Source organism: Campylobacter ureolyticus, from assembly GCF_027277485.1.
GTDB classification, from domain to species: Bacteria; Campylobacterota; Campylobacteria; order Campylobacterales; family Campylobacteraceae; genus Campylobacter_B; species Campylobacter_B ureolyticus_B.
On the sequence record NZ_JAPXGQ010000009.1, the window covers coordinates 1 to 95,147 of the forward strand.

The 95,147-nt window shown below is 29.2% G+C and carries 93 protein-coding genes, 14 tRNA genes and 2 pseudogenes; 40 read left to right on the top strand and 69 right to left on the bottom strand.

The genetic code is table 11. The annotated features are described in order from the left end of the window. The 6 genes and pseudogenes from O6B72_RS06035 to O6B72_RS06060 form a co-directional block, all read right to left on the bottom strand. A pseudogene (locus O6B72_RS06035) lies at positions 1–2,082 on the bottom strand (autotransporter outer membrane beta-barrel domain-containing protein); the annotation flags it as partial. A gap of 401 nt (positions 2,083–2,483) precedes the next feature. Beyond that, a tRNA-Ser gene (locus O6B72_RS06040) sits at positions 2,484–2,571 on the bottom strand. Between the two features lie 2 nt (positions 2,572–2,573). Then, positions 2,574–2,759: a putative periplasmic lipoprotein gene (locus tag O6B72_RS06045; protein WP_269492629.1), complete on the bottom strand. Its 186-nt coding sequence runs from the start codon at positions 2,757–2,759 to the stop codon at positions 2,574–2,576. Then, a tRNA-Cys gene (locus O6B72_RS06050) sits at positions 2,748–2,822 on the bottom strand. Before O6B72_RS06050 ends, O6B72_RS06045 begins: the two co-directional genes overlap by 12 nt. Before the next feature lie 12 nt (positions 2,823–2,834). Next, a tRNA-Leu gene (locus O6B72_RS06055) sits at positions 2,835–2,921 on the bottom strand. A 12-nt stretch (positions 2,922–2,933) separates the two neighbouring features. Further along, positions 2,934–3,008, bottom strand: a tRNA-Gly gene (locus O6B72_RS06060). 130 nt (positions 3,009–3,138) lie between these two features. On the opposite strand from O6B72_RS06060, the gene O6B72_RS06065 reads away from it, so the two are divergent. From O6B72_RS06065 to O6B72_RS06080, 4 genes are all read left to right on the top strand, one after another. After that, a tRNA-Ala gene (locus O6B72_RS06065) sits at positions 3,139–3,214 on the top strand. Positions 3,215–3,383: 169 nt separating this feature from the next. Continuing rightward, positions 3,384–4,613, top strand: a complete 1,230-nt coding sequence (locus tag O6B72_RS06070; protein WP_269492557.1) for a tyrosine-type recombinase/integrase — start codon at positions 3,384–3,386, stop codon at positions 4,611–4,613. Next, positions 4,606–5,724, top strand: coding sequence for a hypothetical protein (locus O6B72_RS06075; RefSeq protein WP_269492559.1), 1,119 nt, complete (start codon positions 4,606–4,608; stop codon positions 5,722–5,724). Before O6B72_RS06070 ends, O6B72_RS06075 begins: the two co-directional genes overlap by 8 nt. A gap of 320 nt (positions 5,725–6,044) precedes the next feature. Beyond that, positions 6,045–7,244: a hypothetical protein gene (locus tag O6B72_RS06080; protein ID WP_269492560.1), complete on the top strand. Its 1,200-nt coding sequence runs from the start codon at positions 6,045–6,047 to the stop codon at positions 7,242–7,244. A 771-nt stretch (positions 7,245–8,015) separates the two neighbouring features. Here O6B72_RS06080 and O6B72_RS06085 read toward each other — a convergent pair. Further along, complete coding sequence (locus tag O6B72_RS06085) at positions 8,016–8,540, bottom strand: hypothetical protein (protein ID WP_101637103.1); 525 nt, start codon at positions 8,538–8,540, stop codon at positions 8,016–8,018. A 40-nt stretch (positions 8,541–8,580) separates the two neighbouring features. Next, a complete protein-coding gene (locus tag O6B72_RS06090; RefSeq protein WP_269483251.1) occupies positions 8,581–9,987 on the bottom strand; it encodes an SPFH domain-containing protein in 1,407 nt (468 codons plus the stop codon). 158 nt (positions 9,988–10,145) lie between these two features. Here O6B72_RS06090 and O6B72_RS06095 point away from each other — a divergent pair, with 158 nt between their 5' ends. Together O6B72_RS06095 and O6B72_RS06100 are read left to right on the top strand one after the other, a co-directional pair. Further along, positions 10,146–11,045, top strand: coding sequence for an FUSC family protein (locus tag O6B72_RS06095; protein WP_269492561.1), 900 nt, complete (start codon positions 10,146–10,148; stop codon positions 11,043–11,045). Then, complete coding sequence (locus O6B72_RS06100) at positions 11,026–11,238, top strand: hypothetical protein (protein WP_269492562.1); 213 nt, start codon at positions 11,026–11,028, stop codon at positions 11,236–11,238. Before O6B72_RS06095 ends, O6B72_RS06100 begins: the two co-directional genes overlap by 20 nt. On the opposite strand, the gene O6B72_RS06105 is transcribed toward O6B72_RS06100, so the two are convergent. The 25 genes from O6B72_RS06105 to lpxB all read right to left on the bottom strand — a co-directional run bounded on the left by O6B72_RS06105 (position 11,203) and on the right by lpxB (position 32,547). Further along, a complete protein-coding gene (locus O6B72_RS06105; protein ID WP_269492564.1) occupies positions 11,203–11,664 on the bottom strand; it encodes an EamA family transporter in 462 nt (153 codons plus the stop codon). The genes O6B72_RS06100 and O6B72_RS06105 overlap by 36 nt on opposite strands. Continuing rightward, positions 11,633–12,082 (bottom strand): DMT family transporter, encoded by a 450-nt coding sequence (locus O6B72_RS06110; protein ID WP_269492566.1) that lies wholly within the window; start codon positions 12,080–12,082, stop codon positions 11,633–11,635. The genes O6B72_RS06105 and O6B72_RS06110 overlap by 32 nt, the downstream gene beginning before the upstream one ends. A gap of 45 nt (positions 12,083–12,127) precedes the next feature. Then, positions 12,128–12,652: a thiol peroxidase gene (tpx, locus tag O6B72_RS06115; RefSeq protein ID WP_016646510.1), complete on the bottom strand. Its 525-nt coding sequence runs from the start codon at positions 12,650–12,652 to the stop codon at positions 12,128–12,130. Positions 12,653–12,724: 72 nt separating this feature from the next. Next, positions 12,725–13,144: an RDD family protein gene (locus O6B72_RS06120; protein WP_101637106.1), complete on the bottom strand. Its 420-nt coding sequence runs from the start codon at positions 13,142–13,144 to the stop codon at positions 12,725–12,727. 21 nt (positions 13,145–13,165) lie between these two features. Then, the gene (gene frr, locus O6B72_RS06125) at positions 13,166–13,717 is read right to left on the bottom strand and encodes a ribosome recycling factor (protein WP_024962425.1); all 552 of its coding nucleotides are present in this window, start codon (positions 13,715–13,717) and stop codon (positions 13,166–13,168) included. Between the two features lie 25 nt (positions 13,718–13,742). Next, positions 13,743–14,078 (bottom strand): preprotein translocase subunit SecG, encoded by a 336-nt coding sequence (gene secG / locus O6B72_RS06130; protein WP_101637108.1) that lies wholly within the window; start codon positions 14,076–14,078, stop codon positions 13,743–13,745. Positions 14,079–14,143: 65 nt separating this feature from the next. Continuing rightward, on the bottom strand, positions 14,144–15,223 hold the full coding sequence (gene serC, locus O6B72_RS06135) for a 3-phosphoserine/phosphohydroxythreonine transaminase (RefSeq protein ID WP_269492568.1): 1,080 nt from the start codon (positions 15,221–15,223) through the stop codon (positions 14,144–14,146). 25 nt (positions 15,224–15,248) lie between these two features. Then, on the bottom strand, positions 15,249–16,415 hold the full coding sequence (xseA, locus tag O6B72_RS06140) for an exodeoxyribonuclease VII large subunit (protein ID WP_269492569.1): 1,167 nt from the start codon (positions 16,413–16,415) through the stop codon (positions 15,249–15,251). After that, positions 16,412–17,128, bottom strand: a complete 717-nt coding sequence (ubiE, locus tag O6B72_RS06145) for a bifunctional demethylmenaquinone methyltransferase/2-methoxy-6-polyprenyl-1,4-benzoquinol methylase UbiE (protein ID WP_024962429.1) — start codon at positions 17,126–17,128, stop codon at positions 16,412–16,414. Before ubiE ends, xseA begins: the two co-directional genes overlap by 4 nt. Beyond that, complete coding sequence (locus tag O6B72_RS06150; RefSeq protein ID WP_269492570.1) at positions 17,103–18,470, bottom strand: CYTH domain-containing protein; 1,368 nt, start codon at positions 18,468–18,470, stop codon at positions 17,103–17,105. Before O6B72_RS06150 ends, ubiE begins: the two co-directional genes overlap by 26 nt. Positions 18,471–18,499: 29 nt before the next feature. Next, on the bottom strand, positions 18,500–18,913 hold the full coding sequence (locus O6B72_RS06155) for a Fur family transcriptional regulator (RefSeq protein WP_269487139.1): 414 nt from the start codon (positions 18,911–18,913) through the stop codon (positions 18,500–18,502). Positions 18,914–18,952: 39 nt separating this feature from the next. Further along, complete coding sequence (gene dxs, locus O6B72_RS06160; RefSeq protein ID WP_269492572.1) at positions 18,953–20,803, bottom strand: 1-deoxy-D-xylulose-5-phosphate synthase; 1,851 nt, start codon at positions 20,801–20,803, stop codon at positions 18,953–18,955. Positions 20,804–20,816: 13 nt separating this feature from the next. Beyond that, complete coding sequence (gene hisC, locus O6B72_RS06165) at positions 20,817–21,905, bottom strand: histidinol-phosphate transaminase (RefSeq protein WP_269492574.1); 1,089 nt, start codon at positions 21,903–21,905, stop codon at positions 20,817–20,819. Continuing rightward, the gene (gene pheA / locus O6B72_RS06170) at positions 21,902–22,975 is read right to left on the bottom strand and encodes a prephenate dehydratase (protein ID WP_269492576.1); all 1,074 of its coding nucleotides are present in this window, start codon (positions 22,973–22,975) and stop codon (positions 21,902–21,904) included. The genes hisC and pheA overlap by 4 nt, the downstream gene beginning before the upstream one ends. Then, entirely contained in the window at positions 22,976–24,181 is a 1,206-nt protein-coding gene (lysA, locus tag O6B72_RS06175; RefSeq protein WP_269492578.1) for a diaminopimelate decarboxylase, read from the bottom strand. A 48-nt stretch (positions 24,182–24,229) separates the two neighbouring features. After that, positions 24,230–25,291, bottom strand: coding sequence for an LptF/LptG family permease (locus O6B72_RS06180; protein ID WP_269492579.1), 1,062 nt, complete (start codon positions 25,289–25,291; stop codon positions 24,230–24,232). Beyond that, complete coding sequence (gene pth / locus O6B72_RS06185; RefSeq protein ID WP_269492580.1) at positions 25,288–25,836, bottom strand: aminoacyl-tRNA hydrolase; 549 nt, start codon at positions 25,834–25,836, stop codon at positions 25,288–25,290. The genes O6B72_RS06180 and pth overlap by 4 nt, the downstream gene beginning before the upstream one ends. A gap of 1 nt (position 25,837) precedes the next feature. Continuing rightward, positions 25,838–26,371 (bottom strand): 50S ribosomal protein L25/general stress protein Ctc, encoded by a 534-nt coding sequence (locus O6B72_RS06190; protein WP_018713599.1) that lies wholly within the window; start codon positions 26,369–26,371, stop codon positions 25,838–25,840. Between the two features lie 54 nt (positions 26,372–26,425). Then, positions 26,426–27,574, bottom strand: a complete 1,149-nt coding sequence (locus O6B72_RS06195; protein WP_269492581.1) for a type IV pilus twitching motility protein PilT — start codon at positions 27,572–27,574, stop codon at positions 26,426–26,428. A 1-nt stretch (position 27,575) separates the two neighbouring features. Then, the gene (locus O6B72_RS06200) at positions 27,576–28,574 is read right to left on the bottom strand and encodes a transaldolase (RefSeq protein WP_269492582.1); all 999 of its coding nucleotides are present in this window, start codon (positions 28,572–28,574) and stop codon (positions 27,576–27,578) included. Continuing rightward, positions 28,567–29,190 carry a phosphoserine phosphatase SerB gene (gene serB / locus O6B72_RS06205; protein WP_269492583.1) on the bottom strand — a complete coding sequence of 208 codons (624 nt, stop codon included), beginning with the start codon at positions 29,188–29,190 and terminating at the stop codon, positions 28,567–28,569. The genes O6B72_RS06200 and serB overlap by 8 nt, the downstream gene beginning before the upstream one ends. After that, positions 29,168–29,932, bottom strand: a complete 765-nt coding sequence (locus O6B72_RS06210) for a UDP-2,3-diacylglucosamine diphosphatase (RefSeq protein ID WP_269492584.1) — start codon at positions 29,930–29,932, stop codon at positions 29,168–29,170. Before O6B72_RS06210 ends, serB begins: the two co-directional genes overlap by 23 nt. Then, entirely contained in the window at positions 29,922–30,920 is a 999-nt protein-coding gene (gene argC / locus O6B72_RS06215) for an N-acetyl-gamma-glutamyl-phosphate reductase (RefSeq protein ID WP_269487953.1), read from the bottom strand. Before argC ends, O6B72_RS06210 begins: the two co-directional genes overlap by 11 nt. A gap of 8 nt (positions 30,921–30,928) precedes the next feature. Further along, a complete protein-coding gene (greA, locus tag O6B72_RS06220; protein ID WP_018713605.1) occupies positions 30,929–31,414 on the bottom strand; it encodes a transcription elongation factor GreA in 486 nt (161 codons plus the stop codon). 80 nt (positions 31,415–31,494) lie between these two features. After that, the gene (lpxB, locus tag O6B72_RS06225; RefSeq protein WP_269492585.1) at positions 31,495–32,547 is read right to left on the bottom strand and encodes a lipid-A-disaccharide synthase; all 1,053 of its coding nucleotides are present in this window, start codon (positions 32,545–32,547) and stop codon (positions 31,495–31,497) included. A 314-nt stretch (positions 32,548–32,861) separates the two neighbouring features. Here lpxB and O6B72_RS06230 point away from each other — a divergent pair, with 314 nt between their 5' ends. Further along, positions 32,862–33,782, top strand: a complete 921-nt coding sequence (locus tag O6B72_RS06230) for an AEC family transporter (protein ID WP_269488153.1) — start codon at positions 32,862–32,864, stop codon at positions 33,780–33,782. A 79-nt stretch (positions 33,783–33,861) separates the two neighbouring features. Next, positions 33,862–33,938: transfer RNA gene (locus O6B72_RS06235), tRNA-Met, on the top strand. A gap of 274 nt (positions 33,939–34,212) precedes the next feature. Here O6B72_RS06235 and sodB read toward each other — a convergent pair. From sodB to O6B72_RS06255, 4 genes are all read right to left on the bottom strand, one after another. Then, complete coding sequence (gene sodB / locus O6B72_RS06240; protein WP_018713609.1) at positions 34,213–34,869, bottom strand: superoxide dismutase [Fe]; 657 nt, start codon at positions 34,867–34,869, stop codon at positions 34,213–34,215. Between the two features lie 119 nt (positions 34,870–34,988). Further along, the gene (locus O6B72_RS06245; RefSeq protein ID WP_018713610.1) at positions 34,989–35,132 is read right to left on the bottom strand and encodes a hypothetical protein; all 144 of its coding nucleotides are present in this window, start codon (positions 35,130–35,132) and stop codon (positions 34,989–34,991) included. Positions 35,133–35,207: 75 nt separating this feature from the next. Beyond that, positions 35,208–37,418, bottom strand: coding sequence for a mechanosensitive ion channel family protein (locus O6B72_RS06250; protein ID WP_269492586.1), 2,211 nt, complete (start codon positions 37,416–37,418; stop codon positions 35,208–35,210). Then, the gene (locus tag O6B72_RS06255; RefSeq protein WP_051483958.1) at positions 37,381–38,016 is read right to left on the bottom strand and encodes a carbonic anhydrase; all 636 of its coding nucleotides are present in this window, start codon (positions 38,014–38,016) and stop codon (positions 37,381–37,383) included. The genes O6B72_RS06250 and O6B72_RS06255 overlap by 38 nt, the downstream gene beginning before the upstream one ends. A 200-nt stretch (positions 38,017–38,216) precedes the next feature. On the opposite strand from O6B72_RS06255, the gene O6B72_RS06260 reads away from it, so the two are divergent. The 3 genes from O6B72_RS06260 to ung are packed head-to-tail and all read left to right on the top strand — an operon-like array spanning position 38,217 to position 40,031. Further along, positions 38,217–38,918, top strand: coding sequence for a Bax inhibitor-1/YccA family protein (locus O6B72_RS06260; RefSeq protein ID WP_269492587.1), 702 nt, complete (start codon positions 38,217–38,219; stop codon positions 38,916–38,918). A 13-nt stretch (positions 38,919–38,931) separates the two neighbouring features. After that, positions 38,932–39,345, top strand: a complete 414-nt coding sequence (locus O6B72_RS06265) for a thiamine-phosphate pyrophosphorylase (RefSeq protein WP_373567020.1) — start codon at positions 38,932–38,934, stop codon at positions 39,343–39,345. Next, positions 39,342–40,031 (top strand): uracil-DNA glycosylase, encoded by a 690-nt coding sequence (gene ung / locus O6B72_RS06270; RefSeq protein WP_269492588.1) that lies wholly within the window; start codon positions 39,342–39,344, stop codon positions 40,029–40,031. The genes O6B72_RS06265 and ung overlap by 4 nt, the downstream gene beginning before the upstream one ends. 1 nt (position 40,032) lies before the next feature. On the opposite strand, the gene O6B72_RS06275 is transcribed toward ung, so the two are convergent. From O6B72_RS06275 to rpsU, 14 genes are all read right to left on the bottom strand, one after another. Next, positions 40,033–40,587, bottom strand: coding sequence for a hypothetical protein (locus tag O6B72_RS06275; protein ID WP_269492589.1), 555 nt, complete (start codon positions 40,585–40,587; stop codon positions 40,033–40,035). Between the two features lie 163 nt (positions 40,588–40,750). Beyond that, positions 40,751–41,056, bottom strand: a complete 306-nt coding sequence (locus tag O6B72_RS06280; protein WP_269492590.1) for a hypothetical protein — start codon at positions 41,054–41,056, stop codon at positions 40,751–40,753. Positions 41,057–41,223: 167 nt separating this feature from the next. Continuing rightward, positions 41,224–42,948 (bottom strand): phage tail family protein, encoded by a 1,725-nt coding sequence (locus O6B72_RS06285; RefSeq protein ID WP_269492591.1) that lies wholly within the window; start codon positions 42,946–42,948, stop codon positions 41,224–41,226. A gap of 41 nt (positions 42,949–42,989) precedes the next feature. Further along, positions 42,990–44,015: a hypothetical protein gene (locus O6B72_RS06290; RefSeq protein ID WP_269492592.1), complete on the bottom strand. Its 1,026-nt coding sequence runs from the start codon at positions 44,013–44,015 to the stop codon at positions 42,990–42,992. A 3-nt stretch (positions 44,016–44,018) separates the two neighbouring features. Further along, on the bottom strand, positions 44,019–44,282 hold the full coding sequence (locus O6B72_RS06295; RefSeq protein WP_269492593.1) for a YkgJ family cysteine cluster protein: 264 nt from the start codon (positions 44,280–44,282) through the stop codon (positions 44,019–44,021). Between the two features lie 4 nt (positions 44,283–44,286). Then, positions 44,287–44,700, bottom strand: coding sequence for a hypothetical protein (locus tag O6B72_RS06300; protein ID WP_244079427.1), 414 nt, complete (start codon positions 44,698–44,700; stop codon positions 44,287–44,289). Further along, positions 44,700–45,197 (bottom strand): hypothetical protein, encoded by a 498-nt coding sequence (locus O6B72_RS06305; protein ID WP_269492594.1) that lies wholly within the window; start codon positions 45,195–45,197, stop codon positions 44,700–44,702. The genes O6B72_RS06300 and O6B72_RS06305 overlap by 1 nt, the downstream gene beginning before the upstream one ends. Then, positions 45,188–45,997, bottom strand: a complete 810-nt coding sequence (locus tag O6B72_RS06310) for a helix-turn-helix transcriptional regulator (protein WP_269492595.1) — start codon at positions 45,995–45,997, stop codon at positions 45,188–45,190. Before O6B72_RS06310 ends, O6B72_RS06305 begins: the two co-directional genes overlap by 10 nt. Before the next feature lie 177 nt (positions 45,998–46,174). Beyond that, positions 46,175–47,518, bottom strand: coding sequence for a coproporphyrinogen III oxidase family protein (locus O6B72_RS06315; RefSeq protein ID WP_269492596.1), 1,344 nt, complete (start codon positions 47,516–47,518; stop codon positions 46,175–46,177). 102 nt (positions 47,519–47,620) lie between these two features. Beyond that, the gene (locus O6B72_RS06320) at positions 47,621–48,559 is read right to left on the bottom strand and encodes a D-2-hydroxyacid dehydrogenase (RefSeq protein ID WP_269492597.1); all 939 of its coding nucleotides are present in this window, start codon (positions 48,557–48,559) and stop codon (positions 47,621–47,623) included. Between the two features lie 3 nt (positions 48,560–48,562). Beyond that, positions 48,563–49,744 carry a glutathionylspermidine synthase family protein gene (locus O6B72_RS06325; RefSeq protein ID WP_269492598.1) on the bottom strand — a complete coding sequence of 394 codons (1,182 nt, stop codon included), beginning with the start codon at positions 49,742–49,744 and terminating at the stop codon, positions 48,563–48,565. Positions 49,745–49,793: 49 nt separating this feature from the next. Then, the gene (locus tag O6B72_RS06330; protein ID WP_101637137.1) at positions 49,794–50,390 is read right to left on the bottom strand and encodes a UPF0323 family lipoprotein; all 597 of its coding nucleotides are present in this window, start codon (positions 50,388–50,390) and stop codon (positions 49,794–49,796) included. 4 nt (positions 50,391–50,394) lie between these two features. Next, positions 50,395–51,069, bottom strand: coding sequence for a hypothetical protein (locus tag O6B72_RS06335; protein ID WP_101637138.1), 675 nt, complete (start codon positions 51,067–51,069; stop codon positions 50,395–50,397). 122 nt (positions 51,070–51,191) lie between these two features. Then, on the bottom strand, positions 51,192–51,404 hold the full coding sequence (gene rpsU, locus O6B72_RS06340; RefSeq protein ID WP_016646473.1) for a 30S ribosomal protein S21: 213 nt from the start codon (positions 51,402–51,404) through the stop codon (positions 51,192–51,194). A gap of 153 nt (positions 51,405–51,557) precedes the next feature. Here rpsU and ccoG point away from each other — a divergent pair, with 153 nt between their 5' ends. The 10 genes from ccoG to O6B72_RS06390 all read left to right on the top strand — a co-directional run bounded on the left by ccoG (position 51,558) and on the right by O6B72_RS06390 (position 60,160). Continuing rightward, on the top strand, positions 51,558–52,934 hold the full coding sequence (gene ccoG / locus O6B72_RS06345) for a cytochrome c oxidase accessory protein CcoG (RefSeq protein WP_269492599.1): 1,377 nt from the start codon (positions 51,558–51,560) through the stop codon (positions 52,932–52,934). A gap of 9 nt (positions 52,935–52,943) precedes the next feature. After that, positions 52,944–53,576, top strand: a complete 633-nt coding sequence (locus O6B72_RS06350) for a TetR/AcrR family transcriptional regulator (protein ID WP_269492600.1) — start codon at positions 52,944–52,946, stop codon at positions 53,574–53,576. Positions 53,577–53,690: 114 nt separating this feature from the next. Then, entirely contained in the window at positions 53,691–54,806 is a 1,116-nt protein-coding gene (locus tag O6B72_RS06355; RefSeq protein ID WP_269492601.1) for an efflux RND transporter periplasmic adaptor subunit, read from the top strand. Continuing rightward, positions 54,806–57,967, top strand: coding sequence for an efflux RND transporter permease subunit (locus O6B72_RS06360; protein ID WP_269492602.1), 3,162 nt, complete (start codon positions 54,806–54,808; stop codon positions 57,965–57,967). The genes O6B72_RS06355 and O6B72_RS06360 overlap by 1 nt, the downstream gene beginning before the upstream one ends. Then, complete coding sequence (locus tag O6B72_RS06365) at positions 57,960–59,405, top strand: TolC family protein (RefSeq protein ID WP_269492603.1); 1,446 nt, start codon at positions 57,960–57,962, stop codon at positions 59,403–59,405. Before O6B72_RS06360 ends, O6B72_RS06365 begins: the two co-directional genes overlap by 8 nt. A gap of 305 nt (positions 59,406–59,710) precedes the next feature. Next, positions 59,711–59,787: transfer RNA gene (locus O6B72_RS06370), tRNA-Pro, on the top strand. Between the two features lie 10 nt (positions 59,788–59,797). Beyond that, positions 59,798–59,874: transfer RNA gene (locus tag O6B72_RS06375), tRNA-His, on the top strand. A 17-nt stretch (positions 59,875–59,891) separates the two neighbouring features. Beyond that, positions 59,892–59,968 (top strand) — tRNA-Arg (locus tag O6B72_RS06380). 18 nt (positions 59,969–59,986) lie between these two features. Further along, a tRNA-Arg gene (locus tag O6B72_RS06385) sits at positions 59,987–60,063 on the top strand. A 12-nt stretch (positions 60,064–60,075) separates the two neighbouring features. Further along, positions 60,076–60,160 (top strand) — tRNA-Leu (locus tag O6B72_RS06390). 318 nt (positions 60,161–60,478) lie between these two features. Here the strand turns inward: O6B72_RS06390 and O6B72_RS06395 are convergent. The 3 genes from O6B72_RS06395 to O6B72_RS06405 all read right to left on the bottom strand — a co-directional run bounded on the left by O6B72_RS06395 (position 60,479) and on the right by O6B72_RS06405 (position 61,484). Then, on the bottom strand, positions 60,479–60,697 hold the full coding sequence (locus O6B72_RS06395; protein ID WP_269492604.1) for a hypothetical protein: 219 nt from the start codon (positions 60,695–60,697) through the stop codon (positions 60,479–60,481). Between the two features lie 281 nt (positions 60,698–60,978). Continuing rightward, a complete protein-coding gene (locus O6B72_RS06400) occupies positions 60,979–61,236 on the bottom strand; it encodes a hypothetical protein (protein WP_269492605.1) in 258 nt (85 codons plus the stop codon). A 113-nt stretch (positions 61,237–61,349) separates the two neighbouring features. Further along, positions 61,350–61,484 (bottom strand): hypothetical protein, encoded by a 135-nt coding sequence (locus O6B72_RS06405; RefSeq protein ID WP_269492606.1) that lies wholly within the window; start codon positions 61,482–61,484, stop codon positions 61,350–61,352. 1,103 nt (positions 61,485–62,587) lie between these two features. Between O6B72_RS06405 and O6B72_RS06410 the strand changes: the two genes are divergently transcribed. From O6B72_RS06410 to pepT, 3 genes are all read left to right on the top strand, one after another. Further along, a complete protein-coding gene (locus tag O6B72_RS06410; RefSeq protein WP_269492607.1) occupies positions 62,588–63,082 on the top strand; it encodes a hypothetical protein in 495 nt (164 codons plus the stop codon). 42 nt (positions 63,083–63,124) lie between these two features. Next, entirely contained in the window at positions 63,125–64,522 is a 1,398-nt protein-coding gene (locus O6B72_RS06415) for a hypothetical protein (protein ID WP_269492608.1), read from the top strand. A 1,047-nt stretch (positions 64,523–65,569) separates the two neighbouring features. Then, on the top strand, positions 65,570–66,799 hold the full coding sequence (gene pepT, locus O6B72_RS06420; protein ID WP_269492609.1) for a peptidase T: 1,230 nt from the start codon (positions 65,570–65,572) through the stop codon (positions 66,797–66,799). A gap of 108 nt (positions 66,800–66,907) precedes the next feature. Here the strand turns inward: pepT and dcuC (O6B72_RS06425) are convergent, their stop codons facing one another. After that, positions 66,908–68,218, bottom strand: a complete 1,311-nt coding sequence (gene dcuC / locus O6B72_RS06425) for a C4-dicarboxylate transporter DcuC (protein ID WP_269492610.1) — start codon at positions 68,216–68,218, stop codon at positions 66,908–66,910. Positions 68,219–68,957: 739 nt separating this feature from the next. On the opposite strand from dcuC (O6B72_RS06425), the gene O6B72_RS06430 reads away from it, so the two are divergent. Then, positions 68,958–69,374 carry a ShlB/FhaC/HecB family hemolysin secretion/activation protein gene (locus O6B72_RS06430; RefSeq protein ID WP_415271062.1) on the top strand — a complete coding sequence of 139 codons (417 nt, stop codon included), beginning with the start codon at positions 68,958–68,960 and terminating at the stop codon, positions 69,372–69,374. Here O6B72_RS06430 and O6B72_RS06435 read toward each other — a convergent pair. Next, positions 69,353–69,878, bottom strand: a pseudogene (locus O6B72_RS06435) (IS1595 family transposase); the annotation flags it as partial. The gene O6B72_RS06430 and the pseudogene O6B72_RS06435 overlap by 22 nt on opposite strands. Positions 69,879–69,942: 64 nt before the next feature. After that, the gene (locus O6B72_RS06440; RefSeq protein ID WP_269492611.1) at positions 69,943–70,941 is read right to left on the bottom strand and encodes a hypothetical protein; all 999 of its coding nucleotides are present in this window, start codon (positions 70,939–70,941) and stop codon (positions 69,943–69,945) included. Between the two features lie 885 nt (positions 70,942–71,826). Here O6B72_RS06440 and O6B72_RS06445 point away from each other — a divergent pair. Then, a complete protein-coding gene (locus tag O6B72_RS06445; RefSeq protein ID WP_269492612.1) occupies positions 71,827–72,348 on the top strand; it encodes a DUF637 domain-containing protein in 522 nt (173 codons plus the stop codon). Here the strand turns inward: O6B72_RS06445 and O6B72_RS06450 are convergent. Continuing rightward, positions 72,293–73,279 carry an argininosuccinate synthase domain-containing protein gene (locus tag O6B72_RS06450; RefSeq protein WP_269492613.1) on the bottom strand — a complete coding sequence of 329 codons (987 nt, stop codon included), beginning with the start codon at positions 73,277–73,279 and terminating at the stop codon, positions 72,293–72,295. The genes O6B72_RS06445 and O6B72_RS06450 overlap by 56 nt on opposite strands. Further along, positions 73,276–74,925, bottom strand: a complete 1,650-nt coding sequence (dnaG, locus tag O6B72_RS06455) for a DNA primase (RefSeq protein ID WP_269492614.1) — start codon at positions 74,923–74,925, stop codon at positions 73,276–73,278. Before dnaG ends, O6B72_RS06450 begins: the two co-directional genes overlap by 4 nt. A 58-nt stretch (positions 74,926–74,983) precedes the next feature. Between dnaG and O6B72_RS06460 the strand changes: the two genes are divergently transcribed. The 10 genes from O6B72_RS06460 to O6B72_RS06505 all read left to right on the top strand — a co-directional run bounded on the left by O6B72_RS06460 (position 74,984) and on the right by O6B72_RS06505 (position 84,071). Then, a complete protein-coding gene (locus tag O6B72_RS06460) occupies positions 74,984–76,003 on the top strand; it encodes a tetratricopeptide repeat protein (protein WP_269492615.1) in 1,020 nt (339 codons plus the stop codon). Further along, positions 75,981–76,418, top strand: coding sequence for a ribonuclease HI (gene rnhA, locus O6B72_RS06465; RefSeq protein WP_269492616.1), 438 nt, complete (start codon positions 75,981–75,983; stop codon positions 76,416–76,418). Before O6B72_RS06460 ends, rnhA begins: the two co-directional genes overlap by 23 nt. 3 nt (positions 76,419–76,421) lie before the next feature. After that, complete coding sequence (gene rnc, locus O6B72_RS06470) at positions 76,422–77,099, top strand: ribonuclease III (RefSeq protein WP_101637151.1); 678 nt, start codon at positions 76,422–76,424, stop codon at positions 77,097–77,099. Then, positions 77,096–78,196 carry a chorismate synthase gene (gene aroC, locus O6B72_RS06475; RefSeq protein WP_258298909.1) on the top strand — a complete coding sequence of 367 codons (1,101 nt, stop codon included), beginning with the start codon at positions 77,096–77,098 and terminating at the stop codon, positions 78,194–78,196. The genes rnc and aroC overlap by 4 nt, the downstream gene beginning before the upstream one ends. 356 nt (positions 78,197–78,552) lie before the next feature. Next, positions 78,553–79,875 carry an amidohydrolase gene (locus O6B72_RS06480; RefSeq protein WP_269492617.1) on the top strand — a complete coding sequence of 441 codons (1,323 nt, stop codon included), beginning with the start codon at positions 78,553–78,555 and terminating at the stop codon, positions 79,873–79,875. Positions 79,876–79,886: 11 nt separating this feature from the next. Next, positions 79,887–80,582, top strand: coding sequence for a dipeptidase PepE (gene pepE, locus O6B72_RS06485; RefSeq protein WP_016646457.1), 696 nt, complete (start codon positions 79,887–79,889; stop codon positions 80,580–80,582). 9 nt (positions 80,583–80,591) lie between these two features. After that, a complete protein-coding gene (gene dcuC / locus O6B72_RS06490; RefSeq protein WP_024961866.1) occupies positions 80,592–81,902 on the top strand; it encodes a C4-dicarboxylate transporter DcuC in 1,311 nt (436 codons plus the stop codon). Positions 81,903–81,964: 62 nt separating this feature from the next. After that, complete coding sequence (locus O6B72_RS06495) at positions 81,965–82,531, top strand: superoxide dismutase family protein (protein ID WP_258298911.1); 567 nt, start codon at positions 81,965–81,967, stop codon at positions 82,529–82,531. 152 nt (positions 82,532–82,683) lie between these two features. Next, positions 82,684–83,871, top strand: coding sequence for a Na+/H+ antiporter NhaA (gene nhaA, locus O6B72_RS06500; RefSeq protein WP_269492618.1), 1,188 nt, complete (start codon positions 82,684–82,686; stop codon positions 83,869–83,871). A 124-nt stretch (positions 83,872–83,995) separates the two neighbouring features. After that, positions 83,996–84,071: transfer RNA gene (locus tag O6B72_RS06505), tRNA-Val, on the top strand. A 264-nt stretch (positions 84,072–84,335) separates the two neighbouring features. Here the strand turns inward: O6B72_RS06505 and O6B72_RS06510 are convergent. From O6B72_RS06510 to O6B72_RS06530, 5 genes are read right to left on the bottom strand one after another with little or no spacing between them, the layout of a single operon-like run. Beyond that, complete coding sequence (locus O6B72_RS06510) at positions 84,336–84,731, bottom strand: nitroreductase family protein (RefSeq protein ID WP_269492619.1); 396 nt, start codon at positions 84,729–84,731, stop codon at positions 84,336–84,338. Next, entirely contained in the window at positions 84,707–84,946 is a 240-nt protein-coding gene (locus tag O6B72_RS06515) for a nitroreductase family protein (RefSeq protein ID WP_269492620.1), read from the bottom strand. The genes O6B72_RS06510 and O6B72_RS06515 overlap by 25 nt, the downstream gene beginning before the upstream one ends. Before the next feature lie 48 nt (positions 84,947–84,994). Then, positions 84,995–86,704, bottom strand: a complete 1,710-nt coding sequence (locus O6B72_RS06520; protein WP_269492621.1) for an ATP-binding protein — start codon at positions 86,702–86,704, stop codon at positions 84,995–84,997. Positions 86,705–86,741: 37 nt separating this feature from the next. Beyond that, on the bottom strand, positions 86,742–87,581 hold the full coding sequence (nfo, locus tag O6B72_RS06525; protein ID WP_258298915.1) for a deoxyribonuclease IV: 840 nt from the start codon (positions 87,579–87,581) through the stop codon (positions 86,742–86,744). Then, entirely contained in the window at positions 87,578–88,042 is a 465-nt protein-coding gene (locus O6B72_RS06530; RefSeq protein WP_258298916.1) for a hypothetical protein, read from the bottom strand. The genes nfo and O6B72_RS06530 overlap by 4 nt, the downstream gene beginning before the upstream one ends. Positions 88,043–88,101: 59 nt before the next feature. Between O6B72_RS06530 and O6B72_RS06535 the strand changes: the two genes are divergently transcribed. After that, positions 88,102–88,176, top strand: a tRNA-Glu gene (locus O6B72_RS06535). A 176-nt stretch (positions 88,177–88,352) separates the two neighbouring features. Here the strand turns inward: O6B72_RS06535 and infC are convergent. The 3 genes from infC to O6B72_RS06550 all read right to left on the bottom strand — a co-directional run bounded on the left by infC (position 88,353) and on the right by O6B72_RS06550 (position 92,009). Next, a complete protein-coding gene (gene infC / locus O6B72_RS06540) occupies positions 88,353–88,868 on the bottom strand; it encodes a translation initiation factor IF-3 (RefSeq protein WP_101637674.1) in 516 nt (171 codons plus the stop codon). Then, entirely contained in the window at positions 88,865–90,688 is a 1,824-nt protein-coding gene (gene thrS, locus O6B72_RS06545; protein ID WP_269492622.1) for a threonine--tRNA ligase, read from the bottom strand. The genes infC and thrS overlap by 4 nt, the downstream gene beginning before the upstream one ends. A 124-nt stretch (positions 90,689–90,812) precedes the next feature. After that, on the bottom strand, positions 90,813–92,009 hold the full coding sequence (locus tag O6B72_RS06550) for a replication-associated recombination protein A (protein WP_269492623.1): 1,197 nt from the start codon (positions 92,007–92,009) through the stop codon (positions 90,813–90,815). A 183-nt stretch (positions 92,010–92,192) separates the two neighbouring features. Between O6B72_RS06550 and O6B72_RS06555 the strand changes: the two genes are divergently transcribed. Both O6B72_RS06555 and O6B72_RS06560 read left to right on the top strand, forming a co-directional pair. Then, positions 92,193–92,269 (top strand) — tRNA-Ile (locus O6B72_RS06555). Between the two features lie 365 nt (positions 92,270–92,634). Continuing rightward, positions 92,635–93,339 (top strand): hypothetical protein, encoded by a 705-nt coding sequence (locus tag O6B72_RS06560; protein WP_269492624.1) that lies wholly within the window; start codon positions 92,635–92,637, stop codon positions 93,337–93,339. A 790-nt stretch (positions 93,340–94,129) separates the two neighbouring features. On the opposite strand, the gene O6B72_RS06565 is transcribed toward O6B72_RS06560, so the two are convergent. Next, positions 94,130–94,483, bottom strand: a complete 354-nt coding sequence (locus O6B72_RS06565) for a type II toxin-antitoxin system HicB family antitoxin (protein WP_269492625.1) — start codon at positions 94,481–94,483, stop codon at positions 94,130–94,132. Then, the gene (locus O6B72_RS06570) at positions 94,480–94,707 is read right to left on the bottom strand and encodes a type II toxin-antitoxin system HicA family toxin (protein WP_269492626.1); all 228 of its coding nucleotides are present in this window, start codon (positions 94,705–94,707) and stop codon (positions 94,480–94,482) included. The genes O6B72_RS06565 and O6B72_RS06570 overlap by 4 nt, the downstream gene beginning before the upstream one ends. On the opposite strand from O6B72_RS06570, the gene O6B72_RS06575 reads away from it, so the two are divergent. Then, on the top strand, positions 94,706–95,147 hold a 442-nt coding region (locus tag O6B72_RS06575; RefSeq protein ID WP_269492627.1), incomplete at its 3' end, for a DUF234 domain-containing protein. The genes O6B72_RS06570 and O6B72_RS06575 overlap by 2 nt on opposite strands.

Consider the following 95,147-nt stretch of genomic DNA (forward strand, 5'->3'; position numbering starts at 1 on the left):
ACCATAAATTATACCTTTAACTAAAAAGTGTTTACCTAAAGTATTTATATCTCTTCCTGAGTTATGAAATAAATTTATAGTGTTATTTATAGCATCGCCTTCATTTGAGTAGCCACCATAAACATCATCACCTATATTTGATGAAGTTATATCTATAGTGTTTTCATTAGCTGTTCCACTACCTGTTGACCAACCACCTATGATGAAAGAATTTATTTGTGAATTATCTACTAAAATTTCATTTGAGTTAGTATCTTTTTCTCCTTGTCCGCCAATAACTTTTTTTGCTTGTGTTTTGTTTAGTAAAATTTTATTTTCATTGGCATTTGCTTTTTTAGTATATCCACCATAAATATCACCCACACTTGAAGAGGTTAAATTTAGATTATTTTTGTTGACATCACCATAATCTGAATATCCACCATAAGCGGATTTTTCTATTACGGAATTATTTACTGAGACTTCATTTTCACTAGCTGAACCTTTATAGGCAAAACCACCATAAGCAAAATTGGTTTTTCTTAAATTTTGTATCAAAATTTTATTTTCATTAGCTGTTCCACTACCTGTTGACCAACCACCTATGATGAAAGAATTTATTTGTGAATTATCTACTAAAATTTTATTTAAGTTGGTATCTTTTTTTCCTTTTCCACCAATAACACTAGTTGCTATTGTCTTGCTTAATAAAATATTATTTTCATTGGCATTGCCTTCGTCTGATAAACCACCATAAACTAATTTTCTTATTGTAGAATCATTTATTAAAACTTTATTATCATTGGTGTTGCCTTTTTTAGCATATGCACCAAAAACTGAGTCATTTATTTTAGAGTCATTTTTTATAGTAACACTATTTGAGTTAGCTACGCCATTTTTTGAATAACCACCAGTCATAAAACTATTTACTGTTGATTTGTCTACTAAAATTTTATTTAAATTTGCATCTTCATTTCCCCATCCACCCCTAACTGGGCCTTTTACTGTTGATGATGAAGTTATAGTCACAACATTATTCTTAGCTTGTCCATTTTCGTCTGCACGACCACCATTAATATCATCATTCACGATTGATCGATCTCTCACAATAATCCGATTTAAATTTGCTTCTTTACCATCAGAATAACCACCATTAATTTGTTGTTCTATTTTTGAATCTATAATTTCAACTATATTTGAATTAGCTTTTACAGAAACTGATCGTCCACCATCAATGGAAACCCCTTGATTAGGTGCCGTGTTTATTTCAGATGAATTTACAATGACTTTATTTGAGTTTGCTTGCCCTTTTTCAGCCCATCCACCAACTACTCTTCCTTTTACTTTTGATCCATTTATTATTTCGACTTTATTATTATCAGTTGTCATAGACTCTTGATGCCATTCAAGATATCCCCCTGCAACATTACCACCTACTGATGAATTATTTATAGTGACATCATTGTCATTTGCATTTTTATTTGTAGAAATTCCACCATATACATATGTTTTAACATTTGAGTTAGTAACATCTACTTTGTTTTTATTGGCATCTCCGTTCAACGAATATCCACCATAAACATTAGAAATACCACCATTGCCATCACCACCAATATTTTTGACACTTACTGAGTTTTCATTAGCATTTAAAGAAAGAGAGACTCCACCAAATAAATCAATATCTCTTTCAGGATTGTTAGGAATTTGTGTAAAATTTAATTTATTATTTAAAGCATTATTTTTTACAGACAATCCACCTACTAAATATGCAGTATTAGTACTTGCTATACTTTTGCTAAGAGAATCTAAAGTTATATTTAAAGTATAGTATTTTATATCCCCACTTTGCGCTGCTCCTGCAATATATGAAACTCGATCATCTGTATTTGTTATTTTATCAAGAATTTCATTTTGAGTTTTTCCTACATAAATCCTACTAGAATATTTTAAAAAAGACATCTCAACTCCACCGCCTGGAGCAGTTGAGAAGTCAAAGCCACTAAAATCAAAATCATTTTTTTTATTAGCAAAGTCAGCCTCACTTGCACTTATAGTGCCGCACAATATCGCTGCCAATATCGATGAAATGACTATATTTTTCATCTATTTCTCCTTATGCACATAATTTATAGCGTATTTTACATATTATTTACTTAAAAAGGTATAATATACAGTTTCTTAGTTTTAGTTATATTTGAAATTTTATCAATAGTTGATTTTATTTTTATAGCTAAAAATTTTGCAGTTAAAATATCATCTGTAAAAAGAGAGTATTTAATTTTTCTATCTTTGTAAGCCTTATCAAAATAATAATAACTATTTTTTACTTATATTATTAGAAGTCATTTTTAACTCCTAATTTTAAAACCATTTTATGTAACAAAACGCCATATTTTATGTAACATCTTGAAATTTCATAAAAAATAGATAAAATTTGATGATTTTTAGAAGTTAAGATAATAACGATATTATCGTTATTTAAAAGTATTTTTAGATAGTATAAATGGCCGGGAAATAGGGATTCGAACCCCAGGAGGTGTGACCCTCAACGGTTTTCAAGACCGCCGCTTTCGACCGCTCAGCCATTTCCCGAACTATTCAGTTTTTTCTGAGACCCACTCTGCTCCATCGTGGACTTTATCTTTTGTCCATTCAACATTTTGTTTAGTATCACTCTTAACACCATGCCAAGTGCTAGAACAACCTGCTAAAAACAATAACGCTATAAATGCAGATAAAATAAATCTCATAACTTTTCCTTTATTTGTTGGAGGCGACACTCGGATTTGAACCGAGGATCAGAGCTTTGCAGGCTCCTGCCTTAGCCACTTGGCTATGTCGCCTTGCAACGCTAATGGTGCCCAGAGCCGGACTTGAACCGGCACGGAAAAAACTTCCGAGGGATTTTAAGTCCCTTGCGTCTACCATTCCGCCACCTGGGCAAAACACCTTAATGGAGCGGGAAACGAGATTCGAACTCGCGACCCCAACCTTGGCAAGGTTGTGCTCTACCCCTGAGCTATTCCCGCATTTTTAAAACTGAATTGAAATCATACCAAATTTAAACTTAAAAATTTATTTATTTTGCAAATTTTTTTATTTTTTTATTTTAAAGGATATTATAAGAAATTTTCAGTAGAATTATGTTTTAAAATATTTGGGGGCATAGCTCAGCTGGGAGAGCGCTTGAATGGCATTCAAGAGGTCGGCAGTTCGATCCTGCTTGTCTCCACCATCTCACTTTTTCGATATCCATATTTTAGGCTTTTTAAACGACTAATTAACAAAATAGGTAATCGCATTAATTATATAAAATTATCGTTAATTACCTATTTAAATTCCCTATTTTTTAAAAAAACTGAAAAAATTTATATAATTAATAACAAAACCATAAAGGATTTGTTATGAAAAAAACAAAATATATACGCGACAACATAGAATTTAGAAAAGACCCTTACTCTTTTTTAATGGCTTATACACTTGATGAATATGTGGACGATAAAAAAGAAAAACTGGCAGGTAATCTTTATGTCAGAATTAAAAGAAGTGCAAATGGCAAAAAATTTTTCAAGAACTATTACGTAAAGCTCTCATCAAACAAATGGCAACTAATAGGAAGCATTGATGATATAAGCTATAGAGATGCTATAACACAATGTTTTGCACTAGAACAAGCTTACAGGAATGAAAATAATGAATACATATTCAGAAATGCTTTTGAGGCATTTTTAAAGGTTAATGACACATTAAAACCTGCGACAATAAATAAAAAACGCAAACTTTTTAACCACGCTCAAAATTTGCATAACACCGATATAAGACTTATTAAGTGGCAGTCAATTCAAGATATAATCATTGAATTACGTGATAAAAAAGTATACACTTCAATGGCACAATTTTTTTCATTGATGAGGGACTTTTTTGCCTGGGCTTTTGCGAACAATATGGTTGAGAAAGACATAACTTGGGGACAAAAACTCAAGTATATAAAGGTGTATGAAAAAGGTCAATATGCTTATATTCAAGGCACTGACGCCTTAAAATCTCTAGTTGAATATATCTATTCATATCCTCATCAATCAAACATTAGAAACGCCCTAATATTCGGACTTTTAAGTGGTTTACGAAGTGCAAACATACGAAATTTACACGAAAAAAATATAAAAATTGATGAAAATGGCGAATACTATTTAGCTTTTACCGAAAATGAAACAAAGCTTGGAAAAGTCGAATATTTGGGACTTCCACAAGAAATAGGCAAATGGCTAAGTCAACAAAACCACAACATAAACGGCTATATATTTGAAAGCCGTAAAACACATCTAGCCCCAACAAGTGAGGCTTTAAGCAAGGCATTAAAAGGCTTTCAACACGAAAACATAAAGGGCGATAGAAATTTGACTACACATAGCCTTAGAAAAGCCGTTTCCACTTTCTGCTATGAAAACTTAAATCAAAACAAACTCTCAGAATATGCAATAGAAACCACGCTCTGGCACTCACAAAGTAAAGTGGCTATGTCATACAATAAAAGCACAAATATCGAAATAACTCGTAAAGTATTGAGTTGGTGGCTTGATTATATACGCTCTATCGTTAATTTTAATATTTTGGAGGATTATAAAAATGAGTAATTTAAGACCCCTCACAGAGAGTGTGAGGGAATTGGATTTGTTATCAAGTGAAATTATACCCAAAAATAGCTTAAAAACTCCTTATACTAGGGTTTTTAATGACGAAATAACAGAAAAAATAATAAAAATTCAAGAACTAGAAAATGGCAATATTCTAAACGAGTTTGAAACCATTTTTCATAGTTCAGAATATGCATTTTTAGGCATTTGCTTGACTTTTAGAGAGCTTGACAATGAAGTATATTATTCGAATACAACAATTCGAAAAAAGGGCAAGTGCAATAAAATAATCGCTGATTTACTAACCAAAAAAGAAAAAGAAATTATTAATGACGCCCCTGCAAAAATAGCAAGTGTGGGGTGCTTTGAACGACACAAAAATGGTCTAATACATAAGCATTCACTTTTAATATGTCGTAAAAAAGACTATGAAAAAGTCTATCTTTGGCTGAAAAGACACATTCCTAAACAAGGAATTACAGAACAAAAATATCTTAATTTCCGATATGTTCTAAAACAAAGAAAAACCATAGGTAAAGTAGCTGGAGTTCAAGAACAAAAAGAGTTGATTTATCTTACGAATAGTCGTATTTTTGATAAAATCTGTCTAAATTTAACAAAGGTTGCAGTGGAATACTGGCAACAATTTCAAAACAGAAAAAATAAACGAAACAAAACCACAAAAGACAGCGTAATCAACAGAACAACAAGCATTCGTTTCGTTAATAAAACAAAAAAAGTTGAAAATCAGCGACAAATAAATATAAATGGAATAGAGACAAGTGAGGGCAAATATCACTTCGAAGCAAAAGGTTTATTAACAGAAAAAGAGTTCAAAAAGCTAAAATCTAAAAGTCGAAATTTAAAAAGTCAAGACAAGAAAACAGCAAGGAAAATACTTTTGGGTTGGGCTACATATTTTGCTCGAAAAAGAGTAAAAATTACACCAACACCAAAACCAAAAAAAGATATTAAATCGACTAAAAACGAAAGGGGACAAGCAACAATAGTTATAGATGACCCACCTAAAGATTTTGACGTTTTGGGCTATCTAGGGTTGTTAAGTCAAGCAAAAAATAGTGATAGCTATTTTAAGACGGAATGGTCGTAAAAAAGCGTCACACTTTTTTACAATTTTTATGAGCCAAGTGCTTGTCACAGCTCATAAAAAATCTGCCCTTGTAGCAGCTCACGTTTTTATTGCCCCTTGTGGGCAATAAATTAGTGAGCTAATTTATCAAACGATAAATTAGCTCCTATAACGACCTAATTTTGGATATTTGAAATGAACTTGTTTTTGTAAAAAACCATAAAAAACGAGTGAAATAAATTAGGTCACTCTAATTTATTTGGGTCTGTTTTAATGAATTTAATTATATAAGCTATTTCAACAATAATTTATATAATTAAATATAAAACAGGAGTAGAAAAATGAGTATTTTCAGAGAACACAAAAGTAGTATTAACTTCAAAAAAGTCAAATCAATATACTATTCTTTACAACACAATCGACGTGAAAAAAAGCCGTCGTATATGTTGCCAAAAGACCTAATAACGAGAAAAAATGATTTTTCTGAACTTAAAGATGACAAATCACCTAATATGTTGGCTTTTTTAAGAAAAGTTTTTGCCGAAAATATGAAAATATATGAAAAAAACAAGCAAGGAAAGGGTGGAAACAGACCGAGATTTGAAAATACTTTACACGAAGCGATTGTAAATGTTAAAGAGGATACAACAACAGAGCAAATTTTTAAGGTATATGAAGCAATAATTAAAACAACAGGATACTATCCTGTCGCATCGTATATGCACTTCGACGAGGGTTATCTAGTGGATAAAAGCACATTAAACAACCCAAAACCAACTTGCCTTGTCGCAGGAAAAGACTACTGGGTCGATACGGACGGCAAGGCTTATCACATTTTAGATAAAAAAAGTGGAAAATATACAAAAGAGGCACCACTAGACATCACAAAGTACGTGGCAAAAACGAACCCACATTGTCACATTCTTTTGAGCTCATTTAATAATGGGATTCAAAAATACGGCAAAGTCACAAGACAGCAACTATCAGCACTACAGACAAAAGTCGCCGAAATCCTACAAATGGAAAGAGGACAAAAAGCCCAAATAACAGGGCGAAAACACATAAGTCATCAGCAGTTCAAGGAGATAAAAGCGAGAGAAAATGAGCTAAATGACCGAGAAATTCAGTTAAACAAAAGGGAAAATCGGCTCAACACCAGAGAAAAAGAAATTCAGCAAAGCACACACATAACCCAAGATGAGTATAATACACTCGCAGAACACTCATCACAGCTAACAAAGTTTTTAAAGGCGTCAAATGAGATAATAATCCGAGAATGTGGAAAAGCGATAAGATACGAAATGAAGGAGCAAGGGGGTTTTAAGCGTGATGATTATGCAGACCTTGAGAAAATGCAAACAAAAATGTATGTTGCAAATAATAACCTTGTAGTTAGTCCTGATGAGATTTTTAAAAGCTTTGAGGAGTTTTCAAGCCGATACAAAATCCAACCAAAAATCGAAACAAAACTCAAAGAGCTAGAAAATGAACTTAAAAATGAAAACAATGCTACTATTTCTACCACTCAATACGGTCGGTAGAATGGGGTTTTTATCCACTTTACCCCCCAAATGTAGATATAATATATAATATTAAATAGAGACAACTTAACACATAAAAAAGTAAAATTTGCAGTATAGAAAATGAATGGGGGGGTGGGGTTTCTCCTCGTAGCCATCATATCGCTATTTTTTCGAAAGGACATCAAGGGTTGCCGTAGGCAATCCACGAGCGAAGCGACGCCCTTGATGGACTGAACGAAAAAATGGCAAGATAATGATGGCGGAGAAAGAAGCGAAGTGTTTTTAGGCTCCTGCCTGTCCCTTCCTATTTAAAATATTTATAAAAGGACAGGTAGGAAAAAACACTGAGCGACCCACCCCCATTCATTTTTTCTTATCTTTTTGTGTTTTTATTGCGTTTTATTAACACATTCTAACTTATTTTTTGGTATAATACACTCAATAGTTAAGGGTTAAATTGTCACAAAACCTTTATCTTTTATTTTTCTAGTGAGGGGTTTTATACCCCTTGACTTTAATAGAAAAAAAATATACAATATCAATTAAGAAAAATAAAAGGGAATATTCGAAAAAGTGACAATTTAAGTTTCAAACCTTAAACAACTCACTTTTTGATACAAAATCTCTTAAGTTTTCTCGATATTTTACAGGTTTTTGTTATTTTTTAAGCGTTTTCTTAAAAAATTTAGGTAATCGGTTTAAAAAATTACCTGAAATATTTAAATATCGATGATATGGTGTTTTTGGAGCTGTTTCAAAAGTAGCTTGTCTCCACCATTTATACATTTCTTAATTTATCTTTTCAAAAAGAAGATATAAAAATCCACCCCAACCTATTATAAGCAAGATAAAATAAAAGATGTGTGAATAAAAACCACTTCCTTTAATGCTTTTATTTGTATCTTTATCGTCTTTTTCTTCATATTTTTTTTCTAAATATTCTTTAAAAAACTTATTTTCTAGGATGAAATTTTGTATATCTTCAGGGCTTTTTAAATCATTGTTCTCTAGTATGTAAAGCATATCATACTTTTGACATGCTTCATCTAAATTTGAAAAATCTTTTTTTAAATCATATTTTAAAATTTGAATTTGTCTTATTATGTTTTTATCAACCATATCTAAATTTAAAGCTATTGCTTCATAGTTAAAGCACTTTAGATTTAAATAGTAATTGATTTTTTCATCTAAAAGTTCTAGTAAAATCTCTATATTTTCACCACTCAAAATGATATTTTTTGCAAAGTTTGCAAAATCTTCACATTTTTTTATTTCCGCATCTTTTTGTGATAAAATATCTTCAAAACTTCTCAAAATAAAACCTTTTCACAATTTTAATGGTATTATAGCAAATTTACTCTTCTTTTTTGCCTGTAAATTTATCTATTATTTTTTTTCCTATTTCACTTTGATTTAACCCCTCAAGCATTGAGGCTAAATTTGTACCGCCTTTTGAGCTTAAAACATCTCCTATTTTATTTACTCCACTTGCAACATTTCCTTCATTTGCAATGATCTTAAGATCTGCATTACTTAATGCTTTTGCTTGCTCAAGCCCGATATCCCTATTAGCTTCAATTTGCTTTATAGATATTAAATAAGTTTGATATCCCTCATTTTCTCCAATTTCTTTTGCAAGCTCTATTTGAGCATTTACAGGAGCTAACTCTTTAAGCCTTAAAGCCTCAGCTTCGGCTGAGCCTATTTTAAGAGTTCCTTGGGCTTCCTTATCTTTCATCTCCAAAAGAGCTGCCGCTGCTAGAAATTGCTTTTCTTTATCACCTTGAGCAACTAAAATTTGATTTTCTTTTATAGCTTCTGCATCTTTGATTTTAGCATTTTTTCTAGCTTCGGCATCGATTTCAATTTTTCTTTGATCTTGCTCGGCCCTAACTATTTCAACTTGTTTTTTAATCTCAGCTTCTTTTACATCTTTTACTCTAACTACTTCCATCTCTTTTTCTTTTGTGATTTTTTCTTGATCTTTTATAAGCTGATTTGCAAGTTCTTTTGAAATAGCTACCTCTCTTTCGTTTTCAACGGTTTTTAATCCAACTATTTTATTGGCATCTTGTTGTTTTACCTCTGTTGCTTGAACAGCTTCAATTTCTGCTATTTGAGCTAACTTTAAGTTGTTTGCAACCTCTATTCTACTTTCTTTTTCAATTTCGGATTTTTTCTTCTCCATTATGTTGAATATAACTTTACTTCCACTACTATCTCTAATATCCATTAATTCTATATTTTTAACAGGTTCTATTCCCCAGCTTTGAAGCTGAATTTTAACTGCTTTTGTAAAATCATCCCCAAGCTCAGATCTAATTTGCAAAATATCTTCTAATGCTCTACTTGATAAAATACTTCTAATTGAGCCTTGAATAATATTTGTAAGTTGGATTTGTAAATCTTCGAAACTCTCCACTCTTTGAGCTGCCAAATTTGAATCTTCTATCCTAAAAAAAGCTGTGATATCCACAACAAAAGGAAGTCTTCCTAAATCATAAGCCTCATAATCATCTATTTTTATAGCAAAAACAGAAACCGGTAAAACTATCTTTGTTATACCAAAAATCGGCACCCAGCTAGGAAACTCATAATAAGTATTTCCATTTCCTGTATCTTTTCCATAGCTTACTGTTTTATTTGAACTTTGAACTATGTGAACTTCATTTGTCTCAACAACTCGTCTAAAAAACAGTGGAATTATAATACAAAGTGCAATAACAACTGCAATTATGCCCAAAAATATATTTAAAACCATAACTCTTCCTTTTGAAATAGAAATAATAAAATTATATCTTAATATTTGTTATAGAAACATAAATTTATAATGATTATTAAATATCTTGATTTATAAAAATTTATAGGGTAAAATTTTTCAAAAATTTATATTTAGAATTAATATGACTTTGGGATTTTATGAATATTATTAAAACAATAAGTTACGAAATAAATAAAATATTAGAAATAAATAAAGATGATTCAACTTGGCATCTTGCATTTTTTACGGGTTTTTGCATGTCGGCTCCACTTTTAGTAGGGGCTTTTTTAAACAATATGCATTTAGCAGTTATTAGTTCAATGGGTACAATGCTTTTTTTATATACTCCAAAAACACCGCTTTATCATAGAATGATAGTTTTAATGGCTTGTGGATTTGGTTTTATAGTAAGTTTTATCTTTGGAGGATTAGCACATTTCTCACCACATATAAGTCCAATTGTTTTATGTGTTTTAACTATTATTGTAACAATGGCTGTAAGATTTTACCAATTATCAAACCCTGGAAATTTCTTCTTTATAATGATTGCTACGATATCTATCTTTTTACCTTTTAAAACATCACAGCTTATAGAAATTAGTGGGTATTTTGTCTTAGGGACTATTTGGGCTGTAATAGTTGCCTTTATATATAGTTTATTAACTGCAAAAATTTTAAAAATAGAAGAGATTAAAAAGATAAAATATGATGGCTTTGATAATGTAGTTGTTGATAGTGTGATAATTGGATTTTTTGTTGGATTTAGTATTTTAATAGCACAAATAATAGGCATTGAAAGAGCGTATTGGGTGCCAATTTCTACACTAGCAATCCTACAAGGAATGACTTTAAGAAGCAAATGGACAAGGCAAATTCATAGAATTTTGGGAACCGCAATAGGAATAGCTTTAGTATATTTTTTGCTGCGTTTAAATTTAAATAGCCTACAAATTGCAATTTTAATAGGTGTTCTTGGCTTTTTAGCACAACTTACAATCACTAAACACTATGGTTGTAGCCACAATTTTTATAACTCCGATGACTGTTTATATGGCTGAAATGAGTGGAGTAATAAGTGGTGGAGCAACAACTTTGATTGTAGCAAGGCTTGAAGATATTATTCTAGGAAGTATAATTGGTTTTATTGGTGGAATTTGTTTACACAATCTTAAATTTAGAAAAATAATAATAAAAACAATTTACTTTTTTATAAATTTACTTCCTTCTAGCAAGCAAGATCGTGCAGCTTAATATCATTATAAAACCAATATAGTCTAAAAATACATACCTTTGCTCTAAAAACAGATAAATAAAAAAAGCTGATGCAACAGGCTCAATGGCTGCTAATAAACTAGTCTTTGTAGGGCCTAAAATACTTAATCCCTTCATATAAAAACTAAATGAGATAATAGTTCCAAAAAATACAGTTCCAAATATAGCAAAAAGTCCATCTATATCTTTTACTCCGTGATGAATCCAGTTTTTATTTATCAATGCAGCTAAAATGCCGCCTATTATAAGCCCGTAAGAAAGAGTTGTTAAAATACCATACTTTTTATTTATATTTATTGGAGTTATGCTATAAACCAAAATACAAAGTGCTGAAATTAACCCAAAAACAATAGCTTCTTTTGGGATAGCAAAATCAAATTTTAGATGAGTTGCTAAAAAAAACACCTCCCATAACAAGAAAAAGCGATAAAATTTCAAGCTTTGTAGGAAATTTTTTGTTTATAACTGCCATATAAATCATAATAAAAGCTGGAGATGTGTATTGTAAAATAGTTGCAATTGCAGCATTGCTTAATTTTATGCTTAAAAAATAAGTATATTGACACAAAAAAAGTCCAAAAATAGCATAAAATATTAAAATAAAAAAATCTTTTTTATCACTAAAAATTAAAAAAATATCTCTTTTTTGATTTTTAAGTGCTATGAAAAACAAAAATATTCCACTTGCCAAAAGTCTAACTACAACCAACCACTCAGCTGAAACTTTTTTTATATCAAGTAGATACTGACCACAAGCAGATGAAAGTCCCCAAAAGATAGCACTAAAAATAGTGAATAAAAATCCCGCCATAAAACTATGCATTTATCATCCTAAAATATTGAGAATTATAGCGGGATTTAAGCTTATTTAGCAGCCTCTAGGACCACATCCTAAGTTTAAAGCTTTTATCACTCCATCATAATTAGGCTCTTTTGTAATCTCGCTAACTACTTCTTTATAAATAATTTTTGAGTCTTTATCAATAACAAAAATAGCTCTTGCAAGAAGTCCTTTTAAGGCACCACTGTCTATTAAAACACCATATTTTTTACCAAATTCTTTGCATCTAAAATCACTTAATGCATTAATGTTTTTAATATTTTCAGCCCCACAAAATCTGCCTAGTGCAAAAGGTAAGTCCATTGAAACAACACTGAAATTTACATTTTTTAAATTTGCCATTTTTTCATTAAATTTCTTTGTTTCCATTGCACAAACACCAGTATCAAGTGATGGAACTGTTGCAATAACTTGAATTTTTTCACTTGATCCACCAACTTTTAAAGTTTTTAAATCTGCTAAAACTAACTCTACTTCAGGTGCATAATCACCAACGCTAAGCTCATCACCAACTAGTTTAACAGCTTCACCATTTAATGTAACTTTACTCATAATTTCTCCTTAAATAAATTTAGCATATTATAACTTTTTGGTGTTAATAAAAATGTAATTTTTTATTTATTTTTATTCTTTCTTTTTTGCAGGAGTAGAATTTGTTAAAATATCATGCAGATTTAATCTATCTTTTCTAAAAAAGCACATTAATATTCCAAATAAAAAAGTACTTCCAAAAATAAAAATAAGATATCTTAAAAAAGCTCTAAAAAAACCTATTTTCTTACCAGTTTTTATATCTATTAAATAAATTTCTTGTGATTTATAGCCAGGAGTTTGAGCTTTTAAACTAAAGAAAAGTGAAGTTATAATGCCGTAAACAAGCCAAACTAATAAAATAGCTATTTGATTTTTTTGAAAATTTTCTTTTGAACCCAAAATGGCATACGTAGTAAAGTATAAAAGCGGCATAGAAATTAGAAATATATCTATAATAAAAGCTTTTATTCTTAAAAAGACAGGTGCAATAACAGCTTTTTGTTTAGCCATTTTGCACCATTTTAAAATTTATCATACTTTTAAAAGTTCAGCTTCTTTTTGTTTTAAAACATCATCAACTTTATTATTAAAGTTATCGGTGATTTTTTGAACTTCATCATGAGCTTTTTTTGCTTCATCTTCTGAGATTTCTTTTTCTATTTTTTTAATCTCATCGTTTGCATCTTTTCTAGCATTTCTTATACTAACTTTTGCTTTTTCACCCATTGCTTTTGATCTTTTAACATTTTCTTGTCTTTGTTCAGTTGTCATCGGTGGAAAAAATAACTTTATGCATTCACCATCATTGTTTGGATTTACACCAATATTTGCAGCTTGGATAGCTGTTTCAATAGTCTTTAACATCGGTTTTTCCCAAGGAGTTACGGTTATCGTCATCGCATCGGTTGCTAAAACGGTAGCTACTTGGTTCAATGGAGTTTGATTTCCATAGTAATCAACATAAATATTATCAAGCACATTAACGCTTACTTTTCCGGTTCTTAGAGTTAGAAAATCTTTTTTCAAAGACTCAATTGCTTTTTTAGAAGCTTCTTCTTGTGTTTTATAAATTTTATCTAGCATATTTATCCTTTATAATTTCGCCGTTTTAATTTACCTTAGGAGCTTCAGGCACTGCTTTAGTCTCTGGAACATCATTTGTCTGGGCAGGAATTTGAAGGGATTTTGTATCAATACTGTCTATGACAGATTTTGAATTGCTTTTTTGATAATAATATCCTAAAGCTAAAGTATTTAAAATAAATAAAATTCCCATGATAACTGTAAATTTAGCTAAAAACCCACCAGCACCTTTTGCACCAAATAAACTTTCATTACTTCCACTATAAACCCCAAGTCCCATTGATGAACTTTTTTGAAGTAATATGGCTATGGTAAGTATTACAGTTAGTACAAATTGTAAAACTAATAAAATTGTTGTCAAATTTAATCCTTTTATTTTTTATTAACCTTTGATTATACACAAAAAATATAAATTTTTAGTTAATTTTAGCCATTTTTCTTTGCAAAATCTCTCATAAAGCTAACTAAAGTTTCAACATTTTCATAAGTTATAGCATTATAAATAGAAGCTCTAATACCTCCTAAATGCCTATGACCTTTAAGTCCCATCATATTATTTTCTAGAGCTTCACAAACAAATTTTTTCTCAAATTCTTCACCTTTTGTAATATTAAAACTCACATTCATCAAAGACCTTGAATCTTTCTTTGCATGACCTTTATAAAAGTCGCTCATTTCATCAATTGCAGAGTATAAAAGTGCGGCTTTCTTCTCATTTTTTTCATTAACTGCTTTTAAGCCACCTTCTTTAATAAGTTTTTCAAGCATTAAATTTAGCATATATATTCCAAAAGTATTTGGAGTATTGCTCATAGAATTTGCATCAATTTGAGTTTTGTATCTTAAAATATTTGGAACATTACTTGCAACTCTATTTGCTAAATCTTTTCTGATGACAACTAACGTAACGCCTGCTGGGCCACCATTTTTTTGAATTCCACCATAAAAAAGACCAATGTTTTTTGTATCAATTTCTCTTGAAAAAAGATCACTTGAACTATCTATAACTAGCAAAGATTTTGTTTTTGGAAACTCCTTATATTGTGTTCCATAAATAGTGTTGTTTGAACAAATATAAGTATAATCGGCATCCTGGCTAAGTTCAGGAATTAAAGGAATTCTATCAAAATTTGTATCTTCGCTGCTTGCTACAACCTTATAATTTATTCCTAAAATTTCAGCTTCTTTTATCGCTTTTTTAGTCCAAACGCCTGTATTTATATACTCACATACTTTACCTGTACTTAAATTCATAGGAATTTGGGCAAATTGAAGACTTGCACCACCTTGCAAAAATAAAACTGCATAATCATCATTAAAGCCATAAAGCTCTTTTACTCTTTTTTCAGCACTATTTATAACATCATCAAAAACTGCACTTCTGTGCGATACTTCCATTATAGAAAATCCCTTATTTTGATAGCTTAAAAGCTCATCTTGTGCTGTTTTTAAAACATCTAGTGGTATTGTGCTTGGACCTGCACTAAAATTTATAACTCTATTCAAAACCTCTCCTTTTTTATTAAATCATTTAAATAATAGTTGCTTTTTTGCTTGTTGTTTGTGAGTGTAACGTTATTATATCACCATTTTCAAGATCATTTAAAGAGATATTTTTACCATCTTTTTGAACTTGAATTAAATTTTTAGTAATGCTAAAGAAATGATTTTTTTCCTCTAAAAGTGCTTTTTTTATAGCTAAATCACTTTCAAATTTTGAAATTTTGCCTTGAATTGCAAAATTTAATTTATGCTCTATATCTTTCAGGTTTGTAAAGCTCATCTCTATTTTTGAATTAAGTGCTATTTTTTTAAAACTCAATTCCAAATTTAAAACTTTATTTTTAGCGTTTAAAAAACGCTCTTTTATTGCTTTTTTAAAATTTGTCTCAAGATTGTCTATTTTTTGCATAAGTTCATTTTTGTCAGGAAGTAAATCAATCATTGATGCTGTTGGTGTAATGCTTCTATGATCAGCCACAAAATCACTTATACTAAAATCTATCTCATGCCCAACAGCTGAAATTATAGGAGTTTTTGCCTCAAATATCGCTCTTGCTAAACCCTCATCATTAAAGCACCATAAATCCTCTTTGCTTCCACCGCCTCTTGCTAAAACTATCGCATCATATCCTACTAAATCGGCTTTTTTTAAAACTTTTATAAGATCATTTGCTGCTAAATTTCCTTGAACTAAGGAGTTGTAAAAATAAAGCTTGCAAAGATCAAATCTAGTTTTTGCAGTTTTTATAATGTCTTCATAAGCAGCTGATCCAATACTTGTAATAACGGCAATTTTACTTGGAAATTTAGGAAGTGGTTTTTTGTAATCTTGGCTAAAAAGCCCCTCTTTAAAAAGTTTTTCTTTTAATTCTAAAAAAGCTTTTTCTAAATCACCAGTTCCTGCTTCTTTCATGGATTTTACAATAAGTTGGTATCTACCACTTTCTTTATAAATACTTGCACTTGCCTCTAAAATAACCTCATCACCGTCTTTTGGATCAAATTTGACAAGCTGGTTATTAAATCTAAACATTGCACAAGATACAGATGCATCTTTGTCTTTTAGGGTAAAATACCAATGCCCTGATGAATGCTTTGTAATGCGTGAAATTTCACCCTTTACATTCAAATTTGATAAATTAAGCTCAAGTAAAGTTTTAGCCTGTTCATTTAGCTCAGATACACTTATAATCATAAATCTTTTACTTTTTTAACAATAAATAATGTAGAAATATCAAAGCTATAACTTTTTACAAGCTCGCTTTCAAAACCTGCACCATTAAGCTCTCTTACAAAGCTTTCTTTATCTAAAAAATTCTCTATTGAATCAGGTAAATACTCATAAGCTTCTTTGTTTTTAGAAATAAATCCTCCAACTTTCGGGAGTATTTTTGAAACATAAAAATCCCTTACCTTTGATATAATTCCATTTTTATTAGGTTTTGCAAACTCTAAAACAACTAAATATCCACCAATTTTTAAAATACGGTTGAACTCTTCTAGAGCTTTTACTCTTTCAACAACATTTCTTATACCATAGCTTATACTTATAACATCTACACTTTTATCTTCTAGGGTTGTATTTGCTGCATCGGCTTGTATAAATTTAAAATTTGGAAATTTAGTTTTGGCAACTTCAAGCATTCCGCTACTTGGATCAATACCTATTAAAGAAGTTATGTTTGCATTATAACCTTTTGACATATCACTCCAAAGTCTCATCATATCGCCTGTTCCACAGGCAACATCAGCTATACTTAAATCATTATTTATAAACTTTGCTAAAATTGCAGCACAAGCTTCTTTTCTCCAGCTTTCATCTATGCCAAAACTCATAGCTTTATTTGCTTTATCATATGTTGGAGCTATCTTGTTAAACATATCAATGATTTTGTTTTGATTTTTCATAAATTTCCTTTTTATAATATACTTTTAAAACTTTAGAAGATCTTCTAGCCTCATCTATAAATTTTGATTTTTCACCTATTAGTTTGCTTCTTAGCTCAAACATAAAAACTGAAATTTCATCTTTTTGTTCTTTCAAAAAAGCTTTATTTTCACCTTTGTCATATAAATTTATTATTTCACACCAACTATTTCTATCATATAAATCATCAAGGCGAATACTTAGCTTCAAAACTTCTTTGTATATTTTTTTTATTATTTTAATATCAAAAACCAAATAAAAGCTTTTTAATAAAGATTTTAAACTGTCAATAAAAATTTTAAACTCAAAAAATTCACTGTTTAAAGACTCACTTGATAATTTATTAAATTTTTTCTGAACTAAAACAAGATTAAATCTTATTTTTCTAGCTACAAATTCTTTAAGAATTTTACTATCTTTTTTATAGAAACCATTAAAATCCTCTAAGAAAATCTCATAGTTAAAATCTTTTTTGAAACCAAAAAACTCATTTTGATTTTTTAAAACAAACTCTAAACTATTAATTGTTTTTTTAGAGTAACTTATAGTTTTAAAATAATCAATCAAGCTTTTAAATTTATAAATTTCATCTATGTTATCTAAATTTTGCCTTAACAAATTTTGCAAATTTGTAAAAATTTCATCATCTATAATGTCCTTAAATTCATTTAAAAGTGATGAAATTTCAATTGTTTTTTGTCTTAAATCATATAAAAAATCATTATTTTTTGTCAAAGTATATTTTTCGAAAGTACTTAAATACTGAAAATTGAATTGGTTGATTAAGATTAAAAAAGCCTCATAAGCATCAATATCATCAGGAAAAACAAGCTTTAAAAAAGGTAAAGTTTTTAAAACTTGAATAGTTTTTTTATTATCAAGTTTTAAATATGCTTTTTTATAAAAAAGCATATTGTCGTAAAATTTTTCATCTGTGATTTCTTTCATATCTATATTTTTAAAGATAGTAGGCAAATTAAAATTGTTTTCTTTGTTATCAAATTCTAAAGTAGCAAAACCTTTGTAATCTTCCAAAATAAAATCGCTACCCTCTATGCTAAATTTATAACTTTGCTTACTTATAATAGGAGATATTTTCAATGCTTCTTTATATTCATTTTTTGAAATCTCAATCTCGAATTTAGTTTTTTTATTAAAATTATAAGTTGTAATGAAATATTTTTCATCTTTTTTTGAATATATTATTTTTTCAAATTTTGTAAATTTGGTGCAAAATTGGGATATATTTGATTTAACTACTAAGATATTATTTTCATAAAGAATATTTAAGATATCATCATTTTTAAGTAAAAATTTACGCACGATACCCACTCTCCTTTACGAAAAATAAACTAATTCTTGCAGTTTTGACACTCATCAACAAAAGCTGTTATATTTAAATCTTCTATTTTAGTATTTGTATTTTTTTCTAAAATTTTATGATAGTTTTTTAAGTCTGAAGTTTCACAATCACAGTCTTTTACATATCCGCATTTTTTACAAACGATATGAATATGTGGCTTTTCTTTAATATCAAATTTAGACTTTAAATTTGGTCTTAAAACCTCTGTAACTAAACCACAATCAAGTAAAGTTCCTAGATTTTTATAAACAGTTGCCAAAGAAATTGAAGGGTAGTCTTTTTTTATCTCATCGTATAGCTCATCGATTGTTGGATGAGTGTGTTTAGCAAGAGTTTTTAAAATACAAAGTCTTTGCGGAGTTGCTTTTAAACCAATATCTTTCAGTAAATCAATATATTGCATTAAAGTCCTTATGAGTTTTATAAATCAATTATAATTTTATCAAAAGTTCTTTAAATTAGGTTTATTGTGTAAAATTTTATCTTTTTGTATAAAATTTTTTATCTTATCAACACTTATACCAAGACTATCTTCAACCAAATTTGTATTTCCATGAGTTATGAAAACATCATCATATTCAAAACTCTTTACTCTTACATCAAAAATTTCTTTTTCTTGTAAAAAAGCTGAGATAATCTCTAGCAATCCACCTTTTTTTACACTATCACTAAAAATATACCAAACTTTACTATAATTTGCCAAATCCAAAAGAAGCTCTTCATCAATAGGTTTTGCAAAAATTAAATCTATTAAATTTATATCATCATCAAGACTTTCTAAAACCTTGTAAGCTTTTCCAATAGCATTTCCATAACCTAAAAAGCTTATATTTGCCTTTTTATCTATTAAAATTTCACCTTTTCCTAGCTTTATTTCACAAGGTTTAAACTCATTATCTAAAATAAAGCTTCCTCTTGGATAGCGAATTGCCAAAACACCTTTATGCCTATAAGAATATTCTAAAATTTCTTTAAAGCTAGCTTCATCGCGTGGAGAAATCATAGTGATGTTTGGAACCGCGTTTAAAAAACTTATATCAAAAGCTCCTTGATGGGTTTCTCCATCTTCACCCACAATCCCTGCTCTATCCATGGCAATTACAACATTTAAGTTCATAATCGCACAATCATGTATCACTTGGTCATAGGCTCTTTGCATAAATGTAGAATAAATCGTAATATAAGGCTTAAAGCCCTCTTTTGCCATTGCAGCCATTGAAGTTACTGCATGTTGTTCGGCAATTGCCACATCCCAAAAGCGCTCTGGAAAAGCATCAATTAATGCATCCATACCTGTTCCAGTTGGCATAGCAGCAGTAACACCTACAATATTATCATACTTTTTAGCTAAATTTAATAAATTTAAAGAGTAAATAGCCGTAGCTGATTTTTTGCCTGTTTTTTTAAAGCTTTTTCCACTTTTTAAATCAAATGGGCTAACACCATGCCATTTTGCATCAAATCCTTCGGCATAATTATAGCCTTTTCCTTTTAGTGTCTGAGCATGAACAACAACTGGCTTATTTAGCTTTTTAGCTGTTTTAAGTGTTTTTATTAAAGCCTCTAAATTATGTCCATCAACTGGACCTATATATTTAAGTCCAAGCTCTTCAAACAAAAGACCAGGAGTAATTAACTTTAAACTCTCTTCAAATCTTTTTGCTAAATATGAAGCACTATCTGGTAAGTTTTTAGATACAAAATCTTTTATAAAGTTTCTAAAATTCATATATAATGGCTCAGCCATTTTTTGGCTTAAATACTTGCTTAGTGCACCTATCGGTTTACTTATGCTCATTTCATTATCATTTAAAATTATAACACAAGGATATTTTCTATCACCCAACTCATTTAAAGCTTCATAAACCATACCCGCACTCATTGCTCCATCACCGATAAGTGCTATTGGAAGCCTATCTTCATTTTTAAGCTTTATAGCTTTTGCAGCTCCCACTAAAAGAGAAATTGAAGTTGAGCTATGTCCTGCTATAAAATAATCAAACTCACTTTCGCTAGGTTTTGTATATCCACTAAGTCCTCCAAACTGCCTAATAGTAGAAAATTCATCCCAACGCTTGGTTAAAAGTTTGTGAGTGTAGCTTTGATGACTTACATCGAAAATAAAGGGGTCTTTTTTAACATCAAAGACATAGTGCATAGCAACTATAAGTTCTACTGCTCCAATATTTGAACTAAGATGTCCGCCGTTGTGACTAACAACATCTAAAATTCTTTTTCTTATATCTTCGCAAAGAAGTTTTAATTCATCTAAGCTTTTGTTTTTAATATCCAAAACCAAACTCCCTTTAAAGTAGTCCTTCAAGTTCTTTTAAAACTCTTTTATTTTGAGCTCTAAGTCCTATTGTTATACGAATAGCATCTAATTCATAACTCTTTAAATTTCTTAAAATTATTCCTTTTTTTAGTAAATTATCACAAATTTCGCTACTGTTTTTAATAAAAAAGGTTATAAAATTTGTATAACTTGGAATAAATTTAATATTATGTTTTTTTGCAAATTTTTCATATCTTTTCATCTCTTTAAAATTGTTTTTTAAAGTTTTTTTAATATAGTTTTCATCTTCTAAAACAGTAGTAGCAGCTTTTAAACTAAGAGTTGTTATATTAAAAGGAGCTCTTAACTTAGAAAGACTACTTATGATATTTTCATTTGCAACGCCATATCCTACCCTCATACCGCCAAGACCATAAAGCTTTGAAAAAGTTCCTAGATAAATAACATTTTCATATTCGGATATTTTTTTAGGATCTATAAATTTTTTTATATCTTTAAATTTGGCAAATTCATTATATGCCCCATCAATTACAATGAGAGTATTTTTATCAATTTTTTCAATAAATTTATAAACCTCGTCTGCATCCAAACACTCACCAAGTGGGTTATTTGGAACGCATAAAAATATAATTGAAATTTCATTTTGATGCTTTTTAAAGACTTCTAAAAATTCATCTAAATTATGTGTATCTGAAGGTGTTTTATAAACTTTTGCACCAACATGTTTTGCATAAATTTCATACATTGAAAATGTTGTTTTGGCTGTTAGGATTGCTGAGTTTTGATTAGCTTTTGCATGTATTAAAAACTCTATTACTTGATCACTTCCTGAGCCAATGATTATATTATTTGAAGTGACATTATATTTTTTTGATAAAGTCTCTTTTAGTTCAAACATAGAATCATCAGGATATAAATTTGCAAATTTTGCGTTTTGTTTTATTGCTCTTTGAACTAATTTTGAAGTTCCTTGCGGGTTTTCATTGCTAGCAAGCTTTATAATGTCATTTTGCTTTATACCATATTCTCTAATTATTAACTCAATTGGTTTTCCTGGCTCATAGCTTTTAATCTCACTTAAATGTGCATTAAATATCATTTTATCTCCTCATTCATATAGCTTCCAAGCCACATAATCTCATTTCCTTTTTCTTTTGCTAGATTTAAAACTTTTTTAACTCTTTCATCATCAATATGTCCTTCAAAGTCAATGTAAAAATTTACATTAAAATCTTTTTTCTTAATTGGCCTACTTTCAAGCTTTGTTAGATTAATTCCCTCATTTCTAAACATTGCTAAAAAATCAACCAAAGCTCCTGGACTATGATCAGTCTTAACCATAATGGAAGTTTTATCTTTGCTTGTTTTTTCATTTTTAAAATCGCTTAATATAAAAAAGCGTGTTTTATTTGAAAGATTATCTTCTATTTTTTCAAACATAATAGGAACATTATATAAATTTGCAGCTATTTTAGAACAAATTGCTGCTGAATTTGGCTCGGACATAACCATTTGTGCAGCTAAAGCAGTTGATTTTGTAGGTATAAATTCAATCTCATTAAGACCATGTTCTTCTAAAAATTTTAAACACTGATTATAGCCTTGCGGATGAGAATAAATTTTTTTAATCTCTGAAAGGCTCTCATATCTACTAGCAAATGAGTGATGAATATCAAGATAAAGCTCGGCAACAACTTTTATATCTTTATAAGTACCAAGACAGTCAAATGTAACTCCTACTCCACCTTCTGTGTTATTTTCAATAGGCACGACACCATATTTTGCCTCTTTGTTTTTTAAAGCTTTAAAAACAGCTTCGATATCTGAAAGTGCAATATAATTACTAATAGCTCCAAATCTACTTTTTGCAGCCTGATGAGAGTAAGTTCCAAATGGTCCTAAAAATGCCACACTTTGAGGTTTTTCTAAATTTCTAGAAATAGAAAAAATTTCAAAGAAAACAGCTTCGATTGATTTTTTATCAAGCTTGCTAATACTCTCAACTCTTGAAATAATGGCTTTTTCTCTTTCAGGCCTATAAATATGGCTTCTTGCTGCATTTTTAAGTTCGCCTATTTTTTTAACATAACCCATTCTCTCATTTAAAAGCCTTACTATCTCATCATCAACCTTATCAATACAGGTTCTTAAATCATCGATATTTTGCATTTAAACTCTTTCATCCCTTATCAAATCCTCGAAGTTTTCTCTTTTTCTAATAAGTTTTACTTCACTATTTATCAAAGCAACTTCAGCCGGTTTTAGCCTTGAGTTATAGTTACTTGACATTGAAAAACCATAAGCTCCTGCATCTTTTACAACAAGCAAATCACCTTTATCTAAATTTGGCAAATATCTATCTTTTCCTAAAAAATCACCACTTTCACAAATTGGTCCTACTATGTCAAAATTTACCAAATCTTGGCTATCTTTTAAAGAAACAATATTATGAAATGCATTATATAAGCTTGGTCTTAGAAGGTCATTCATAGCACCATCTACGATTAAAAAGTTCTTACCATCGTTTTCTTTTTTATATAAAACTTTTACAAGCATTTCACCTGCATTTGCTACAATACTTCTTCCAGGCTCACAAACAATCGTACAGTCTTGCCCATCTAATGCTTTTAAAACTCCTTGAGCATACTCATATAAATTTATAGTTTTTTCATCAGCATATTTTATGCCAATTCCACCACCAATATCAAAAAATTTAATATCGATTTCCAAAGCTTTTAACTCTCGCATTAGGTTCGATACAAGTTTTGCTGATTCTAAAATCGGAGTAGCATCACTTAGTTGAGATCCAATATGAAAGTGAATTCCTATACTTTCTAAAAATTCACTTTTTTTAGCATAAATGTAAATTTTCCTAGCCTCATTTATGCTAACACCAAATTTATTTTCTTTAAGTCCAGTTGAAATATAAGGATGGGTTTTAGGATTAATATTTGGATTTACTCTAACGCTAATTCTAGCTTTTAAATTTAAACTCTTTGCTATTTTTTCAACATTTAAAAGCTCTTCAAAGCTTTCAATATTTAACATTAAAATATCTTCTTTTAAGGCATTTTCTATCTCATCATCGGTTTTTCCAACGCCAGAAAATATTATTTTATATTTACTTGCTCCAGCTATTAAAGCTTTTTTAACTTCGTTAAAGCTAACACAGTCAAAACCGCTTCCAAGATCTGCTAAAAGCTTTAAAATGCTCAAATTTGAATTTGCTTTAACAGCGTAACAAATTAAAGATTTTCTTGCTCTAAATGCTTCTTTTAGATCTAAATAATTATTTTTAATTTTATCAAAATCGTAAATATAAAGTGGGGTTTTATAAGTTTTGGCTAAATTTTCGTAATTTTTTATATCAATCACATTAAACCTTCTGTTTTAAATTTAGAGTAGATTTTACTTAAAATTTACTTAAATGTTTCTAAACACCAAAGAAATAGCATATAGTCCAAGTAAAATAATCGGTAATATTATACCAATTTCAGGTACTATAACGCCTGTTATACAAAATCTTGTGAGCACAAAGATAGTACCCCAAATTAAAAGCGTTACTATAAAAAATATAAAGCTTAAAATGGCAAGATTGTGAAATCTATTAGTTACTGGGAAGTGATAAAATAAAATTACAAGCATAATGCAAGCAAAAAATGGTGAAAAAACAAGGCTATAAAGGGCTGATTTGATAGAACTTATATTTACACCTTGGTTTTTAAAGCTTTTAATTGCCTTTAATGCATCTTTTATAGAGTAAACATTTGAGTTATCGTAAACTTTTTCTATACTTGATGGATCAAAGCCATAAAGACTTTCAAATTTTGATCTTTTAAATCTACTAAAACCATCTTTGCCTATTGTTAAATCAAGCGGTAAAATAATTCCTTCATCATCAAAAAAAGTCCATTTTTCATCATCATAAATTGCACTTTTTGCATGAGATAAATTTTGCACTTTAGAGTCTTTTATCTTGATTATATTTATATCTTTTGCAACTTTTGCAACTGCATTAAATTCTTTTATGTAGAGATAAGTGTCTTCATATTTTAAAAAAACACCATTACTTACTTTGCCAACCATATTTAAATTTTCAAGATTGTCTCTATATCCATTTGAATAAACAAATGACGTTGTATTTAAATATATGAAAAATAAAGTTATTATAAGTGAAATAAAAAAAGGGCCTTTTAAAAGGCTAAATTTAGACAACCCTAAAGCATAAAAACTTATTAGCTCATTGTTTCTTATCATGTTGAAAAACTCAAGTATTAAAGCAAAAATTAAACTAAGTGGCAAAATATATCCAACACCACTCATAGCAGTAAATCCGACATAAAGAAGTATTAAATTTGCACTTGATGGCAAATCTTTTAAGTTTAAAAGTATATCAATACCAACATAAAAGCATTCAAGTGCCACAAAAAGTATGAAAAAGTATTTTATATAAACAAGGCTTACATATTTTAAATATATTTTCACTTTATAATTTCTTTTGTTGTAAATTTATTTCTAACGCTTGTAAGGTCGTTTTTTACAAGCTCTAAAGTTGCAATTTTAGCATAGTTTAAAATTTCATCCAAATTTTTCATCTCATCATCATTAAATTTAGATAAAACATGATTTATCACATTTTTTTTATCGTTTCCTATGCCAATTCTTACTCTTTCATACTCATTGCCAATTAAATTATCAATTGACTTTATGCCATTATGTCCACCACTACTTCCACCTTTTTTGAACTTTATAGCACCAAATTTAAGATCTAAATCATCATGAATTACTATGATTTTTTCAGGCTTATAGAAGTCATTTACAGCCTTTACACTATTTCCGCTTAAATTCATAAAAGTAAGTGGTTTGAGAAGCAAAAGAGAGCCTTTTTTATAAAGCTCTCCTTGAAATTTTGTAGAACTCTCCAGACTAAAAGAACTGTCTTTTAGCTTGTCAATTACCATAAATCCAATATTGTGTCTTGTTAGCTCATAGTTTTTGCCAGGATTTCCAAGACCAACTATAAGAATCATTTTACGCTGAGAAAACTCCAGCTACAGCAACATCATTTCCATCTAAAATAGTTACATTTTCAGGAGCTTTTATGTCTCTTACAAGCATAGAATCACCTGTATCAAGTGAAGTTACATCTATATTAAAGCTATTTGGAAGATCTTTTCCTTTGCAATGAACTCTTAATCTTCTTTTTAGCTGAACTAAAATACCTTTATTTTTTAAACCTATTGGAGTTCCACTAACTTTTACTGGAATATAGTATTTTGAAACCACATCATCTAATACAACTCTTAAATCAACATGAGTTAACGTGTTTAAAACAGGATCTTTTTGATATTCTTCAACGATTACTTTATATGTTTTACCATCTACTTTTATTTCAAATGCAAGATTTTCTTTATCTCTTACATATTTCATAAAATCGTTTGTTTTAAACGCAGCATAGATATTATCTATACCTTTTGCATAGATATTTGCGATTAGATAACCATCTCTTTTTAAAGCTTTTGCAGCTTTTTTACCGATACTCTCTCTAATAATACCTTCTAACATTTTTTTCCTTTTTAATAAAATGAATTTTGGATAATACCAAAAATTGGCTAAATTTTATCTTATATCTTTAAGTTTTATCTCATCAGCCTCATCTGCTTCGCCAGCTTTACTTTTTCTTTCAAGCTCAATATTTTTAATGTTAATTTCTAAGTCAGCCCTATTTGAGCTTTTATCAAGTGCTTCTTCTCTTGTTATAATTCCATCTCTAAACAGATCAAGCAAGTGCTGATCAAATGTTTGGGTTCCGTAGATATTTCTTCCCTCCTTTATAGCATCTGTTACTTCGCCTACTCTATCTTCTAAGATCATATCCCTAATTCTAACACTTCTTCTTAAAACCTCAACCGCCGCTCTTCTTTTATTATCTGTTGTAGCAACTAATCTTTGAGAAATAACAGCTTGCAAAACAGAAGCAAAAGCTATTCTTATTCTATTTTGCTCTTCACCTTCAAACATGGAAATAACCCTGTTAATGCTTTCTTTTGCATCGAGTGTGTGAAGTGTTGATAAAACAAGGTGTCCAGTTTCAGCTGCGTGAAGTGCAGTTTCAATTGTTTCTAAGTCTCTCATCTCACCAACAAATATAATATCGGGGTCTTCTCTTAATGCAGCTCTTAATGAATCAGCAAAAGTATTACAATTTTGCCCAATAGCTCTTTGGTTTATAACACACTTTGCATCATCAAAAACAAACTCAACCGGATCTTCGATAGTTACTATATGGTTTTGTCTTGTGTGATTTATATGATTTATCATACTTGCAATTGTAGTTGTTTTACCACTTCCTGTTGGACCAGTTACTAAAACAAGTCCCATTAATGTCTCATCAGCTATTTTTTTTAAAACAGGTGGTAAAAGAAGCTCTTCCATTTTTGGGATATTTCTTGGAATTGTTCTAAAAACTGCACTTATGCCACTAATTTGTAAAAATAAATTTACACGAAATCTATAATCATCATTTAAAATATATGTAAAATCTAGGCTTTTTTTATCATCAAGCTCATTATATCTTTTTCCAACTAAAGCTTTTGCAAGTTCTTCTGCTTCTTCTTTTGTTAAAATTCTATCACCAAAATTTACAATTTTTCCGTTAATTCTTCCCCTTATTAGAGAAGTTGCTTTTAAGTGAAGGTCACTTCCACCATGACTTACAAGAGCTTCAAGGTATTTATTAAGAAATTTAATATACGGATTGTCACTCATTTTACTCTCCTTTTAAATTCTTTAGAATTTCATCAAATGCAATTTCAAACTGTTTTAGTCCATCTTCTAAAAGTTCTTTATAAATTTCTTTTATATCTATCTCTTTTTGCTTTAAAAGATCGAAAAACTCATTTATAACTTCATCACTAACTGGTTTGATAACTTTTTTCTCGCCTTTTAAAAACTCTTTTATTGTATTAAGTGGGGCTGTATTTACTGAATTTTCAAACATAAGCTCATCAACATAATAAGATGGCCTTAAGCTACCACCTTTAACTCCAGTACTTGCAAATAAAGCTCTTACATTTGATAATCCAAAATTTTGCACCTCATAATAGCATTTTGTTGCATTATAAATGCCAAGTTTTGCAGTTGGGATATTTAAAGTAGCAAATTTTTCATCCATTAACCTATCAAATCTACTTACAAATATACTGATAACGGCTTTTGGTAAAGTTGCTCCTGGAAATCTTTTTTTAAATTTTTTAGTTCCATTTTTAAAAGCTTCGAGACAATTTTTTGTTTGATTTGGAGAAAAAATAAGTGTTGCATTTACATTTATACCTTTTGATAAAAGATCGCTCATAGCTTCAAATCCCTCATCTGTTGCTGGAACTTTTATCATAACATTTGGCATACCGATGCTTGCATAAAGTCTTTTTCCTTCTTTATATGTCTCTTTTGCACTACAACTTAGAGTTGGATCAACTTCTAAACTTATAAATCCATCGTTTTTTTCTACATAGTTTTCAAGCATTGCTTCAGCAGCTAAACGAATATCTGAAGTTGCTAAAATTTCATAAATTTCTTTTGGTTTTTTATGTGAATATTTTGAAATTTGATCTTTATATGCGGGTGAGCTTAAAATCGCATTTTTAAAAATACTAGGATTTGAAGTTGCACCATTTATTACCCCATTTTTTAAGAGTTCTTTAAACTCACAGCTTATAAAATCTCTTTCTACAAAATCACACCAAAGTGAAAAATTACCATCATACATATTCTTTTATCCTTTCTAAGTCTTTTTCATCAATACAATGTGTTGCATGTTTTTTTAGAACTTCATTTGCGCAAAAAGCTACTCCCATACCAGCTTCATTAAACATAGAAATATCATTTGCTCCATCACCTACACACATAACTTCATCTTTTTTTAGATTCATTAAAGCCATGAGCTCTTTTAAAACCTTACCTTTTGAGTATCCAAACATCATCTCTCCACCAACTTCACCGGTTAAAATACCATTTTTTTCATGTAAGTAATTTGCAAAACTTGCATCAAATCCAAGTTTTACCTTTGCTAAATCAGTAGCCACATGATATCCACCACTAAAAACAACAACAGTAATGTCTTTTTGTTTTAAATATGAAATTATCTCTTTTGCACCTTTTATAAAAGGTAGTTTTTCCACTGTTTTTATAATTTCATCTAAGCTTACACCTTTTAAAAAACTAACTCTTTGTTTTAAACTCTCAAAAAAGTCTAACTCACCAGCCATTGCTTTTTTGGTAATTTCTTCAACCTCTCTTTCTTTATTTACTGCTCTTGCTAAAAAACTGATAGTCTCTCCGTCCATTAGCGTATTATCAAAGTCAAACACACAAAGTTTTATCATTATTTTCCTTTATAAAATTTTTATAATTATACTCAAATGGCTTTAAAATTAAATTTTTATTTTCAAATTTTACTTTATAGGCCTTAGGCTCTACCGCAAAAGAGTTAAGATTAAAATAATTTTTTTTTTCAAATTTAAAAAATACATCTTGATGATAATGCCCTTCTATAACGTAATCTGCGTTGTAATTTAATAGTTTTTTTTCTATGTATTTATCAAAATTTATAAATTTTTTATATAAAATTTTATTCTCTTGAGATTTTAAAATAGCTTTTGAAATTTTATAATACAAAATTTTATCAATTAAATTCATAATATTTAAAAAAACCTTATTTCTTAAAAAAAGCAAAATTTTTTGTGTAAAAAAAGGTAAAAAAATGTCTCCATGTGCTAAGGCTATTTTATGATTAAATTCATCTGTAAAAAAAACTGGTTGAGCACTATTTTTAAAAACCTTGATATTCTTAAAAATTTTACTTAAATTAAAATCATGATTTCCTTCAAGATAATAAATTTCATATTTTTTTGAAAGTTTGTTTAACAACCCTATTTCTTTTTCATAAAATTTTTTTACAAAATCCGTGTTTGTTAAAAAATCAAAAATATCACCCATTAAAAAAATTTGTGGAATTTTTGGATTTTTTTCATCCAAAAACTTTAAAAAATTGAAAAAAAAATGCTTATTCTTATTTTCGTGACAATCACCTATAAAAATAGCATTTTCAAGTAGTTTAAACTCCATAAGCAAATTTATTAAGTCCTAAGCTTTCATCAAAACCAAGCATTAAATTTGCATTTGCCAAAGCTTGCGAACTAGCTCCTCTTAGCAAGTTATCAATGCTTGAGTTTATCCAAATTTGATTATTTTTTGTTTTGACACAAATATCACAAAAATGCGTTCCAGCAGTATCTTTTACACTAACTGGATTTTGTCTTATTCTGATAAATTTTTCATTTTTATAAAAATTATTTAATACTTCAAAAGCATCGCAATCTTGTTTTAAGGTGCCAAATACACTAACCAACATTCCTCTTGTTATAGGCACTAAATGTGGAACAAACATCAAATTTATGTTTTTTTTAGATGCGATTTCAAGTTTTTCTTTTATCTCATCTGCATGTCTATGAGTAAGCGGAGCATAAGCATTTATGTTTTCATTAACACTTACAAAATGACTTGTTTCTTTTAGGCTTTTTCCAGCTCCACTTACTCCACTTTTTGCATCAACAAATATACTTGGTTCTAAATACTCAATAAATGGAAGTGTGGCAAGCAAAGTTGCTGTTGGATAGCATCCTGGATTTGCAACAAGTTTGGCACCTTTTATAAAATTTCTATTTATTTCAACTAAACCATAAACTGCATTTTTTAGATTTTCTTTATCTAAATGTGTAGTATAGTTTTTTTCATAATTTTCTAAGCTTACTCTATAATCAGCTGATAAATCAACAACCTTTATATTATATTTTAGAATTTCTTTAGCAAATTCCATTGATGCTTTATGAGGGAGTGCTAAAAAAACTAAATCACATTTTTGAGCTGCTGTTTTAGCATCTGCAACCTCAACATCAAAGTCTAAAACACCCTTTAAAGATGGAAAAATTTCATCTATCTTAGATTTTTTAGTAGCTGCTAAATAAGTTAAATTTAATTTTGGATGATTTAGTATAAGCCGTAAAAGTTCAAATCCAGTATACCCGCTAACACCTATAATTCCTACATTTTTCATAATATTGCCTAAAATTTAATTTCTTTATAAAAAACTTCTAAAATTTCAACTTCACTTGTTCCATTTGGAAGATTTAAAGATATGTAATCCCCCTCTGCTTTTCCTAAAAGTTGCCTTGCAAGAGGAGTATTAATACTAATTAGTCCTCTACTTATATCGCTTTCACTACTTCCAACAATTGTATAGGTTTTCTCACGCTCAGTTTCTACATCTAAAAATTTAACAGTTGAACCAAATTTAACTTTATCATGGATATATGTGCTAGGATCAATTACTTCGGCTTTTGCCAAAATACTGCTAATTTCTGCAATTTTTCCTTCCATAAAACTTTGCTTTTCTCTAGCTGCATGATACTCAGCATTTTCTTTTAAGTCTCCATGACTTCTTGCAATATCAATTTCTTCTGCAACATTAGGTCTTTCAACCAAAGTTAAGTGTTTAAGTTCATTTGATAGCTTTTCATATCCATAAATTGTCATAGGTTCTCTTGCCATAATTTTTTTCCTTTTTTTATTTTTTTATTTTTTTATTTTTTTATTTTTTTATTTTTTTATTTTTTTATTTTTTTATTTTTTTATTTTTTTATTTTTTTATTAATTATACTTGTTTTTAAAATTTGAGCTACATTTTTTGCACTTCCAAATTTCAAATATTTTTTTAACTCATATTTTGCCTCTTTAAATTTATTAATATCACACTCTAAATACGCCTTATATAAATTTAAAGCCGTTACATCGCCTTGTAAAAGCTCTTTATGAAGTTCGGATTTACCCATAAAATCATAAAATATATTTGCTAAACCAATATGTTTTATTTTAACAAAATTCTTAGCTATAAAAAAATCAATCTCTCTAGCTTTATAGCAAAGCACAAAAGGTGTTCCAATTAAGGCTGATTCAAGTGTTGCAGTTCCTGAGCAAATAAAAGCAAAATCACTTTTTTGCAAAGATTCATGAGTATTTGTACTAATCACAAATCCCCTTGTATCTCCGTAAATTTCATCACCTTTTAAACCTGGCGGAGTAACTAAAATTTTAGTAAAATCATCATCAAATTTACAAACTAGCTCTCTAAAAATAGGCATAAGTCTTTTTATCTCAGCTTTTCTTGAACCTGGTAAAAAAGAGATAGTTTTTTTAGGAGTATAGTCATCTTTAAAGCTCTTAATCTGATCTAAAAGCGGATGTCCTACAAAGGTTGATCTTGAATAGAATTTTTCATCAAAAGGCAATATTGAGGCCAAATTATCACAAAATGCTTCTACTTTTTTTACTCTTCTTTTCTTCCATGCCCAAACTTGTGGCAAAATATAATAAGTAATTTTTGCCTTTACTCCTTCTTTTTTTAATGCTTTTGCAAGTGGGAGATTAAACGCTGGACTATCTATTAAAAGCACCATGTCACACTCTTTGGCGAGCTTTACCATTTCTTTTATAGCTTTTTTTGCTTTAAAAATAAGTGGTAAAACTTCAACAAATCCCATAGCACTAAACTCACTACTTGCAAGTAGAGGTTTTCCAAATTTTGGATCAAAAATACCTTTTAGCTCATAATTTTCAAGATTTTTTAAAATACATCCTAAATGTAAATTTGCCGATGGCTCCAAAGATGAGACTAAAATTTTCATAAACTTCCTATTTTTTTAAGACAATTATATCAAAATATCTAAAAGCTTTTTTAAAAATTCCGCTAATTATCACCAAAGCTCTACTAACACACAAAAAACAGATCTAAAATATCACATTTATTCACGCTTTGTTTTTAACAAAAAATAGCCATAAAACAGAGCTTATGATATAAAGTCCTTCATTTATAAATTTAAATTTAAAAGAGAATTTTAATAATTTTTTTAAAAAATATTTTAATATAAATTTTTTAAATTTAAGTATAAATTTAGATTTAAAATATTATATTTCCAACTTTAATTTTTAAAAAAGGAGAATTATGGTTTTTGAACCTTTATTTGCCATTTTTATGATACTTGGCGGAGGCTATATAGCAAAAAAGGCCAAAATTTTAAAACAAAAACAAACCAGAATGTTTTTTGACTTTGCGATAATTTTTGCAACCCCATGTTTGATATTTAATAGAATTTATCACCTACAAATTGACTTAACTTTAATTTCGCTTATTTTTACAGGATTTATTTCTACATCATTGGCGGCACTTATATCATTTGCAATAGGAAAAATTTGTAGGTTTTCAAAAGCGACTTTGGTTTCAGTTGTAGTGCTATCATCTTTTGGAAATACATTATTTGTTGGAATGCCAATAGTTGAAGGTGTTATAGGCACACCAAGTGCTATTGGTGAAGTTATATTTTATGATGCATTAGCTGGCGCTTTACCAATATCTTTATTTGTGCCACTTATTTTATCGCTTGGCTCAAATGAAAAATTTAGCCTCATAAATAGTGTTAAGAAAATATTTTCTTTTCCACCATTTTACGGACTTTTACTTGGAATAGGACTTAAAATTATAGATATTCCTGATTTTATTTTTAAACCTATTATAATGCTAGGAGATGCTGCCACACCAGTTGCGTTATTTGCCATTGGATTAAGTCTTGGATTTGGTGCTATAAAAAGCTCCTATAAACAAACTATAGTTGTAATTTTATGTAAAATGATAATAGCTCCATTAATTTTCATTATACTTTTTAAATCTCTTGGTTTTGAAATTACAAATAGCCTTAAAATTGCATTTTTAGAAACTACCATGCCAACAGCTACGATAGTTTGTGCAATGGTTATGAAGGCAAAAATGGATTCAAATTTAGCAGTTAGTTCAGTTGCCTTTGGATTAATTTTTAGTATTATTTCAATGCCATTTTGGGTCTATATAATGCAAAATTTAGGCTAAATTTGATTTATAATAAAAATGTTTAAAGTTAAAATAAGAATTTATTTGGTATAATTCATACTTCTTTTTTTAACTTTGTGTCAGGGTAGCTCAGCTGGTTAGAGCGCTGGTCTCATAAGCCGGAGGTCGGGAGTTCAAGTCTCCCCCCTGATACCATTTTTCAACTTCTAAAATATTCAAAAATTTAAATAAATACTATGCGCGAACAATAACAATATAACTAATTTGCAAAATGCATCTTAGAATTTAATAATAAAATTTGAAATAATTAAAAAATAAATAATAAAATTTTAAAATAATAAAAGAGATAATTTTATAAAAACAATTTTAAGGATGAAAATACAAAATTTTATTTTTAAATATGTTAAGTTTTATTAAGCAAATTTTGAAGCCCAAAATGGGCTTCAAAATTTAAAGTATTTTAATTAAATTAAGCGTTGCATGAACAGCCACAACTTTTTTTAGCAAGTTCTGGGTGAATGTCTTTTATATAAAATTTAACTGAATTAACACCTTCTTTTAAAGCCCACTCATAAGCTTGTGATACAAATTCCCAGTTAATATTCTCATAAAATTTCTCTAGATATGCAGGTCTTGCATTTTGAGTATCAAGATAATATGCATGCTCCCAAACATCAACAACCAAAAGTGGAATTTTTCCATCAGTTACAGGTGTTGCTGCATTTGAAGTTTGAATAATTTCAAGTTTTTTTGAGTTTGGATCATAAGCCAACCAGCACCAACCAGAACCAAATAATGTTGTAGCTGCTTTTAAAAACTCGGCTTTAAAATCGTTAAAATTTTCATCTAAAGCTTTTTTTAACTCATCACTAATATCTGATTTTTTAGCTATACAATCCCAGTAAAAATCGTGATTATAAACTTGAGCTGCATTATTAAAAAGACCACCTTTTGCTTTTGTTAAAATATCATAAAAACAAGCATCTTTAAACTCACTATCTTTTACAAGATTATTGAAATTATTAACATAAGTGTTGTGATGTTTTCCATGGTGAAAATTACAGGTTTGTTCACTAACTACTGCATTGCTTTTTGCACAAAACGGAAGAACTCTAAGTTTTAACATTTTTTATCCTTTAATATAAAATTTAAAATCATTATATTGTTTTAAAGTAACAAAAAAGTAAGCAGATTGTAAATAAGAGTTATTTTGTATTATTACAATCTGCAAAAATTTAGCATTTTTTAGTATTCATCATCAAAAGTATAATCGTCTTTGTCGTAAACAAACTCATCATCATCCAAATCTCCCCAATTTTCTTCATCATCGTAAAGATCTTCATCAAAATCTTCACTTGGGTCGAAGTCATCTTCAAAGTCGTCTCTCATACTTATCTCCTTAGTAAAAATAGGCTTTAACTAATTAAAGCCTTGTAATTTTACTATTTTTTTTCAAAATTTCAACTATTTTTTGTCAATATTTTTATCATTTTTATCATCTACATCGATCTGTTTTGCTTCTGTGGCTTTATCGCCATTATCCTTAACTGAAATAATATCTTTAAGCATAGGAGTTTCTTCTATGTAGATGCTTTTAGAGGGGAAGGCAAATCCGACTTTATGTTTTTCTAAAATTTTCATCATTTTTATCATAACATCTTGTTTAACGTCCAAAAATTCAGCCCAAACAACACTTTTAGTAAAACAATAAATCATAATATTTATAGATGAATCATCAAATTTATCGAGTGTTACAAATAAATTATTTTTATATCCTGCTAAATCATCCAATGAAACAATGCTTTGTCTATATTTAAATCTCATATCATTTAATGCATCTTTTTTTGTAGGATTTGCAATGCCTGGATGAGTATAAAGCATCTCTTTTATCTCTTTTATAACTTGCTCAACCATATGCGGAGGCGTTGCATAATTTAGACCTAAAAACATTTTTATCTGTCTTCCAACTTTTCTTCTACTCCAGTTTATTATATTATTATCAATAATTTTTGAGTTTGGAACAAAGACTAAAGAGTTATCAAAAGTTCTAATAGTTGTTTTTCTTAGCCCTGTTTCAACAACAGTTCCCTCAACATTACCTACAACTATCCAATCTCCTTGAGAAAATGAGTTATCAAATAAAACCATAATTGAAGCAAATAAATTTGCAATAATATCTTTAGTTGCCAAAGCAACAGCCAAACCACCTATTCCAAGTGAAGCAACAATGGCTGAAACATTTATCCCCATTTTGGTTAAAATAAGTAAAAATGCAACTATGATAACAACGATATATAAAATTTTAACAACTAAATTTAGCACTTCTTTTCTACTGCTTTTTTTGGCTAATTTGCTAATTATTATAATTCCGTAACCATTAATAATTTCAATAATAAGCCAAGAGTATAGAAGAATAAAAATTACTCCAAAGGCTTTATTAAATATCAGCGGAACAGGGCTTGGATAGTAAAAAATACTCAAACAAATATCAACGCCATAAGCTATCAATAAAACACCAAGTGGTTTTTTGATAAGATCAACAACTTGTGTTTTTATCTCTATGTTTTTTTCTTTATTTTTATTAAAGAGTGTAAAAACAAAATAGATGATATTTGCTAAAAATCGCCTTATTGAAAATAAAAGAACCATTATTAAAATAATTGGAATTATTTTTCCCAAATTTATAGCACTTGCTTCAAAAGGCGATAAGTCGTTAATATAATCAATTATAAATTTTAAATTTAATCCAACAAAAAGAGCATTTCCAGTTAATAAATTTGTATTTTTTGAAAGATAACTTAAAATTTCTTCATAAGTTTTTTGATTTGATATTAAATTTGAATATTTTTTATTAAGTGTAGTATTTTGATCATCTTTTATATTAAGCTCATTTATCTTATTTTTTATATTTGAAAAATCTTTAATTTGCAAATTTAAAAGCGTATCTTGGATAAGTTTTTTTATCTCGCTTTCTTTTTTGCCCTCTTTAAACATATACTCAAGTCTTAGCAAAGATGAGTAAAAATTTTCACCAATTTCTATGGCAGTAAGACTTAAATTCGTATCAAAATAGTCAAATGAATTTTTTCTGTTTTGTAGTTTTGATAATTTTTTATTTAAATCTTTTTTATTTGTAAGATATGCTATTAAAGCTGCTTCATCAACTGTTTGGCTTGTAATAGCAGATGGTATATGCAAAAGCAAACTCTCTTTTGTTCTTTGTAAGCTAGAGACCTCATCGGCTGTTTTATTCGAATCATCAGAAGCTTTTAAAAGATCTATTTTTATATTTATATCTTTTATCTCTTTAACTATATCGCCTAAACTTTGCTTGTTAGAATTATCAGGTTTTTTTGGCGAATTTACCGCTTTTTCGGCTATGAGCTCAGCAACTGCGATTTCATTATCGCTTTTATTTGCCTCTTTCCCATCAGTTAAAAACTCAACAAGTCTTTCTTTTTCAGCGGTTTTATTTTCTTCTGAAATTTGCTCTGTGCTTTGTTTTATAATACCACTTAATACCGAGTTTTGCTTAACTTCTTCAGTTTTATTTGCCTCGGTTTGATTTGCTTCGGTCAAAACCTCATCAACTTTCGGCAAATCTGTATTTTTTGCTTGTAAACCAAGTAAAAAAATACTAGTTATCAGCAAAAATTTCGTTATAAATTTTTTCATAATCACTCCCTTCATTTAATAATTCAAAGTCCTTTGTTACCATATCATAACTAAACAAAGAACCAGTTTCTATGATATAATGCCAGCCATAAATTCTTATCTTTCCAAGCTTAACGCCCTCTTTTACACCTGGATAAGTTAAAAGGTTGTCAATCGAGTTTACTATATTTAATCTCTCAACAAACCATGCTTTTTTCTTCAAATTGCTAAGTCCTAACGCCTCAACTTGAGCTTTAACGTTGTCCAAAGACTTGAGCCAAGTTTTAACATTCGGTGTTTTATCAAATTTGCTCTCATCGTAGTAAAGTGCCGCACAACCACCACAATTACTATGCCCACAAATAATAATATCTTTTATGTTTAAAATATACAAAGCATACTCAATGGCTGAAGTTGTGGCTAAAAACTCATCGCTAACCCTATATTTTGGTATGATATTTGCTATATTTCTTATAACAAACATCTCACCTGGTTTTGTATTTGTTATAAGATTTGGCACAACTCTTGAGTCAGAACATCCAATAAAAAGTGTATGTGGAGTTTGGCTATCTTTTAAAGTTTTAAAAAGTTCAGCATTTTCCTTAAAGTACTTCTCCATAAACTCTATTCCGCCTTTTACCACATTTGAATTTTCCAAATTATCCAAAATTTTTTCCTTAAATAAAGATTTTTGTTATTCTACCTTAAATTTAAAAACAGATATAAAATTTAAACTTACTTTTATATAATAAATTTAAATTTAGATTTTATTTACTGAGTTTTTGATAAAATCAATATAAAAATTAAAAAGGAGAAAATATGAGTTTATACGATAGAGATTATGTACAAGATTCTCAAAGTATAGAGCATTCACTCGAGCAAGGTTCGGAATTAAGTACTTTTATAAAAGATACTTATAAACTAATTGCGGCTTCATTAATTGCAGCTGTTGCAGGAGCGTTTGTAGGGATGAATGCAGGAATTCCAAGAAGTCCTATGCTTTCAATTTTATTTTTAGCAGTTGAGCTTATTATGCTTTTTGGTATGAGTTTTGCTGATAAAAGAGGCATGAGAGGACTTGCTCTTGGATTGCTTTTTGCTTTTACTTTTGTCACAGGACTTTTTTTAGGACCTGTTTTAAGCATGTATGTTGGAGCTGGTGCAGGACATGTAGTCACACAAGCTTTTGTTATGACAGCAGTTGCTTTTGGCGGACTTACACTTTATGCTATAAATGCAAAAGCTGATTTTAGCTCTTGGTCAAAGCCACTATTTTTTGTGCTTTTAGGCGTGATAGTTGCTGGACTTTTAAATCTATTTTTATTCAAAAGCACAATGCTTTCACTTGGAATTTCATCAGTAAGTGCGATTTTATTTAGTATGTACATACTTTTTGATACACAAAATATCATAAGAGGAAGATATGATTCTCCTATTATGGCAGCTGTTGGCATGTATCTAAACATATTAAATTTATTTATTTCACTTTTAAATATTTTAGGAATTTTAAATAGAGACTAAAATTTATCGCATAATTGATGCGAATTTAAACCGCTTTAAAGAAGGTATCAGAGTTGTTGAAGATATACAAAGATATATTTTTAACGATAAAGAGCTTTCTTTAAAGCTTAAAAACTTACGACATTTAGGAAATTTAAAGAGTTTAAAATTACAAATAAATTGTTTAAATTCCCGCGATACAAATCTCGATGTGCTTAAAAAATCGATAGATTTAGAACTCCAAAGAAAAGATTTAAGCTCCGTTTTAACTGCGAATTTAAAACGCTCACAAGAAAGTGCAAGAGTTTTAGAAGAAATTTTTAAACTTATTGATTTAGACAATTCACAAGTTTTTAAAAATGCAAGATATGAGCTTTATGATTTAGAAAAAGAAATTTTAACTAAGTTTTTAGAACATTCAAAAATGGGAAATAGGCCTATAAAATGAGTATTTTACTTGAAAATGTTAAAATAGAAAAAAGCTGGAAAGAAGCTTTAAAAGATGAGTTTTTATCACCATATTTTGAAAATTTAAAAGCAAATTTAATTATTTCAAAAAAACAAGCTACTGTTTTTCCACCATCAAATTTGATATTTAACGCGTTTAATCTAACACCATTTGAGAAAGTAAAAGTTGTTATTTTAGGACAAGATCCGTATCACGGAGACAATCAAGCAATGGGGCTTAGCTTTTCAGTTCCAAAAGGTGTAAAAATTCCACCAAGCCTAATTAATATTTATAAAGAAATTTATGATGATTTAGGCATAAGTGAACCAAATAGTGGAGATTTAACATATTGGGCAAAACAAGGAGTTTTACTTTTAAATGCGAGTTTAAGCGTTGAAAAAGGTAAGCCAAACTCACACAAAGACTTTGGCTGGCATCTATTTAGCGATGCAGTGATAAAAAAAATAAGTGATAAAAAAAATGGAGTTATTTTTTTGCTATGGGGTAATTTTGCTAAAAATAAAGCAAATTTAATAGACCAAAATAAACATTTTATTCTAACAGCCCCACACCCAAGCCCTTTGGCAAGAGGTGGTTTTTTTGGTTGCAAACATTTTTCAAAAACAAATGAAATTTTAAAAAAGCTTGAAAAAAGCCCGATTGACTGGGATTTAAATAATTATTAGTTTATTCACGATATTCAAGCTCAAGTTTTAAATCCATATTATTATTTTTTGCTATCATTTCAAAATATTCTTTTGAGATGTTTTGTGTCATTTCAAGCATTTTTGGTTCATATTTTCGCAAAGTTGAATTTAAAGCCTCCAACATCTTTTTTTCTACATCGAACTCAGTTCCATTTTCATCAATTGGGGCATATTTTTCTCTTCTTGTTTTTAAATGTGCTATTCTTCTATCTATTGAAATCTGCTCTGGTCTTGGAAGTTTTACATAAAGTGTTTTTTTATCACTGCCATAGACTTTTACTTTTATCTTATCAAGTGGATATCCGTAAAATATCCTAACATCATCAACTCTTACATAAAAATCATTGCTTCTTATTAAATTTTTACTTGTATTTGTAAAGTCAATCCCATAAAAAGCTTCTAAATTTGACAAATATCCCATATCTTTTAAAATTTGAGAATTTAGTTTTTGCGTTAAAGCCTCATTTTCTTCACTATTAAAACAGCCTGTAATTAAAAAAGAAATTATTAAAAATAAACATAATCTAAATCTCATAAATTATCCTTTGTCTCATTTTGACTTGTCTGAATATTATTAGAGCAATAATTTTTCAAAAATGTCATCAACATATTTTTACCATTTTTTGATATAGAATTTCCATAATTTTGATATATATGTCTTCTTATTTCTATGTCACTTTTTGTGCCATTTACCTCTTTTATATCATATGAATCACACTCTGATCTTGTATATTTTCCATAAATTTCTGATGAAACTGGATTTGTGGACTTGGCAAATTTTCAATGTTGTCATTTTGACAAATATCATTTTCATATTTTTTGAAAATTTCATAAATATTTTTGTAACCAAGTCCAACTTCATAACGTCTAAGACAATAACCATCTGCCATATTAGGATCATCTGAAAATAGAGTAAACTTATCTTTAAAAACAATAATTGGCACATAAGCAAAAGATGTAAATAGCGTATCGATTTTTTTACTTCCTCGAAGACTTACTTCCATACTTGTCTTTCCGCTTTTTTTATAAAGTCAAAAAATCCAAGCTTAAAACTACCACCAAATATTAATAAAACCAAAACCCCACATAAAATTAATGTCTTTCGATAAAAGCCCAAATAGGCTTTAAAATTTGAACTATCAAACAAAATATTTTTTTATTTTTTGCCTTTTTAAATTTTTATCGCATTATCGCTAAGCATTACTTGGTCAAACTCTTCAAAGTTAACATACTTTAACTTCTGACCATAAACTCCATTGATTTGCACCAAACTATTTATAAACAAAGTTGAATTTGAACTAATGATTGCATTTTGCAAATCGGCAAATGAGCTATCAAGTTTTAACTTCATATCTTTAAATTTTGTTTTTATAAGAGTTTCAAGCTTTTCGTTATCTTCTACGAGTTGTGGTAAAAACTCATCTATAACTTTTTCTATTTCAACTCTTCTTTCTCTGCTTTTTATTAAATCTGCATAAACTCCGAATAAAGAATTTATAGCAGAATCAATAGCTCTTGTTCCAAGTACCACAGCAAAAGCTCCAACAACTATGGCTAAAACAGGTGCTACAAAAGATGCAATCATAGGTGTTATGATAGGCGATAAAACAGCTTCTATTTTAGATTCAAGACCAATAGATGAAATAATTGTAGTAAAAGAAAATAAAGCTTTTATAATAGCACTTACTAAATCTCTATATGTTTTAGTTTTACCGGTTATAAAGTCATAAATAGCGTTATATATTGATTTTGCTGAACTTCTTAAATTCTTCCAAATATATTTGATTTTAACTGAAATTGATTTAAAAATTTGAGATAAAACCCCAACAATAGCATCAACACCACCAAACCCAGCACCTCTTTTAAATGTGCTTTTAAAAGCTTCAATGACTTTATTTATAAGTCTTTTTAATCTTTGAGTTATGGAAATTTTTTCTCCATTTTCGCTAAACATATCTTTTATTTCATAGATTGTTCCATTTGCAAGCGTGCTTAAAGCAACTACAACGCCATCACTTGTGCCAACTGAGACTATATGAGAACTTGCAACCGCACTTTGAGTTAAAATAGCCGTGGTTTTTGGGTTATCACACATTAGCCTGTTTACATTACTTTTATTAAGCTTTTCAAGAGCTAGTTTCGCAGCTTCTTTCTTTTCTGGATCGGTTTTTGGATCATTAATTATTTCTTCTAAATTTTCTCGATGATATTTATGTTCGTCAAATGGAACTGTTATATTATCATTATTTTCTATATATTTATGAATTTTACTTCCATCATCATGAACTATGTATGTTTTTGTTCCATCATCATTTTTTATGGGGTTTGGACCTCTAAAAAATTCTTTTTCTGTATTTTTTGTTGTTTTGAGCTGTTCCTTTTTTATTATTTTTCCATTTTTTTCATTAATGGTTACACAGTCGGTTGATTCATGGTTTTGTAATTCATTTCCTTTATAGTTTCCACACATAGTAAGATTTTGTATTTCATCTGATTCAAAATCCATATTTTTAACTTCATCTGGATAATTTTCTTTTATAAAATTATAATATTTTGGAAGCTTATTATTGCCACTATGACCACCAGCTCTAATTTGTTTATCTATCTCTTGCACTTTTTTTATTTGGTAAAGCCTATCGGTTGTATAAACTTTATTTTCACTTTTTTTAAATCCGTATAAAATATTTTGCGTCCCTGTGTGTAAAATTTCAAAAGCATCCCCGCGCTTTGTATCTTTTGTTTTATTTGTTCCTAATGAATAAAAAACATCATTCGTCATAGTTACACTTGCACCATAAGCATTATAAGTGCTAAAACTAAAAATATTTAAGCCAATTCTAGCTAGCGTTTGCGTTCCTATCTCATCTATAACTTCTTCATAAATTGGTTTTGACATTTTGAATTCCTTGTAAATTTATAAGTGGCAAAAGCCACTTATTATTTATATTTTTCATCTATTTCAATAATTTTTTCAAGCATTCTTTCAGCTTTTCTCCTTGTTTTTCTTGCTTCTATTTCTATTTCTCCTTTTTCATCCATCAAAGGAACACTGATTAAATTTTTAATACTTTGCGCCATAAGAAGTGAGTGATGAACGAGAGTTTTTTCTTTTTCATCATATGCTTTATAGTTATCGTTTTTATCAACTAAAGCATCTAAATTATTTATCATTGTATTAAAATAAAAAACTAATTTTTCTATGGTATTTTTTAATCTATCTGTTAGCTTGGAAACTTTTTCTAATTGCAAAATAATAGTTTTATTGCTCTCTTCAATAGCCCTTGCTTTGTTTAAATTTGTATAAGCATCATTTTTTGCTTTTTCAGCACTTGAAGCCATAACCCAACCAGCCACGGCAAGAGCAGGTCCTGCTACAAGGCCACCCAAAACCATAGTTCCGCCAGCCATTCCAAGACCACCACTTGCAAGAGAGCCACCACCAAGCCATGCAAGAGTTGCATTTGTAGCAGCAGCTCCACTTAAAGTGCTTATTGCAGTACCAGTTGATGCAGTTGCCAAAAGCCCAACTCCACCATATGCACCAAATCCAGCTAATGCACCAGCTCCTAGACTTGCAACTCCACCACCTATGACATTTTTAATATTTAAAACATCTGTTTTTAATTTTTCAAATTCTTTCATATCTACTACAAAATCATCATCTTTAAAAACACTATTTTCAAATTCAATATTTTTAATTTTTTCGAAAATATTAAAATACCTTAAAAGAACAGAGTTAAAAATTTCTATTTTATACTCGCCAAATTCTTTAATATCACTGTTTGTTTTTTTTCTTTGATCGTCTAAACTTTTTTGACTTTCTTCAAAGACTTCTTCTGCTCTTCTATTTAATCTTTTTGCTTCTCCGCTATCTTGTATGGCATCATATCCTTTTTTAGCTCCTATTACAACGTTAGTTGCTGTAAATAATACAGCTGCTAGTGGTACAAATGGTAATGGCATTTTTTATCCTTTATTATAAATTTCTTTTAATTTTTCACAAGACGAGGCGTTTAAATTCAGATACTCTTCTTTACTCATAAATTTGTAAAAAACCTTTTCAAACATCTCATCAACTCTGCAAATATCAGGTCTTTTGTCATAAATTTTGCATAAATTTGAAGTTTTATCTAAATTTATGCAACTTTCATCATCAAGTATAAAATTTTCTAACTCTTTTATGTCCTTAATGTGCCGACAACAAAGACCACATTTATCACACTCAAACACAAATCTAGCTTTTAACACTACTTATGATTTTTACTGCATTATTTATATGCGAAGCTGTATTTATAGCCCAATTGTTAAGTGTCATGATCTTTTCATCTGATAAATTTAACTTCTCTTCTAAACTGCTTTTTATATCATTTGTAAGCTTGCTAGGGATTAGATTTATGAGCATCAAAAACTCAATATAAAAATTAATATCAGCATTTTCTAATAGATCTAAAATTTCATCTTCAAATTCATCTTTATCATCTTTTAAAGATAAGATATCTTCGCATTCATCTGAAATCTCACTTACATCAAGAGATAAACCACTTTCACAAATATAGTTCTCAATAATATTGCTATCATCATAAATGATTCCAGCAAGCTTTATAAAATTTTCTTTTAGCTTGTCATCTTTAAATTTATTTAAAAACATCATATATCCTTTTTAATTAATTTAAGCATATCCATTTGAGATACTAAAGCTCTTGCACTATTTTCTAAAACTGGCAAAAGAACTTCTCCGGTGTTATGAGGCACTCTACTAGTAGAAAGAATAAGAGTTGGCATATTATTGCCACTTAAAATATTTTCTTTAAGCTTAAGAATAATATCCTTTTCAATCTCATCAAAAGAATTATCCGCATAAATCATCGCAAATAACTCAAAATAAACTATAAATAGCTCCGTCATAGTAAAATGTCTAAAAATATCTGTCAATTCTTGTTTGTATTTTTCAATATCATTTTCATACAAATCCACAATATAATCTGCCTTATAGGTCTTTGTAGGCTTAACAATCCCCATTTCGTCGCAGTAAATTTCTAAAATTTCTGCTTCTTTATTGTCTAAATTTTCATCGGCCTTAGCACAAATCAAAGCCAAATCCAAAAATGCCTGTTTTGAATCGTCTTCCAACTGATTTAAAAACATTGTTTCTCCTTTTTTAAATAATTTTTTATATTTTTTAATAACTCGTCTTTTAAGTAAAGTGGTTCTAAAATGCTAATATGCGGTATCCAATAGCTTATAATTCCCAAAATATCCGGTATAAAACTAGCCTTTGTCTCGATGATGATATCTCCATCTTCAAGCTCTTTGATGGTTTGTTGATTTGGAAAAATAGCTCTTCTTGTTATAAATTCTTTTATTTGTTTATCGACTTTTAGTTTTATATTTACTGGGTTTATTGAGATGAAAGTTTGGTGATTGTCCTCAATAAATTTTGTTATTTTTGCATTTTTATGAAAATGCTTTGAGATTTGTAAATTTGATATTTTTCCTAGTGAGAAATTTTTTATAATATCGCCGTCAGTTGCTATAAGATACCAAATACCGTTTAAATTTATAAGTTTATAGGGATTGACATCTCTATTTTTGTTATTATATGTGAAATTTAATGTTTGATTGTCTGCAATAGCGTTTTGAATTTTATCAAAAAAGTTTTTATCTATCTTTTCATAGTTAAAACCTTTTACAAAATTATCCTCGTTTAAGTTGTCGATGCTTGGATAAAGTCCAAAAACTCCGCTTTTTTTACTAAAATTTATAAAGTCATAGTTTTTTAAATTTGAATTATCTGATAAAAAATATCTGCCATTTTTACAGACGATAGGAAGATGAATAAGCCTTTTATTTAAATCTGTTCTAATGGTTCTAGTTGTGACATTAAACTCATCTGCAAGCTCATCTACATTAAGTTTTTCGCCACATAACAAAAGAGTGATAATCATAGCAAGACGTATGCCAAGCTTATCATAATCACTTTTTAGGCGAACCCCCCCCCAACATCTTTTTTGAGCTTAACTATCATTTTCTATCTTTAGAATAAATTTTCATTAATTATATCAAAACATATTGAAAAGATGCTTCATTTTTAAATTTAAATGTAAGATTAATATATTTTAAAATTATGCTGTGGCAATTTTATCTTCACCAACCTTTAGATCGTTATCATACTCCATAACTCTTAGTTTTTTACTTGATTTTACTTTTGCATCATCTCTAAATGCAGCTCTTACTTTATCCATGCCAGTATAAAACTCTTTCATTAAAACCATTGCAAGATAGCTCCCAAACTCAGTTGGTTTTAAGACTCCGTTTTCTTCGTAAATAGCATTTACAAGTTTTAATAAATTTATTTCTAAAAATAGCTCTTTTTTAAGGTTTGTTTCATTTTGAGCATTAAAGCTAGCGATATCAACACTTCCGTCAAAGAGTTTTGTCAAAAATACATATTGAATTTTTTCTTTTTTACTAAAATCACAAACAGCAATAACAGGACTTTTTTTAGATTTTATTCTATTAGAATACTCCTGTAAATTAAAAGCATTTACCAAAAGTCTGCCATTTAAAAAGCTAAATGCTCCACTTCCAACACCAACATACTCAGCATTTGAGCCAACATATTCATCAACAAGATTTGCATTTTGTTTAGAAAATGCCCAAGCATTACTTGCATGATAGTGCTTAAACTCTTCTTTTATAATTTTGTAAAATTCCCACTCCCTATCATCATCACTAACTCCTAAAGTCTTAGCAATCGCCTCTCTTGTGATAGGAGATTTCATTAATGGATAAAATGTAATTTGCTGTGGAGCAAGTTTTTTAGCTATATTTATGTCACTTAAAAGTTGTTCTTTTGTTTGAAATGGAAAATTAAAAATTAAATCCAAACTTAAAGTTGGAAGAACATCAATTGCATGGCTTAATTTTTCTATTAAAACCTCTTGTGATCCAAATTTATTATATCTTGAAACTTTTTTTAATATATCATTATCAAAGCTTTGAACTCCAACACTTAGCCTATCAATATAACCTTTAAATCTTTCTAAAGTTTTTGGCTCAATGTGGTTTGGATCACTTTCTGACGAAATTTCTTCTATACTAAAAAGATTTTTTGCTAAATCTAGAGTTTTTAAAAGTTCATCTTCATCTATTAAAGTAGTTCCACCACCCACATACATCGAAGTAAAATCATAACCAGCTTCTTTTATTTGTTTTAGTTCTTCTCTTAAATTTACAAAATAATCCTTACATAAATTTGCGTCAAATTTATATTTATGAAATGAACAATATGGACAAAAAACGTGACAAAATGGCACATGTGCATAAAGCATATATTTTTTATCTTTGCTTGGAATTTTTTCTATATTTTCATTTGTAATGTCTATGTTTAGACTTTTGTAAAGAGCTTTTTGCATCTTATTGTGTGCATAATTTACAGCTTTTTCTTGTGCAAAATTTAATAACATTTCTTAAAGTCCTCTTGATAATATAATTAATTTAATTTGTTAAGTTTAGCATAATAAAATTAAGGTTTTATTAACAAATAATGATAGATAAAACAAATTTATCTATCTATTTTTTAAAAAATTTTCTATATTTAAAGATATTTTTTTAATAAGCAAATCTCTAGCTGTTTTACTTCCCCATGCAACATGCGGAGTTATTAAAACATTATTTTTATTTTTGACATTTAAAAGTGGATGGTTTTTAATCATTGGCTCAACTTCAAGCACGTCCAAAATAGCTTTTATATCTTTTTCATCAACAGCCTTAGCAAGAGCTTTTTCATCAACTATTCCACCTCTTCCAAAGTTCATTAAAACAGCACCATTTTTCATTTTATTAAGCTCGTTTTCGCCAATTAGATTTTTTGTATTTTCATTAAGCGGAGCATGAATTGATATAATATCAAAGTTTTTAAGCATTTCATCTAGTGAAATACTCTTAAACTCATCATTTTTATTTTTGCCACTTGTTGAGTAGTATGCAACTTCTGCACCAAAGCTTTTTGCTATTCTTGCAACGCCTTGACCAATTTCTCCAAGACCGATGATTCCAAATTTTTTACCATAAATTTCAACTATTGGCTTATCTAAATTTGTAAAAATTTCACTTTTTGCCCAGTTACCACTTTTTACATAATCATTATAAAAAATTGTGTTGTTTAAAAGTGTAAACAAGCTTGCAAAAGTTTGCTGAATAACACTATTTGTTGAGTATCCTGCAACATTTTTTACCTCTATTTTAAGCTCTTTTGCGGCTTTTAAATCGACATTATTCATCCCAGTTGCACTTATACAAATCAACTTTAAATTTGTTTTTTGCATAATTTCTTTTGTTATTAAAACCTTATTTACTACCACAATATCAGCATCTTTTAATCTCTCAATTACTAAATTAGGGTCTAAATTTGAAGTATTATCATAACTTTTAAACTCACCAAATTTATTAAATATACTTAAATCAATATCACCTAAAGTAAGGGCGTCCAAACAAACTATTTTCATTTCTTAATCCTTTATATAATGCCCTACAAATTTGGCAAAATTTCCTAAAATTTCCCCGCCTTTTCTATATCCTAAAGCACATCCCTCGTAAGCAAAAAATACTCCTGCTTGATATGAATTTCCATCTTTGTCTTTATTAAACTCATAAAACTCTTGATAAATTTGTTTTTGATCTGCGTAATCACCACTTTCTTCTAGGATTTTTTTACCATCTTCATCAAAAATGGCAACATTTGCACCTTCTCTTCCTAGAACTGGTTTTCTTACCATTTTTTTGCCTATTAAAGGCTCATTTGAAGCCTCAAGCAAAAGTGGGTGATTTGGGTATAAATCCCATAAAATTTTTAAAATTCCTTTTGTTTGAAATAGTAAAGTATAAGCTGGATTTAGAATAATAGCTTTTTGATTTTTTATAATATTTTTTAAAATTATTGCAAGCTCGCCCTCATCAATTGCAATATTTTCCCAAGGAATTAGTTTAAACCAAAACTCATAGTTAACATCGTTATAAAAAATGCCCTCTTCATCGTTAAACTCAACCTCATCAACATAGGCAAACTCAGTTTCATAGCCTGCTTCTTTTGCACAAAGTTCTAAAAATCTAGTGGTAATTTCATCCTCGATATTTCCAGCAACGCTACTAAATAATATTTTCCAACCATCATAATAATCATCAAATTTAGAAGTATCTTCACTTAAAGTTACAAGGCGTTTAAAATTCTCTTTCAAGGCTTCAAAAACATCATTAAATTGTGAACTTTCATCCATATTATTTTCTTTTAGCATAGCCCATTGGATAATAGCTGTTTCAAACAAAGCAGTTGGCGTATCAGCATTAAACTCAATTAATTTTATAGGTTTTCCATCAAGCCCGCCAGCTAAGTCAAATCTTCCATAAAGATGCCAATGAACATCATTTTCCCAGCTATCTTTTATAATATCAACTAAATTATATGGAATTCCAACTTCATGAAAAAGATTATTATCTATTATATGCTGTGCAGCATTTATAAACATATCATAAAGTTCATTTGCTGCTTCATAATAGGCATTTGCCTCATCTTGACTAACCTCAACTAGCTCATCAGCTAAATATGGAGTTTTATCTTCATCAGTGTGCCAAGAAAAGCCCAAACTTTCTAAATATTCATCACTTAAAGGTTTAATTTTTTTTAAATATATCATTTTATTCCTTGTTTTGCTGATCTAAGTTTATTTTGTGATTGTTAAAAATTTAACTTGCGGCTGATTTTTGCTTTGAGCCACCACCGAAAAAGCCACTTTTTCCAGTTGATTTTTTACTTGAAGCACCTGTTTTTTTAGCATTATTAAAACTATTTACACTTCTTTGGTAAGCAGATGGATTTTTATAAGCGTTTTGTCTTTGATTTTGATAAGCTGGATTATTAAAAAGCTTACTTCCTATCCAACTTCCTATCATGGCACCTGCAACACTTGTTAATAAAACTTCTCCAAGTCCCATTCCGCCACTACTAATTTGAGCGTTTGGATTGGTTAAATTTGAAGTTCCATTTTCTATTTTTTGGTTTTCAGCTCTTATTAATGCATCCATTTCTTCTTTTGTTAGAACTTTTTCTGTTCCATCGAGTTGCTTTAAAATAATTCTTGTCTCAGCACTTGGAAATTCCTCTAAAATTTTATATTTTCCAGGAGCTGTTTCTTCAATAACAACAAACGCACCTTGCTGAGACTGTTGTTCTTTTACAGTGCCATTATCACAACCTGCGAGTCCCCCAGCCAAAACTAACCCTAAACCACCAACTAAACTATAAGCCGCTATTTTTTTTACTTTATTAAATTTCTTTTTCATTTATTTACCTTTGTATTGAATTTATATCAAAATTTAAGTTTATATAGAGCATTCCAGCTTCTATTTTTATGTTTTCGTTTTCATACGCATTATCAACTAAGTATTTTTTAAGTTCTTTTCTCTCTTTTTTCTTCATATTTTGAGCATCTAAAAACTCTCTTAAAGAAACCCAAGTTTTATTTTTTTCTTTTTTATTTTTATCTTCTACTTTGAGTTCATCTTTTGCTTTAGTCTGTGCAAGGCTTTCTTTTATAATCTCTTTTTTTAGCTCAATTGCTTCGGTACTTGCTTCAACATCAATTGGCTCCTTTGCCAAAAAAGGTTTTTCAAGAAGCGTTAAAAAATATTTAAGCTTTTCATCTCTTTCTTTATAGATTGATTTTATTTCATCTTTAGTACTTATTAAAAGTTCTTCTTTTTCTCTAAAAAGTTTTTCTTTATCCTCTTGCAAAGCCCTATTTTTAAGTTTTAAATATTCAATTTCACTTTTTAAATACTCTATAAAATCACTATTTTTTTGAACTTTTTCCCTTAAAGGAGTTTGTTTTTCATCTAAGATTACATATTTCACGCCATCTTCTTCAAAACTTTTTATTGTATTTCTTCTTATTCTATTATAAATAGCTTCTTTTGAAACTCCAAGCTTTGAAGCCGCATCAGCAATGGAAAGTTTTTGCATATTACTAACCTTATTGAATAATTTTAGTAGATATTATCTCAAATTTAGGCTAAAAGTCTTATAAAATGAAGTTTATTATTTATACACTAGCTAGAAAAATAGCTAGCTAGTGTTTTTTGGGCTTAGAGTCTTGATTCATAGCGTCTTAGCATATAAAGTCTTTTTAACATTTTTTTGCGAGCTGAAATTTTTTGTTTTTTACGAATTTCAGTATTTGGCTCAAAAAATCTTCTAGCTCTTGATTCAGTAACAATTAAGTTTCTGTCAGTTTGCTTCTTAAACTTTCTATACGCTTCGTCAAAAGACTCGTTTGGATGCACTTTAATACCAGGCAATCCAATCACCACCTTTCATAAAAATTTGAACAGAAATTATACTTAAAAAAAGTTAAATTTACAAATTTAATTTTCTTATAACTTAAATAATAGTAAAATGATAAATAAATTTTATAAATTTAAAACAGATTTATCATTATTAAGGAGCTTAAAATGCCTAATGAGTTGAATTTTCAAACAAACTACACGAAAAAAAGGTATTTTGTCTTTTCTTTTATTGCACTAATTGCTTTAATATTGCCCTTTATTAGAATTGGCGGAAATCACTTTTTCTTACTAAGTTTTGATAAAAAGGAACTTCATCTTTTATTTTCAGTTTTTTCAACCCAAGAGCTTTTTTTAATGCCTTTTGTTTTAATAATGGCGTTTTTGGGGGTCTTTTTTATAACAACTTTAGGCGGTAGAATTTGGTGTGGATGGGCTTGCCCTCAAACTAGCTTTAGAGCGTTTTATAGAGATTTTATCTGCACAAAACTTCTTAAAATAAGAAAAAATATAAAAAACAAACAGATAAATCCAAGTGGCCAGTTTGTAAAAAAATTAATTGCAAAACTCATTTGGGCATGTTTAACTTTATTAATGGCTTCAAATTTTATGTGGTTTTTTATCCCACCAGAAGATTTTTTTAGATATTTGGCAAATCCAAGTGATCATCTTTTGATGATTGGTATAGTTTTAGGAATTGCTTTATTTATTTTTACAGATATTGTCTTTATAGCTGAAAATTTCTGTATTTACATCTGTCCTTACGCAAGAGTTCAATCGGTAATGTTTGATGAAAACACATTTCAAGTTATTTATGATGAAAAAAGAGGCGGTAAAATTTATGACGAAAAACATAACAAAATAAATGATCGCCCAACTGGTGAAAACGATGAATGTATTGGATGTTTGGCATGTGTAAAAGTGTGTCCAACCCATATAGACATAAGACGAGGGATGCAACTTGAGTGTATAAATTGCTTAGAGTGTGCTGATGCCTGTAGCAGTATTATGGCAAGAAAAAATAAACCTTCTTTAGTCAGATGGACTAGCGAACATGCTTTAAAACATGGTAAAACTAAAATTTTAAGATTTAGAACTGTTGCTTATATGGTTGCTTTAACTATAGCTTTTATAGCACTTTTAATAGTTGGATCAAAAAGAGAAACTATGCTTTTAAACATCAATAGAGATAGTAGCTTTTATAATTTAAAGGTTGAAAACAGTCAAGTTGTTATTGAAAATAACTATATATTTTTAATAGAAAATACAGATAAAGTAGCTCATGAGTTTTATTTCGAAACAAACAATGACAAAATAAGTGTTAAAAAGCCTAAAAAACCTGTAAAAATTGATGCAAGAAAAAAAGATAAAATAATTGTGACTTTAGAGGCAAATGAAGGTACTTTTGAAAAAAGCAATGTTGATATAACTATTCCTTTGGTAATTAATGCTTACGCAACCGATAACAAAGAAAATATAAACGTTAAAAGAGATACTATTTTTGTTTATCCAAAAAATAGTGTTATAGAAGATAAGCTAAAATAAAGGCTTTAAGTGGAATTTAATCTAGAAAACAAAAGAGCAAAAAATAGATATGAGACCATTTTAGAAGATGCTCTTTATCTTTTTTTAAAAAAAGGATATGCGAATACAAGCTTAAACGATATAGTAGAAAAAAGTGGTGGTTCACTTGCTACGATTTATAAATATTTTGAAAATAAAGAAGGTCTTTTTAAAGCAATTGTTTTAAAAGCAATTTCTAAATTTAAAAATGATCTTGAAAAAAATATAAGCGTTAGTTCAAACTTAAATATTGAAGAGTTTTTATTTAAATTTAGTGAGCTTTACTTAACACTTATCTTAAGTCCAAAATCCATAGCACTACATAGACTTATTTTAAGTGAAGGCTTTAATATGGAAAATCATAATATAGGCAAACTTTTTGCCGATGAGTGCTCCAAATTTTTAAATGAGTATTTGATTGATTTCTTAAAATCCTGTAAAAAAACTGAAAATTTAAGCGTCGAAGATATAAGCAAGTTTGCAAATATCTACCTTTTTGCTATAAAAGAACCATTTTTTTATAGTTCACTAATAAATTCAAAAGAGGTAAAGCTTACACAAACAGATAAAAAAGCACATATTGATAAAACTATAAAAATGCTCTTATATGGATTTTTAGGTTAATTTTACTAATAATTTTTAAAATAAATAGCTTGACAAATAAAAGCTAAAAAGATAAAATCAGATTTTATTTTAGTGTAATAACAATTACACAAACTTATAAAAAGGAAAACTAATATGAAAAAAAAGCTACTAATTATCATCTCTTGTTTGCTTTTAGTAACAGGTTGTGATTCTAGCAAAAAACAAAACCAAGGCAAAGAAGCTATGAAAAGAGCTCAAGGACCAGTTCCAGTAGCTACTTTTACAGCTAAAATGGCAGATGAGCCAATCACACTAAGATATCCAGCAAGAATTATAAGTGATCAAAGCGTTGATATTATTGCAAAAGTTTCAGGAACTTTGATAAAGCAATACTTTAATCCAGGTGATTTTGTAAAAAAAGGCGATATTTTATTTTTAATTGAACCTGACAAATACGAAGCTGCCTATGAGGTTGCAAAAGCAAATTTAGCACTTTCAAAAGCAAATTTTGAAAGAGCAAGGCTTGATTATAATAGAGCTATAAAACTTAATAAAACAAAATCAATAAGCCAAAAAGACTTTGATACTGCAGTTGCAAATTTTAAAAGTGCAGAAGCTTCTATAAAAAGCTCAGAAGCTTTGCTTAAAAATGCAGAAGTTGATTTAAACTACACAAAAGTAATAGCACCATTTGATGGTATTTTAGGCGATAAATATCAAGACGAGGGTGCTTATGTAGGACCTCAAAATCCAAATTTAATCCGCCTTACAAAGCTTAATCCTATTTATGCAAAATTTGCAATTGCTGATGTTGATGCACTTAGAATAAACTCAAAAACAAAAAACAATGAATGGGTACAAAAAGAAACTTTTACCAAATTTTATGTAAAAGATATGGAATTTGATGGAAAGACTATTTTTATAGATAAAGTTATAAATCAAAAAACAGGCTCGGTTGATGCAAAGGCTATATTTGATAACAATGACTCAAAACTTTTACCAGGAAGTTTTGGAACTGTTGCTATGAGTGGACTTTATCAAAAAGATGGTTTTAAAATACCTCAAATTGCAGTTCAACAAGATGCAACAAATACTTTTGTATATGTTATAGAAAAAAATGCAACTACAAAAAAAATAGTTGATATAGTTTTTCAAACAAGTGAATTTGCTATTATTTCAAAAGGACTTACAAATGGTGATAAAATTATAATTGATAATTTTATGAAAATAGCTCCTGGAGTTCCCGTAAAAGAAATAGAGGTTAAATAATGTTTTCAAAATTTTTTATCCATAGACCAGTTTTTGCATCTGTAATTTCTATAATTATAGTAATTGCTGGAATAATTTCTATGAGAGTTTTACCAGTTGAAGAGTACCCTCAACTAACTCCTCCAAGAATTGTAGTTAAGGCAATTTATAGTGGTGCAGATGCCCAAACTATTGCAGATACTGTTGCAGCTCCACTTGAAGAGGCAATTAACGGTGTTGAAAATATGATTTATATGCAATCAACTTCAAGCTCATCAGGCGAAATGTCATTAAGTGTTTATTTTGATGTAGGAACTGATCCACAAGAAGCATTGGTAAATGTTAATAACCGAATTAGAATCGCTCAAGCTTCTCTTCCTGAAGAAGTTCAAAGAATAGGTGTAAATGCATCTGAGGTGAATCCTAATATTTTAGAAGTCGTGCAATTTTATGATCCAACAGGCAAAACTGATATAGTTAAGTTAAATAACTATATAAACATAAATGTCGTTGATGAAATAAAAAGAGTTCCTGGAGTTGGAAATGCCGTCTTAATAGGAAGTAAAAACTACTCTATGAGAATTTGGATAAAGCCTGATTTACTTCAAGAATATAAAATAACAATACCTGAAGTAATCGCATCTATTAGAGAGCAAAACAGCCAGTATGCAACAGGTAAGATTGGCGAACAGCCAATGACTACTGAAAATCCATATGTTTATACAGTTAAACCAGAAGGTCGTTTAAAATCAATAAAAGAATTTGAAAATATAATTTTAAGAAGCAATGAAATAGGCTCTTCTTTAAAGCTTAAAGATGTAGCTGAAATTTCGCTTGGAGCGGAAAATTATGCTTTTGAAGGATTTATGAAAAAATATCCCGGAGCTCCTGTTTTGATATTTACCCAAAGCAATGCAAATGCTCTTGAAGTAGCAACTGCAGTCAATGAAAAACTAAAAGAGCTATCTAAGTCTTTTCCAGGAGGACTTACTTATAAAGTTCCTTACGATACCACAACTTTTGTCCAAATCACAATAAAAGAGGTGGTAAAAACATTTATAGAAGCTATGGCTTTAGTTTTTATAGTAATGTATCTATTTTTAGGAAACATAAGGGCTACAATCATTCCTATGCTTGCAGTTCCAGTATCTATTATAGGGTCTTTTGCTGGACTTTTAATAATGGGGTTTTCTATTAATATGATTACACTTTTTGCAATGATTTTAGCAATTGGTATAGTTGTGGATGATGCAATTATCGTTATAGAAAATGTTGAAAGAATTTTAGAAGAAGAGTCAAATTTATCAGTCATTGAAGCAACCGATAAAGCAATGAGTGAAATTGTTGCACCAATTATTTCCATTGTTTTAGTTTTAAGCTCTGTTTTTATACCAGTTGCTTTTATGGAGGGATTTGTTGGAGTTATACAAAAACAATTTGCCTTAACCATGGTTGTCGCAGTCGCAATATCTGGATTTTGTGCTTTGACCTTAACTCCTGCACTTTGTGCATTGATGTTAAAAAAAGAAAGAGGCAAGCAGTTTTGGTTCGTAAGAAAATTTAATGAATTTTTTAATCTAAGCACAAGAATTTACTCAGCTGGAGTTCAAAAAGTACTAAAGCATATAATTCCATCTTTAATAATTGTAGCAATTATGATATTTGCAATTACAAGTTTATTTAAAATAGTTCCAAGTGGCCTTGCTCCAAATGAAGATAAAGGAAGCTTAATAGTCATGAACACATTACCATCGGCTTCTTCAATCGCAAGAACAATAGACCATGGTCACTTACTTGGAAATTCAGTAGAACAAGATAAAAATGTTGATTTATATGCGCTTATAGCAGGATATGATTTAGTATCAGACTCTTTAAGAGAAAATGCATCTGTTATGTTTATCAAACTCGCTCATTGGAATGAAAGAAAAGATCTTAGCCAGTCATCATTTGCACTTGCTGGAAAATACAACAAAATGTTTTCACAAAATAGAGATGGAGTAAGTTTTGTTGTAAATCCACCGCCAATTACAGGTCTTTCAATGACAGGTGGATTTGAGCTTTTTGCACAAACAACTACTGGAAAAACATATGCACAAATGCAAGAAGACATGAAAAAAGTTATTGCTGCTGCAAACAAACGAGGAGATCTGTTTTTAGTAAGAACTAGTCTTGATACAAATTTCCCACAATATAATTTAACATTAGACAAAGATAAGATTAAAGCATATGGGGTAAGCATAAATGAGTTGTTTGCCACAATTAATTCAACCATAGGAAGTTATTATGTAAATGATTTTAATATGCTTGGAAAAACATTTAAAGTTAATATTAGAGCTAAATCCAATTTTAGAGACTCAGAAGCTGCATTTAGAAATATATTTGTAAAAAGCCATACAACAGGCGACATGATACCGGTAAATTCGCTTGCTAAACTTGAAAGGAGCCTTGGGCCTGATAATGTTGATAGATTTAACGCTTATCCAGCAGCTAAAGTTATGGGTGAACCAGCTCCTGGATACACCTCTGGTCAAGCAATAAAAGCTATTTCTGAAGTATTTAAAGAAGTTTTTCCTGATAATGATTATATTCTTGGATGGTCAGGAACAGCATATCAAGAGGTTCATTCAGCTGGAACTGGAATGATAGCATTTATCTTTGGACTAATTTTTGTTTATCTAATTTTGGCTGCACAATACGAAAGATGGCTTATGCCAGTGGCAGTTTTAACTGCGGTTCCTTTTTCAGTATTTGGAGCTTTGCTTACAACATGGGCAAGAGGCTTAAGCAATGATATATATTTCCAAATAGGGCTTTTACTCTTAATTGGCCTTGGTGCAAAAAATGCTATTTTAATTATAGAATTTGCGATGGAAGCTCACGAAAAAGAAGGAAAAAATCTTTTTGAAGCAAGTATTCAAGCTGCAAAGCTTAGATTTAGACCAATTGTAATGACATCACTAGCATTTGCATTAGGAGTTTTACCAATGGTATTTAGCACAGGAGCTGGTGCAGCATCAAGACACTCTATTGGAACAGGTGTTGTAGGTGGAATGATAGCAGCCTCAACAATAGCAATTTTCTTTATTCCTATGTTTTATTATATGATTGAAAATTTTAATATTTGGCTAGGTAAAACTTTTGGCAAAGATGACAAGCAAAATAGAAAGGTAAAAAATGTTTAATAAAAAATTACTTCTTACTCCTTTGGTATTGTTTTGTTTAGCAGGGTGTTCTTTTAAGCCAGTTACTCCACTTAAAGACACAAGTTACACTTCAACTTACGATGAAGCAAATATAAATTCTTTTTGGTGGAAAGAGTTTAATGACCCTGTTTTAGACGATCTTATCGATAGTGCATTAAAGTATAATTCTGATTTAGCACTTGCTTTGAATAATATAGAAACAGCAAGAACAAATTTAGGACTTAGTAAAATAGAGTATTTGCCAAATGTAAATTACCAAGGAAAAGCCTCAAGAGGTGCTCCAAGTGGTGATTTAAACTCTTATGCTTCATATAGTGCAAGTGCTGTTTTAAACTATGAGCTTGATCTTTGGGGAAAAGTAAGAAATAGTGTAAAAGCTAAAAATTCCCTTTTTAAAGCCACAAAATATGACTATGAAACAGCAAGATTAAGCATCGCAAGCAATGTTGCAAATAGTTATTTTAAACTACTATTTTTAAAAGAGCAAGAAAGCGTTTTAAGAGATACATTAAAAAGCTATGAAGATACATTTAAATTTAGACAAAATCAATTTAGTGTTGGAGCAATAAGTTCAATCACGCTTTATCAGGCTAAAACTCAAGTTGATAGTGCTAAAGTAAAACTAACAAATGTTATAAATGAACTTTCAAATACAAACACAGCACTTGCTATTTTAACAGGCAAAAGTTATGATGATATTTTATATAAAGATATAATTACAGATAAAATTCATCAACCAATCCCACCAGAAGTTCCAAACGGAGTTCCTTCAGATTTATTATTAAGAAGAGCTGATGTTGCTGCAAGTTTAGAAAGACTAAAGGCAACAAACTTCTTAGTAGGCGTAGCAAGAGCTAATTATTTTCCAAGTTTTTCATTAACTGGAATGTTTGGATACACAAGTATGGAATTTGATAGATTATTTATAGAAAATGCCAATAGCTGGAGTGCTGGAGGATCTTTAGTCGGTCCCTTACTTGATTTTGGAAGAAGCGCAAAAAGAGTTGAAATAGCAAATTTAGAACAAAATGCAAGCTTTATAAATTATGATAAAACTTTGAAAGAAGCCTTTGGAGAAGTTAGAAATGCCCTTGTTGGTAGAGAAAACGCAATTTCAAAACAAACTGATATGGCAAATTTACTAAACTCACAAGAAAAACTTTATAACATTGCAAATGAAAGATTTAAAACTGGCTATAGTGATAACTTAGAATTGCTAGATGCCCAAAGAGGATATTTATCAGCTAGACTTGAATATGCAGCTTCAAATTTAGAAGTTTCAAATAGCGTTGTTGAAGTATTTAAGGCTTTAGGTGGTGGGTTTAAAGTAGAAGATAATAAAACAAAGCAGATGCTTGAATCAAATGCAACTATTATTCCAACCTCATCAATAAATCCATTTAGAAATTTGAAATAATTATACTTAACCAAGCTTTTTAACTTGGTTAAGTTTTTAAAAATTTATTCTTTAGTAAAAGCTTTTAAAATAAATATTAAAAGTTTTATACAATACTCTAGTTTTACAATATAATCCCTTAGCATTATATTGTAAAATTTCATCGATAAAAATTAGTGAAATTTAAGGTACAATCATGCTCATATCTTAAATTTTTTGATAAAAATTTTGTAAAAATACATTTTATGCGAGAAATAAAGATAAAATTTGATTTTTCTTGACATTTATAAAAAAATCTTGTATAATTCTCCTTTACTTTTAAGTTACGGGGCGTAGCGCAGTCTGGTAGCGCATCTGGTTTGGGACCAGAGGGCCGAAGGTTCGAATCCTTTCGCCCCGACCATTTACAGATGGTGAGTGTAGCTCAGTTGGTTAGAGCATCAGATTGTGGTCCTGAGGGTCGTGGGTTCGATTCCCATCACTCACCCCATTTAAAGAATGTTTGTTGCGTTCGTAGCTCAACTGGATAGAGCAACAGACTTCGGATCTGTAGGTTGAAGGTTCGAGTCCTTTCGAGCGTACCATTGTTAATAATATTTTATGCGTCCTTAGCTCAGCTGGATAGAGCAACGCCCTTCTAAGGCGTAGGCCAAAGGTTCGAATCCTTTAGGGCGTACCATTTATAGCTAGTGCGGATGTGGTGAAATTGGCAGACACGCCAGACTTAGGATCTGGTGCCTCACGGCGTGAAGGTTCAAGTCCTTTCATCCGCACCATTAAGCTACTTTTTACATCTCAAAACCCCTTAAATTTATACTTCAAACTTATAAAATAAACTGAATGTAGCCTATGTATAGCCATAATTTAATTTTTGTATTTTTATAGACCCTAAAGATAAAATCTCTTATGCCTTATTGTCAAATTTAACTGATTTTTGTAAATGCCGTGAGTAGTTTGTCAATAGATAGATATATTTTTTCGAGTGTAAATCATCTCTAAAGCTATAAACTCTTGTTGAAGCTATCTTTTATGATGAATTTAACAATGCTTTCTATTTCTATCTGAAATCTAACAGAAAAAACGATTAAAATAGTTTAAGTCTTTAAACTTTTTAATAACTCATCTGTTCTTTTTAAGCTATTATCAAAAGTATAAGTTTTCATCGTGCCTTTTTTTAATTGTTCGATTGTATCTAATACCTCATCTTTAATATTGTCTTGCTTATCTATTTTAATATTTAGATTATTAGCACTTACAAATTCTAATAATTTATCTATTGTGTTTTTATCAGCGCGCAATGTTATAGTTTGCATTTTCAAGCCCTAAAATTAAAGTTTTTTGTTTGATCCAAAGATTGTTTTTTAAGCATTTATATCATCTTTTAAAATTTCAAAAGGTATCACATATTTTTTATAAATCAATTTTCTTATAAATTCATTGTCTTTATGCTTTGGATAAGATAATGGGTGGTTTGGAATATTTTCAATTTTTAAAATAGCTCATCACTAAATTTTAAAGCTTTTTGTTAGCTGTCTTTTAGATAAAAGAAGTTATATTTCTAACTCTTTATAAAAACGGCTTGAATAAATAATCATTAAAAGCCTTTTATAAAGTTGTAAATATTTCTTTTTACTTCATCGTTGCTTAAAAGTTCAGCAGTTTTGTTATGAATTTCTTTACTGCGTTTTAAAACTTCTTTATAAATTTCATCATCGCTTAAAGTTGGTAAATCATCATCAAAATTACTTTTAATGTCTATTTTTTGGTTTTGTTCTCTTGCTAGTTTTTCAAGTAGTTTTATAGCTTCATTTAAAAAGCTTTGATTTGCTTGTATTGTTATAGTGTTTTGCATTTTTACCCCTTTATAGCTTATCAAAGCCCTAAAATAAGATTTTATTAATTAGATTATTTTATATTTAAAGCCTTGAATAAAAGCTATTATACAAAAGCTAACTTTTAAATTTGTTAAATTTCATCAAAGATTTTTAAAACTTCATTTAAGCCGTTATCTTTAGTTAGCTTTGCGTATCTCATCGTTTGTTTAATGTCTTTATGGTTTAGTAGTTTTGATTGTAAAAATATGCCATAAATGTGTATCATAACTCTATTAGCATATATTATTTTATGCAAAACAATATTATTTTTTCTTTAAGATTAAAATATGGAAGCGAATTATGAAAATAATTATATATTAGATGCAAAAATTATCTAATAAAGTAATGAATAGTTACCTTAACTAAAAAACTATGATTTCTATAAAAACAAGAGAACTATTATACAATGCCACCTAAATCAAAATGATATATACATAATATAATCTCAAAGATGCGCATACAGAGAGACATGTCAATATTATTTATTATGGGATAAGAAAATATGGAGCCAAACAAAAACTCGAAAATTAGATTAAATTTGATAGATAAAATTGATTTTACTAGTCTCTAAAAAAATATATTTAAATAAAGAGACGATTAAACCATTGACTTTAGATACAATAAAAATAACAAATAATAGCTATAGGTAATTGCATATTTGTTGATACACTAAAAACCAGGAATACTTATAATGTATTTTATTTTTTACCATAAATATGCAAAATCATCCAAGAATATATAAGTGGAGTTGATTTGTATTGCAAGAAAGATATAAAAAATAACTATGAAAAATTTTGATAAAGCTACAAAAACACCCATGTGGCAATCATTATAACAATAGTATATTTAATGACTTAGAAAGTTGTTACTAAAATAAAACATGGCAACAATGATGATAGTAACTACCTACATAAAACTGTTAAGCACATATACAAATATGATACTATTGTAAAATTAGTAAGTTATCTTTACAAAGATAAATATCAAACGGTAGAATTATCAGAACACAAAATGTGATATCACAAACAAATAGTCCAAAAAATGATAGAATATTTTTAAAATAATTTTAATTGTATTATTTTTTGCATTTAAAAAAATAAAAAACATACACTAATTTTACGTTTTCTTAGATAGTTACGTACAATATATTTATAACACTATTAATAAATCGCTAGTAGAAGCTAAACATCATTGATTAAAAGATTAATAATTGATGAGTTAAAAAAATTAACTTATAAATTAATTAAATAATAGATAGTAAATAATAACATGTAAAGTTTTATGCTATAATAACAAATACTAAACAAAATTGAAAATGGGGATACAAATATGACACAAGAAGAAATAAAACAAGAAAAAGAAAAAACTCAAAAAGAAGTTGAAGAAGCCATGAAAATGCTTCATAGTGACGCACCAACTATGACTGAGGGTGTGTCTGCTCTTTTAGGCTCTGGGATTGGAGCTGCTGGATCATGGGCAACTCTCGGCACTATTGGTGTTGCTGGATATTCTGCATCTGGCATTACTTCCGGCTTAGCTGCTGCTGGTTCTGTTGTCGGTGGTGGAATGGTCGCTGGAGTGGCTGTCCTAGCCGCCCCTGTTGCAGCTCTTGGAGTCATTGGATATGCAATTGCCAAAAAGAGAAAAAATGCAAAAATAGCTGTAGCTGTTGCCACTGCGATTAAAAAACTATATTCAATTCAAGAAAGATTAATGCAAAATGCTGAATACTTCAAAGAAGAATTGGTTAGCATTAAAGCCATGCTTGATATAATAGAAACAAACGCTAAAAAAGATAAAATAAACTACAGTGCCAAACTCTAAAAAGTTTGGTTTTGTTTTTTAAAAAATACAAAAGGATATTTTGTGTCAAAAAAACAAAATGAATACGAAAATGAGCTTAAGGGCATCAAACTTTTACAAAATAGATCAGAACAAATCCAGGATTCCCATACAGAAATAAAAAGCTCAATTGATGATGTTAAAACTAGACTTTTAAAGATAGCCGAGCAACATGTTGGATGTAATATAACTGAAACTGAAGAATATAAAAGATCCAGAAATCAAATTTTACAAAAAACTACTAAAATGACAGCTTTGAACGAGACTAGTATACACAATATCTATGAAGAGGCTAGAAACAAATATAAATACAATGTAACTTTCGAAGATATTTTAAGCATCAAGGACAGACAAGAAATAAATTTTATTATCACCAATCATATTGAAAATTTTAACCTTAAATATGGACTTGATGGCTGGGATTATGCAATTGCTGGTAGTTGTGGTCTTTTTGTGGCAATGCTTGACATATTATGTGTTTCTGCTCCGCTCTCTCCGACAACTAAATACACACAAAGAGTAAATGGTATTTTTAATGGTTTTGTGCAAGATGCATTTAATAATTTCCTACCGCCCGATATAAGTAAACAACTATCGGAAATAAATAAAATAGGCTCTGCAGATGTATCAACGATAGAAAAAATAATAAGTGCTCCAAATAAACTAATTAATCCCATGAACCATAGACTAAAATCACTGTCTCATGACCCCATTTTGGGTTTATTTTTTGGTATTTTAGATATGATGAGAGGTAAGATTACAATAGCTGATAGAGGAACTATTACGTCTTATGATACAACTGTTTTGCCTGTTGATGGAAGTATTTTGGACAACCTAAGTAAAATGCTAGGTCATCTATTATCAGATGTAAATGCTCCATCTTCTTCGGGCAATAGGGGTATGGGATTACCTGCACCATTTATGGGGCTTTTGAGTATGTTTAATAATGTAAATGTAGGCAGTATTAATATTGGTAAAACAATAGAATATATGTATGTTAATGGTTATGATTTTAGACAATTTACAACAGTTAGTATACCTGTAACAATTATGGAAATATTATTGAGAGTATTCTATATTGTTAAACAAATGAATCTGTATAATATGAGTTTTCAAGATGCTTTTATAGATACATTGCCATCAAAATTAAACCCTAAATTTAGAATGATTTTAGCATTATCATACGGCACATTAACCAGTGTTAATGCTGGCAAGTGTTATGTTACAAAAAATATTTTAAATGCAAACTATACAGCCTGGATAGGCTTTGCATGGAACACATTTTTTGCTATAAAATGGGCTTTGCTTGATAAACACCTAAAGCTATGGGGAGACTTGGAGAAAAAGCAAATAAATGAGATAGCCAAAACAATAGAAAAAATGGAAGCTCTACAAACTAGGGCTGAATTTTTAAATATTTGATGTAATATACTTAAAATATAACTATTTATAGACCTAAATTACTAGTCAAGGTAGATATAAAAATGATAAATTGATTCGTATGTATAATACAAAGGATATAACAAAGACTTATTTGGCAATATTAAAGGCTATTTGTATAAGATAGCAAAACAAAAAAACTCTTATCGCTCTTACTCATAAAGAATAAACTGTACTATGACCATGGATGATATCTTATATGAAAACCAAGATGGCACTATAAGCGCAACTTATTAGTAGAGCTTATCTATAAATCAACAAAGCTCTACTCCAAACCATTAATATAAATAAATGGTAAAAGTACTCAAAAAATATACAGTTTCAATCCCTTTAAGTGGATACAGTGTTTATGCCTATAATTAGTCAATCATTTATGAAATAGAAAGGTATTTACACAGTTTGCAATGCATATAGCTCTTCTCTCTTTGAAACTGTTTCTTTAATGACTTGAAAAAATAATCCTTTTTACTAAAATAGAAAGTTTTTTTAATTTGCACTATTGTTCTACTAGTACCCACATGTTATTCTTGACATTGATTTATAATCTATATTAATAATATATACTGGAGATTTTTATCTTTTTTTCAGTAAATAAACCATCATTGTTTACAAAATATGCATCTTTATAATCTGTACTAAAAATATTTATTTCAATAAGCTTAATCAACTATAATAGGTCAAATATTTACAATTAATTTACACTTAGAGTACATATTTTAGCAAAATTACAACTTATAAACATATTATTTTGTGATATCATGCCACTAAATATATGGCATCTATAAATAAGTTATATATTTATAGATGATCAAACTTAGAATATTGTGTCTTGTTTCGTTAAGTCCTAGGCCATTTCATCCATGCCATTAAGCTACTTTTATGCATATAAAAATTAATAAAAACTACACTTCCAATCCTATTTTGTGTAAAAAATTCCTATTAAGCTTTAAATTTTAAAATTTTATTTTTATATAAAATTAAAATTTAAAGTGATAAAATATATTAAATTTTCAAAAAAAGGAGAGAAAAATGGATATCGTAACTAGGTTTATAAACTACACTAAAATAAATACTACAACAAACAGAAAAAATGGAAGTCTTGGCATAATGCCTTCAAATCCAAATGAAACCGAACTTGCTAAATTACTTGAAAATGAATTAAAAGAGCTTGGACTTAAAAATATAAAAAGAAGAGATAATGCCATTACAACTGCCGTACTTCCCTCAAATTCATCTAAAAAATTACCTAAGATAGCATTTTTTGCACATCTTGATACAAGTGCCGAGCAAACAAACGACACAAAAGCTCAAATCCACAAATTTAATGGTGGTGAAATTTGCCTAAATAAAGAACTTAATATCTATTTAAAAGATGAGAGTTTAAAAAACTACATAGGTGATGAAATTATAACAACTGATGGAACAAGTTTACTTGGAGCTGATGACAAAGCTGCAATTGCTTCAATTATGAATGCAGTGAAATATTTCGTTGATAATCCAAAAATAGAGCACGGTGATGTTACTGTATGTTTTGTGCCAGATGAAGAACAAGGATTACGTGGCGCAAAAGCCTTAGATATAAATGAAATTGATGCAGATTTTGGATATTGTTTGGACTGCTGCGAAATTGGAGAACTTATCTATGAAAACTGGAACGCAGGAAATGCAGAAGTTACATTTAATGGAGTTTCAGCTCATCCTATGAATGCAAAGGGAAATTTAATAAACTCACTTTTACTAGCACATAAATTTATCTCAATGCTTCCAAGTGGCGAAGCGCCAGAATATACAGAAAATAAAGAGGGATATTTTTGGGTAAAAGAATTAAGTGGAAATAGTGCTCAAACTATTTTAAAGCTTGATATTAGAGAATTTGATGAAAAAAAATACCATGGAAGAATGGAATTTTTAAATGAGCTTACAAATTCTTTAAAAAAACTTTGGGGTGATGAGAGAATATCGGTAAAACTTACAGATAGATATAAGAATGTTTTTAACTACTTAAAAAATGAAGATGCAGCTCCTATAAAACTTGCCAAAAAAGCGTTTAAAAATTTAAATATTACTCCGAAAATAAAACCGATGAGAGGTGGATATGATGGTTCAGTAATATCAGAAAAAGGAATTCCGTGTCCTAATTTATTCACAGGAGCACATAATTTTCACTCAATTTATGAGTTTTTGCCAGTTAGCTCATTAAAGGCTTCGAGCAACACAGTAATTGAAATAATCAAACTCGCTGCTAATTTAGAAAAATAACTAAAAAATTTAAGGCTAAAATATTATTAAATTTAGCCTTAAAAACACCATTTTAAATTCATTAGATTTAAAGAACAAAGTCTTATAAAATCTAAGACTTTTTAAATTTTATAAGACGAAAAACGCTATCGCACAAACTGATAAAAACATTCCAAGAGCTGTTCTTTTGGCTATTTCTATAGGATTTACTCCAGCAAGTCCTGCACAAACTATGCAAGCTCCTGCTATTGGAGAAGCACTTCTTCCAAGAGCACCTGAAATAGCAGCTGCCATACCAAGTTTATCTTGTGCAAAACCTAAATCATTTGCATGTATTGTTACTGCTTGATTAAAAGCAAATGCTGCTGCATCGCCTGAACCGGTTACAACACCCATTATAAATGGCACGAAAGTTCCACCAAATTTAACAAAACTTTGATCGTTTTTAAGCCAACTTATAACAAAATCAATCGCCCCACAAGCAGAAAGTCCTGCAACAAACACTCCTGCTGCTATGATAATACCGATGATATTTGCATACGCACTTCCCATGCCATTAAAAAATTCTTTTGTAATTTTTTCAGGATTTGTAAGGGTTACAATTATAGTTATAACTGCTCCTAAAATCATCGCTTCTGCAACACCCATTTTTGTCCAAGTTAAAAATGAAATTTTATTTAAACTAGTTCCTCCAATTATCAAAATAACAAGTGGAACAATTGGCATTAATGCATGAAGTGGATTTATTTTTTCACTATTTTCAGATGCGTTTTTGGAATTTGTTGCATCTAAAAGATAGTTTTTTCCTTTTGAGTAGTCCTTTAAGATTAGCGCCATAATAGAAATCATAATTAAAACTATAACTAAAGAAATAACAGCACTTTGAAACTGTACCTTTATAACATCTTGAACTGTATAAAGTGGATTTGTAGCTTTTACCATATCTGTTATAAATATATTGTGGGCTGAACCTGGACTTAAAACACCTCCAAAAGTTCCAGCAAAAACAGCTGCTCCAGCCATCGCTGGTCTGACACCTGAAGCCATTAAAAGTGGTATCAATGTGGCTCCAACGGCAGCCGAACATCCAGCAGCTGATGGAATAGCTATGTTTATAAGATAAGTTAAAAACATAGTAAATGGAATTAGCAAAAAACCAATGTTTTTCATTGGAAGAGTCAAAGCATTAACAAGCTGCTTATCACATTTTGTATATTTCATAACAAATGCAAAACCCATTGATGCGCAAATTGCTTTTATAAGTCCTGCTTTTGTCATATACTCAGTAAATGCGCCAAATGCATTCATCGGTTTTAAACAAAGTAAGCATAAAATTAGCCCAACGCCTATTAAAACAGTTTTAGTTTCTTTTTTCATAACCAAAAGCACAACAACAGCAACAATGCCAAGAAGTGCTAAAATCAGCCTTAAGGTATCCATAGTATTCCTTTAATTTGAAATTTTTATAGTCAAATTTTAGCAAATTTTAAATTTTATGTAAATAAAATAAAATAAATTTTAATATATTTTGGAAAACCTTTAAATAAAAATAATAAAGATTATACTAGTGAATATTGCCAATATTATATTTAGTGTTAGTTTTATTTAATGTAAATTTAAATTAAAAAATTTCATTGTTTTATAAGAATTATATGCTAAAATAAATGTTTCATTTTTATGAGGTTTTTATGAGAGTATTTTTTATACTTATGTTTATTATAATTCAAATTTTTGCAAATACGTTAAACCAAATTTCTCAATCCCAAGCCAAGCAAGAAGAAGATAGACTAAAAAATTTATAGAAAATCAAAAAGAAAGCTCAAATATTATTTTAACTCCCAAGCAAAATCAAATTTCATCCATTATTTCAAACGAAAAACCTTGCTTTATTATTAATGAAATTTTATTAATCGGCAAAGATAGTAATAAATTTGAAAAATATCTAAAAAAATCTTTAAAAAATGTAAAATTTAAATATGGGGATTGTATAGGGAAAGAGAGTGTAAATATTATTTATAATTCCTTTTATAATGAAATTTTAAAAGCTGGTTTTATTACAACTGCTATAAATTTACCATCGCAAAATTTAAAAAGTAAAACTCTAAAATTTGAAATAATATCAGGAAAAATAGACACTATTAATATAAATGATAAAAATTCAACTAAAAATAGAGCTTCAATTTTTACTTCATTTGGTATAAATAAAAAAGGTGATATATTAAATTTAAGAGATATTGAGCAAGCCTTAGAAATTTTACAAAGTGCTTCTAATGGTAATGTAAGCTTTGAACTGCTTCCATCAAATAAAGAAAATTATAGTGATATAAATATAACAAAAAAAGAGAAGTTGCCACTTAATTTATCTTTATCATTTGATAATTTAGGAAGTAAAGCAACCGGAAAGTATCAAGGCAGTTTAAATTTAAATGCGCTTAACCTAATGTGGTTCAATGAAATTTGGTATTTATATTACTCTAAAAATATATTTAAAGCAGATAAGCAAAGTGTAGAAAATGATATAAAAAGAGGAAAAACAGACAATATTTATTACAGTATAACAATCCCATACAAAAGATTTCCTATACCATTGATGTGATTTTTACCATTTACAAATTCATTTTTAGAGTGTTTTACTCGGTAATGTTCTTTAGCTCTATAATCTATTAAACCATCATAAGTTTTCTAGATGTCAGAATAAATTACACTCTTATTAAGTTCGCTAAACTCTATTAATACTAGCAGTAACTCTTTTTTAGAGCAGTTTTAACAATTTGAGTATAAACATATCCATTTCTTTTTAACATTCCTTCTACTTGCAGTTACGAACATAAGCCAAGTAAAAAGACAGGTGTTTTGTTACCTGAAACTCTATCTCTTATTATTTTAGCTTAAATAGCTTTCATATATTTCTATTTTACCTGAAACCTTACTTATTTTTCCTCATTCTTACATCATTAGAATTCTTATTTGATTTAGAATTTTATTTACTGTTTTTCTAGAAATTTTTAGTAATTTCTGATATTTTTACTGCTTCAATGTCTAGGTAAAAATATCTTAAAAATTTCTCTAAATTTATCTCTGAAATTCTTGAACGGACAATAAATTGTTTTTAATCCTTATAATCATGATTTAAAGCTCCTTTGTAAGAGATTAGTTCTGTTGAGTCATTTTTTATAGAATTTAAATTCTTTTTCTAGAAGTGGTTGCAATTTATAAAAAATATTATAATTAACAAAATCCTTACTATCTCGTTTTTCTCCATGAAAATTATCTTCTAAAAATTTTATAAACTCTTTAAAAATATCTTTTAATTTTTCCCTATCAAATTCACAATCGTTTAAAAATTTATTAGATGTAGAAATAAACTTTAAAAGTAGCATTTTGCTAGGAATATCATCTTTTTGTACTTTATATGCCTCATCTACGGCCTTATAAAGCTCCTCTATAAAAGTTGTGTTATTTTTAACATCACTTAAAAGCTCAAGCATAATATTTTTTAAAATTAAAATATTATCTACTAATGGATTAGCAATTGAGTTATAATAATCCTCATTATACTCATCAACCGTATCAGACCATAAGCTCATAAAATCATCAAATCTTGACTCAAATAAATTTAAAAAATAAGCCTGGGCTTCTTTTTTATCATTAGATATAAAAATATTATTTCCCTCATTTAAAATATACACAAAAAAATTAGCTGCTTTATTGCAAAAAAGATTTACTAAATTTTCTATGTCTATATTTATATTTCTTCTATTTCTTGAGTCTAAAACCTGACCACCAAGAAAATATCCACAATTATAAACATTGCTCTCATCCAGATAGAAATAGTTTCTTTTAAATATTAAATTTTCTACCATTTGTGGCAAAATATCATCGTAAATTTTTTTTGAGTTAAAAAAATCATCCATAGCTATAATATCATGAGAAATAGAGTTATGCCAATCTAGCAAAAATTTAATATGATCATCTATGTAATTTCCAAATTTGATTTTAAATTCATCTTTGTACTCAAAAGTGTGATTAAAAACTATATTTTTTGCTTCAAGCTCTAAATTTTGGCATCTTTTTAATAATTCATCACTTATATTCAATCTATAAATTGTCTCCATAGATTTTATATAATCTATAAAATCGCTAAACTCATCAAATTCTTGCATAATAACTCCTTAAATTTTACTAGTTTTTATAAAAATATTTTTTGTTACTCATTATTATATTAAAAAATTTCAAATATTTTCAAAAGATGCTAAACTACATGCTTTATATCTTTTAAAAATTTAAGCAGCATATACTTTCACATCCCAACAACTCTATAAAATACTTACTTTCTAATTCTCTTAGAAGCATTATTTATCTGTTTTTAAACTCTTTATTATAATCCCAAACTTTGTTTTAAATATTTCATAGAATTTACTAGCTTAATACTAGTAAATTATACGTAGTCTTAGTTTTGTTTTATTTCCGTTTTACCCTCCACTTTAATATCATCTTTAATAGCTTCAAATCTAAAATCAACAAACATTGATATTCAAGCTAAGTTATTAAATTTAATATCATCCAAAGAAACAAATTCTCATACTGAATTTAAAACCAGATTAGGAATCATTACGGCTACAATTGAAGATAAGGGAAGTATAAAAGAAATAGAAATTCCTACAGTTATAGAAGTAGATAATAAGTTTATATTAAACGGTAAAGATATAACAAATAAACTTAATACTAAAACATATACTAAAATTTCAAATTCTTTAAACTCATTTGAACTTAAAGAAAAAGTATTAAAAGAATTAAGTTCAAACAAAACTTCAAATATAAAAGATATAAATCAAATAAAAGCTACTCTAAACTCAAAAGAGTGGAATGATAAAACAACAACTCTAAGTGGAATAGGAACACTTATAGTTACAGCAGTAGTTACTTATCTTACAGCTGGAGCTGGAAGTGCACTTGCAGCAAGTTTAGGAACTACAGGAGCAAGTGCAGCTACAACAGCAGCTGTAACAAATTCCGTTATAGCAAATACTTCTATTCAAGCTAGTAATATGATATTATCAAAAGGTAAAGTTAAATTTGATATTGACTCTTTAAGCAAATCAGCCTTAAGTGCAGGAATTGGTAGTATGGCAAGCTCATATATAAATAGTTCTACCTACTTAACAAATTCAAATTTAATAAGCTCAAATTATTTAGATATATCATATGCCGATATAGCGAATACTTTATCAAGTTCAACCATACAAAATGGAATTTATGGAACAAATTTTAAAGATAGCCTACTATCAAATATAAGTTTAAGCACAAGTAGTCATTTATTTAATAAAGTAAGAGATATAGGACTTATAACAAATAACAAAGATGGAAGTTTAACTAAAACTGCACTTCATTCATTAATAGGTGGAAGTGTAAATGCTATTCAAGGAGCAAGCTTTATAGATGGAGCATTAATATCAGGTATAAATGAACTACTTTCTACACTATCTAAAAACCTTAATAAACTTGATGCAAATTTTACCCAACAAAAAACTCTTTTGCCCTATCTTTGCTTTCAAAAGCTTTTACACTAAACTCATCACCACCAACTATCATCTTATAATTTTTTGAAATATCTGCTTTTGAATAAGTTAATGCAAATTTTGCTGCTAGAATTTTATCATCCAAACAGGCATTTTTACTTATTAAAGCATACGCTCCAACTACCCCACCTGGCAAATTAATTTCAATAAATTTATCATTTTGTATGTTTTTTAGTTTTAAATTATCATTTTCATCTTTACCAATTATTAGCTTTGCTCCACCTTTTAGTCTTAAATGTCTTCCAAATTTTAAAATTTCACTATCTTTTGGCGTATCAAGCCCTTCATGATTTAGTGCGTCAGTTAGTTTTTTACTATAATTATCAAGCGTTAGCAAGCATCCTCCAGCTGGACTTTCAAAATCATCAAAACCAAACTCTTTAGCTAAATTTAACTGAGTATGACGCCCACGACCGCTAATACTGAGAAGCTTTTCTCTATCAACCCAGCCATTTATTTCAGGTGTTGTTGGCTTTAAAAGCTTAGCACAAAGCGGTCTTAAAATAAGTAAATTTTCATCACCAGATAAACTTAAAACTTGATTTAAAGCTTCTTTTCTTTGACTCATCGGACGCTGCCCCAAAACTTCGCCTGTGATTAAAAAGCTAGCTTCTTGACTTTTAAGCATACTTAAAGCAGTTTTAAACATATAAGCGTGACAGTCAATACAGGGATTAAAGTGCTTTCCATAGCCATATTTTGGATTTAAAAGTACATTTTGAAGATATTTATCTCTTATATCAACGATTTTAAAATCGGCACCTGCCATATTAGCCCTTTTTTTTAAAAGCTCGCTTTTATCTTCCTTGCCGCCAAATCCTATATCCATATAAATTGCCGTTACTTTAATACCTTGCAAGGTTATAAGTTTTATAGCAAGCATACTATCAAGTCCGCCACTAAAAAGTGCTAATGCTTTCATTTTACTCCTTTAAGCTTTATTATTCTTCTTTGTATTTGTTTGATTTCTTCTTGTTTATTTTCCAAATCACTATTTTTCAATTTTTTTAACATATTTTCATAAGTATTTATAATTAAAATTTTATAAGCTTCAGAAAGCTCATCAATGCTTTTAAACTCATCGATGCTTATATCAATGCTTATTTCCCTTAGCATTATCTCATCTTCTGGGGTTTTTTGAGTATGTAATAAGGCCTTAAATTCATCTTCATGAGTTTGAAATTTAGCATCTAAAAACATATCCTTGCACTTATTGAAAAACTCCTTATTCAAATAAAGGGTTTTTATAATCTGAAGCTCCAAATAGTCCTTTTTTTTCTCAAATTTAGCAAAATTTTGAATACTTTTTATACTATTTTTACCAGAATTTGAAAGCGAAAAACTATCTATTGATATTCCTAAAATCATACTTACCAAACTTTTATAGCTATCAGCAACTATTGGATTTAATGTTTTTGTAAAATTAACTATTTCGTCTAATGCAAGTTGTTTTTGAACTGGTCTTTGAAGCTCAAATTTATTTGCAATTTGACGAATTACAAACTCACCAGCTTCTGTTTTTAAGTTTAAAATTTTATCTAATTCTTTTAAATTTCCAGCTTGAACCAAATCTGCTGGATCAGCACCCTTTGGGATTACAACGACATTTGTATCAAAATCGTTTTGAAGTAAAAGTTTTGAGCTTTTAAAAGCTGCATTTATACCAGCACTATCACCGTCAAAACAAAGAGTTATTTTTGCATTACTTCTTCTTAAAAGTGGCAGATGTTTTGGAGTTAGAGCTGTTCCTAAAACTGCCACCGCATTTTTATGACCAGCTTTATGAAGCATTATGGTGTCCATATAACCCTCAGTTATAATTATCTCTTTTAGCTTGTAAATTTCATCTTTTGCTTTATCGTAAGCATAAAAAATTTGAGATTTATCAAACACAGAGCTTTGCGGGCTATTTACATATTTTGCTGGATGATTTGTAATAGTTCGTCCTCCAAAACCGACAATTTTTCCTGCATGATTATTTATAGTAAAAATTATCCTATCTATAAAACTTGCATATAAATTTCCACCCTCGCCCACTTTTACAATACCCAAGTTTATAGCATCTTTTGGATCTATTTTTTCATTTGAAAGCAAATTTAATGTATTTTGCGAATTTGGAGCATAACCTAGTTCAAATTTAGCAATCAATTTATCATTAAAACCTCGACTATAAAGATAGTTTATGGCAGCTTTGTTTTGATATAAAAGACTTTGATAGTAAGCTTTTACAATACTTAAAGCCTCTTTATCAATCTTTTTAAAATTACTTTTTTCATCTGTATATTCAAGTGTAAAATTTTGCATGGAAGCTAGTTTTTCAACGGCTTCTGGGAAATTTAGTTTTTCATATTCTTGTATAAAATTTATAGCATCTCCCCCAGCTTTGCAAGCAAAACAATGATACATATTACGCTCTGGACTTACATTCATGCTTGGATTTTTATCATCATGAAATGGGCAAATTCCTACGAAATTTCGCCCACTTCTTTTTAAATTTACATATCTTGAAACAACATCTACGATATCAGTTTGTTCAATAAGTCTTTGGATGCTTTCGGATTTTATCATAAGGTAGATTATACAAAAACTTTGTTATAATTAGGCTAAATTTTTTTAAAGAGGTTTTTTGGAAAGTTTTTTTATAGATTACAGAGATCCTATTTTTGGACTTATTATCCTGATTGCGGTTGCTTTTGTAGTGGCATTTTCAAGTTATGTTTGGGCGATTTTTTCTAAAAAAGATGAAGAGACAAAACTTAAAAATTTCATTAGCAAATTTGAAGATTCAAACTCACTTAGCCAAAAACATATTGATCTTTTAAAATCTATCAATCTTGATATTGATACCTTCAGTGCTTTAGGGCTTGTCTTTACTAAAACAGGAGATTTTTCAAGGGCTATAAATATCTATTTAATTGCGCTTGAGCAAGCAAAAACAAAGGCTCAAAAAAACTTTATTTTATTAAATTTAGCAAAAGCATACTTTGAGGCAGGATTTTTAAAAAAAGCTGAAAATGTCTTTTTGCAAATTTTAAAATTTAATCCAAGAAATGAAGAAGCTTTGCGTCTTTTAAGTGTAATCTATGAAAAACTAAAAATGTATAATGAAGAGCTTGATGCACTTGATGCTTTAAAAGAACAAGGTGTTGATGTGGATGAAAACTTAGCTCTTATAAAAGCTCAAATTATCGCAAACGACAATAGCCTTAAATTTGACAAAAAAATAAAAGAAATCTCAAAAATAGAATTTGATTTTACAAAGCGTTTTATACTTGAACTTTTTATTAAAACAAACGAACCACTTTCTAAAATCAAAAAATTTCCACCTTTAAAAAATGTAGTTGACATAATATGGTTTTTAAACGAACCTATAAATTTAAAAGATGATGAATATAAAGCTTTATTTTACGCCAAAGCTTTGACAAATGAGTATAAACAAAGTTCATTTTTTGAGATAAATGCCATCTCAGCGATGCGAAACTCAGGCTTTTTTGACGCGGATTTAAGTTTTAAATTTATGTGTGGTAAGTGCAAAAACTCATTTCCATCATTTTTTTATAGATGCCCTGTTTGCTATACCTTAAACAGTATTCAAATTCTACCAAAAATTATAAGAAAAGATAATGAAGCAAATCTTACTTTTTAGTGATGGATCTTGCCTTGGAAATCCTGGAATTGGTGGCTGGGCATATATATTAAGATATAAAAATCATGAAAAAAAAGAATTTGGAACAAATAAGCTTACTACAAATAACCAAATGGAATTAACAGCAGTTTTAAAAGCTTTGAAAATATTAAAAGAGCCTTGCAAAATCGAGCTTTTTACTGATAGTAGCTATGTTGCAAACTCGATAAATTTATGGCTTGATGGCTGGGTTAAAAAAAATTTTAAAAATGTTAAAAATGTTGAGCTATGGAAAGAGTATTTATCTCTTTCAAAACCTCATCAAATAACAGCATTTTGGGTAAAAGCTCATGCTGGACATAAAGAAAATGAAGAATGCGATGATATGGCAAGAAATGCAGCACTAAAACTAAAAGATCAACTAAAAAATGGATAAAAAATGTTAGAAAAATTACAAAAAAAATTAAATTATAATTTTCAAGATTTAGACCTTTTGCAAAGAGCCCTTACTCACAAAAGTTCAAATAAACCTTATAGCAATGAAAGATTAGAGTATCTAGGTGATGCAGTTATGGATCTTGTAGTTGCAAAATATCTTTTTGAAAAATTTAAAAATACGCCCGAGGGTGATTTATCAAAACTAAGAGCTGCTTTAGTAAATGAAACAAGCTTTGCAAAACTGGCAAAAGCTTTAAATTTAGGTGATTTTATAATAATCTCAAGTGCTGAAGAAAGAAATAATGGAAGAAATAAAAACTCGCTTTTATCTGATGCATTTGAAGCACTAATGGGAGCTGTTTTTTTAGAAATAGGTTTTGAAAAAACAAGTAAAATTGCTTTAAATTTGCTTGAAAAAGAGTATCATCATATAAGCCTTGAAGAGATTGTAAAAGACTATAAGACAAAGCTTCAAGAAATAACCCAGAGCATTTTAGGATTAATTCCTACTTATATACTACTTGATTCAAAAGGACCAGATCACAAAAAAGAGTTTAAAATAGGTGTTTTTTTAGGAGATGAAAAATATGGCGAAGCAGTAGGTAAAAGTAAAAAAGATGCCGAACAAAAAGCTGCTAAAATAGCTATTGAAACTCTACATAAAAAAGGAAGAGCTTGAATACTTTTGGCGTAAAACTTAGACTTACAACTTTTGGAGAAAGCCATGGCATAGCAATTGGCGGTATACTTGATGGTTTTCCTGCTGGAGTAAAGATAAATTTTGATTTTTTACAAAATGAGCTTGATAAAAGAAAACCTGGCTCAAAATTTGCTACCAAAAGAAAAGAAAGTGATAAAGTGGAAGTTTTGAGCGGAGTTTTTGAAGGGCTTAGCACGGGAACTCCAATTGGTTTTATTATAAAAAACGAAGATCAAAAAAGCAAAGACTATGGAAATTTAAAAGATATTTTTAGACCAGGACATGCAGACTATACATATTTTTACAAATACGGTATAAGAGATTATAGGGGTGGTGGTAGAAGTAGTGCAAGAGAAAGTGCGATAAGAGTTGCTGGTGGAGCATTTTGTCAAATGCTTTTAAATGAGTTTAAAATAAGCGTTGAAAGTGGAGTTTTTAGCGTTGGAGGGATAAATTTTAACGCCGATTTTAACGAGGAGTTTAAAAAAGGAAATTTAGACTTTGAATTTGCTAAAACTTCGGAAATTTTCTCACTTTTTAAAGGTTTTGATGAAGAGTTTAAATCTGAAATATTAAAAGCCAAAAACTCTCATAATAGTGTTGGAGCCTCAGTTATAACTATCATAAAAAACTCACCTATAGGACTTGGGGAAGTTTTATATGATAAATTCGATGCAAGATTAGCAGCTGCCATGATGGGGATAAATGCTGTAAAAGCTGTTGAAATTGGAAATGGAATAAAATCAGCCAAAATTTATGGCGATGAAAACAATGATGAAATTTCAAAAAATGGTTTTTTAACAAATAATTCAGGTGGAATTTTGGGTGGCATTACAAACGGCGATGATATTTTAATAAAATCATATTTTAAACCAACACCATCAATTTTTTTAGAACAAAATACTATAAATTTAAGTGGAGAAGATGAAATTTGTAAGCTCAAAGGAAGGCATGATCCTTGCGTTGGAACTAGAGGAAGTGTAGTTGCAACTGCTATGGCAAGGCTAGTTACGGCTGATATGTTACTATTAAACACAAGTTCAAATTTGCAAAATCTTAAAAAAATTTATGGCTAAATCTAAATTTAACACAACTAAATCACTAAATAAATAAAAAATAAATAAATTTAAAATTTAATTTTATATTTTTAAATTTATTTAAGATATTTCATATAAAAATTAAGATAAAATTACACATAAAGTTTTTATAAGAAGACAGTTTTTTCTTATAACATAACTTTTTTAAAAAATAAAAGATAAAAACATGAAAAAGATTTTTTATATATCACCTAGTATCATATTTACTAGCTTTTCAAAGCTAAATAACTGTATGCTTATAACTTATAAAAATATTATAAAACAAATAATCTATAAATTTTTAAATTTATTTAAAATAAAATAAATAATATTTAGATCATATTAAAGGAGATAAAATGGATCAAATTTCACAAAGAATAATGGATTTAAAAGATGAGATTGTAAAAACAAGAAGATATTTTCACTCTCACCCAGAAACTGGTTGGTTTACATTTTTTACAACGGCAGTAATTGCCGATAAAATGGCAAAAATGGGCTTTGATGTAAAACTTGGGAAAGAAGTTGTAGATCCTAATGCAAGACAAGGTCTTGGCTCAAAAGAAGATTGCCAAAAATATCTAAAAAGAGCAAAAACTTTACTAAATGAGGAACAAGCCAAATATTTAGACAAAATGGAAGATGGACTAACTGGACTTGTTGCAGAAATCGATACCAAAAAACCAGGCAAACTTGTAGCATTTAGATTTGATATTGATGGTGTTGATGTAACTGAGTGTAAAGAAGAAACTCACCGTCCTTTCAAAGATGGCTTTAGAGCTGATATTGATGGTATAACTCACGCTTGTGGGCATGATGGACATATCACAATAGGACTTTTTACAGCAAAATTAATAAGTGAAAATTTGGATAAATTTCAAGGAAAATTTAGATTTATTTTCCAAACTGCAGAAGAGGGAACAAGAGGTGCTGTAGCAATGGAAAAAGCAGGAGTTGTAAAAGGTGTGGATTATTTGCTTGGCGGACACATCGGCTTTCAAGCAACTACAATGAAAGGTATAATTTGCAAAACTGACAAACTTCTTGCAACAACTAAATTTGATGTTATTTTAACTGGTAAATCAGCTCACGCAGCAGGAGCACCACAAGAGGGAAATAACGCACTTTTAGCGGCTGCTCAAATGGCACTTAACATGCATGGAATCACACGAAATGCAAAAGGTGTCACTCGCATAAATGTAGGTGTTTTAAAAGCTGGAGAAGGAAGAAACGTAATTGCACCAAATGCCTATCTTGCATGCGAAACAAGAGGTGAAACAACAGAGCTTAATGAGTTTATGAAAAACGAATGCGATAAAATAATTAAAGGTGTTAGTGAAATTTATGGCGTAAAATACGAAGTAAAAGTCACAGGCGGAACAAGTGGTGGAGATAGTGATTATGAAGTTGCACAAATTTATGAAAACGCAGCTAAACAAAGTCCATTTATCGATAATGATAAAATAGAAAATGAGCTTAGCTTTGGAGCGTGTGAAGATTTTGCTCATTTTATGCACGCAGTTCAAAATCAAGGTGGAAAAAGCTCATATTTAATGATAGGAACAACATTAAAAGCAGGTCACCATAATGCTAAATTTGACTTTGATGAAGACTCGCTTTTAGCTGGAATTGATGTTTTTGTAAGAAGTGCATATGCAATAAATAAAAACGAAAATAAATAAGGATTAAAAAAATGAAAGCTTTACTTTTAAGCGCATCAGGCTATAAAGATACAGGATATTTAAACCATTCAAAAGGTTGGATAAAAGAGTTTTTAGGCAAAGATTGGGATGAGGAAATTTTATTTATCCCATTTGCAGGAGTTACTCGAACAAATGATGAATATGAAAAAAGAGTTAGGGATGCATTAGAAAATCAAAACATAAAAAGCATTCACCGCTACAGCGATATGAAAAAAGCTATAAAAAATGCAAAGTCAATCTGCGTTGGTGGTGGAAATACATTTATGTTAATGGCAAAAATTTATGAATTTGACCTATTGGAAGAAATTCAAAATGCAGTAAAAAATGGAACAAAATATTTTGGCTGGAGTGCAGGAGCAAATATAGCTGGAAAAACTATGATGACAACAAATGATATGCCTATCATTATGCCAAAAAGCTTTAAAACATTAAATTTATTCCCATATCAAATAAATCCTCATTTTATAAGCGGCCAAATAAAAGGACATAATGGCGAAAGTAGAGAAACTAGGCTAAATGAGTTTTTAATAGCAAATCAAAACGAGATAATTTATGCTCTACCTGAGGGAACTGGTTTTTTAATAAATGGCAATGAGGCCGAACTTATAGGTCATTGCGACGCACTAAAATTTGAATACAAAAAAGATGTTGCCACTGTAAAACTTGGTGAAAAGATAAAAATTTAAGGATATTTTATGGAAGATTTAAGATTGATTCTCGCAATTGTTGGAATAATTGCAGTTGTTGTTTTGCTGATTAAGAAGGTAGAAACTAGAACTGCGTTAATTGGTGTTGGACTTATTTTATGTGTGCTTTGTTTTAAACCAATGGATGCATTTACCGCATTTACCGCATCTATGACAAAAGCTGGTCTAATAAAGGCGATTTGTGCCTCAATGGGTTTTGCTTTTGTTATGAAATTCACAAAATGCGATCAACATCTTGTAAATGCTCTTACAAAACCTCTTGGAAATATCGGTTTTTTCCTAATTCCAATGGTTACACTTTTAACCTATATGATAAATATAGCAATTCCATCAGCTGCTGGATGTTCAGCTGCCGTTGGAGCCACATTAATACCACTTTTAATGGCTTCAGGTGTCAGACCAGCGATGGCTGGAGCTGCTGTTTTTGCTGGAGTTTTTGGCTCGGTTTTGAGTCCTGGAAATGCCCACAATATCTTTGTTACAGAAATGGTTGTAAAAAGTGGTAACGCAGGATACACAGTTCAAGATGTTATAAAGGTTCAAATGCCAAGTGCATTTGTAGCATTAGGAATAGTCTTAGTTTGCATAACACTAATGGCATTTGTTTTTAAAGACTATTCAAAAGGTAAAAACTATCTTATAGAAACTGGAATTGAAGAAAAGAATACAAAAGATATAAAAGTAAATTATTTATACGCCTTAATGCCCCTTGTTCCGCTTGTAATTTTAATAATTGGAGGAACTAGCCTAAACAAAGTTCCATTTTTAGCTTGGACAAAAATGGGAGTAGCAGAAGCGATGCTTATAGGTGGGGTTTTATCAATTTTTGTCACCATGACAAATCCACAAACTATCGTAAAAGAATTTTTTAATGGAATGGGAAGTGCTTATGCAAATGTTATAGGCATTATTATTGCGGCTGGAGTTTTTGTAGCTGGTCTTACAGCTTGTGGGGCAATTGATTTTATAATCGAACTTTTAAAAAGTGAACAAAATTATGTAAAATTTGGCGGAACCTTTATACCTTACCTTATGGGAATTATAACAGGTTCTGGTGATGCGGCAACTTTTGCGTTTAATGAGGCAATTACTTCTCAAGCAATTCAGCTTGGCTTTGAGCAAGACAAACTTGGTATGGCAGCATCAATTGCTGGAGCACTTGGTAGAGGAAGTTCACCAATTGCAGGAGCTTGTATAGTTTGTGCGGGTTTAGCTCTAGCAAATCCAGTTGAACTTGCCAAAAGAACAGCTCTTGGAATGTTTATATCAATAGTTGTAATTGCATTTTTCATTTTATAGTTAAACTATTTGTTAAGTATTAAATGATAAAATCTATTATATTTAAAAAATAAGGAGAAAAAATGAAAAAAATTATTTTAGCAAGCATTGTAGCTTCGACCATGCTTTTTGCAAACGAACATCATCATGATAACGATGCAAATATGATAAATGAGTTTAATCCAAAAAGTGTCGAGCATATTGTTGTTGAGATGAATATGCTTGATGAAAACGGAGATAAAAAAGTTGGTGAAGTTGTAGCTATAAATACAAACTACGGAGTTGCACTATTTCCAAATATGAGTGGCTTAGGAGAAGGTGGCATGCATGGATTTCATATTCATGTAAATGCTGATTGTGGTGCAACAGATAAAGGTCTTGGCATGAAAGCTGGTGGTCACTGGGATCCAAACGATACAAAAAAACACTCATTTGCATGGGATGATAGTGGTCACAAGGGTGATTTACCAGCTCTTTATGTTGACAAAAATGGAGTTGCAAATTACCCAGTTTTAGCTCCAAAAATCAAAAATATAAACGAACTTAAAGGCCATTCTATAATGGTTCATGTAGGCGGAGATAACCATAGCGACAACCCTGCTAAACTTGGCGGTGGCGGTGCAAGAATGGTTTGTGGCGTTATAAAATAAAATATCAAGCATAAAGCACAATATTTGCTTTATGCTTTTTGTTACTAAATGTTATACCGATATAAAAAAACCTTTAAAACTTCTTTAATTTATTGTATTTTATGCTTTTATCTATTAAAATGTAACATTAAATACAATTAAAAGGCTTATTGATGAAAAAACTTATAGACAGATTAATCTCCTCAGAAAGCGGAGCTGGGATGCTACTATTATTTGCGGCATTTTTAGCACTTGTTTTTGCAAATATCCCAGGTCTTGATAAACTTTATAATTGGTTTGTTCATTTTACACCTTTTACAATACCATCTTTTAATATCTTAGGAAGTATGCACTTTTGGATAAATGATGCTTTAATGGCTTTATTTTTCTTTGCAATTGGGCTTGAGTTAAAAAGAGAGATGTTAGAAGGACAACTAAAACATTTTTCTCAAGTTTTACTTCCTGTTTTTGCAGCTCTTGGTGGTGTAATATTTCCTGCATTAGTATTTGTTATAATAAATTTAAATGCACAAAATCATGCCATTCATGGCTGGGCTATACCAACAGCTACTGATATCGCCTTTGCAGTTGGAGTTTTAGCACTTCTTGGAAGAAGAATTCCGTCAAGTCTTAAAATATTTGTTTTAACTCTAGCTATAATGGATGACTTATGTGCTATTGTCATAATTGCACTTTTCTATACTGGTGATTTAAGCTTTTTATACCTTTTACTTTCTTTCATGATAGTTGGAGTTTTAATTTTCATAAATAGACTTGGCGTAAGTAACAAAACACCATATGTAATTCTTTCATTAATCCTTTGGTTTTTTGTCTTAAACTCAGGTATTCATGCAAGCATTGCGGGTGTTGTAGCTGCATTTACCATACCTCTTTATACAAAAAAAGGTAACTCGATGTCAAAAGAAATGGAGCAAACTTTAGGGCTACCAGTAAACTACATAATACTACCTCTTTTTGCTTTTGTAAATGCTGGAGTTAGCATGCACGGACTTGATGCAAGTCACGTTTTTGGAACAGTGCCTATGGGAATTTTCCTAGGACTTTTTGTAGGAAAACAGATAGGAATATTTTTATTTAGCTTTATTATTATAAAAGCAGGCTTTGCCTATATGCCTGAAAAAGCAAATTGGAAACAACTCTATGCTATAGCCATAATTTGTGGCATTGGTTTTACAATGAGCTTATTCGTTGATGGACTAGCATACGGAGAAAATTCAATTCTTCTTTATCATGGAACTGACAAGCTAGCTATTTTATGCGGCTCTTTAGTGTCAGGTGTAGTTGGATATTTTGCTGCCAAAATAGTTGGCAATAACCCAGACGGAAGTCCAAAAAAGTAAAAAATTAAATTTGAGTGTCATCAGCGCACTCAAATTTTAACTATATTTTTTTAATTAAAATGAGCAAAATATATTTTAAAGTTCAAATTTATAATAACTTGATATAATTTTGGCTTAAATTTGTGGTCTCGTAGCTCAGTTGGTAGAGCACCACCTTGACATGGTGGTGGTCGTTGGTTCAAGTCCAATCGGGGCCACCACTACCTATCCTTAATTATCCATATTTTTTTAATTTAAAGAAAAAAAATTAAAGCTAAAAATTAGCTGCAAATTAAAAGAGCCAAGCATAAAATAATGAACTTATAAGGAAACTTATTTATAAAAAATATGATACTTTTGAAATTTTAAAATATAATATCTACATTTTAGTGATTTTAAAGCATCCTTGGAAAGAAAAATACTAAAATTTTAATTGCCACAATAACCAAACAAGGTGCCAAAAGGCACCTTGAAGTATTTTAGTTTTATCTCCAAACAACAACTTCATCTAAACTTTGTCTAATTTTTGGAGTACTTTTTTCATCACTTAAACCTAAGGCTACAACAATACAAGGCTTAAACTCATTTGGCAAATTTAAAAATTTAGTTAATTTTTCTTTATCAAATCCGCCTATTATGCAACTTTTAACTCTTTTTGAATAAGCAATATTTACTAAATTTGCTAAAGCCATATAACACTGAAGTGATGCATAGTTATAAAGTTCATTTTCAGTCATTAAATCAGTTTTTGATGAAACCATTTTTAAAAATTTAATTGCCTTATCTTCACCTTTATTTTTGCTATAAATAATATGCTTTAAATACTCATCCTTGCTTTGCAAATCAGTTCTAGCAGTTATCTCACAACTATATGTGAACAATTTGATACTTGCGGTTGATTAAGACAAATTTCACCCATTTTTTTAATATCATTATCTTTTGACATAACTATAAATTTCCAAGGCTCAAGCGCCAAAGAACTTGGAGTTAGACGTGTAAGGTCTAAAATTTCATTTATAACTCCATCTTTTATCTTTTCATCTTTAAAATTTCTACATGAATACCTATTTTGCATAATATTTTCTATATATTCCATAATTTCTCCTTTTTACAAAATTTTACTATTTTAAATTATTATTTAAATTTATAATAATCCCACTTTTTTATCACTATCAAAAGCTGAAATTTGTTCTTTTTTAATCTCATCAACAAAATCTCTCAAGGTAAAAACATCGTCATCTCTAACGGCCACTTTCAATGCCGTATTTTTCAAAACAAGAGTTATTTGGGCTCCGCTAAGTTCAAATTTAGCAAGCTCATTCAAGCTAAAGTTCTCTTCAAAATTTGCATTTTCTGGCATTATTTTTTGCCAAATTATAAGTCTTTCATTAAAATTAGGTTTTTTAAATTCTATTTTGAAATCAAATCTTCTTGAAAAGGCACTATCTAAGCTTTGTAGGAAATTTGTTGTAGCTATTAAAACACCTTCAAATCTCTCAATTTGCTCTAAAAAAATATTTTGCATTTGATTGTGCATTTTATCTGCACTACTTGTTCCGCTTTCCATTCTACTTGATAAAAATTGATCAGCCTCATTTAATAAAAGCACGGGCTCAATTTTTGCCTCATTACAAATGCTTTTATAAGTATCAAAAATTTTTCTTACATTTTGTTCACTTTCGCCAACATATTTTGATAAAATTTTTGAACAGTCAAAACTTAAAACTTGCTTTTTTAGACTTTTTGCCAAACTTAAAGCACTCATTGTTTTACCAGTTCCAGCAGGTCCATAAAAAATAATTTTAGCATCAACACCTTTTTTTGTTTTTATTCCCCAACTACTAAGTTTATTTATAACATCTTTATCAAGTTGTTTTAAAATAGAATTTAAAACAACCTTAATTTTTGGATTTAAGACAACATCATCAATATCCGTATTTGGCTCAATAAGCTCAAAAATTTCGCTTTCTTTTACTATATTTTCAAGCATTGCTTTTTTTGTTTTTTTATCATTTTTTTGTGGATGCATTATGCCATAAAGGACATCTTCACAGATAAAATAGCTTTTATTTATAGAAGTAGCTCCTAAAATTTCATCATAATCTATCAGCCCTAAACTCATTAATTTTGCATTTTCTTCTAATAAAGTTCTATTTTTTAACTTATGCATCTCATCTTTGCTAATCATTGAAACAAGAGTATTAGAATCTCTTAATATTTCATCCTCGTTTGAATATTCTTCTTTTAAAAGCACTAAAAATATGATTTTTTCTTCTTGGCTTAATGAATATTTTTTAAAAAGCTGCTCAACGCTTAAATTTGTCTTAGTTAAATTTACTCTTTGAGTGATTATATTTGTAAGTTTTTCTATTTTTTCATCAAGTTTCATTCTTATGTCTTTACTTTGTGAATTTAACTTTTTTTTATATAAATTCACGAGTAAAAACTGATCTTCTAAATATTTAAGTTCATCATCATATTTGGTTATTTCAGGGAGCGTTGTTTTGGTTATGCCGCACTCTAAAACAGACAAAAAATATTCACTTAATTCGATTTCACTGTGCAAAAGCGATAGTTTTGTGTTTTGTTTGCTTTTTGAAAACATATTAATGTTTTGTGTAATATATCCTAAATTTAATAAATTTTTTATGTCATCAAGATATATTAAAAAGCCATAACCGCTTTCCTCAAAAGTAGTCGATAATATACTAAAAACACTATTTATTGGTGAGCCCTCAATATAGTTTTTTGTTAAAAACTGGAGTATTTTTGTCTCATTTTCATTAAGTTTTAATAAAGAATAAATCTGAGTTTTTGAAGCAGGTTTTTGCAAAAAATCTATTAAATATTTCAAATTTTTCCTTTTATTTTTTTAAATACTAGTTGAAATTTTAGCACATTTGCCTTAAAAGTTTTATTTCATCAGCCCAAATTTCAGGATTTATAGTCTCTAAAATAAGAGGAATTTCATCTATGTTTTCATCTCTCATGATATTTTCAAATGCTTCAAACCCTATTGTGCCTTTTCCGATGCTTTCATGACGATCTTTTTTTACACCAAGACTATTTTTACTATCATTTAAATGCATACCGCTTAAATGCTTATATCCAACCAACTTATCAAACTCACTCATTGTTTTTTTATAACTTTCTTTTGAACGAAGATCATACCCACCAGCAAAGAAATGACAAGTATCGATACAAACACCAACTCTTTGTTTGTTTTGTGTTTTATCTATTAAATATGCTAGATGTTCAAGCCTATATCCCAAATTTGAACCTTGTCCAGCTGTATTTTCAATGACTAGCTTAACATCACTTGTATTTGCAATAATAAAATTTATAGAATTTGAAATATTTTCCAAGCATTCATTTTCTGAAATTTCTCTTAAATGTGAGCCCGGATGAAAATTTATCATCTTTAATCCAAGCAAATTTGCTCTTTGAATCTCGTCTATAAAAGCATTAATTGATTTTTTTCTTTTTTCAGCATCTGGATGACCCAAATTTATGAGGTAGCTATTATGTGGTAAAACATGCTCTTTCTTGATATTTGCAAGTTTTAAATTCTCATTAAATTTATTTATGCTTTCAATTTCAAGGGCTTTTGCACTCCATTGTCTTTGATTTTTTACAAATAAGGCAAAGGCATCAGCTCCTATCTCAAGAGCATTTAAAGGTGCATTTTCTACCCCACCAGCTGCACTTACATGCGCTCCAATTCTTTTCAATTAATCTCCTTAATTATAATTTTTATGCCTTTTTGGTTTTTAAAATAGACCTTATTATCACAAATTTGATATATTGCATTGCTTAAATTTTGATCAAATCCACAATCTGTTTTAACCAAATCTCTTCCATTATAAATAGGTTTTTTTCCTAAAATTTCAGCAAAAAAGCCTTTATAATATGGCATTTTTAAAAAATTTCTGTTAAATTCTATCTCATCTTTACAAACGCCGTTATAACAAATTTTATCTTTTATGCTAATTTTCAATATACTAACACCACTACTGTAAATTTGAAGCTCAGTCGATTTATTACTAGTTTTGATAAAACCTGCATCACTAAATTTAAAATCTGGACTAACCATAGTAAAAAGAACGCCGTTTTGTTTAGTTAAATTCTTTGTGGCACATCCACCAAACACAATAATGTAAATTAGAAAAAATATTTTTAAAATTTTATTCATTTTTAAGTAGCCTTTAAGTTAAACTAAAGTATAATCATATTTCATTTATTTTAAAGCGTGGCCCCTTCGTCTAGCGGTTAGGACATCGCCCTTTCACGGCGGTAACACGAGTTCAATTCTCGTAGGGGTCACCATTTAATCCCAACTTATCAAAACATTTAAAAATTAAAAACACTCTAGGAATTTTATACGATTAACAATAATCGCATTTTATAAAAACATATAACAAATCCTAAAAATAGACAATATAAAGTAGTTTTTTAACGCCACATTCTTGTTATATAAAGATAAAAATAAGCCTTTAAAAGGCTTATTTTTTAGGAACAACAAGCATATTTACGTATCTTCCTTCAAATTTTGGCTCGCTGTCTTTATCACAAACATCGCTTATTGAGTTGTAAACATCGTTTAAAAGCTCAACACCAACTTCAGGGTTTGCCATCTCTCGTCCTTTTAAAAATACGCGAAATCTAACATGCTTTCCACCCTCTAAAAAGTTCATAGCGTGCTTTATCTTATAGTTTATATCATTTTGTGCTATTTTAGCCGATAGTTTTATCTCTTTAATCTCAATAACTTTTTGTTTTTTCTTAGCTTCTTTTTGCTTTTTTTCTTGCTGGTATCTAAATTTACCATAATCCATAATCTTACAAACTGGCGGTTTTGCATCAGGAGCTATTAGCACTAAATCAAGACCTTGTTTATTTGCTAAGTCTAAAGCCTCATCTTTTGATATGACTCCGTAATTCTCGCCATCATCTCCAACACATCTAACCTCTTTTGCACGAATATCCTCATTTAGATAAACCATCTTTTCCTTACTCAAAAGTGCACCTCATCAAGTTTTTCCTTTATAAATTTAATAAACTCATCAAAGCTTAAATTGCTTTGAGTTCTAGCTCTTCTATCTCTAAGAGCAACACTATTTTTTTCAACCTCTTCATCGCCTATTACTAAAATATAAGGAATGTGAGCTTTTTCAGCTGTTCTTATTCTTTTATTTAAAGTTTCATTTTTACTTAAAATTTCACTATCAACTTCAAGTTTTCTAAGCTCTAAAGCTATTTTTTTTGCATAATCAAAATGTTTATCGCTTATAGGAACTATTGCCACGCCAGTTGGTGCTATAAAAAATGGAAGTTCGCCTGCGGTATGCTCAATTAAAATTCCTATAAATCTTTCAAAGCTTCCTAAAATTGCTCTATGAAGCATTACAGGTTGTTGTTTTTCGTTATTTTCATCAATATATGCTAAATCAAATCTTTCAGGCAAATTAAAATCAACTTGAATTGTTCCACACTGCCATTTTCTTTTTAAAGCATCAGTTATTTTAATATCAATTTTTGGTCCATAAAATGCACCACCACCTTCATCTATGCCATATTTATAGCCATTTTCATCAAGTGCTTCTTTTAATGCATTTGTTGCTACTTCCCATACTTTTTCATCGCCTATTGCCTTATCTGGCCTAGTTGAAATTTCCATTTCATAGTCAAAATTGAAAGTTTTCATTATATTTTCAACAAAATTTAAAATTTCAAGCACATTTTCTTTTATTTGATTTGGAGCGCAAAATATATGAGCATCATCTTGAGTAAATTCTCTAACTCTAAAAAGTCCATGCATAACGCCACTTTTTTCATGCCTATGAACTACTCCGTATTCAAAAAATTTAAGTGGCAAATCACGATAAGACCTAATTTCACTTTGATAAACTTTGATATGCCCTACACAATTCATAGGCTTTATCCCATATTCTTGCTCATCAATTTTAGTAAAATACATATTTTCTTTATAGTTATCGTAATGGCCTGAGGTTTTCCAAGCATCGGCTTTTAGAATTTCCGGTCCTCTAACTGGCTCATAGCCCCTATCTCTATGAATTTTAAACAAAGCTTTTTCAAGTTTTGAGCGCATTCTTGCACCATTTGGAAGCCATATAGCAAGCCCGGCTCCAACCTCTTCATCAAATGTAAAAAGCTTCATTTCATTGCCAAGTTTTCTATGATCTCTCTTTTTTGCCTCTTCAAGCATTTTTAAATGCTCATTTAAGCTCTCTTTATCGGCAAATGCAACCCCGTAAATTCTTGTAAGCATTTCACGTTTTTCATCACCGCCCAAATATGCACCAGCAACCCTAGTAAGTTTAAAAAATCTTAAATATTTTGTATTTGGAACATGCGGTCCTCTACAAATGTCCTCAAATTTACCTTGTGAATAAATACTTACAACACCATCAGGTATTCTTTTTAAAACTTCTTGTTTTAAATCATCACTTTTAAATTTAGCACTAACCTCAGTTTTTGTTGAGTTTGTTTTTATAAAATCAACCTTTTTTTCAATGAGGCTTTTCATCTTTTTTTCTATTTCTTTTAAATCAGCTTCACCAATTTTGCTACCGTCTTCTTTAAAAGCTCTAAAATCATAGTAAAATCCATCTTCAATAGCTGGTCCTACAAAGAATTTTGCATCCGGATAAAGCTCTAAAATGGCTTCTGCCATAAGATGAGCACAGGAGTGTCTAATAACTTCTAATGCTTCTTTTGAGTTGTCAAAATATATTGGCTCTAAGCCTTTTTCGTTTTCATCCACACTAAGAGCGTCTATAATATTTCCATTTAATTTATATGCGATAATATCGCTCATTTTTCTTCCTTTTAAATTTACCGATTTGTCTTTTTTACGATAAAAGAACAACTATTATTCTAGCTTATTATGATTTAAGTTTAACTTAAAGTTGTTATTTAAACTCCTATATTTTTACCTTTTGTTAATCATTTAATTTTTTCGTAACTTTTTTATGCCATAAATTTAGAGTTTTTTCAAAACCAATGTCATTTGAGAAGTAAAATTTAAGTGGAATTTCTAGATAATCTTGATCCACAAATCCACCAAAATCATGCGGATATAGGTAGTTCTTTATAGCTGGATCTGTATTTATAAGATATCTTGGAACATTTAGTTTGGGGTTATTTTTAATATATTTTAAAGCTTCATTTATCGCTTTATAGCTTGAGTTTGACTTTGGAGAACTAGCCAAATATACAACACATTGAGATAAAATTATCCTAGCCTCAGGATATCCTATCTTTGAAACAGCTAAAAGTGTATTTGTGGCCAAATTTAATGCACTTGGATTTGCATTTGATATATCCTCACTTGCAAAGATAACAAGGCGTCTTGCTATAAAATCAGCACTCTCACCACCATCAATAAGTCTAGCAAGATAGTAAATACTAGCATCAATATCGCTTCCCCTTAAACTTTTTATCAAGGCACTTGCTAGATTATAATGTGTATCATCACTACTAACACCATCTTTTAATGGAAAAGCTCTTAACTCTTTTAATGTTTTTAAGGATATATTTTTTGAAATTTCTAACGCAAAATCAAGCAAATTAAGCATTGCTCTTGCATCTCCTCCACTTGTGTTTAGGATATAGGTTTTTGCATCATTTTCAATACTAAATTTAAGTTTATTTTGCACCCTTTGCAAAAGCTCATCTAAATCACTACTTGTTAGAGGTTTAAATTCAAAAAGCATAGATCTAGATCTAATTCCACTGCTTAGCACAAAGTATGGGTTTTCTGTACTGGCACCAATTATTGTTGCTTCATTATTTTCCATTGGTATAAGCAATATTTCTTGCTGTGTTTTAGAAAGGCGATGAACCTCATCTATAAAAATAACTGGTTTAATAAGTGAGTTTTTATGCAAATTTAATATTTTTCTAATATCTTCAACCTTTAAACTACTTCCATCAAGTTCATAAAAACTTGTATCAAGCTCATTTGCTATAACTTTTGCAAGAGTTGTTTTTCCACTTCCTGCTGGCCCAAACAGCATAATATGCGGAATTTTACCAGATTTTATCAAAACATAAAGAGCTTTATCTTTGGCTATTATATGTTTTTGTCCGCAAATTTCATCTATATTTTTTGGTCGAAAATCAAGTGCTAAGTTCATACAATTCCTAAATTAAGATATATTTTATTATATCAAATTTGAAATTTATACTTTCTTAGCATTTAGAATATTGCAATTATTAAAATTTTTTGGATGCTATAATAATAATTTTCACATAAATACAAAATTTTAGGAAAATTAAAGTTTTAATTGTGTATAATTACAATTCTTTATTTTACAGGTGGGTTCATAGCTCAGTTGGTTAGAGCATCCGGCTCATAACCGGATGGTCCTAGGTTCGAGTCCTAGTGAACCCACCACTTACATATTTCAAACTCCCATTTTTTAATGTTTTTATCATAAAATGCCTAAAATAGGGTTTTTAACTAAGCATATATTTTTAAATAAGTGCTAATATGCTATAATATCTACAAGTAATTATGTAACCTTTAAACAAAAAGGACACAAAATGGCTAATGTAGGCAAGATAAATTTAAGCGATAAAGATATTAGAGAATTACCAGTAAAAGATAGAAAATATTTTAAAACCTAACTGAATTGTATATAAGAGTTTATCTAAGTAGAATGAAAATTTTGTTATAAAATATAATCAATTTACCATTATTAAAAAATTTTAGACAATGTTGCCAAAATTACGCAAATTTTAAAAAGCTAATGAGATAAAATGACAAAGATAAAATCGTTTCTTATTGGAATTATCGCACTTACAACTTTAACTGGATGTGCTGAGTTTTTGGTGGATTTTACAGCAAAAGTGCTTATTCCTTTGGGAAGTGAGCTGATTGCCGCACCTTTTCAAAAACCAAAAGGCACTTTAAAGTGTAAAAATGGAAGTCCTGATATAAAAACCAAGTATATAGAAGACTACGCAAAATTTGCACTAAATTTGACAAATAATCTTAATAGTAAAATTGAGTTATCCCACAAACTAGCTAAAGAAGAATTTGATAAAGGAAGTAAATTTGTAACTCTATCTAACAATCCAAACTATGGCATCTATATCATCAGCATAGCCAAAAAAACACCTTTTAAAAAATCAGAAGATAGGATGGGGCTTTACTCAAAAGAAGAGGGTCTTAAAGTTGAACCAGCTATTTACAACGAAGCAAATAAAACTATAATGCATAAAGTGCTTGCAAATAAAGAAATATATTTTAAAAATGAAGAAAAAGCCATAAAAAATGAAAAAAAGGGTATGAGCTTAGTATATTGCGGAGATAAGTATTATTATGAACTTTTTGCTGTTGGTGGATATAGAGTTAATTTTACAGTAAGCGACATAGATAATCCCAGTTATGATTTTATAAATATTTTGGTTGATAAAAAATTTTGCGATGTCTACTTAGAAGAGATTAAATATTGCAAATAAATTTGATAAAAAGTTTTCCTTCTTATCTAAGAAAAATTTAGTTTATTAAATTTTTAGTCATAAAAAACAAAAAAATATGTTGCAAAAAATGTTCAATAGTACTATACAACAAATAACCTGGATAAACATGACAACAATTAGTTGTATAATAGTTGCTTATTTACCCGTACTGTTGTTTTTTCTTATGTCATTATTTTTGGCTTATCTAATTTTCACTTAGCTTTTGCTGTTCTATAATCGAGTGTGTCTGTGTTATACTTTTTCATATAATTTATTTTTTTTATTAAAAAATAAATTATAGCGCTTGAGAATAGGAAAATGGGTATTTTATCAGTTTATTTTTAAAATTGCTATTCAATTTTTACATCAAAACCATCACGATTTCAAAAAATTAAGAATTTTTAAAAAATTAGGTGTATTGCTAATTAAAAAATGAGATTTAAATTTATTAAACAATTTGCCTTCTAAAGCCATAAACTGCTTTTGTAGGTAATAGGTGAAATATTATGTTATTTAGGATGCTAGTATGCAAAATAAAATCACTTATTACCTACAAAATTATTTTTGTGGTTTATAAATTTAGGTTTAATTTAAGCTGATTTTCTTTTATGTGTTTTTGTCATTTGCACAGTTATTTTTGGAGTGTTTTACTCTAAAATATTCTTTTAGCTCCATAATTAACTAGTCCATCATATTTTTTTGTTTTAGCAAAAACATTTTAAAATTTCTCTAATTCTTTTCTTAGAAATTATAAAGCATATTAAAGTTCAAATTAGACTGAGCTCAATTTTTACATCAACAAAGTTTTTCTTGCTAAGTCAGATATCCATTTAGAGCGGTTATTTGTTACAGCATCTATTGCGGATAATACTGATTTTGGTATGGTTAAATTTATACGAACTTTTGCGTCTTCATCGACTGGTTCTGGTATTTTAATACCATCTTTTAATGCTGATTCTATCGTAAATTTAAATGCTTCATCAAGTTCTTTTAAGGCTTCTTCTTTCGTATCTCCATCTCCATAAAAAAACGAAACACTATTAAGTTCTGGTATAAAAGCAGCCCAGCCACCACCTTCATCTAGTGGGATTTTTTTAAGTTCTATTTTATATGGCAAATTTAAATAATATTCTAAATTTTTCATTTTTTATCCTTTATAGCGTCTAATACTAATTTTACATAATATCTTTTCATGGGCTTGTTATATGGCAAAGTTATTAAAATTTTATTATTTGTAAATTGATGATGAGAACCTTTAATACAACGAAGCCTAAAACCATTACTTATCAATAGCTTTTCAAGAATTTCAAATCTTACATTTTTAGGATTATTTTCCAATTCTTTTATTAATTTTTCTTCTTTGCTCATGTTTTATCTTTTTATACGTATATTATACTCACTAATCATTAAGATTTTCTTTATTTGCATCCAAGTACCGCTTCTTTGTGGACTGTTATTTTGTAAAAGATGGCTTTTTAGGCTTTGGTTTAAGTTCGTTTTACCATATAAAAGTCAGCTAGAACTTGGAAATACAAACTATGTTTTAGAAAAAATAAAAGAAAATTTTAATGGCTTTATATCGCCAGTTTATGAAAATTTATGTATAGAGTATCTTTTAAACAATTACGATCTATTAAAATGTGGTAGATGGTGGGATAAGGATATAGAAATTGATGCTGTTGGTATAGCAAAAGATTATTTGATAGTTGCTGAGTGTAAATACTCAAATAAAAAAGTAGGAACTGACATTTTACAAAGCCTAAAAGAAAAATCTAAAAATATAAAAACTACTCTTAAAATTAAGCATT

What these genes read in the sequence shown, in the direction of transcription:
- O6B72_RS06070 (WP_269492557.1), top strand. Translation starts at nt 3,384, where the DNA reads ATGAAAAAAACAAAATATATACGCGACAACATAGAATTTAGAAAAGAC.
- O6B72_RS06075 (WP_269492559.1), top strand. Translation starts at nt 4,606, where the DNA reads ATGAGTAATTTAAGACCCCTCACAGAGAGTGTGAGGGAATTGGATTTG.
- O6B72_RS06080 (WP_269492560.1), top strand. Translation starts at nt 6,045, where the DNA reads ATGAGTATTTTCAGAGAACACAAAAGTAGTATTAACTTCAAAAAAGTC.
- O6B72_RS06090 (WP_269483251.1), bottom strand. Translation starts at nt 9,987, where the DNA reads ATGGTTTTAAATATATTTTTGGGCATAATTGCAGTTGTTATTGCACTT.
- O6B72_RS06095 (WP_269492561.1), top strand. Translation starts at nt 10,146, where the DNA reads ATGAATATTATTAAAACAATAAGTTACGAAATAAATAAAATATTAGAA.
- O6B72_RS06100 (WP_269492562.1), top strand. Translation starts at nt 11,026, where the DNA reads ATGACTGTTTATATGGCTGAAATGAGTGGAGTAATAAGTGGTGGAGCA.
- O6B72_RS06110 (WP_269492566.1), bottom strand. Translation starts at nt 12,082, where the DNA reads ATGCATAGTTTTATGGCGGGATTTTTATTCACTATTTTTAGTGCTATC.
- tpx (WP_016646510.1), bottom strand. Translation starts at nt 12,652, where the DNA reads ATGAGTAAAGTTACATTAAATGGTGAAGCTGTTAAACTAGTTGGTGAT.
- O6B72_RS06120 (WP_101637106.1), bottom strand. Translation starts at nt 13,144, where the DNA reads ATGGCTAAACAAAAAGCTGTTATTGCACCTGTCTTTTTAAGAATAAAA.
- frr (WP_024962425.1), bottom strand. Translation starts at nt 13,717, where the DNA reads ATGCTAGATAAAATTTATAAAACACAAGAAGAAGCTTCTAAAAAAGCA.
- xseA (WP_269492569.1), bottom strand. Translation starts at nt 16,415, where the DNA reads ATGATTATAAGTGTATCTGAGCTAAATGAACAGGCTAAAACTTTACTT.
- ubiE (WP_024962429.1), bottom strand. Translation starts at nt 17,128, where the DNA reads ATGAAAAATCAAAACAAAATCATTGATATGTTTAACAAGATAGCTCCA.
- O6B72_RS06155 (WP_269487139.1), bottom strand. Translation starts at nt 18,913, where the DNA reads ATGCAATATATTGATTTACTGAAAGATATTGGTTTAAAAGCAACTCCG.
- hisC (WP_269492574.1), bottom strand. Translation starts at nt 21,905, where the DNA reads ATGATATTTAATGCACATTTAAGTGAGATTAAAAGCTATGAGCCAGGA.
- pheA (WP_269492576.1), bottom strand. Translation starts at nt 22,975, where the DNA reads ATGCAAAATATCGATGATTTAAGAACCTGTATTGATAAGGTTGATGAT.
- pth (WP_269492580.1), bottom strand. Translation starts at nt 25,836, where the DNA reads ATGATTCTTATAGTTGGTCTTGGAAATCCTGGCAAAAACTATGAGCTA.
- O6B72_RS06190 (WP_018713599.1), bottom strand. Translation starts at nt 26,371, where the DNA reads ATGTTAGAAGGTATTATTAGAGAGAGTATCGGTAAAAAAGCTGCAAAA.
- O6B72_RS06195 (WP_269492581.1), bottom strand. Translation starts at nt 27,574, where the DNA reads ATGAGTGACAATCCGTATATTAAATTTCTTAATAAATACCTTGAAGCT.
- O6B72_RS06200 (WP_269492582.1), bottom strand. Translation starts at nt 28,574, where the DNA reads ATGTATGATGGTAATTTTTCACTTTGGTGTGATTTTGTAGAAAGAGAT.
- serB (WP_269492583.1), bottom strand. Translation starts at nt 29,190, where the DNA reads ATGATAAAACTTTGTGTGTTTGACTTTGATAATACGCTAATGGACGGA.
- O6B72_RS06210 (WP_269492584.1), bottom strand. Translation starts at nt 29,932, where the DNA reads ATGGAGTTTAAACTACTTGAAAATGCTATTTTTATAGGTGATTGTCAC.
- argC (WP_269487953.1), bottom strand. Translation starts at nt 30,920, where the DNA reads ATGAAAAATGTAGGAATTATAGGTGTTAGCGGGTATACTGGATTTGAA.
- greA (WP_018713605.1), bottom strand. Translation starts at nt 31,414, where the DNA reads ATGGCAAGAGAACCTATGACAATTTATGGATATGAAAAGCTATCAAAT.
- lpxB (WP_269492585.1), bottom strand. Translation starts at nt 32,547, where the DNA reads ATGAAAATTTTAGTCTCATCTTTGGAGCCATCGGCAAATTTACATTTA.
- sodB (WP_018713609.1), bottom strand. Translation starts at nt 34,869, where the DNA reads ATGTTAAAACTTAGAGTTCTTCCGTTTTGTGCAAAAAGCAATGCAGTA.
- O6B72_RS06245 (WP_018713610.1), bottom strand. Translation starts at nt 35,132, where the DNA reads ATGAGAGACGACTTTGAAGATGACTTCGACCCAAGTGAAGATTTTGAT.
- O6B72_RS06250 (WP_269492586.1), bottom strand. Translation starts at nt 37,418, where the DNA reads ATGAAAAAATTTATAACGAAATTTTTGCTGATAACTAGTATTTTTTTA.
- O6B72_RS06255 (WP_051483958.1), bottom strand. Translation starts at nt 38,016, where the DNA reads ATGGAGAAGTACTTTAAGGAAAATGCTGAACTTTTTAAAACTTTAAAA.
- O6B72_RS06260 (WP_269492587.1), top strand. Translation starts at nt 38,217, where the DNA reads ATGAGTTTATACGATAGAGATTATGTACAAGATTCTCAAAGTATAGAG.
- ung (WP_269492588.1), top strand. Translation starts at nt 39,342, where the DNA reads ATGAGTATTTTACTTGAAAATGTTAAAATAGAAAAAAGCTGGAAAGAA.
- O6B72_RS06275 (WP_269492589.1), bottom strand. Translation starts at nt 40,587, where the DNA reads ATGAGATTTAGATTATGTTTATTTTTAATAATTTCTTTTTTAATTACA.
- O6B72_RS06280 (WP_269492590.1), bottom strand. Translation starts at nt 41,056, where the DNA reads ATGGAAGTAAGTCTTCGAGGAAGTAAAAAAATCGATACGCTATTTACA.
- O6B72_RS06285 (WP_269492591.1), bottom strand. Translation starts at nt 42,948, where the DNA reads ATGTCAAAACCAATTTATGAAGAAGTTATAGATGAGATAGGAACGCAA.
- O6B72_RS06290 (WP_269492592.1), bottom strand. Translation starts at nt 44,015, where the DNA reads ATGCCATTACCATTTGTACCACTAGCAGCTGTATTATTTACAGCAACT.
- O6B72_RS06300 (WP_244079427.1), bottom strand. Translation starts at nt 44,700, where the DNA reads ATGTTTTTAAATAAATTTAAAGATGACAAGCTAAAAGAAAATTTTATA.
- O6B72_RS06305 (WP_269492594.1), bottom strand. Translation starts at nt 45,197, where the DNA reads ATGTTTTTAAATCAGTTGGAAGACGATTCAAAACAGGCATTTTTGGAT.
- O6B72_RS06310 (WP_269492595.1), bottom strand. Translation starts at nt 45,997, where the DNA reads ATGATTATCACTCTTTTGTTATGTGGCGAAAAACTTAATGTAGATGAG.
- O6B72_RS06315 (WP_269492596.1), bottom strand. Translation starts at nt 47,518, where the DNA reads ATGTTATTAAATTTTGCACAAGAAAAAGCTGTAAATTATGCACACAAT.
- O6B72_RS06320 (WP_269492597.1), bottom strand. Translation starts at nt 48,559, where the DNA reads ATGAAAATAGTTTGTTTGGACGCCCTTACTTTAGGTGATATTGATTTA.
- O6B72_RS06325 (WP_269492598.1), bottom strand. Translation starts at nt 49,744, where the DNA reads ATGATATATTTAAAAAAAATTAAACCTTTAAGTGATGAATATTTAGAA.
- O6B72_RS06330 (WP_101637137.1), bottom strand. Translation starts at nt 50,390, where the DNA reads ATGAAAAAGAAATTTAATAAAGTAAAAAAAATAGCGGCTTATAGTTTA.
- O6B72_RS06335 (WP_101637138.1), bottom strand. Translation starts at nt 51,069, where the DNA reads ATGCAAAAACTTTCCATTGCTGATGCGGCTTCAAAGCTTGGAGTTTCA.
- ccoG (WP_269492599.1), top strand. Translation starts at nt 51,558, where the DNA reads ATGCCTAATGAGTTGAATTTTCAAACAAACTACACGAAAAAAAGGTAT.
- O6B72_RS06355 (WP_269492601.1), top strand. Translation starts at nt 53,691, where the DNA reads ATGAAAAAAAAGCTACTAATTATCATCTCTTGTTTGCTTTTAGTAACA.
- O6B72_RS06360 (WP_269492602.1), top strand. Translation starts at nt 54,806, where the DNA reads ATGTTTTCAAAATTTTTTATCCATAGACCAGTTTTTGCATCTGTAATT.
- O6B72_RS06365 (WP_269492603.1), top strand. Translation starts at nt 57,960, where the DNA reads ATGTTTAATAAAAAATTACTTCTTACTCCTTTGGTATTGTTTTGTTTA.
- O6B72_RS06395 (WP_269492604.1), bottom strand. Translation starts at nt 60,697, where the DNA reads ATGCAAACTATAACATTGCGCGCTGATAAAAACACAATAGATAAATTA.
- O6B72_RS06400 (WP_269492605.1), bottom strand. Translation starts at nt 61,236, where the DNA reads ATGCAAAACACTATAACAATACAAGCAAATCAAAGCTTTTTAAATGAA.
- O6B72_RS06405 (WP_269492606.1), bottom strand. Translation starts at nt 61,484, where the DNA reads ATGATACACATTTATGGCATATTTTTACAATCAAAACTACTAAACCAT.
- O6B72_RS06410 (WP_269492607.1), top strand. Translation starts at nt 62,588, where the DNA reads ATGACACAAGAAGAAATAAAACAAGAAAAAGAAAAAACTCAAAAAGAA.
- pepT (WP_269492609.1), top strand. Translation starts at nt 65,570, where the DNA reads ATGGATATCGTAACTAGGTTTATAAACTACACTAAAATAAATACTACA.
- dcuC (WP_269492610.1), bottom strand. Translation starts at nt 68,218, where the DNA reads ATGGATACCTTAAGGCTGATTTTAGCACTTCTTGGCATTGTTGCTGTT.
- O6B72_RS06440 (WP_269492611.1), bottom strand. Translation starts at nt 70,941, where the DNA reads ATGCAAGAATTTGATGAGTTTAGCGATTTTATAGATTATATAAAATCT.
- O6B72_RS06445 (WP_269492612.1), top strand. Translation starts at nt 71,827, where the DNA reads ATGATATTATCAAAAGGTAAAGTTAAATTTGATATTGACTCTTTAAGC.
- O6B72_RS06450 (WP_269492613.1), bottom strand. Translation starts at nt 73,279, where the DNA reads ATGAAAGCATTAGCACTTTTTAGTGGCGGACTTGATAGTATGCTTGCT.
- dnaG (WP_269492614.1), bottom strand. Translation starts at nt 74,925, where the DNA reads ATGATAAAATCCGAAAGCATCCAAAGACTTATTGAACAAACTGATATC.
- rnhA (WP_269492616.1), top strand. Translation starts at nt 75,981, where the DNA reads ATGAAGCAAATCTTACTTTTTAGTGATGGATCTTGCCTTGGAAATCCT.
- rnc (WP_101637151.1), top strand. Translation starts at nt 76,422, where the DNA reads ATGTTAGAAAAATTACAAAAAAAATTAAATTATAATTTTCAAGATTTA.
- O6B72_RS06480 (WP_269492617.1), top strand. Translation starts at nt 78,553, where the DNA reads ATGGATCAAATTTCACAAAGAATAATGGATTTAAAAGATGAGATTGTA.
- pepE (WP_016646457.1), top strand. Translation starts at nt 79,887, where the DNA reads ATGAAAGCTTTACTTTTAAGCGCATCAGGCTATAAAGATACAGGATAT.
- dcuC (WP_024961866.1), top strand. Translation starts at nt 80,592, where the DNA reads ATGGAAGATTTAAGATTGATTCTCGCAATTGTTGGAATAATTGCAGTT.
- O6B72_RS06495 (WP_258298911.1), top strand. Translation starts at nt 81,965, where the DNA reads ATGAAAAAAATTATTTTAGCAAGCATTGTAGCTTCGACCATGCTTTTT.
- nhaA (WP_269492618.1), top strand. Translation starts at nt 82,684, where the DNA reads ATGAAAAAACTTATAGACAGATTAATCTCCTCAGAAAGCGGAGCTGGG.
- O6B72_RS06515 (WP_269492620.1), bottom strand. Translation starts at nt 84,946, where the DNA reads ATGGAATATATAGAAAATATTATGCAAAATAGGTATTCATGTAGAAAT.
- O6B72_RS06530 (WP_258298916.1), bottom strand. Translation starts at nt 88,042, where the DNA reads ATGAATAAAATTTTAAAAATATTTTTTCTAATTTACATTATTGTGTTT.
- thrS (WP_269492622.1), bottom strand. Translation starts at nt 90,688, where the DNA reads ATGAGCGATATTATCGCATATAAATTAAATGGAAATATTATAGACGCT.
- O6B72_RS06550 (WP_269492623.1), bottom strand. Translation starts at nt 92,009, where the DNA reads ATGAACTTAGCACTTGATTTTCGACCAAAAAATATAGATGAAATTTGC.
- O6B72_RS06560 (WP_269492624.1), top strand. Translation starts at nt 92,635, where the DNA reads ATGACAAAGATAAAATCGTTTCTTATTGGAATTATCGCACTTACAACT.
- O6B72_RS06565 (WP_269492625.1), bottom strand. Translation starts at nt 94,483, where the DNA reads ATGAAAAATTTAGAATATTATTTAAATTTGCCATATAAAATAGAACTT.
- O6B72_RS06570 (WP_269492626.1), bottom strand. Translation starts at nt 94,707, where the DNA reads ATGAGCAAAGAAGAAAAATTAATAAAAGAATTGGAAAATAATCCTAAA.